The organism is Pararhodobacter sp. CCB-MM2 (assembly GCF_001691415.1).
GTDB lineage: Bacteria > Pseudomonadota > Alphaproteobacteria > Rhodobacterales > Rhodobacteraceae > Pararhodobacter.
The window spans coordinates 1-109,450 of the sequence record NZ_LRRR01000009.1 but is presented as its reverse complement, the minus strand read 5'-3'; the positions used below and the strand labels follow the sequence as shown (position 1 = coordinate 109,450).

Annotated in this window: 113 protein-coding genes, 1 tRNA gene, 2 pseudogenes and 1 other annotated feature (1 of these 117 cut by a window edge); of the genes and pseudogenes, 83 read left to right on the top strand and 33 right to left on the bottom strand. The window is 66.5% G+C overall.

The genetic code is table 11. The features are described from left to right. Window positions 1-758: the 5' portion of a GTP cyclohydrolase II gene (gene ribA, locus BCY78_RS11710; RefSeq protein ID WP_068301826.1), read on the bottom strand. It extends 307 nt beyond the left edge of the window; only the first 758 of its 1,065 coding nucleotides appear in the window; its start codon is at window positions 756-758; its stop codon lies off the left edge, out of view. Between the two features lie 172 nt (window positions 759-930). Between ribA and BCY78_RS11705 the strand changes: the two genes are divergently transcribed. Further along, window positions 931-1,617 (top strand): response regulator transcription factor, encoded by a 687-nt coding sequence (locus tag BCY78_RS11705; protein ID WP_068301824.1) that lies wholly within the window; start codon window positions 931-933, stop codon window positions 1,615-1,617. Window positions 1,618-2,117: 500 nt separating this feature from the next. Here the strand turns inward: BCY78_RS11705 and BCY78_RS11700 are convergent, their stop codons facing one another. Continuing rightward, entirely contained in the window at window positions 2,118-2,573 is a 456-nt protein-coding gene (locus BCY78_RS11700) for a hypothetical protein (protein ID WP_068301821.1), read from the bottom strand. A gap of 54 nt (window positions 2,574-2,627) precedes the next feature. On the opposite strand from BCY78_RS11700, the gene BCY78_RS11695 reads away from it, so the two are divergent. From BCY78_RS11695 to BCY78_RS11675, 5 genes are all read left to right on the top strand, one after another. Further along, on the top strand, window positions 2,628-3,416 hold the full coding sequence (locus tag BCY78_RS11695; protein ID WP_068301816.1) for an exodeoxyribonuclease III: 789 nt from the start codon (window positions 2,628-2,630) through the stop codon (window positions 3,414-3,416). Between the two features lie 215 nt (window positions 3,417-3,631). After that, window positions 3,632-4,549: a thioredoxin gene (trxA, locus tag BCY78_RS11690; protein ID WP_068301813.1), complete on the top strand. Its 918-nt coding sequence runs from the start codon at window positions 3,632-3,634 to the stop codon at window positions 4,547-4,549. A 39-nt stretch (window positions 4,550-4,588) separates the two neighbouring features. Continuing rightward, entirely contained in the window at window positions 4,589-5,236 is a 648-nt protein-coding gene (locus BCY78_RS11685; RefSeq protein WP_068301810.1) for an LON peptidase substrate-binding domain-containing protein, read from the top strand. A gap of 12 nt (window positions 5,237-5,248) precedes the next feature. Next, a complete protein-coding gene (locus tag BCY78_RS11680) occupies window positions 5,249-5,455 on the top strand; it encodes a Trm112 family protein (RefSeq protein WP_068301806.1) in 207 nt (68 codons plus the stop codon). Between the two features lie 24 nt (window positions 5,456-5,479). Further along, on the top strand, window positions 5,480-5,860 hold the full coding sequence (locus tag BCY78_RS11675) for a hypothetical protein (protein ID WP_068301797.1): 381 nt from the start codon (window positions 5,480-5,482) through the stop codon (window positions 5,858-5,860). Here the strand turns inward: BCY78_RS11675 and BCY78_RS11670 are convergent. Then, a complete protein-coding gene (locus tag BCY78_RS11670; RefSeq protein WP_068301795.1) occupies window positions 5,848-6,846 on the bottom strand; it encodes a P1 family peptidase in 999 nt (332 codons plus the stop codon). The two genes, BCY78_RS11675 and BCY78_RS11670, sit on opposite strands and share 13 nt — an antisense overlap. A gap of 113 nt (window positions 6,847-6,959) precedes the next feature. On the opposite strand from BCY78_RS11670, the gene BCY78_RS11665 reads away from it, so the two are divergent. The 8 genes from BCY78_RS11665 (at window position 6,960) to ugpC (ending at window position 16,139) form a co-directional block, all read left to right on the top strand. Beyond that, complete coding sequence (locus BCY78_RS11665) at window positions 6,960-7,622, top strand: GntR family transcriptional regulator (RefSeq protein WP_068301794.1); 663 nt, start codon at window positions 6,960-6,962, stop codon at window positions 7,620-7,622. 300 nt (window positions 7,623-7,922) lie between these two features. Next, entirely contained in the window at window positions 7,923-9,317 is a 1,395-nt protein-coding gene (locus BCY78_RS11660) for an aspartate aminotransferase family protein (protein ID WP_068301793.1), read from the top strand. A 4-nt stretch (window positions 9,318-9,321) separates the two neighbouring features. After that, the gene (locus BCY78_RS11655) at window positions 9,322-10,623 is read left to right on the top strand and encodes an FAD-binding oxidoreductase (protein ID WP_068301790.1); all 1,302 of its coding nucleotides are present in this window, start codon (window positions 9,322-9,324) and stop codon (window positions 10,621-10,623) included. Window positions 10,624-10,948: 325 nt separating this feature from the next. After that, entirely contained in the window at window positions 10,949-11,683 is a 735-nt protein-coding gene (locus BCY78_RS11650; RefSeq protein ID WP_083194981.1) for a polysaccharide deacetylase family protein, read from the top strand. Between the two features lie 261 nt (window positions 11,684-11,944). Then, window positions 11,945-13,267, top strand: coding sequence for a sn-glycerol-3-phosphate ABC transporter substrate-binding protein UgpB (gene ugpB, locus BCY78_RS11645; RefSeq protein WP_068301784.1), 1,323 nt, complete (start codon window positions 11,945-11,947; stop codon window positions 13,265-13,267). 78 nt (window positions 13,268-13,345) lie between these two features. Continuing rightward, the gene (gene ugpA, locus BCY78_RS11640) at window positions 13,346-14,230 is read left to right on the top strand and encodes a sn-glycerol-3-phosphate ABC transporter permease UgpA (protein ID WP_068301781.1); all 885 of its coding nucleotides are present in this window, start codon (window positions 13,346-13,348) and stop codon (window positions 14,228-14,230) included. A 10-nt stretch (window positions 14,231-14,240) separates the two neighbouring features. Next, window positions 14,241-15,089, top strand: coding sequence for a sn-glycerol-3-phosphate ABC transporter permease UgpE (ugpE, locus tag BCY78_RS11635; RefSeq protein WP_068301779.1), 849 nt, complete (start codon window positions 14,241-14,243; stop codon window positions 15,087-15,089). 3 nt (window positions 15,090-15,092) lie between these two features. Next, the gene (ugpC, locus tag BCY78_RS11630; protein ID WP_068301777.1) at window positions 15,093-16,139 is read left to right on the top strand and encodes a sn-glycerol-3-phosphate ABC transporter ATP-binding protein UgpC; all 1,047 of its coding nucleotides are present in this window, start codon (window positions 15,093-15,095) and stop codon (window positions 16,137-16,139) included. A 7-nt stretch (window positions 16,140-16,146) separates the two neighbouring features. On the opposite strand, the gene BCY78_RS11625 is transcribed toward ugpC, so the two are convergent. The 4 genes from BCY78_RS11625 to BCY78_RS11610 form a co-directional block, all read right to left on the bottom strand. Continuing rightward, a complete protein-coding gene (locus BCY78_RS11625) occupies window positions 16,147-17,586 on the bottom strand; it encodes a Hint domain-containing protein (RefSeq protein WP_083194980.1) in 1,440 nt (479 codons plus the stop codon). Window positions 17,587-17,664: 78 nt separating this feature from the next. Beyond that, window positions 17,665-18,828, bottom strand: a complete 1,164-nt coding sequence (locus tag BCY78_RS25845) for a hypothetical protein (RefSeq protein WP_199523143.1) — start codon at window positions 18,826-18,828, stop codon at window positions 17,665-17,667. Between the two features lie 62 nt (window positions 18,829-18,890). Beyond that, complete coding sequence (locus BCY78_RS11615; protein WP_068301769.1) at window positions 18,891-19,547, bottom strand: GntR family transcriptional regulator; 657 nt, start codon at window positions 19,545-19,547, stop codon at window positions 18,891-18,893. Window positions 19,548-19,598: 51 nt separating this feature from the next. After that, window positions 19,599-20,297 (bottom strand): SprT family zinc-dependent metalloprotease, encoded by a 699-nt coding sequence (locus BCY78_RS11610; protein ID WP_068301767.1) that lies wholly within the window; start codon window positions 20,295-20,297, stop codon window positions 19,599-19,601. A 140-nt stretch (window positions 20,298-20,437) separates the two neighbouring features. Between BCY78_RS11610 and BCY78_RS11605 the strand changes: the two genes are divergently transcribed. From BCY78_RS11605 to BCY78_RS11585, 5 genes are all read left to right on the top strand, one after another. Next, window positions 20,438-20,770: a TIGR02300 family protein gene (locus BCY78_RS11605; RefSeq protein WP_068301765.1), complete on the top strand. Its 333-nt coding sequence runs from the start codon at window positions 20,438-20,440 to the stop codon at window positions 20,768-20,770. Between the two features lie 270 nt (window positions 20,771-21,040). Next, window positions 21,041-21,116 (top strand) — tRNA-Ala (locus BCY78_RS11600). A 139-nt stretch (window positions 21,117-21,255) separates the two neighbouring features. Further along, window positions 21,256-21,591 carry a hypothetical protein gene (locus tag BCY78_RS11595; RefSeq protein ID WP_158515925.1) on the top strand — a complete coding sequence of 112 codons (336 nt, stop codon included), beginning with the start codon at window positions 21,256-21,258 and terminating at the stop codon, window positions 21,589-21,591. Window positions 21,592-21,904: 313 nt separating this feature from the next. Beyond that, window positions 21,905-21,962 (top strand) — a sequence feature (sul1 is cis-regulatory element that is thought to sense ions involved in sulfur or methionine metabolism; They are found in Alphaproteobacteria). Window positions 21,963-22,056: 94 nt separating this feature from the next. Further along, window positions 22,057-23,541 (top strand): SulP family inorganic anion transporter, encoded by a 1,485-nt coding sequence (locus BCY78_RS11590; RefSeq protein WP_068301758.1) that lies wholly within the window; start codon window positions 22,057-22,059, stop codon window positions 23,539-23,541. Window positions 23,542-23,555: 14 nt separating this feature from the next. Next, window positions 23,556-24,407: a universal stress protein gene (locus BCY78_RS11585; protein WP_068301756.1), complete on the top strand. Its 852-nt coding sequence runs from the start codon at window positions 23,556-23,558 to the stop codon at window positions 24,405-24,407. 187 nt (window positions 24,408-24,594) lie between these two features. Here the strand turns inward: BCY78_RS11585 and BCY78_RS11580 are convergent, their stop codons facing one another. After that, window positions 24,595-25,218, bottom strand: coding sequence for a helix-turn-helix domain-containing protein (locus BCY78_RS11580; RefSeq protein WP_068301753.1), 624 nt, complete (start codon window positions 25,216-25,218; stop codon window positions 24,595-24,597). Window positions 25,219-25,360: 142 nt separating this feature from the next. Here BCY78_RS11580 and BCY78_RS11575 point away from each other — a divergent pair, with 142 nt between their 5' ends. From BCY78_RS11575 to BCY78_RS11560, 4 genes are read left to right on the top strand one after another with little or no spacing between them, the layout of a single operon-like run. Further along, a complete protein-coding gene (locus tag BCY78_RS11575) occupies window positions 25,361-26,494 on the top strand; it encodes an FAD-binding oxidoreductase (protein WP_068301750.1) in 1,134 nt (377 codons plus the stop codon). Between the two features lie 59 nt (window positions 26,495-26,553). Beyond that, window positions 26,554-28,029 (top strand): M81 family metallopeptidase, encoded by a 1,476-nt coding sequence (locus tag BCY78_RS11570; protein ID WP_068301745.1) that lies wholly within the window; start codon window positions 26,554-26,556, stop codon window positions 28,027-28,029. After that, entirely contained in the window at window positions 28,026-28,898 is an 873-nt protein-coding gene (locus tag BCY78_RS11565; RefSeq protein WP_068301743.1) for an alpha/beta fold hydrolase, read from the top strand. The genes BCY78_RS11570 and BCY78_RS11565 overlap by 4 nt, the downstream gene beginning before the upstream one ends. Beyond that, entirely contained in the window at window positions 28,895-29,869 is a 975-nt protein-coding gene (locus tag BCY78_RS11560) for an ornithine cyclodeaminase family protein (protein WP_068301740.1), read from the top strand. The genes BCY78_RS11565 and BCY78_RS11560 overlap by 4 nt, the downstream gene beginning before the upstream one ends. Before the next feature lie 18 nt (window positions 29,870-29,887). Here the strand turns inward: BCY78_RS11560 and BCY78_RS11555 are convergent, their stop codons facing one another. Continuing rightward, on the bottom strand, window positions 29,888-30,319 hold the full coding sequence (locus BCY78_RS11555) for a hypothetical protein (RefSeq protein ID WP_068301738.1): 432 nt from the start codon (window positions 30,317-30,319) through the stop codon (window positions 29,888-29,890). Window positions 30,320-30,647: 328 nt separating this feature from the next. On the opposite strand from BCY78_RS11555, the gene BCY78_RS11550 reads away from it, so the two are divergent. From BCY78_RS11550 to BCY78_RS11505, 10 genes are all read left to right on the top strand, one after another. Further along, entirely contained in the window at window positions 30,648-31,727 is a 1,080-nt protein-coding gene (locus BCY78_RS11550) for a DUF475 domain-containing protein (protein ID WP_068301737.1), read from the top strand. A 74-nt stretch (window positions 31,728-31,801) separates the two neighbouring features. Next, entirely contained in the window at window positions 31,802-32,632 is an 831-nt protein-coding gene (locus tag BCY78_RS11545; RefSeq protein ID WP_068301736.1) for a hypothetical protein, read from the top strand. Next, complete coding sequence (locus BCY78_RS11540; RefSeq protein ID WP_068301733.1) at window positions 32,622-33,674, top strand: hypothetical protein; 1,053 nt, start codon at window positions 32,622-32,624, stop codon at window positions 33,672-33,674. The genes BCY78_RS11545 and BCY78_RS11540 overlap by 11 nt, the downstream gene beginning before the upstream one ends. Window positions 33,675-33,870: 196 nt before the next feature. Beyond that, entirely contained in the window at window positions 33,871-35,265 is a 1,395-nt protein-coding gene (cysG, locus tag BCY78_RS11535; RefSeq protein WP_068301732.1) for a siroheme synthase CysG, read from the top strand. Next, entirely contained in the window at window positions 35,265-35,576 is a 312-nt protein-coding gene (locus BCY78_RS11530; protein ID WP_068301730.1) for a DUF2849 domain-containing protein, read from the top strand. The genes cysG and BCY78_RS11530 overlap by 1 nt, the downstream gene beginning before the upstream one ends. Window positions 35,577-35,604: 28 nt before the next feature. Beyond that, a complete protein-coding gene (locus BCY78_RS11525) occupies window positions 35,605-37,269 on the top strand; it encodes a nitrite/sulfite reductase (RefSeq protein ID WP_068301728.1) in 1,665 nt (554 codons plus the stop codon). Continuing rightward, window positions 37,259-37,969, top strand: coding sequence for a phosphoadenylyl-sulfate reductase (locus tag BCY78_RS11520; RefSeq protein ID WP_068301727.1), 711 nt, complete (start codon window positions 37,259-37,261; stop codon window positions 37,967-37,969). Before BCY78_RS11525 ends, BCY78_RS11520 begins: the two co-directional genes overlap by 11 nt. 13 nt (window positions 37,970-37,982) lie before the next feature. Next, window positions 37,983-38,360, top strand: a complete 378-nt coding sequence (locus tag BCY78_RS11515) for a DUF934 domain-containing protein (RefSeq protein ID WP_068301725.1) — start codon at window positions 37,983-37,985, stop codon at window positions 38,358-38,360. Further along, a complete protein-coding gene (locus BCY78_RS11510; protein WP_068301722.1) occupies window positions 38,357-39,163 on the top strand; it encodes a ferredoxin--NADP reductase in 807 nt (268 codons plus the stop codon). The genes BCY78_RS11515 and BCY78_RS11510 overlap by 4 nt, the downstream gene beginning before the upstream one ends. A gap of 166 nt (window positions 39,164-39,329) precedes the next feature. Then, window positions 39,330-40,082: a trans-aconitate 2-methyltransferase gene (locus BCY78_RS11505; protein WP_068301719.1), complete on the top strand. Its 753-nt coding sequence runs from the start codon at window positions 39,330-39,332 to the stop codon at window positions 40,080-40,082. 74 nt (window positions 40,083-40,156) lie between these two features. Here the strand turns inward: BCY78_RS11505 and BCY78_RS11500 are convergent, their stop codons facing one another. Continuing rightward, a complete protein-coding gene (locus BCY78_RS11500) occupies window positions 40,157-41,419 on the bottom strand; it encodes an aminotransferase class V-fold PLP-dependent enzyme (protein ID WP_068301716.1) in 1,263 nt (420 codons plus the stop codon). Between the two features lie 93 nt (window positions 41,420-41,512). After that, window positions 41,513-44,560 carry a hypothetical protein gene (locus BCY78_RS11495; RefSeq protein ID WP_068301714.1) on the bottom strand — a complete coding sequence of 1,016 codons (3,048 nt, stop codon included), beginning with the start codon at window positions 44,558-44,560 and terminating at the stop codon, window positions 41,513-41,515. Window positions 44,561-44,802: 242 nt separating this feature from the next. On the opposite strand from BCY78_RS11495, the gene BCY78_RS11490 reads away from it, so the two are divergent. From BCY78_RS11490 to BCY78_RS11475, 4 genes are all read left to right on the top strand, one after another. Continuing rightward, on the top strand, window positions 44,803-45,438 hold the full coding sequence (locus BCY78_RS11490; RefSeq protein WP_068301713.1) for a queuosine precursor transporter: 636 nt from the start codon (window positions 44,803-44,805) through the stop codon (window positions 45,436-45,438). A 275-nt stretch (window positions 45,439-45,713) separates the two neighbouring features. Further along, complete coding sequence (arfB, locus tag BCY78_RS11485; protein ID WP_068301711.1) at window positions 45,714-46,136, top strand: alternative ribosome rescue aminoacyl-tRNA hydrolase ArfB; 423 nt, start codon at window positions 45,714-45,716, stop codon at window positions 46,134-46,136. Window positions 46,137-46,238: 102 nt separating this feature from the next. Further along, window positions 46,239-46,697, top strand: a complete 459-nt coding sequence (locus tag BCY78_RS11480) for an NUDIX hydrolase (protein ID WP_068301705.1) — start codon at window positions 46,239-46,241, stop codon at window positions 46,695-46,697. Between the two features lie 69 nt (window positions 46,698-46,766). After that, the gene (locus BCY78_RS11475; RefSeq protein ID WP_068301703.1) at window positions 46,767-48,248 is read left to right on the top strand and encodes an inorganic phosphate transporter; all 1,482 of its coding nucleotides are present in this window, start codon (window positions 46,767-46,769) and stop codon (window positions 48,246-48,248) included. A gap of 80 nt (window positions 48,249-48,328) precedes the next feature. On the opposite strand, the gene BCY78_RS11470 is transcribed toward BCY78_RS11475, so the two are convergent. Together BCY78_RS11470 and BCY78_RS11465 are read right to left on the bottom strand one after the other, a co-directional pair. Next, entirely contained in the window at window positions 48,329-49,234 is a 906-nt protein-coding gene (locus BCY78_RS11470) for a rhodanese-related sulfurtransferase (RefSeq protein ID WP_068301701.1), read from the bottom strand. Between the two features lie 28 nt (window positions 49,235-49,262). Beyond that, window positions 49,263-50,072: a rhomboid family intramembrane serine protease gene (locus BCY78_RS11465; protein WP_068301699.1), complete on the bottom strand. Its 810-nt coding sequence runs from the start codon at window positions 50,070-50,072 to the stop codon at window positions 49,263-49,265. 452 nt (window positions 50,073-50,524) lie between these two features. On the opposite strand from BCY78_RS11465, the gene ffh reads away from it, so the two are divergent. The 9 genes from ffh to trmD all read left to right on the top strand — a co-directional run bounded on the left by ffh (window position 50,525) and on the right by trmD (window position 56,411). Beyond that, window positions 50,525-52,033 carry a signal recognition particle protein gene (gene ffh / locus BCY78_RS11460; protein WP_068301697.1) on the top strand — a complete coding sequence of 503 codons (1,509 nt, stop codon included), beginning with the start codon at window positions 50,525-50,527 and terminating at the stop codon, window positions 52,031-52,033. Window positions 52,034-52,037: 4 nt separating this feature from the next. Further along, window positions 52,038-52,577 (top strand): GNAT family N-acetyltransferase, encoded by a 540-nt coding sequence (locus BCY78_RS11455; protein WP_068301695.1) that lies wholly within the window; start codon window positions 52,038-52,040, stop codon window positions 52,575-52,577. Beyond that, window positions 52,574-53,101: a GNAT family N-acetyltransferase gene (locus BCY78_RS11450; protein ID WP_068301690.1), complete on the top strand. Its 528-nt coding sequence runs from the start codon at window positions 52,574-52,576 to the stop codon at window positions 53,099-53,101. The genes BCY78_RS11455 and BCY78_RS11450 overlap by 4 nt, the downstream gene beginning before the upstream one ends. After that, window positions 53,098-53,661 carry a GNAT family N-acetyltransferase gene (locus BCY78_RS11445; RefSeq protein ID WP_068301688.1) on the top strand — a complete coding sequence of 188 codons (564 nt, stop codon included), beginning with the start codon at window positions 53,098-53,100 and terminating at the stop codon, window positions 53,659-53,661. Before BCY78_RS11450 ends, BCY78_RS11445 begins: the two co-directional genes overlap by 4 nt. A gap of 38 nt (window positions 53,662-53,699) precedes the next feature. Beyond that, window positions 53,700-53,996 (top strand): chorismate mutase, encoded by a 297-nt coding sequence (locus BCY78_RS11440; protein WP_068301886.1) that lies wholly within the window; start codon window positions 53,700-53,702, stop codon window positions 53,994-53,996. Between the two features lie 75 nt (window positions 53,997-54,071). After that, window positions 54,072-54,428, top strand: coding sequence for a 30S ribosomal protein S16 (rpsP, locus tag BCY78_RS11435; protein WP_068301685.1), 357 nt, complete (start codon window positions 54,072-54,074; stop codon window positions 54,426-54,428). Window positions 54,429-54,434: 6 nt separating this feature from the next. Then, a complete protein-coding gene (gene bluB, locus BCY78_RS11430) occupies window positions 54,435-55,070 on the top strand; it encodes a 5,6-dimethylbenzimidazole synthase (RefSeq protein ID WP_068301682.1) in 636 nt (211 codons plus the stop codon). Window positions 55,071-55,080: 10 nt separating this feature from the next. After that, window positions 55,081-55,584 (top strand): ribosome maturation factor RimM, encoded by a 504-nt coding sequence (rimM, locus tag BCY78_RS11425; protein ID WP_068301680.1) that lies wholly within the window; start codon window positions 55,081-55,083, stop codon window positions 55,582-55,584. Beyond that, window positions 55,581-56,411 carry a tRNA (guanosine(37)-N1)-methyltransferase TrmD gene (trmD, locus tag BCY78_RS11420; RefSeq protein ID WP_068301677.1) on the top strand — a complete coding sequence of 277 codons (831 nt, stop codon included), beginning with the start codon at window positions 55,581-55,583 and terminating at the stop codon, window positions 56,409-56,411. Before rimM ends, trmD begins: the two co-directional genes overlap by 4 nt. A gap of 4 nt (window positions 56,412-56,415) precedes the next feature. Here the strand turns inward: trmD and BCY78_RS11415 are convergent, their stop codons facing one another. After that, window positions 56,416-56,940: a hypothetical protein gene (locus tag BCY78_RS11415; protein WP_068301675.1), complete on the bottom strand. Its 525-nt coding sequence runs from the start codon at window positions 56,938-56,940 to the stop codon at window positions 56,416-56,418. A gap of 439 nt (window positions 56,941-57,379) precedes the next feature. On the opposite strand from BCY78_RS11415, the gene rplS reads away from it, so the two are divergent. The 4 genes from rplS (at window position 57,380) to BCY78_RS11395 (ending at window position 60,332) form a co-directional block, all read left to right on the top strand. After that, window positions 57,380-57,757: a 50S ribosomal protein L19 gene (gene rplS, locus BCY78_RS11410; RefSeq protein ID WP_068301672.1), complete on the top strand. Its 378-nt coding sequence runs from the start codon at window positions 57,380-57,382 to the stop codon at window positions 57,755-57,757. Window positions 57,758-57,768: 11 nt separating this feature from the next. Then, window positions 57,769-57,990, top strand: a complete 222-nt coding sequence (gene rpmE / locus BCY78_RS11405; protein WP_068301669.1) for a 50S ribosomal protein L31 — start codon at window positions 57,769-57,771, stop codon at window positions 57,988-57,990. Between the two features lie 66 nt (window positions 57,991-58,056). Continuing rightward, window positions 58,057-59,238, top strand: a complete 1,182-nt coding sequence (locus BCY78_RS11400) for a hypothetical protein (protein ID WP_068301666.1) — start codon at window positions 58,057-58,059, stop codon at window positions 59,236-59,238. A 284-nt stretch (window positions 59,239-59,522) separates the two neighbouring features. Then, window positions 59,523-60,332, top strand: a complete 810-nt coding sequence (locus tag BCY78_RS11395; RefSeq protein ID WP_068301665.1) for a division plane positioning ATPase MipZ — start codon at window positions 59,523-59,525, stop codon at window positions 60,330-60,332. Here BCY78_RS11395 and BCY78_RS25575 read toward each other — a convergent pair. Further along, window positions 60,322-60,480 (bottom strand): hypothetical protein, encoded by a 159-nt coding sequence (locus BCY78_RS25575; protein WP_158515924.1) that lies wholly within the window; start codon window positions 60,478-60,480, stop codon window positions 60,322-60,324. The two genes, BCY78_RS11395 and BCY78_RS25575, sit on opposite strands and share 11 nt — an antisense overlap. A gap of 214 nt (window positions 60,481-60,694) precedes the next feature. On the opposite strand from BCY78_RS25575, the gene BCY78_RS11390 reads away from it, so the two are divergent. Further along, the gene (locus BCY78_RS11390; RefSeq protein ID WP_068301662.1) at window positions 60,695-62,026 is read left to right on the top strand and encodes an FAD-binding domain-containing protein; all 1,332 of its coding nucleotides are present in this window, start codon (window positions 60,695-60,697) and stop codon (window positions 62,024-62,026) included. Further along, entirely contained in the window at window positions 62,026-62,181 is a 156-nt protein-coding gene (locus tag BCY78_RS11385; protein ID WP_068301659.1) for a DUF2256 domain-containing protein, read from the top strand. Before BCY78_RS11390 ends, BCY78_RS11385 begins: the two co-directional genes overlap by 1 nt. Before the next feature lies 1 nt (window position 62,182). On the opposite strand, the gene BCY78_RS11380 is transcribed toward BCY78_RS11385, so the two are convergent. The 4 genes from BCY78_RS11380 to BCY78_RS11365 are packed head-to-tail and all read right to left on the bottom strand — an operon-like array spanning window position 62,183 to window position 64,260. Beyond that, window positions 62,183-63,055, bottom strand: coding sequence for an SRPBCC domain-containing protein (locus BCY78_RS11380; RefSeq protein WP_068301657.1), 873 nt, complete (start codon window positions 63,053-63,055; stop codon window positions 62,183-62,185). Beyond that, window positions 63,052-63,525 (bottom strand): SRPBCC family protein, encoded by a 474-nt coding sequence (locus BCY78_RS11375; protein ID WP_068301654.1) that lies wholly within the window; start codon window positions 63,523-63,525, stop codon window positions 63,052-63,054. Before BCY78_RS11375 ends, BCY78_RS11380 begins: the two co-directional genes overlap by 4 nt. Then, window positions 63,515-63,859, bottom strand: coding sequence for a helix-turn-helix transcriptional regulator (locus BCY78_RS11370; RefSeq protein ID WP_068301651.1), 345 nt, complete (start codon window positions 63,857-63,859; stop codon window positions 63,515-63,517). The genes BCY78_RS11375 and BCY78_RS11370 overlap by 11 nt, the downstream gene beginning before the upstream one ends. Further along, the gene (locus tag BCY78_RS11365) at window positions 63,856-64,260 is read right to left on the bottom strand and encodes a VOC family protein (RefSeq protein ID WP_068301648.1); all 405 of its coding nucleotides are present in this window, start codon (window positions 64,258-64,260) and stop codon (window positions 63,856-63,858) included. The genes BCY78_RS11370 and BCY78_RS11365 overlap by 4 nt, the downstream gene beginning before the upstream one ends. 217 nt (window positions 64,261-64,477) lie before the next feature. On the opposite strand from BCY78_RS11365, the gene BCY78_RS11360 reads away from it, so the two are divergent. From BCY78_RS11360 to BCY78_RS11335, 7 genes are all read left to right on the top strand, one after another. Next, complete coding sequence (locus BCY78_RS11360) at window positions 64,478-66,637, top strand: malate synthase G (RefSeq protein ID WP_068301644.1); 2,160 nt, start codon at window positions 64,478-64,480, stop codon at window positions 66,635-66,637. A gap of 148 nt (window positions 66,638-66,785) precedes the next feature. Then, complete coding sequence (locus BCY78_RS11355; protein ID WP_068301641.1) at window positions 66,786-67,838, top strand: hypothetical protein; 1,053 nt, start codon at window positions 66,786-66,788, stop codon at window positions 67,836-67,838. 37 nt (window positions 67,839-67,875) lie between these two features. Then, window positions 67,876-68,301 (top strand): heme-binding protein, encoded by a 426-nt coding sequence (locus tag BCY78_RS11350; RefSeq protein WP_068301637.1) that lies wholly within the window; start codon window positions 67,876-67,878, stop codon window positions 68,299-68,301. 17 nt (window positions 68,302-68,318) lie between these two features. Then, the gene (locus tag BCY78_RS11345; RefSeq protein ID WP_068301634.1) at window positions 68,319-70,406 is read left to right on the top strand and encodes a bifunctional DedA family/phosphatase PAP2 family protein; all 2,088 of its coding nucleotides are present in this window, start codon (window positions 68,319-68,321) and stop codon (window positions 70,404-70,406) included. Between the two features lie 34 nt (window positions 70,407-70,440). Then, entirely contained in the window at window positions 70,441-71,202 is a 762-nt protein-coding gene (locus BCY78_RS11340) for a gamma-glutamyl-gamma-aminobutyrate hydrolase family protein (protein ID WP_068301631.1), read from the top strand. Beyond that, window positions 71,181-71,345 (top strand): hypothetical protein, encoded by a 165-nt coding sequence (locus BCY78_RS25570; protein ID WP_158515923.1) that lies wholly within the window; start codon window positions 71,181-71,183, stop codon window positions 71,343-71,345. Before BCY78_RS11340 ends, BCY78_RS25570 begins: the two co-directional genes overlap by 22 nt. Window positions 71,346-71,367: 22 nt before the next feature. Beyond that, on the top strand, window positions 71,368-71,853 hold the full coding sequence (locus BCY78_RS11335; protein ID WP_068301628.1) for an META domain-containing protein: 486 nt from the start codon (window positions 71,368-71,370) through the stop codon (window positions 71,851-71,853). 50 nt (window positions 71,854-71,903) lie between these two features. Here BCY78_RS11335 and hemN read toward each other — a convergent pair whose 3' ends face one another. Continuing rightward, window positions 71,904-73,259, bottom strand: a complete 1,356-nt coding sequence (gene hemN / locus BCY78_RS11330) for an oxygen-independent coproporphyrinogen III oxidase (RefSeq protein WP_068301626.1) — start codon at window positions 73,257-73,259, stop codon at window positions 71,904-71,906. A gap of 50 nt (window positions 73,260-73,309) precedes the next feature. On the opposite strand from hemN, the gene fnrL reads away from it, so the two are divergent. The 4 genes from fnrL (at window position 73,310) to BCY78_RS11315 (ending at window position 75,789) form a co-directional block, all read left to right on the top strand. Continuing rightward, entirely contained in the window at window positions 73,310-74,065 is a 756-nt protein-coding gene (gene fnrL, locus BCY78_RS11325) for a transcriptional regulator FnrL (RefSeq protein WP_068301623.1), read from the top strand. Window positions 74,066-74,326: 261 nt separating this feature from the next. Then, the gene (locus BCY78_RS11320; protein ID WP_068301621.1) at window positions 74,327-74,857 is read left to right on the top strand and encodes a hypothetical protein; all 531 of its coding nucleotides are present in this window, start codon (window positions 74,327-74,329) and stop codon (window positions 74,855-74,857) included. A 149-nt stretch (window positions 74,858-75,006) separates the two neighbouring features. Beyond that, entirely contained in the window at window positions 75,007-75,147 is a 141-nt protein-coding gene (locus BCY78_RS25565) for a hypothetical protein (RefSeq protein WP_158515922.1), read from the top strand. A 156-nt stretch (window positions 75,148-75,303) separates the two neighbouring features. After that, on the top strand, window positions 75,304-75,789 hold the full coding sequence (locus BCY78_RS11315; protein WP_068301618.1) for a hypothetical protein: 486 nt from the start codon (window positions 75,304-75,306) through the stop codon (window positions 75,787-75,789). Window positions 75,790-75,858: 69 nt separating this feature from the next. Here the strand turns inward: BCY78_RS11315 and BCY78_RS11310 are convergent, their stop codons facing one another. Beyond that, a complete protein-coding gene (locus BCY78_RS11310; RefSeq protein WP_068301614.1) occupies window positions 75,859-77,826 on the bottom strand; it encodes a bifunctional 2',3'-cyclic-nucleotide 2'-phosphodiesterase/3'-nucleotidase in 1,968 nt (655 codons plus the stop codon). A gap of 288 nt (window positions 77,827-78,114) precedes the next feature. Next, window positions 78,115-78,954, bottom strand: coding sequence for a universal stress protein (locus BCY78_RS11305; protein ID WP_068301611.1), 840 nt, complete (start codon window positions 78,952-78,954; stop codon window positions 78,115-78,117). A 229-nt stretch (window positions 78,955-79,183) separates the two neighbouring features. Between BCY78_RS11305 and ccoN the strand changes: the two genes are divergently transcribed. From ccoN to BCY78_RS24620, 11 genes and pseudogenes are all read left to right on the top strand, one after another. Further along, window positions 79,184-80,785 carry a cytochrome-c oxidase, cbb3-type subunit I gene (gene ccoN / locus BCY78_RS11300; RefSeq protein WP_068301608.1) on the top strand — a complete coding sequence of 534 codons (1,602 nt, stop codon included), beginning with the start codon at window positions 79,184-79,186 and terminating at the stop codon, window positions 80,783-80,785. 15 nt (window positions 80,786-80,800) lie between these two features. Then, a complete protein-coding gene (ccoO, locus tag BCY78_RS11295; RefSeq protein WP_068301605.1) occupies window positions 80,801-81,526 on the top strand; it encodes a cytochrome-c oxidase, cbb3-type subunit II in 726 nt (241 codons plus the stop codon). Between the two features lie 13 nt (window positions 81,527-81,539). Then, window positions 81,540-81,752: a CcoQ/FixQ family Cbb3-type cytochrome c oxidase assembly chaperone gene (locus BCY78_RS11290; RefSeq protein WP_068301602.1), complete on the top strand. Its 213-nt coding sequence runs from the start codon at window positions 81,540-81,542 to the stop codon at window positions 81,750-81,752. Continuing rightward, entirely contained in the window at window positions 81,752-82,627 is an 876-nt protein-coding gene (gene ccoP / locus BCY78_RS11285) for a cytochrome-c oxidase, cbb3-type subunit III (RefSeq protein WP_068301599.1), read from the top strand. Before BCY78_RS11290 ends, ccoP begins: the two co-directional genes overlap by 1 nt. A gap of 271 nt (window positions 82,628-82,898) precedes the next feature. Beyond that, on the top strand, window positions 82,899-84,326 hold the full coding sequence (gene ccoG / locus BCY78_RS11280) for a cytochrome c oxidase accessory protein CcoG (protein WP_068301596.1): 1,428 nt from the start codon (window positions 82,899-82,901) through the stop codon (window positions 84,324-84,326). After that, the gene (locus BCY78_RS11275; protein ID WP_068301593.1) at window positions 84,323-84,796 is read left to right on the top strand and encodes a FixH family protein; all 474 of its coding nucleotides are present in this window, start codon (window positions 84,323-84,325) and stop codon (window positions 84,794-84,796) included. Before ccoG ends, BCY78_RS11275 begins: the two co-directional genes overlap by 4 nt. Before the next feature lie 10 nt (window positions 84,797-84,806). After that, entirely contained in the window at window positions 84,807-87,032 is a 2,226-nt protein-coding gene (locus tag BCY78_RS11270; RefSeq protein ID WP_068301589.1) for a heavy metal translocating P-type ATPase, read from the top strand. A 10-nt stretch (window positions 87,033-87,042) separates the two neighbouring features. Further along, window positions 87,043-87,201 (top strand): cbb3-type cytochrome oxidase assembly protein CcoS, encoded by a 159-nt coding sequence (gene ccoS, locus BCY78_RS11265; RefSeq protein WP_068301585.1) that lies wholly within the window; start codon window positions 87,043-87,045, stop codon window positions 87,199-87,201. Window positions 87,202-87,299: 98 nt separating this feature from the next. Then, window positions 87,300-87,899, top strand: coding sequence for a superoxide dismutase (locus tag BCY78_RS11260; protein ID WP_068301582.1), 600 nt, complete (start codon window positions 87,300-87,302; stop codon window positions 87,897-87,899). A gap of 157 nt (window positions 87,900-88,056) precedes the next feature. Continuing rightward, window positions 88,057-88,281 (top strand): hypothetical protein, encoded by a 225-nt coding sequence (locus BCY78_RS11255; RefSeq protein WP_068301579.1) that lies wholly within the window; start codon window positions 88,057-88,059, stop codon window positions 88,279-88,281. After that, window positions 88,281-88,694: pseudogene (locus BCY78_RS24620) on the top strand (host attachment family protein); the annotation flags it as partial. The gene BCY78_RS11255 and the pseudogene BCY78_RS24620, both read left to right, overlap by 1 nt. A gap of 122 nt (window positions 88,695-88,816) precedes the next feature. Here BCY78_RS24620 and BCY78_RS24615 read toward each other — a convergent pair. The 5 genes from BCY78_RS24615 to BCY78_RS11230 all read right to left on the bottom strand — a co-directional run bounded on the left by BCY78_RS24615 (window position 88,817) and on the right by BCY78_RS11230 (window position 93,551). Continuing rightward, window positions 88,817-89,704, bottom strand: a complete 888-nt coding sequence (locus BCY78_RS24615) for an endonuclease/exonuclease/phosphatase family protein (RefSeq protein WP_369808700.1) — start codon at window positions 89,702-89,704, stop codon at window positions 88,817-88,819. A 116-nt stretch (window positions 89,705-89,820) separates the two neighbouring features. Further along, window positions 89,821-90,672: a hypothetical protein gene (locus BCY78_RS25225; RefSeq protein ID WP_068301574.1), complete on the bottom strand. Its 852-nt coding sequence runs from the start codon at window positions 90,670-90,672 to the stop codon at window positions 89,821-89,823. A gap of 244 nt (window positions 90,673-90,916) precedes the next feature. Beyond that, window positions 90,917-91,522, bottom strand: a complete 606-nt coding sequence (leuD, locus tag BCY78_RS11240; RefSeq protein WP_068301571.1) for a 3-isopropylmalate dehydratase small subunit — start codon at window positions 91,520-91,522, stop codon at window positions 90,917-90,919. Window positions 91,523-91,536: 14 nt separating this feature from the next. Continuing rightward, complete coding sequence (leuC, locus tag BCY78_RS11235) at window positions 91,537-92,958, bottom strand: 3-isopropylmalate dehydratase large subunit (protein ID WP_068301568.1); 1,422 nt, start codon at window positions 92,956-92,958, stop codon at window positions 91,537-91,539. 212 nt (window positions 92,959-93,170) lie between these two features. Then, window positions 93,171-93,551 carry a VOC family protein gene (locus tag BCY78_RS11230; RefSeq protein ID WP_068301565.1) on the bottom strand — a complete coding sequence of 127 codons (381 nt, stop codon included), beginning with the start codon at window positions 93,549-93,551 and terminating at the stop codon, window positions 93,171-93,173. Window positions 93,552-93,621: 70 nt separating this feature from the next. Between BCY78_RS11230 and BCY78_RS11225 the strand changes: the two genes are divergently transcribed. From BCY78_RS11225 to rlmH, 3 genes are all read left to right on the top strand, one after another. After that, on the top strand, window positions 93,622-95,022 hold the full coding sequence (locus tag BCY78_RS11225; protein WP_068301562.1) for a mechanosensitive ion channel domain-containing protein: 1,401 nt from the start codon (window positions 93,622-93,624) through the stop codon (window positions 95,020-95,022). 78 nt (window positions 95,023-95,100) lie between these two features. Next, window positions 95,101-95,517 carry a ribosome silencing factor gene (rsfS, locus tag BCY78_RS11220; RefSeq protein ID WP_083194977.1) on the top strand — a complete coding sequence of 139 codons (417 nt, stop codon included), beginning with the start codon at window positions 95,101-95,103 and terminating at the stop codon, window positions 95,515-95,517. A gap of 13 nt (window positions 95,518-95,530) precedes the next feature. Further along, window positions 95,531-96,001 carry a 23S rRNA (pseudouridine(1915)-N(3))-methyltransferase RlmH gene (gene rlmH, locus BCY78_RS11215; protein WP_068301559.1) on the top strand — a complete coding sequence of 157 codons (471 nt, stop codon included), beginning with the start codon at window positions 95,531-95,533 and terminating at the stop codon, window positions 95,999-96,001. 238 nt (window positions 96,002-96,239) lie between these two features. Here rlmH and trpS read toward each other — a convergent pair whose 3' ends face one another. After that, on the bottom strand, window positions 96,240-97,298 hold the full coding sequence (gene trpS / locus BCY78_RS11210) for a tryptophan--tRNA ligase (RefSeq protein WP_068301556.1): 1,059 nt from the start codon (window positions 97,296-97,298) through the stop codon (window positions 96,240-96,242). Window positions 97,299-97,393: 95 nt separating this feature from the next. Here trpS and BCY78_RS11205 point away from each other — a divergent pair, with 95 nt between their 5' ends. Both BCY78_RS11205 and BCY78_RS11200 read left to right on the top strand, forming a co-directional pair. Continuing rightward, the gene (locus BCY78_RS11205; RefSeq protein ID WP_068301553.1) at window positions 97,394-98,107 is read left to right on the top strand and encodes a rhomboid family intramembrane serine protease; all 714 of its coding nucleotides are present in this window, start codon (window positions 97,394-97,396) and stop codon (window positions 98,105-98,107) included. Window positions 98,108-98,177: 70 nt separating this feature from the next. Then, window positions 98,178-98,411: a GlsB/YeaQ/YmgE family stress response membrane protein gene (locus BCY78_RS11200; protein WP_068301550.1), complete on the top strand. Its 234-nt coding sequence runs from the start codon at window positions 98,178-98,180 to the stop codon at window positions 98,409-98,411. 169 nt (window positions 98,412-98,580) lie between these two features. Here the strand turns inward: BCY78_RS11200 and murJ are convergent, their stop codons facing one another. The 3 genes from murJ to BCY78_RS11185 form a co-directional block, all read right to left on the bottom strand. Then, window positions 98,581-100,125, bottom strand: coding sequence for a murein biosynthesis integral membrane protein MurJ (murJ, locus tag BCY78_RS11195; protein WP_068301547.1), 1,545 nt, complete (start codon window positions 100,123-100,125; stop codon window positions 98,581-98,583). Window positions 100,126-100,207: 82 nt separating this feature from the next. After that, complete coding sequence (locus BCY78_RS11190; protein WP_083194976.1) at window positions 100,208-103,027, bottom strand: [protein-PII] uridylyltransferase; 2,820 nt, start codon at window positions 103,025-103,027, stop codon at window positions 100,208-100,210. Window positions 103,028-103,063: 36 nt separating this feature from the next. Next, on the bottom strand, window positions 103,064-104,242 hold the full coding sequence (locus BCY78_RS11185) for a penicillin-binding protein activator (protein ID WP_068301544.1): 1,179 nt from the start codon (window positions 104,240-104,242) through the stop codon (window positions 103,064-103,066). 130 nt (window positions 104,243-104,372) lie between these two features. Here BCY78_RS11185 and BCY78_RS11180 point away from each other — a divergent pair, with 130 nt between their 5' ends. The 4 genes from BCY78_RS11180 (at window position 104,373) to BCY78_RS11165 (ending at window position 107,629) form a co-directional block, all read left to right on the top strand. Beyond that, window positions 104,373-105,290, top strand: a complete 918-nt coding sequence (locus BCY78_RS11180; RefSeq protein ID WP_083194975.1) for a 16S rRNA (cytidine(1402)-2'-O)-methyltransferase — start codon at window positions 104,373-104,375, stop codon at window positions 105,288-105,290. Window positions 105,291-105,312: 22 nt separating this feature from the next. Continuing rightward, complete coding sequence (locus BCY78_RS11175; protein ID WP_068301541.1) at window positions 105,313-105,666, top strand: YraN family protein; 354 nt, start codon at window positions 105,313-105,315, stop codon at window positions 105,664-105,666. A 119-nt stretch (window positions 105,667-105,785) separates the two neighbouring features. Then, window positions 105,786-106,727, top strand: a complete 942-nt coding sequence (gshB, locus tag BCY78_RS11170; protein WP_068301877.1) for a glutathione synthase — start codon at window positions 105,786-105,788, stop codon at window positions 106,725-106,727. Beyond that, the gene (locus tag BCY78_RS11165) at window positions 106,724-107,629 is read left to right on the top strand and encodes an alpha/beta hydrolase fold domain-containing protein (protein WP_068301536.1); all 906 of its coding nucleotides are present in this window, start codon (window positions 106,724-106,726) and stop codon (window positions 107,627-107,629) included. Before gshB ends, BCY78_RS11165 begins: the two co-directional genes overlap by 4 nt. Here the strand turns inward: BCY78_RS11165 and BCY78_RS11160 are convergent. Next, the gene (locus BCY78_RS11160) at window positions 107,592-109,109 is read right to left on the bottom strand and encodes a YifB family Mg chelatase-like AAA ATPase (protein WP_068301535.1); all 1,518 of its coding nucleotides are present in this window, start codon (window positions 109,107-109,109) and stop codon (window positions 107,592-107,594) included. The two genes, BCY78_RS11165 and BCY78_RS11160, sit on opposite strands and share 38 nt — an antisense overlap. Before the next feature lie 177 nt (window positions 109,110-109,286). Next, window positions 109,287-109,450 (bottom strand): annotated as a pseudogene (gene tuf / locus BCY78_RS24610) (elongation factor Tu); the annotation flags it as partial.

Here is a 109,450-nt window from a genome sequence, read left to right as displayed (position 1 = left end):
CCTTCTTGGTTGAGGTAGAGCAGCACGCCCGAACCGGCCTCGTTCATCGCCGACAAAGCGGCATGCAGCTGGGGCCCGCAGTCGCATTTCAAGGAGCCCAACACGTCGCCGGTGAAGCAGGCCGAGTGCAGCCGGGCGAGCACCGGGGCGTCGCGCATCGGTTTGCCGACCTCGACCGCGTAATGCTCGATGCCGCCATCCTCGGGGCGGAAGACATGCAGCCGACCCATCCCCGCCAGCTGCATCGGCAGGCGCGCGGCGACGACAGGGGCGATGGCGGTTTCGGGCGTCGCGGTCTCCTGCGGCGAGAGCAGGGTCAGGCCCTCGGGCGCGGAGACGCCGGTCACCACCACGGCGGCGGGCAGCAATTGCGCGGATTTCACCAGCCGGATCGCGGCGCGGTGCAGGTCGGACCCGCCCTCGCGCTGGGACTGCAGCGGGCCCTTCATCGGATGGGTCAGGTCGTCGGCGGGGTCGGCCAAGGCCTCGATCCAGCTCACACCGACATCGCCGGGGACCAGAATGCGCGCCAGATCGCCGTCATAGGAGCGCGCCTTCAGCGTCGCCGCGCGGTGCGAGGTCAGCGCGACGACCGGTTGGCCAAGGGCGCGCAGGGCGGCCAGACGGGGGGCGTCCAGCGTCTCGGCGGCGGCCACCAGCGCGGTCTCGGTGCCGTCCGAAATCACCACGGGCAGGCCCACGCGCAGGTCGGCGCGGGCGCGATTGAGCCGCTCGAGGGGGCCGGGAGTGAGAGTCATGGCGGGGCCGCGCTGTAACAATTGCCTCGTGGATGTAATCCACCGGGGGGCAAATTGAAACATTCCCCGGCCGCGCGACACGTCCGCGTGAGAAAATTCGCCCTCGCTTGAACCTTTTGCTCCGCCACAACAACTTACCTGTGAAGACCACGAGAGCCCGAGGAACGGACCCATGGCCAAATTGAACAAGATTCTGCTCGTCGATGATGACGAGGACCTGCGTGAAGCCCTTGCCGACCAGCTGGTCGCGACCGAGGATTTCGACACTTTCGAAGCCGGCGACGGTGCCGGCGGCATGGAGCGCGTGCGCGAGGAGCAATATGACCTCGTGATCCTCGACGTGGGCCTGCCCGACACGGATGGGCGCGAGCTGTGCAAGCGGATGCGCAAGGCCGGTGTGAAATGCCCGATCATCATGCTGACGGGTCAGGATTCGGACGCGGACATGATCCTCGGCCTTGATTCCGGCGCGAATGACTATGTCACGAAGCCGTTCAAATTCCCGGTTCTGCTGGCCCGCATCCGCGCGCAGCTGCGCCAGCACGAGCAATCCGAGAACGCTGTCTTCCAGCTGGGCGACTACCAGTTCAAGCCGGCGCAGAAGATGCTGGTCGATGCCAAGGACCGCAAGATCCGGCTGACCGAGAAGGAAACCAACATCCTGAAGTTCCTGTACCGGGCGCCCGACGGCCTCGCGCCGCGCGAAGTGCTGCTGCACGAGGTCTGGGGCTACAATGCCGGTGTCACGACTCACACGCTGGAAACCCACATCTATCGCCTGCGTCAGAAGATCGAATCGGACCCCTCGAACGCCAGATTGTTGGTGACCGAGCCCGGCGGATACCGGCTGGTGCCGTAATTGTTTCGGATCCGAGGCCTAATTGTTGCCTGTTTTGCCTGTCAGTAAGGTTTGAGCGGCATTCTGGGACTCGATCCAAGCGAACCCCTCGCGTGTCGGGGTCATGACACGCATCCTCCCTGTTGGACTTGGCCGGGCCCTGTGCCCGGCCTTTTTTTGTCCGCCGCCCATGCCGCATCGATCCGCGCGAACGCGGTTCGGGTCAATCAGCGGGTGGGCGGGGGTCTTCCTGTTGTCGTGGTGTTGGCTCGGGATCAGCGCCCCGTTGCCGACTTTTCTAGGGGGTGGCGGTTAACGGTCGGTTGCCAGAAAACCGGCCGGCAGAAAGGCGCGGTAGGCCGATGTGGGACGGCATAAATTGTCGCACCCCACTTGAACTTTGACCTCGGAAGGTTGATTTGGATCAAAGTTGCTTCGCCTGTGTACGTTTGCAGGAGAAGCTCTCCCTGTTGGACTTCGGCCCCGTCGCATCTGCGTTCGGGGCCTCTCTTTTTTCGCGGTTACTCAAGCGGCATCGGCGACAGGGTCACGGTGAACTCCAGTTGAACCCTGGCGGGTTCGGTCGCGCCGTCCGGCACAGGCTGGGTCGCGCCGCTGAGGCTCAGCGTGCCGTCGTCGTTGAGGGTCCAGGTGATAGTCGGGTTCTCCTCGAACAGGGTGTCGCCGGAAGGTGGCGCGACGGTGGCCCAAGTGGCGACGCCGTCATAGATGTCGATCACCGTCCACCAAGCGCCGCTCTCGCCCGTGGCCAGAAAACCACCGGAAAAGGAGTCGGTGCCGGTGTTCTCGCGGTTATCCATCCAGGCGGTCCGGGTGTCCTCGGCCAAGGGGACCAGCGTCAGGACCTCTGTCACGCCGTTCTGGGTCAGGGTGATGCTGTCGGGGGCGGTCTGCGCAGCGGCTGGAAGCGAGAGGGCCAGAAAGGGCACGGCAAGAAGGGAACGGGACAGGAACATGGTTTCTCCGGGCAAAAGGGCTGCTATAGCTTCCGGTAACAAAAGGAACGCCGCATGACCTTCACCCTTGCCACCTGGAACATCAACTCTGTCCGTTTGCGCAGCCCGCTGGTTCAAAAATTCCTGACGGAAGAGGCGCCGGACGTGCTGTGCCTGCAGGAATGCAAGAGCCCCGTGGACCTGATCCCCTTGGCCGATTTCGCCGCGCTGGGATACGGCCACATGGTTGCGCGGGGGCAGAAGGGCTACAACGGCGTCGCCATCCTGTCGCGCATCCCGATCGAGGATGCAGGCCATATCGACTGGTGCCTGAAGGGCGACGCGCGCCATGTCGCGGCGAAGCTGGAGAACGGCGTCACCATCCACAATTGCTACGTCCCGGCGGGCGGGGACATCCCGGATCGCACGGTAAACGAGAAATTCGGCCACAAGCTGGATTACGTGGCCGAGATGCGCGACGTGTTCCGCGACACCCGGCCCGAGAAGTCGATCCTCGTGGGCGATCTGAACATTGCCCCGCGCGAGGATGACGTCTGGAACCACAAGCAGCTGCTGAAGGTCGTGTCGCACACGCCGATCGAGGTCGAGGCCTTCGAGGAAGCGCGCACCGCCGGTGGCTGGGTCGACGTGACCCGGCAGGACATGCCGACGGGGCAGGTCTATTCGTGGTGGTCCTACCGCTCGCCCAATTGGGACGAGGCCGACAAGGGCCGCCGTCTGGACCACATCTGGGCCAGCGCGGATATCGGCGGGGCGTCGCATTCCTCGCGCATCCATCGTGTGGCGCGGGGCTGGGAAAAGCCCTCCGACCACGCGCCGGTGCTGGCGACGTTCGACCTGTAAGGCGCGCGGCGTCGGGGGCATCGAGCCCCCTTCGCCGCGCCGGGGGCTGTCTGCCCCCCACGGGCCGTGCGGCCCTCCCCCCGAGGATATTTTCGGAACGAAGATTGGGGGCGGGGCGGGAGAGGTTGCGCATCTTGCCCCTTGGATCGCGGGAGTGGCGGTCGCATATAGGGGGCAGCCGCGCAGAGCGAGACACAGACTTTCGAGGGGATTCCATGCGGGGTAATCTGGACCAAACCGCCGCCACGGGCACCGCGCCCGCCGACCTGATCAAGGATTCGAACGAGGCCGCCTTCATGGTCGACGTCGTCGAGGCCAGCCAGGAGGTGCCGGTCATCGTCGACTTCTGGGCGCCGTGGTGCGGCCCCTGCAAGACCTTGGGCCCGGCGCTGGAGGCTGCCGTCACCGCTGCCAAGGGCAAGGTGCGGATGGTGAAGGTCAATGTCGACGAGAACCAGATGCTGGCGCAGCAGCTGCGCATCCAGTCGATCCCGACGGTTTATGCCTTCTATCAGGGCCGCCCGGTCGATGCCTTCCAGGGCGCGCTGCCGCCGTCCGAACTGAAGACCTTCGTCGAAAAGCTGACGGCGCTGTCGGGCGACGATGGCGGTCTTGGGGCGGCGCTGGACGAAGCGGAATCGATGCTGGCCGACGGTCATCTCGACGATGCGGGCGAAGTTTTCGCCGCCGTTCTGGGCGAGGAGCCTGAGAACGCCCGCGCTCTGGGCGGGTTGGTGCGTGTGCAGATCGCTGCGGGCAAGCTGGATGAGGCCGAGGCGCTTCTCAACAACGCGCCCGCGGCCATCGCCAAGGCGCAGGAGATCGAGGCCGGCCGCGCCCAGCTGGCGCTGGCCCGTCAGGCAGAGAGCGCCGGTCCGGTTGACGAGCTGCGCGCCGTGCTGGCCGACGACCCTGCCAACCATCAGGCACGGCTGGATCTGGCGCAGGCGTTGCATGCGCAGGGCGATATAGCCGCCGCCATCGATGAGCTGCTTGAGCTGTTCCGCCGCGATCGTGAGTGGAATGACGGTGCCGCGAAGGCTCAGCTGCTGACGATCTTCGATGCGCTGAAGCCGAATGATCCGCTGGTCGCGAAAGGGCGTCGGCGCCTGACCTCGATGATCTTCGCCTGACCCTTTGCCGGATCGGGGGTGCGCGCTATGTCTGGAAGCATGCTGACCGCGATGGACCTTCCCGACACGATTGCCCTGTTCCCGCTGCCGGGCGCGCTGCTGCTGCCGCGCGCCAAGTTGCCGCTGCACATCTTCGAGCCGCGCTATCTGGCGATGCTGGAAGATTGCATGGCGACCAAGAGCCGGCTGATCGGCATGATCCAGCCCCGGCCGACCCCCTCGGGCGCGGCGGAGCGCTTGCATGCCATCGGCTGCGCCGGCCGTCTCACCGCCCTCTCGGAAACCGAGGACGGCCGCTACATGATCACCCTCACCGGGGTCAGTCGCTTTCGCATGGGGGCCGAACTGCCCTCGGAAGGCTTGCCCTATCGCCGCGCGCAGATCAGCTGGACCGGGTTCGAGCGGGACATCGGTTTGGCCGAGGCCGATCCGGCGCTGGACCGCGAGGGTTTCCTCGATCTGCTGCACCGCTATTTCGAGGCGACGCAGCTGTCGACGGAATGGGGCAGCCTGAAGGATGCCGAGGACGAGCTTTTGATCAACGCGCTGTCGATGCTTTGCCCCTTCCAGCCCGAAGAACGGCAGGCGCTGCTGGAGGCCCCCTCGCTGGCCTTGCGGCGCGAGACCTTGGTGACGCTGATGGAATTCGCGCTGCGCGAAGGCGACGGCGGCGAGATGATGCAATGAAGGAGACATCCGATGCCTGATCTTGGAGGCGATGCCGAGGATCGCGGCCCCCGTGCCGAGCGCCACATGCTGGAATCCTTGGTCTGCCCGGTGACGCAGGGCCAGTTGACCTATGATGCCGAGGCGCAGGAACTGATCTCGCAGACCGCGCATCTGGCCTTTCCGATCCGCAACGGCATCCCCATCATGCTGGCCTCGGAAGCGCGAGAGCTGGAGTGAACCCTGCGGGGGAGGAGAGGTGACATGACCCGGTTTCTGACGATCTCGATGCTGTGCGGTGCTGTGGCGCTGGCCGCCTGTTCGCCCTTGCAGCAATGCCTTGTCGCCGCCGATCAGGACCTGCGTGACGTGCGCCGCGCCTTGGACGAGCATCGCGGCAATCTGAGCCGTGGCTATGCGATCGAGCGGATTCCGGGGCGCGAATTGGTCCCCTCGGTCTGCCCGGGCGAGAATGGCCAGCCGGTGCCCTGCATGCGGTGGGACAGCACCACCGAGGAGATCCGCCACCGCATCAACCCCGAGTTCGAGCGCGAGCGCATCGCGCTTCTGGAAACGCAGCTGGCCCGGGCCGAGGCGACCTCGGCCACCGCGCGGGCGCAGTGTCAGGCCGCTTACCCGGAGTGAGCCGCGCGCTGTGACCAGCAAGGGAGCAGGTCTCCGGGCTGCGGGGTTGCCGCGTGGATCGCGCGGGCGATGGCCCGGCTGAGCGTCAGCGCCGCCGCGTGACCGAGTTCCAGTGCCGCGCCCTCTGGCAAGGCTTGGCGGCCGGTCGAGGCGGCGAACACCAGATCCCCATCATGCGGCGTATGGGCGGGAACGATGGCCCGCGCCAAACCGTCATGGGCCGCGGTGGCCAGCCGTGTGGCTTGGGGTTTGGTCAGGGTGGCATCGGTGGCGACGATGGCGATGGTCGTGGCCTCGCCCAGCGATTTTAGGGGGACCGGGAACATCGGCGGGGCCTCGGGCGGGGGGCCAAGGGCGCCCAACTCGCCGTCGATCTCGAAAGGGGCGGCCCAGAAATGGCGGGTCTTGCCCATGGTCACCGATCCCAAGGCGTTCACCGCGACCAAGGCGCCCACGGTGATGCCATTCTCCAGCACCAGCGAAGCCGAGCCGAGCCCGCCCTTCAGCCCGGCAACCAGCGCGCCGGCCCCCGCGCCCTCGGATCCCAGCGCAAAGTCCTCGGCACAGGCCGCCAGCGCGGAACGGCCCAAAGCGGGATAGGGGTTCTCGTCCCAATCCTTGTCGCCGCCGTTGATCAGGTCGAACAGGATCGCACCGGGCACGATGGGCACCCGCACCGGCCCCACGGCAAAGCCGCGCCCCCGCGCCGCCAGCGCGTCCATCACCCCCTGACCCGCCGCCAGCCCGAAGGCCGAGCCGCCCGAGAGCACCAGCGCGTCGACCGCCTGCACCATCTTGTCGGGCGCCAGCAGGTCCGTCTCGCGCGTGCCGGGCGCGCCGCCCATGACATGCACGCCCGCGACCATCGGCTGGTCGCCCAGCAGCACCGTCACGCCGGTCTTGACCCGGTCGTCCCGCGCATTGCCGACACTGAGGCCGGGCACATCGGTGATGAGGTTGCGCGCTCCGGGGCGGGGTAGGGTCATCGGGGCCTCCTGTTTGGGCAGCCAGCCTATGGGCGCGCTGTCGGGACGTAAACGGCTAGGCAGGGGGGCGAGGATGGGCTAACGGTGGATTTGATCAGATTGTTACATTCGCCATGGCCCTGAACGATCCAGCCCCCGGGAAACTGCCTGAACATGAAGCGACCTATCGCCGGCTGCGCGATATGGCGATGTTCGGCGAGCTGGTGCCGGGGCAAAAGGTGACGATCCAGGGGATCACGGCGGCCACCGGCGCCGGCATGACCCCGGTACGAGAGGCGATCCGGCGCCTGACGGCCGAGGGCGCGCTGGTCCTGCACGAGAACCGCCGCGTCTCGGTGCCCCGCCTGAGCCCCTCACAGGCCGATGAGCTGGCCTTCGCACGGTTGGCTTTGGAGCCAAGGCTGGCGGAACTGGCAATGCTTCGGCTGACGCCCGAAGCTGTGGACCAGCTGGAAGAGATCGACCGGGAGATCGATGCCGCCATCGACGCCGAGGATGTGCGCGGCTATCTGGCCGGCAATTACCGTTTCCATTTCGCCCTCTACGAGGCGGCGGAGGCGCCGATCCTGACATCGCTCACCCGCTCGCTCTGGCTGCGCTTCGCGCCGTCCTTGCGGGTGGTGATCACCAGCGAGAACGAGATCGGCCCGGACCGCCACAAGCTGGCGATCGCCGCCATGCGCGCGGGCGATGCCGAGGGGCTGGCGCGGGCCATCGAGGGCGATATCCGGCAGGGGATCGAGCGGGTTCAGACGGACGCGCGGGCGCACGGCTGACGGAAACGGGTGAGGGGTTTCGCCCTCGTCCCCCGGCCCTTCGGGCGCGGGCTCCTTGGGCGACCAAGCCGGGGGCTCTGCCCCCGGACCCCCGGGATATTTCTAGAACGAAGATGAGGAAGAAGGGGCGCGCTTGGGTTTCACCTTGTTCCAAATACTCAACTGTTTGGGCATCCCGTAAGCGCGGCCGGTCGAGCTGAGGGAATTTGATCAAATTGCGTTGCGGGTTCTGGCGGGGTTGCGTAGATTGGGGCGAATCCCCCACTGCCGTTGAACAGTGGGGCAACAGGAGTTCCCGTCATGCGCACGATCACCAATCACATGCCCACCGCCGAGCTGCAGGCTCTCGACGCGGCGCATCACATGCATCCCTTCACCACCAACGACCAATTGGCGCAAAAGGGCGCGCGGATCATCACCCGCGCCAAGGGCGTGTTCCTGACCGATAGCGAGGGGCACGAGATCATCGACGGCATGGCTGGCCTGTGGTGCGTCAACGTCGGCTACGGGCGGGACTCGATTGCCGATGCGGCCGCGCGCCAGATCCGCGAGCTTCCCTATTACAACACCTTCTTCCAGACCTCGCATGTGCCCGCCATCGCCTTGGCCGCGCGCATCGCCGAGCTGGCGCCGGGCGATCTGAACCATGTGTTCTTCGCCTCCTCGGGTTCGGAAGCGAACGAGACCAATATCCGCCTCGTGCGCCACTACTGGGCGTTGAAGGGCCAGCCGGAGCGCTCGGTCATCATCTCGCGCATGAATGGCTACCATGGCTCGGGCGTGGGGAGTGCCTCGCTCGGCGGGATGGTGTCGATGCATGAGCAGGGCAACCTGCCGATCCCCGGCATCGTGCATATCGGCCAGCCGCATTGGTATGCCGAGGGGGGCGAAATGACGCCCGAGGAGTTCGGCCTGATGCGCGCGCGCGAACTGGAAGCGAAGATCCTCGAGATCGGCGCGGATAAGGTCGGTGCCTTCATTGCCGAGCCGGTGCAGGGCGCGGGCGGCGTGATCATCGCGCCCGACAGCTATTGGCCCGAAATCCAGCGCATCGTCGAGGAATACGGCATTCTGCTGATTGCCGACGAGGTCATCACCGGCTTCGGGCGCACCGGCAATTGGTTCGGCAGCCAGACGCTGAACATCAAGCCGCATATCATGACCATCGCCAAGGGCCTCAGCTCGGGCTACGCGCCGATTGGTGGCTCGGTTGTCTGCGACGAGGTTGCGGCGGTGATTGCGTCTGATGAGTTCAACCACGGCTACACCTATTCCGGCCACCCGGTCGCCGCCGCCATCGCGCTGGAGAACCTGCGCATCATGGAGGAGGAAGGCGTGGTCGAGCATGTGCGCGACGTGGCGCATCCCTACCTCGCGCAGCGTTGGCACGCGCTGGCCGATCACCCGCTGGTGGGCGAGACGAAGCTGATCGGCCTCATGGGCTCGCTGGCGCTGACGCCGGTGAAGGGCGAGCGCGCGAAATTCGCGGCGGATGCGGGGACGGCGGGCTACATCACCCGCGAGCGCTGCTTTGCCAACAACGTCATCATGCGCCATGTCTATGACCGGATGATCATCTCGCCGCCGCTGGTCATCACGCCCTCGGAGATCGACATCCTGATCGACCGCGCGACCAAGGCGCTGGACGAGGCCTATGCGAAGATGAAAGAGGAAGGTCTGCTGAAGAAGGCCTGAAACCATGGATCTGCTGACCGCCAATGACCGTCCGGGCACCTACCCGGAGAGCTGGTACGCCGCGAGCGCCGAGGCCCTGCCGCCCTTCCCGGCGGCGCAGGGGGCGCTGAGTTGCGATGTCTGCGTCATTGGCGGCGGCTTTACCGGGCTCTCGGCCGCGCTGCATCTGGCCGAGCGCGGCTATGATGTCATCCTGCTGGAAGCGCAGCGGGTGGGCTTCGGCGCCTCGGGGCGTAATGGCGGGCAGGGCGGCACCGGGCAGCGGCTGGGTCAGGCGGCGCTGGGGGGGGTGGTCGGCAAGACGGCGGCGCGCGCCCTCTGGGACCTCTCGCTGGAAAGCGTCGCGCTGACCCGGGAGCTGGCCGCGAAACACGCGCCCGAGGCCGGTTATGCGCCGGGCATCATCCATGCGGCGCACAAGCCGCGCTATGTGCCCGAATTCCACGACTATGCCGAGAAGCTGGCGCGCGATTACGACTACCACGAGATCCGCCCCCTGAACCGCGACGAGATGCGCGAGATGGTCGGCTCGCCCTGCTATCATGGCGGGGATATCGACATGGGCGGCGGGCATCTGCATCCGCTGCGTTATGCGCTGGGCCTCGCGCGGGCGGCGCGGGCGGCGGGCGTGCGGATCTATGAGCAATCGCGCGTGACCGCCGTCACCAAGGCCGATCCGGCGCGGGTCGAGACCGAAGCCGCACAGATCACCGCGCGGTTCGTGGCCATGGGGCTGAACGGCTATATGGGCCGGCTGGAGCCCTCGGTTGCGGCGCGGGTCATGCCGATCAACAATTTCATCGCCGCGACCCGACCGATGAGCGACGCGGAACGCGCCGGGATCATCCTGGGCGATCACGCCGTGGCGGATTCGAAATTCGTCATCAACTACTTCCGGTTCTCGCAGGACAACCGGCTGCTGTTCGGCGGCGGCGAGAGCTATGGCTATCAATTCCCGCAGGATATCGCCGCCAAGGTCCGCAAGCCGATGGAAGAGATCTTCCCGCAGCTGAAGGGCATCGAGATCACCCATGCCTGGGGCGGGACTCTGGGCATCGCCTTCAACCGCATGCCGCATTTCGCCCGTCTGGCGGGGAATGTGCTGACGGCCTCGGGCTTCTCGGGGCATGGGGTGGCGATGGGCACTTTGGGTGGCAAGCTGATGGCCGAAGCAATCGCCGGGCAGGCGGAGCGCTTCGACGTCATGGCCAATGTCCCGAGCCCCAGCTTCCCCGGTGGCGCGACGCTGCGCTGGCCGCTGATGGTCGCCGCAATGCTGTGGTTCTCGCTGCGCGACAAGCTCTGATTCGCCATTTTCTTGAGGAAATTCGCGTTATTGGCGAGTGCGCGGGGCAAAACGGTGCCGGCGCAATCCCCTTCCGCGTGGCCGCCTCGCAACAAGACTCACCCTGTACAGGGCAAGTTTATCCACATCTTGTGGTTTTCATGCCGCACTCCACAAGAGACGATGGCTCGCTATCGTGAATCGCCTTTAAACATTGGGCCTTGCGGCACTAGGACAGAGAAAGCTGCCAACACAACTGTCGGGGGACAGTGTGACCAATTTCGATCGCCGGACGCTGCTGTCCGGTCTCGGTGCCGCATGCCTGGGGGGTATCGCGGTACCGGGAATGAGTTCTGTTGCGCGGGCGCAATCCGTGCCCGCGACGCCTGTCCGGCCCATGCCCGCGCTGCAGCGGACACATGAGGTGGTCTCGCTCAACGCTGTTGAAACATCGCGGCCCCGTGTCGCGCTGACCTTTGATGACGGGCCGCATCCGACCAACACGCCGATGCTGCTGGACATCCTGGCGCGCTACAACGCCAAGGCCACCTTCTACGTTATCGGCCAGAATGCCCGTCGCTACCCGGAGATCCTGCGCCGCATGGTCGCCGAGGGGCATGAGATCGGCAACCACACCTATACGCATCCGGTCCTGTCGCGTCTGGGCAATGGTACGGTCCTCAATGAGATCGACCGCACCCAGCAAATCGTGTGGGACATCGTCGGCGCGGTGCCGGTGACGCTGCGGCCGCCCTATGGCTCTTTCTCGCCGCGCCAGCAACACATGCTGTTCGACAACCGCAACCTGTCGACCGTGGTCTGGTCCGTCGATCCTGAGGATTGGCGCCGGCCGGGCGTCTCGGTCGTGGCGAACCGCATGCTGCGCGGGGCGCGGCCCGGGGCGGTCATTCTGGCACATGACATCCATGGGCCGACCATCCGCGCCGTGCCGGCCGTTCTGGACGGAATCGCCGCCCGCGGGCTGGAGGCGGTGACGATCTCCGAGCTGCTGGCCTGGCCGCATTGGGGGCCGCGCGGGCTGCGCTATGTCGGGGCGACGGCACGGGCGTCGCACGGCTGACACGCGTCTGAGTTAGATCCTGTACGGCAAGGGCCGCGCGGTGCTGAGGGCACCCGCGGCCCTTTCTGCTGCCGGCAGCCCGGCGCTGGCCGGGTGACGTCGGATCTGCGGAAGATAGAAAGAAATCTTTCGTCTTTTGTCATAAACGCTTCACAAACGAATAATATCGCAGCAAAGTGCAGAAATTCGCGCCCGCGGGACCGTGGGGAGCGGTTTCGCAACCTCGTGCGCAAATGACCTGAAATCAATGGGGGGTTCCCAATGTTCAAGCACAGCCTGATGGCCGCCACGGCCCTGGCACTGGTCTCGCCGATCGCGGCGCAGGCCCAGACCGAAATCCAGTGGTGGCACGCGATGGGCGGCCGTCTCGGTGAGCTGGTCGAAGAGATCGCGGCGAATTTCAACGCCTCGCAGTCGGACTACGTCGTGGTCCCCAGCTTCCGCGGCACCTACCCGGAAACCATGAACGGCGCCATCGCCGCGTTCCGTGCCGGTGAGCAGCCGCATATCGTGCAGGTGTTCGAAGTCGGCACCGGCACCATGATGGGTGCCGAAGGCGCCATCGTGCCGGTTTACGAGCTGATGGAAAACAACGACGTCGCTTTCGATCCGGAAGCCTTCCTGCCGGCGGTCGTGGGCTATTACACCGACCCGAACGGCAACATGCTGTCGTTCCCGTTCAACTCGTCGACCCCGATCCTGTACTACAACCGCGACATCTTCGAAGCGGCCGGTCTGGACCCGGAAACCCCGCCGACCACCTGGGCCGAAATGGAACAGATGGGCACGCAGATCGTCGAGTCGGGCGCCGCGACCTGTGGCTTCACCACCTCGTATCCGAGCTGGGTCCTGCTGGAAAACTTCACCGCGATGCACAACATCTCGCTGTCGACCCAGCAGAACGGCTTCGCCGGCTTCGACGCCGAGTTCAACTTCAACCAGCATGAGCCGGTCATCCGCCTGTGGAACAAGCTGGGCGAATGGCAGCAGTCGGGCGTCTACGCGTGGTCCGGCGGCGGTTCGGGCCCGGATTCGGGCACGATGTTCTACTCGGGTCAGTGCGCCATGCTGATCAACTCGTCGGCCGGTCGCGCCGGCGTGCTGGCCAACACCGACTTCGGCGTCGGCTACGGCATGCAGCCCTACTTCGACGACGTCGAAGGCGCGCCGCAGAACTCGATCATCGGCGGTGCCACCCTGTGGACCCTCGCCGGTCACACCGACGAAGAATACGCCGCCGTGGCGCATTTCTTCGAGTTCCTCTCGCAGCCCGAGCAGCAGGCCTGGTGGCACCAGAACACCGGCTACCTGCCGGTGACCACCGCCGCCTTCGAGCTGACGCAGGAGCAGGGCTATTATGACGAGAACCCGGGTGCCGACATCTCGATCCGTCAGATGAACCTGAACCCGCCGACCGAGAACTCGCGTGGCCTGCGCTATGGCAACTTCGTGCAGATCCGCGACATCTTCTCGGAAGCGATCGAATCGGTCGTGACCGGCGCTGCGGATGCCCAGACGGCGGCCGACGATGCCGTGGCTCGTGGCAACGCACTTCTGCGCGACTTCGAATCGGCAATGCAATAAGCTGACCTAACCCGCCCGCCCGGCCCCCGTGGTCGGGCGGGTTCCCTATTCGCCAATGCCTTCTTGCAGGACAGGTGTATGCAGACCAAGCGCATGACCTTTTCCAGCCGGTGGCTGCCCTACGTGCTGCTGACGCCGCAGGTGGTCATCACCCTGGTCTTCTTCGTCTGGCCCGCCAGCCAGGCCCTCTGGCAATCCATGTTGCGGCAAGATCCGTTCGGATTGCGTACCACCTTCGTGTGGTTCCGGAACTTCGAGCGCCTGTTCGACGATCCCACCTATCTCGCCTCGATGAAGGCGACCGCGATCTTCTCGGTGTCGACCACCATTCTGGGCATGGGCACCGCCTTGCTGCTGGCCACGATGGTCAACCGCATGATGCGCTCGCGCGATGCCTATACGACGTTCCTCGTGTGGCCCTATGCCGTGGCACCGGCCGTCGCGGGCGTGCTGTGGTGGTTCATCTTCAACCCGACCGTCGGCATCCTGCCCTATGCCCTGCAATCGCTGGGCATCGACTGGAACCACCGTCTGGACGGCACAGATGCGATGATCCTCGTGGTGATCGCGGCTGCGTGGAAACAGGTGAGCTACAACTTCCTGTTCTTCCTCGCCGGGCTGCAATCCATCCCGCAATCGCTGCTCGAGGCCGCCGCCATCGACGGGGCCAGCCGCACCAAGCGCTTCTGGACCATTGTCTTCCCGCTGCTGTCGCCGACCACCTTCTTCCTGATGGTCGTCAACGTCGTCTACGCGATGTTCGACACCTTCGGCGTGATCCATGCCACGACCGAGGGCGGTCCGGGCCAGTCGACCTCGATCATGGTCTACAAGGTCTTCCGCGACGGCTTCGTGGGCAACAACCTCGGCTCGTCGGCCGCGCAATCGGTCGTGCTGATGGCCATCGTCGTCGTGCTGACCGTGATCCAGTTCCGCTGGATCGAGCGCCGCGTGAATTACTGAGGGGGCCGCCATGGTACAAAACGACCGTCTGGGCACCTTCTTCGCCCATCTCGTGCTCATCGTCGGCGTGGCGATCATCGCCTTCCCGATCTATGTGGCCTTCATCGCCTCGACCCATGCGCCGGGCACCTTCCTGCGGGGGGTGATGCCCCTGCTGCCCGGCTCGCACGCGATCGAGAACTATTCGACCGTGATCTTCGAGGGGCGCTCCAACGCGGGTGCGCCGCCCATCGGCCTGATGCTGTGGAACAGCTTCGTCATGGCGATGATGATCGCGGTGGGCAAGATCGCCATCTCGCTGCTGTCGGCCTTCGCCATCGTCTATTTCCGCTTCCGCTTCCGCATCTTCTTCTTCTGGATCATCTTCATCACCCTGATGCTCCCGGTCGAGGTGCGGATCGTGCCGACCTTCCAGGTCGTGGCGAACCTGAACATGCTCAACAGCTATTGGGGCCTGTCGATTCCGCTGATCGCCTCGGCCACCGCCACGTTCCTGTTCCGGCAGTTCTTCATGACCGTGCCCGAGGAAATGCTGGAAGCCGCGCGCGTCGATGGCGCGGGTCCGATGAAGTTCTTCAAGGACATCCTCGTGCCGCTGAGCGTGACCAACATCGCCGCGATGTTCGTCATCATGTTCATCTATGGCTGGAACCAGTATCTCTGGCCGCTGCTCGTGACCAATGACGAGAGCTATTACACCGTCGTCATGGGCATTCAGCGCATGGTGACCGGCAACGATCAGGAGCCACTGTGGCATCTGGTGATGGCGACCGTGATCCTGGCCGCGCTGCCCCCCATCCTGGTGATTCTTTTCATGCAGAGGCTCTTCGTGAAGGGCCTGACCGAGACGGAGAAATAAGACATGGCCCGCATCGTTTTGGACGACCTGCAAAAGGTCTATCCGGGTGGCGTCAAGGCCGTGAGCGGCATCAGCCTCGATATCGCCGATGGCGAGATGATCGTGCTCGTGGGCCCTTCGGGCTGCGGCAAGTCCACCCTTCTGCGCATGGTCGCCGGGCTGGAGACGATCTCGGGTGGGACGCTGAAGATCGGCGACCGCGTGGTCAACAACCTGGAACCCGCCGAGCGTGACATCGCCATGGTGTTCCAGAACTACGCGCTCTACCCGCATATGACGGTCTACAACAACCTCGCCTACGGCCTGAAGAACCAGGGCGTGGCCAAGGCCGAGATCGACCGTCGCGTGCAGGAAGCCGCGAGCATGCTGCAGATCGGCGACTACCTGCAGCGCAAGCCGCGCGCCCTCTCGGGCGGTCAGCGGCAGCGTGTGGCAATGGGCCGGGCGCTGGTGCGCGAGCCCGCCGCCTTCCTGTTCGACGAGCCGCTGTCGAACCTCGACGCGAAGCTTCGCGTGCAGATGCGGGTCGAGATCCGCCAGCTGCAAAAGCGCCTCGGCACGACGTCCCTCTATGTGACGCATGACCAGCTGGAAGCGCTGACTCTGGCCGACCGGCTGGTGGTGCTAAACGCGGGTCAGATCGAGCAGGTCGGCACGCCGATGGAGCTTTATGACCGTCCGGCCACCGTCTTCGTTGCGGGCTTCATCGGCTCGCCGGCGATGAACATGATCGACCTTGCCTATCTGCGCGACCAAGGCGCGGCACCGGCCGGTCTACCGACGGGCACCGATCTTGTCGGCGTGCGTCCGGACGATCTGTCGATGGTCGCGCCCGAGGGGCAGCATCTGACCCTCAACGGCACCGTGGCCCTGCTGGAGCCCGCCGGGGCCGAGAGCCATGTCTACGTCACGCTCAACGGCAATGCGCAGGCGATCACCGTCCGCGTGCCGGGCCTGCCCAACGTGACCGAGGGTGCGCCGATCACGCTGCACGCGCCGTTGTCGGCGCTGCATCCGTTCAACGCGGCCAGCGGCAAGCGGACCGTCTGAGGCCCGTTCAGTCGGCCATCGCCAGAAGAACGCGCGCCTCGTCCCTTGTCAGGACGGGGCGCGCTGCCGTTTGGCGCAGCTCGGGGAGCAGGGTCAGCAACTCCTCGCGCACCGGCTGTTCCAGCGCGTCCAGCACCGGCTGCGACAGCTGCAGGCTCTCGCTCCATGCCCCATGTGCGCGCAGGATTTGGTGCTCGGCGCACATCACATGAACATAGCGCGCGGGGCCGTCCGCCTGTTGCATCACGCCGGGCAGGCCCAGCAGGTCGATCGCGGGCACCAGCACCTCGGGCGCTCCGAACATCACCGAGGCGCGGGCGCCCTGCAGCAGCATGCGGTGGCGCGGCGAGACCGAGAGCGCGTGCTCCGGCAGGCCCGCGCCCAGACAACCGGCCGCGAAGGTGACGGGGGCCAAGGCCGGGCTTTGCGCCGTCTCCTCGTGGGAGAGCCGGGTTTTCCCCGTCCAGACCAGCGGCTGATACCCGGCGTCGCGCGTCAGCACGCGGTCGCCGGGGCGCAGGGTCTCGACCGGGCGCGAGCCGGTATCGGTGCCGATCAGCGTGCCGGCGGTGAAGCAGATGATCTCATCGAATTTGCGAAAGATGAGGGTGGAGCCATCCGCAAAGGTGACGCGGCCAGAGGCGCCCAGTCTGGCGCTGACATCGGTGATCCGGACCACCGGCGCGGTTTCACCCGGTGCCGGGTCGGGCAGCAACAGCGTGTTGTAGCCATCGCCACCGCTGACGATGCCCTGCACCGGATCGACGACTACGACCGTGTCATCCGCGGCGCTCAACAGCACCTGCTCGATCTCGGTAAAGTCGATGCGAGCGCCCGAGGCATAGTCGATCCGCCCGGACTCGCTCGCGGAATAGGTCAGCGTGGCGCTACCGTTGGCGTTGCCGAAATAGTCGGTGTGGATCGTATCAAAGTCGGCGCGGATCCCCTCCGTGGGCGTAACGCCATCGCCGCCGCCGTCGATGACCAGATGGTCCGTGTTCGCGACATGCGTGCTGAGCGGGTCGTAGACCGCGAAAAAATCCTCTCCCGCCCCTCCGAACGCCGTGTCATTTCCACCGTCCAGTCGGATGAAGTTGAAGGAAAAGTCGTCGGGGCCGGACGGGTCGAAGGCGACCACCAGATCGTCTCCGGCCCGGCTGATCAGGTAGTCGCTGCCCGCGCCGCCGACAATCGTGTCGTTACCGGCCCCGTCCTCGATTCTATCGTCCCCGTCGCCACCCCATAGCTGGTCAGCGCCATCGCCGCCAAAGAGGGTGTCGTCACCGTCGTTTCCAAGGACGGCGACGCCCAGATCATCGACCTGATCGCCATCGGCATCCGTGAAGAGATCGTCGATCAGGTCATCCAGTGCGGTGCCGTCGACAACACCGGGGCCAGAGGGAACGGTCAAAAGGGGAAGCGGCGGACGGGCCATGGGGACACTCATGAAACGGGTTACACAAGGTTGATGCTTCCGTAACCAAGTTGCCCTGTCAACCTTGGCGTGTCCTCGCCGCTGGGGATGTCACGGCTTGCGCGGCGCGCCGGGCAGCGGCGCGGTGTAGTACACGCCCGAGGCCATCCCCGGCGTGCCGCCGCTGCTGAGCGTGTCGGCGGGCAGTTCATCCTGCCGGGCGCGGGCCTCGAAGGCGGCGTAGAAGGCCTGCGGGGGCTCGCCGTAGATCTCCTCGAACACCTGATCGAAGGGAATGCCCTCGCCCATGCGCGCGAACAAATGCGCCGTAGAGGGCAGGCCCCGTTCCTCCACCAGCAGCGCGGCGGCGATCAGGCCGGCGCGGTAGATGTCGCTCTGGTGCGAGCGCAGGGCCAGCCGGTCCTGCAACCGCGCAAGATCCGGCAGGCGGCCCCCGGCATAGCGCGTGGTGGCGCTTCGACGGGCGAAATCGGCCTCGGTATCATAGCCCACGGCATAGCCCACGACGTCGGCCAACCCCTCCAGCAGCCAGATCGGCCCCTCGATCGGCACACGGCTGGCCGGGAGGGTGCCGGGCGGCGGCAGGCCGGTCAGCTGGAACTGCACCAGATGGGTGACCTCATGCGCCAGAACGAAGGTCAGGTGGTCGTAGCGGATGCCGCCGCGCAGCCGCACGCCGGGGCGCAGGCAGATCACCATCAGGCCGGGCAGGGCGAAGCCGCCGATGGCGTTGTCGGGGTCGCAATGCTCGGCCAGGGTGGCATCGAGATTGCCGATATCGGTGAAGCCGGCACTGCGGATGCGCGCGCGCAGCTCGACCGGGTTCGAGCCGACGACCACCCGGTCGGTGCCGGCCAGCTCGATGCCCATGCGCTGCGTGACATCGGCGTGGATGCCGGGCATGCGGGTGCGGATCAGGCGGGCGAGGACCGGGTCAACACTGTCGCCGACATCAACGATCACCCGGTTCAGGGCCGAGGGCCAGAAGGCACGCAGGGCGGGGTCATCAAGGCCCAACCTGCGGCACCAAGGCATCGCGGAATCAGTGTGGATGCGGCGGGGGCCCTCCAGCCCGCGCTCCCGAAGATGCTGGGCGAGAGCGTGCCGGGTCCGGGCGCCGACGATGCCGTCGATCCGGCCCGGGTCCTGACCGGCGCTGGCCAATTGCTCCTGCACGCAAAGAACCCCGTCGTTTCGCGCATGGGCCGAGACGGGAAGGAACAGCAGGACTAGGGCAAGCAGGAACCGGGTCACCATGCCTCCAGCATCGGCCCGTTTGGGTTAACAAGTCTACACCGAGGCGCAGACTTCACCAATTATTGCGTCAGATGCCGCAGGCCTTGGGTCACATCTGTGCGGATCGCCAGTCGCAGGCCCGGCTCGTCCCCGGCTTTCAGCGCCGCGACGATCATCCGGTGATGCGGCGGCGGCGTGTTGCGGCGCAGGCGGCCGTAGAGCGCGCGCATGGTGGGGCCGAGTTGCAGCCAGATCGTCTCGACCATGGCCAGCATCGCCGGAGATTGCGCGCGCAGATACAGGGTCCGGTGGAATTCGAGGTTGGTGCGCACATAGGTCACCGCATCGCCCCGCAGCACGGCGTCGGTATTGGCCGCGTTGATCGCCTCCATCCGGTCGATCAGCGCCGAATGCGCGCGGGGCAGGGCGCGCGAGCCCAGTTCCGGCTCCAGAAGCGCGCGGATCGAGGCCAGCTCCTCGATCCTCTCGTTGCCCAACTCAGGCGTCTGCACCCGGCCAGAGGCCGACATGGTCAGCGCCCCCTCGGCCACCAGCCGCTGCACCGATTCGCGCGCCGGGGTCATCGAGACGCCGAACTCGCGGGCAATGCCGCGCAGGGTCAGCGCGTGGCCCGGCGCCAGTTCCCCATGCATCACCTGCGTGCGCAGGGTGCGGTAGACCCGGTCATGCGCCGACAAGGTCGAGGGTTCGGGCGTGGGGCGTTGGACGATCTGCATGATCGAGCGTGATCACAAATCCGGCGAGGGGGCAAGCGGGCTCGACGCCTGTCAGGCCTCGAACCGGTAGCGATGCAGCTGCGCCCCGTCGCTGCGCAGCCAGTTGCGCGCGGTTTGCCAATCGGGGAACAGCTTCGAGACCTCGGCCCAGAAGGCGGGCGAATGGTTCATCTGCGCCAGATGCGCGACCTCATGCGCGGCGACGTAATCGAGGATCGGCGGCGGGGCCATGATCAGCCGCCAGCTGAACATCAGATCGCCCTCGACGGTGCAAGATCCCCAGCGCGAGCGGGTGTCGCGCAACGTCAGCTTCCCCGCCCGACGGCCCAGCCGTGCCGCATGAAAGGCGACCCTCTCGGCCAGCCGGTCGCGCGCGCGCAGTTTCAGCCAGGCCAGCGCGGCAGCAGCGGGCCGGGCCTGCGGGACCAGCAGGGCGCCGTCCTCGATCCGGGCGCTGCGCAGGGCGGCGGGGGTGACGCGCAGGGCGGTGCCTTCGACCGGCAGCAGGGTGCCGGGGCCGACGATCTCGGGCCCTTCCAGCCCGGCCAAGGCCTCGGCCAGCCAATCGCGACGCTCGTTCAGGAAGGCGAGCGCGTGTTTCATCGACGCCCGTTGCGGCAGGGTCAGGGTCACCGCCCCATCCAGCCGCGACACCTTCAGCGCCAACCGGCGGGCCCGGGCCGAGCGTTTCACCTGCACCGCCAGCGGCGGCGGGCCGGGCAGTTCGATCAGGTTGGGGTCGCGGGACATGGAACCTCCGGGCGTGTCCTGAGGGTGGGGTCCCCCGTGCGCGCGCAGCAAATAGGGTCCGAAAGGCTTTGACAAGCCCATCCAACTATGGCAACCGGCCCCGATCCAGATGCACGACCCACACATGGGAAGGATTGCCTATGCCCAAGGAAGAATGGGGTACGAAGCGCCTTTGCCCGACCACCGGCAAGCGATTCTACGACCTGAACAAGACCCCCGTGATTTCGCCCTACACCGGCGAGGTGGTCGTTCTCGACCTGCCCGGCCGCAAAGGCGTCACCGCGGCGACCGAATCGAACAAGTCGAAGGCCAAGGCCAGCGAAGACATGGAGTCGGACGACGTCCTGCTCGATGACGACGATGATGATGTCTCGGTGGATACCGATGACGAGCTGCTCGAGGACGAGGACGACGATACCGTCTCGTTCGACGAACTCGGCGACGTGGCCGGCGAAGGCGACGACGAGAGCTGATCTCGGCACAACGGGACGAATTTTCGGAAAGCGGGCATCACGGTGCCCGTTTTTTTCATGCCCGGCGATGGGGTTGGCGGTGTGATTCGGGCCATCCAAGGGCCGTGGCGAGGGGTGTCGGAGATTTTCGGCGGGTACCGGGCCTTGCTAGCAAGGGGTTTGCGAGGCCTCGGAAAGAAATGCGACGGGTCGGTGAAAATTTCCTCTTGCGCTCCTCGGCGGCAGGCCCTAAACCCCGCCTCGCAGCCGGAAGATGGCAGCAAAAGAGATGGGGCCATAGCTCAGCTGGGAGAGCGCTTGCATGGCATGCAAGAGGTCAGGAGTTCGATCCTCCTTGGCTCCACCAAATCCTTCATCCTTCAGGATGACCGCAAGCCTCGCCGAACGGTGAGGCTTTTTGCGTTTCCGGGCAGAGACTTGCTGGTCGATCGCGGAAACGCGCAATGCCACTTGTCGCCATCACAGCGCCACCCCATCTGAGAGGGATGAGCGCCCGGATGGCCCCCTTCCTCACGATCCTGCGCCTGCTGCTTGTCGTCAGCGGGTTGGCCGCGCTGGGCTATGCCCCGGCGATGGCGCGCTCTGCGCAGGGCGAGGCCGTCAGCCTGACCGAGGCCCGCATCGCGCCGGCAGCCCCCTCGGTGCGGGCGCCGTTGCCGGATGTGCCCAAGGGCGATCTGCCGGACCTTCTGCTTCCGGCCACCGCCTCGCAACCGCAGCCGCCGCAGAGCCACAGCCGCGCCCTCGTCCTCCCCGAGGCACCGCTGCTGTCGTCGCGTCCGGCCCCGGCCTGGCAGGCCCGCGCGCCGCCTCTCGCCTGATCCGCCCCCCCTCCACCCCGGATCTGAGACACCGACCGACCCACGACCCCTTGGACGCGCAGCGCCGGGGCGGGCGGCGGTAAGAAGCGAGAATACCCCATGACCTCTCCCTTGATGAAGCGCGTCGTCTTTGGCCTGATGCTGACGACGATGGTTGCCGGTACTTTGGCGTCGCTGATCACCGGATAAGCAGACCGGCGCGACGGGGCCTCGTTTCCCGGCCCTTTCGACCCCGACACCTGTCCCTGCCAACCGCCGGTCCCCCCGGCGGTTGGCTTTTATCACGCCAGCGTGTATGCGCCCTGACAGCGAACACGGACCCGGGTGCGACCCCCGGGTGGCTATTCCGGCCGCCGATCCGCCGGACAACCTGACCTGACATCCCGGGACCCGCCCTGAACCGAGGGCCCGGACACAAGACCAGGAACACGACGGCTGCGGCCGTCGGGACGGGAAACGACTGACATGATCACCCTCGACGCCTATCGCGCCGAATGGTTCGGCAACGTACGGGCCGACCTGCTCTCCGGCCTCGTGGTCGCGCTTGCGCTGATCCCCGAGGCCATCGCCTTCTCCCTCATCGCGGGCGTCGACCCCAAGGTCGGGCTTTATGCCAGCTTCTCCATCGCCGTGCTGGTGGCGATCACCGGCGGGCGGCCCGGCATGATCTCGGCCGCGACGGCGGCGACGGCGGTGCTGATGGTCACGCTGGTGCGCGATCACGGGCTGCAATACCTGCTGGCCGCGACCGTGCTGGCCGGCGTGATCCAGATCGCCATGGGCGTGGCGCGCCTGGGCTTCGTCATGCGCTGGGTGTCGAAATCGGTGATGACCGGCTTCGTCAACGCCTTGGCGATCCTGATCTTCATGGCGCAATTGCCCGAGCTTGACCCGCGCAATGTCACTTGGCTGACCTATGTGCTGGTCGCGGGGTCGCTGGCGATCATCTACCTGTTCCCGCGCATCACCAAGGCGATCCCTTCGCCCTTGGTGACGATCCTCGTGATGACGGCGCTGACCATGGCCTTGGGGCTGGATGTGCGCACCGTGGGTGACATGGGCGCGCTGCCGGATTCGCTGCCAGTGTTCCTGTTGCCCGACGTGCCGCTGACGCTGGAGACCCTGCAGATCATCCTGCCCTATTCGCTGGCCGTAGCCGTCGTGGGCCTGCTGGAGAGCCTGATGACCCAGCAGCTGGTCGATGACCTGACGGATGTGAAAACCGACCGCAATCAGGAATGCATCGGCCAGGGCATCGCCAATTTCTGCACCGGCTTCATCGGCGGCATGGCGGGTTGCGCGATGATCGGCCAGTCGATGATCAACGTGAAATCCGGCGGGCGCGGGCGTCTGTCCTGCTTTGTCGCCGGGGTGGTGCTGCTGATCCTCGTGGTGTTCCTTGGCGATTGGGTCGGGCAGATCCCGATGCCGGCACTGGTGGCGATCATGATCATGGTCTCGGTCGGCACCTTCTCGTGGTCGTCGCTGCTGACGCTGCGCAGCCATCCGCGCTCGTCCTCGGTGGTGATGCTGGCGACGGTGGTGACCGTGGTGTGGACCCATAACCTTGCCATCGGTGTCTTGGTGGGTGTGCTGCTCTCGGGCATTTTCTTTGCCGCGAAGATTGCCCAGCTCTTCAAGGTCTCGTCCGAGATTTCCCCTGATGGCCGTCAGCGGACCTATCGCATCGAGGGTCAGCTGTTCTACGGTTCGGTCGAGGATTTCATGGCCGCCTTCGACTTCAAGGAGGCGCTGGAGCGCGTGGTGATCGACGTGTCCGAGGCGCATATCTGGGACATTTCCAGCGTTCAGGCGCTGGACATGGCGGTGCTGAAATTCCGCCGCGACGGGGCCGAGGTCGAGATCATCGGCATGAACGCCGCGTCCGAGACGCTGGTCGACAAACTGGCCGTGCATGACAAGCCCGGCGCGACCGTGTCGGCGCATTGAGGGGAGAGCGGAGCATGGAAAAGATCATCGCACTCGTGGATGGCTCGATCTATTCGGCCAGCACCTGCGAACATGCCGCCTGGATCGCCCAGCGGACCGGTGCGCCCGTCGAGCTGATCCATGTGCTGGGCCGGCGCGAGGCCGCAGACCAGCACGACCTGTCCGGCGCGATTGCGCTGGGCGCGCGGACGCAGCTGCTGCAGGAGCTGGCCGAGCTGGATGCGCAACGCTCGAAACTGGTGGCCCATCGCGGCCGCGCGATCCTCGATGATGCGAAGGCGCTGGTCGAGAAGGCGGGCGTGACCGAGGTCACCACCCGGCTGCGTCACGGCGACCTGATCGAGGCTGTCGCCGAGGTCGAGGCCGGCGCCCGCGTGATCCTGATCGGCAAGCGCGGCGAGGCTGCGGATTTCGCCAAGGGCCATCTTGGCTCGAATCTCGAGCGGATCGTGCGCGCCTCACATAAGCCGGTCTTCGTCGCCTCGCGCGGCTTCAAGCCCATCGAGAAGGTGCTGCTGGCCTATGACGGCGGGGCCTCGGCGATGAAGGCGGTGGATCACATTGCCCGCTCGCCGCTGTTTCCGGGGCTGAAGGTGCATGTGGTCACCGTGGGGCCGGATACGAAAGAGGCGCAGAAGGGGCTCGCCGATGCGCAGGCCATGCTGAAGGCGGCTCAGATCGAGGCGACGACCGCCATCGTCCCCGGCACGCCCGACAAGGCGCTGGCCGAGCTGATCGAGGCCGAGGGCCACGACATGCTGGTCATGGGCGCCTATGGCCATTCGCGCATCCGCAGCCTGATCATCGGCTCGACCACGACCGAGATGGTGCGGTCGTGCAAGGTGCCCGTGGTGCTGATGCGCTGATTTCGGCGCGCGCCGGAGGGCGGCGGCGGGCCGCGGGCAGCCGCCTGGCCTTCGGTGGTCTGCGCTTGATGGCGTCAGGTCCGGATGACCTCGATCCTCGCGACGGCGTTACCAAAGCGGCTGGCCATGGAGGCGGCCAGCCGCTGCCCGGGCCGCTACGCGGCTGTTAACCGGGCAAGTCGCGGGTTCAGGCTCGTGGGTCGTCGCGCGGATCGGTGGTTTCGGCCTCGGTACAGACCACAAGGATCCGCGCATCGGTCGCGCCCGCCGAGGCATAGAGATGCCCGCGCGAGGAATCGAAATAGGCCGAATCGCCCGCCCGCAGCACCACCGGCGCCTTGCCCTCGGCGAAGACGGTGACCGCGCCCTCCAGCACCAGCAGGAATTCCTGCCCCGGATGGCGGACGAAATCGTCGAAATCCATCAGGTCATGGGCCTTCAGAGAGCCCATCATCGGCACCATCGCCTTGTTGCGGATCTGCGGGAACAGCATCTCGTAGACATAGTTCCGCGTCTCGGCCCGCTCGAAAGTGCCCTTCGGTGCGACGGCGAATTCGCCCGGCTGGAAGCTGGAGCCCTCGCTGGAGAAGAACTCGGTCATGTCCACGCCGATGCCGCGCGCCAATTGCAGCATGCGGTCGTAGGTCAGGGACATAAGCCCCCGCTCCACCTTGGAAATCGTGGACACAGCCAAGCCCGAGGCCTCGGCCATGTTGTGCAGGGTCCATCCCCGGTTGCGACGGATCTCGTGCAGGCGGCGGCCGAATTCGGCGCGCTGGCTGTCGGGCAGTTCGGGCTGGGGTTTGGACATTGCCGCTCCGTGGCGCCCCTCTGGGCGGGTTCTGGGATCATAGCCGCCTGCGCCGCCCACGCAATCTCATTTTCGTATCGGAAAAATTGTCCTTTCCAATTGGAAAATTCGTGCTAGCGTCACCAAAACGGAAAGACTTGGCATGCAGACTACGGGTGAACACAGGGACATCGTCGTGATCGGCGCCGGCATTGCCGGGGCCTCGGTTGCGGCGGAGCTGGCGGCGCTGGAACAGGACGTGCTGCTGCTGGAGCGCGAATCTGCGCCGGGCTATCACACCACCGGCCGCTCGGCCGCGCTGTACACGCCCAGCTATGGCCCGGCGGTGATCCGGGCGCTGACCCGCGCCTCGGCCGAGGCCTTCAACGCCCCGCCGACCGAGGATCGCCCCCATCCGCTGCTGCGCCCGCGCGACGTGCTGTTCCTCGCCCGCGAGGGGCAGGAGCAGGTGCTGGCCGACACCGCTATCGAGCTGAACCTGCCGCGCCTCAGTGTTGCGGAAACGCGCGCCAAGCTGCCGCTGCTGCGCGAGGCGTATCTGATCGGCTCGCTGCTGGATTCCGGCTCGGCGGATATCGATGTCGAGGCCCTGCACCGCCAATACCTGCGCCGCCTTTCGGCCGCCGGGGGCGAGACGCGCCTCAAGGCCGAGGTGACGGGCCTGTCGCGGGAAGGCGATCTGTGGCGGATCGAGACCCCGCAAGGTGCCCTGACCGCCCGGGTGGTGATCAACGCTGGCGGGGCTTGGGCGGATGCGCTGGCCGCGATGGCCGGGGTTGCGCCGATTGGTTTGGTGCCCAAGCGCCGGACCGCGCTGCTGGTCGCGGCGCCCGACGGCATGTCGGTCGAGGATTGGCCGATGGCGGTCGATATCGACGAGGACTTCTACCTGCGTCCCGATGCCGGCAAGCTGTTGATCTCGCCCGCCGACGAAACCCCGTCCGAGCCCTGCGACGCCCAGCCTGACGAATGGGATGTGGCGGTCTGCGTCGACCGCATCCAGACGGCCTTCGACCTGCCCGTGCGACGGATCGACCACAAATGGGCGGGCCTGCGCAGCTTCGTCGCCGACAAGGCGCCGGTCGTGGGCTTCGCGCCCGATGCGCCGGGCTTCTTCTGGCTGGCGGGGCAGGGCGGCTACGGCATCCAGTCTGCGCCGGCGCTGGCCCGGGCCGCCGCCGCGCTGGCCTTGGGCCGTCCCATCCCCGACGACATCGCCGCCGAGGGGGTCACTGCCGACGCCCTCTCCCCGCAGCGCGCAGCGTTGCGCGGATAGCGCTGCGTTTCACCGGCCCTGTTTCCGGCCCCATGCCTGCTCTCGAACGGACCTGACCCATGAAGACCTTCATCGCCTGCATCGCCACCGAGACCAACAGCTTCTCGCCCCTGCCCACGGGCATGGCCGCTTGGGAAGAGGGACATATCCACCACGGCACCGCGACGCAGGCCCCGCCCGTCTATTGGACCGGCGCGCTGAAGCTCTGGCGTGACGCGGCCGAGGCCAAGGGCTGGCCAGTGGTCGAAAGCCTCGCCGCCTTCGCCCAGCCCGGTGGCCTGACCCCGCGCAAGGTCTACGAGGATTTCCGTGACGAGATCGTCTCCGATCTGAAAGCCGCGATGCCGGTCGACATCATCGCTCTGCAGATGCATGGCGCGATGATCGCCGATGGCTATCCGGATTGCGAAGGCGATCTGATTGCCGCCTGCCGCGCTGTCGCGCCGGACGCCAAGATCGGTGCGCTGCTGGACCCGCATTGTCACCTGACCGAGGTGATGCTGACGGACGCCACCGCGATCATCTGCTTCAAGGAATATCCCCATATCGACGTGCTGGAGCGCGCAACCGAGCTGTTCCAGATTCTCTCGGACGCCGCCGAGGGCAAGGTGAACCCGGTGATGCGGGACTATGATTGCCGCATCATCATGGCCATGCCGACGCCCGAGGGCCCGATGCGCGATTGGGTCGATGCCATGACCGCCCGCGAATCCGAGCCGGGGGTGTTGTCGCTGTCCTTGGCCCATGGCTTCCCTTGGGGCGACCACGAACGGACCGGCGCCCGCGCGCTGGCGATCACCGATGGCGACACGGATCTGGCCGCGACCATGGCGCGCGAGCTCGGCGAAAAGCTTTGGGCCGAGAAGGAGGCGATCTTCCAGGAGGTGCTGACCATCGACCAAGCGCTCGACAAGGCCGCCGGCCACAACCAAGGCCCCACCGTGCTGGCCGACATGTCCGACAACGCGGGCGGCGGCGCGCCGTCGGATTCGACCTTCCTGCTGCGTGCGATCCTTGATCGGGGGCTCACTTCGGTCGCCTCGGGGATCTATTGGGACCCGGTCGTCGTGCGCCTCTGCGCCGATGTGGGTGAGGGCGCGCAACTGGCCGTCCGGCTGGGGGGCAAGAGCGGCCCGATGTCCGGCGATCCCTTGGACCTGAACGTCACCATCAAGCGCGTCGCCAAGGGCCTGACCCAACGCTTCGGCAAGCTGCCGGTGAGCCTCGGGACGACGGTCTGGCTGTCCATCGACATGGGCACCGGCGACGAGACGGACAATATCGACCTTGTCGTCAACGATGCCCGCACCCAGACCTTCCACCCCGAGGCCTTCACCCAGCTTGGGATCGACCTGTCGAAGAAGCGCCATGTCTGCGTGAAATCCTCGAACCATTACCGCGCGGGGTTTGCGCCCATCGCCTCGGTCATCATTCCGATTGCCGCGCCGGGGGCGATCACGCCAGACTTCACCGCGATTCCCTATCAGCACCGCTCGCTGAACTACTGGCCCCGCGTGGAGAACCCTTTCGCATGACCAATGCCTTGATGAATGCCCGCGACACCTTTCTTTCGCGTTTTCCCGAAGGACGAATTGAGCTCAACGGACGCGATTGGGGCCTGATCGACACCGGACTGAGTGGCGGGGGCGGGGAAGGGGAGGTCTTCCTGTTCCTGCCCGGCACACTCGGCCGCGCGGATGTGTTTTTCCAGCAGATCGAAGCGCTCTCGGCCCATCGTCGCGTGCTGGCCGTCAGCTACCCGTCCTCGGGCAGCGTGGCGGAATGGTCGGCCTCGCTTCTGGCGCTGCTCGACGCGAAGGGCGTGGACAAGGTGGCGCTGCTGGGCTCGTCCCTCGGCGGCTTCCTCGCGCAGTATTTCGCGGCCGAGAACCCCGACCGCGTGACGCATCTCTTCGCCGCCAATACCCTGCATTCGGTCGAGGGGATCGACACGCGCCCGCCCTATTCCTCGGACCTCTGGGCCGCGCCTATCGAGGAGTTGCGCGCCGGTTTCGCCATGGGCATGAACGCGTGGAAGCAAGCGCATCCCGACCATGCCGAGATGGTCGATTTCCTGATGACCGAAGCCGCCGGTCGCATCCCCGAAGCCGAGATGCGCGCGCGGCTCGATGCCACCAAACGCGGCCCCGTCCTGCCGCCGCTCTCCAACACCGAGGCCAATGCGACGGTGATCGAGACCGTGGACGACCCGCTGATCCCGCCACCGATGCGCGAAGCCGTCCGGGCCCGCAACGCACCGGCCCCCGCCTTCCGCTTCCTCTGGGGCGGGCATTTCCCCTATCTCCTGCGCCCGGCGCTCTATTCCAACCTGCTCATGGCACGGTTGGGGATCGAGCCCCTGTCGCCCGACTGGACGCTGAACGACGGAATCTTCGAAGCATGAGAATTCTCTCCAACGCCGATGTCGCCGCCCTGCTGCCGATGGGTGAGGCGATCGAGGTGATCGACACCACCATGCGCACCGTCTCACGCGGGGCGGCGGAACTGCCCCTGCGGCATGTCGTGCCGGTGGGTGGCAAGAATATGATGGGCGTGATGTCCGGCTCGATGCAGGAGCCGATGTGCTACGGCGTGAAGCTGGTGAGCCTGTTCCCCGGCAACCCCGAGAAAGGCCTTTCGGGCCATCGCGGCGCCGTGGTGCTGTTCGAGGCCGAGACCGGCGGCGCCGTCGCGATGATGGATGCGGGCCTGCTGACCGCGATCCGCACGGCGGCGGCCTCGGGCGTGGCGACGCGGGCCTTGGCGCGGGCGGATGCGACGCGGCTGACGATCGTCGGCACCGGCGAGCAGGCCGAGCATCATCTCGATGCGATGCTGGCCGTGCGGCCGATCACCTCGGTGCATATCGTCGGGCGCCGGGCTGAGAAGGCCGCAGCCTTCGCCGACCACGCCCGTATTGCGCATCCGGGGCTCAGCGTCAGCCATGGCACCGACGTCGAAGCCGGCGTGAAGGGCGCGGATATCATCTGCACCGTCACCAACTCGGCCACGCCCGTGCTGAAGGGCGCATGGCTGGAGCCGGGGCAACATCTGAATATCGTTGGCGCCTCGATCCCCTCGAAAATCGAGGTGGATACCGAGGTCGTGCTGCGCTCCGAGTTGTTCTGCGACTACCGCCCCTCGCTGATGGCGCAGGCGGGCGAGATCGTCGAAGGGATCAAGGCCGGCATCCTCACCGAGAGCCATCTCAAGGGCGAGATCGGCGCGGTTCTGGCCGGGGAAGGGGGGCGCTCGGGCCCCGAGGCGATCACGATGTACCGCTCGCTGGGGATCGTGGCGCAAGACCTCGCCGCGGCACAGCATGTGCTGACCCGCGCCGAGGCCGAGAACAAGGGGCAGGCCGTCAGCTTTTGACGGCCCTCCCCCTCGGGCTTAATTCAGCAGGGCGCTGAGCAGGCCGACGATGGCCACGACTTCCAGCGTCTGCGTGTTGACCAGCACCAGCTGGCCATCGATCACGCGGTATTCCTGACCGACGGGGGCGCGACGGATGCCATAGCCGTCGCGGTAGCTCCAACGCTCACCGCGGCTGCCGTCGCTGCCGACATGGATGTTGATATAGGTGTCGCCACCCTCGTAGCGGGCGTGGCGATCATCGCCGCCCCATTGCGCGTGGCGGCCACCGTGGCGTTCGTCGTTCACGCCATGGCCCGGATTGACGCGGCAATCGCGGTCATTGTGGCAGACGTCGCCGCCACGGCGGTGGCCGTTGGCCTGCGCATGGGCCGGCGGATCGGCGAAGACGGTGGTGGCACTGACGACAAGGCCGAGGACACTCAGGCCCCCGATGGCAAAGCGGTTCATGAGGAGTTCCTTTCAGGTTCCACCGGCCAGGAAGTAGGGCGCGACCCGTGGGGCCGACCTGCCGGTCTGGTTTGGCGATGTAACGCATCGGGGCGGCGAACGTTCCCCTTCCCGGTTTCACGTAGGCGGAACCTCGCAGGCGGCGCTCCGCCCATCCGGGCCCCGCCCTTGGTAGAGAAACGGGGCCCTTTCCCTTGCCATCCCGTGCCCTATATTGCCCCACAGCCCGCCCGCGCGGGTTCTTCTGGTGACCGGGCCCCTCTGGCGGAAACAGCGGCGTTTTCGTGATGTCGGCACCCTTCCTTCCGCTTGCCGCCTTGGGTGGATCATGGACAACCCGTCCCCGGCACAACCGTCTCGTACGGCCGGTTCCTCTTTCCGTTATTTCTACGCAGCCTTCGGGGTCACCGCCCTCGGCCTCGTGCTGGGCGCCTGGCTGGGATGGGAGAACACCGGCACCCTGTCCGGCACGCTGGAGATCTTCTTCGTCGTTGCGGTGCTGGCCGTGCTGGAGATCTCGCTGTCGTTCGACAATGCCATCGTCAACGCCAACAAGCTCAAGGACATGACGCCCCTCTGGCAGCGCCGCTTCCTGACTTGGGGCATCCTGATCGCGGTCTTCGGCATGCGAATCATCTTCCCGCTGCTGATCGTGGTCGTCGCCGCCGGCATCGGCCCGTGGGAGGCGCTGCGCCTCGCTGCTTCGCATCCCGAAGAATACGCCCATATCATGCACGAGGCCCATCTGCCGATCGCGGCCTTCGGCGGCACGTTCCTGATGATGGTCGGTCTGAGCTTCTTCTTCGACCATGAGAAGGATGTGCATTGGGTCAGCTGGCTGGAGGACCGCATGGCCCGCTACGCCACCGTCCGCGGCATCGAGGTTGCCGTGGTGCTGGTTCTGCTGCTGACCTTCGGCCGGTTCCTGGAAGGGGCCGAGCGTCACCTGTTCACCGTCGCCGCCATCTGGGGCCTGCTGACCTTCCTGATGGTCGAGGTTCTGTCCGGTTTCCTCGATGCCAAGGAACAGGTGATGAGCACGGCGGCCAAGGGCGGCATCGGCGCCTTCCTGTATCTGGAGGTGCTGGATGCCTCGTTCAGCTTCGACGGCGTGATCGGCGCCTTCGCCCTGTCGCAGAACCTGTTCGTGATCGCCATCGGTCTGGGCATCGGCGCGATGTATGTGCGCTCGATGACCATCATGCTGGTCGAGAAGGGTACGCTGACCCAGTACCGCTTTCTGGAACACGGGGCCTTCTACGCGATCATCGCGCTGTCGATCATCATGTACGCCCAGTCGCTGGTCGCCGTGCCCGAGGTCGTCACCGGCCTGTTCGGCGCGGCCTTGATCGGCGTGGCGCTGTGGTCGTCGATCCGCTGGAACAAGCGCCATTGCGGCGACGAGTGACGGCGCAGAAATAAACGTCGCTCGGGGACGGTTTTGCCTTCATGTCGCCATTGTTCGCGATCAGTGGACAATCCATGAAGTACAACCGTCCCCTCCTCCTGCCGTTTATCCTTGCCGCCTGTTCGGGTGGTGGCTCGTCCGGTCTGCCGGATGGCCGACCCGTCGATGTCGAAGGGTTCGAGACCTATACAACAGCCCATAACGGCTATGCCCGCGTGCGCCGAAGCTACGCCACCGATGCGGATGCCGAGGCGCTGGCGGCGTTCGAGGACGCCGATCCCGCGGACCCGGCCGGGTATCGTCAACTGATCGCCTTGAACGAGGCGCGGTACGGCGACCGTATGAACATCGAGGTGATCGCCGAAGTCGACACGCCCGATGGCCCGGCCACCCGGCTGGTGCGGTTGACCGTCGATCAAGCGCCCTTCTCGAACGAGCAGGGCGGCGAATTGATCGCGGCGACCGGCCGCTTCTACCTTCGCGGTGCGAACTACGCTTGGGCGACGATCGACGGCGGGCCCCTGCTGGCCGGGTCGGACGACGAGGGTCTGGTCAACATGGTGATCGATTTCGATTCCGAGACGGTGGATTTGAACCTGCGAACCGGGGTCGGGGGTGAGTCGGCCCTGCGGTCGGAGATCGAGGTGGCCGACCTGCCCCTCAATATCCGCTCCGGGGCTTATGGGGGCGGCGTGACCATTCAGGTCTGGGATCCTGACAGCCCCGATATCCTCTCGGTGGACGGAAGCCTGCGCGGCAATCTGGGCGGGACGCCGGATTACACGGATGGGGTGAACAACCTGTCGACCTCGGGTCTGTACACGGCGGACGGGGTGGACGACGCGACCGGCCGTCATGTGCGGATTGACGGGGTCTTCGTCGGTGTCGATCCGAATGCGCCGTAAGTCGGGTGTCCTGCGCGGCCTCGCGCTGCTTCTGGTTCTGATCCTCGGTGTCTCGCAGGCCTCGGGAGGGGCACTGGACCGCGCGCAGATGGCGCAACGGTTCGGCAGCGAGCGTCTGCGCCTCTTCACGCTGGGCCAAGCGATGCACGCGCCGACGGCCCCGCGTCAGGTGACACAGGCAATGCGGCAGGCGCTGGAGCGCGCGGGCTATTATCAGCGCGGAATCACGGCGCGCAGCCTGCGGTTCAGCCCGGTCTTGGCGTGGGACGGTAATATCAACGGCGGCTACCTGAACGACACGCTTGATCTGTTCGGCCTGCAGTTTCAGGTCGCCCCGGCCAATTTGGCGCGGTCGGGTTGGGTGTTGGGGGGGCGAAGTGACGGCTTCCTGCGCTACGCCCTTGCCGAAGGGAGGACGTTGGATCTGTCGACCAGCGTTGAGGCCGCCTGGTCCCCACGGCACGAGATCGGGCGCGCCAATGCGGGCCTTGAGCTGTGCCTGCGCAATCCCCTGGGCGGCTGGAACTTTGCCGATCTCTGCGCTGGCAGCACCGGCAGTTGGCGCGCGCTGTCGGACGCTCATTCCGAAACCCTGTCCCTGCGCCTCTCGCATCTGCTGGTTGCGGGCAATGCCGCCCATGAACTCAGCCTTGAAGTCGAGGAGCGCTGGCTGCAGGCCGGTCGCCAGACCGGGTTGGTGCTGGGTTGGGGCACAGCCTGGGATCATGCGGTGACGGATTTCCGGGTCGGGGTTGCCACGCCGATCGCGGGTGAGCAGGCAACGCGGTTGCAGGTCTCGGCCCGGGCCAGTTGGCTTTGGGGCGCACGGCCTGTCAGCGTCAGCCTGTGGCATATGCGGGCCTCGGGCGGGCAATTGCTGGGCATGGCCCGAGACGACGCGCAAACGGGAATCGGCCTGTCGCTTCAGGCGCGACCGGGTCTGACGCTGGATGTCACGCATCAGGTCACGCGCTCGTCCATCGGCCTTTTCGACGAGGCGCGGACAGGGCTGGGCGTGCGATTCCAGCTGGGGCGCTCCTGATCCATAGAGGCTGGACAGGACGGCTTTTCCGCGTTGCGGCGTGCGGCGGGAATTTCTGCCTGCGAATCCCCGGAATCGGAACAATGTTCTTCCAATCCCGCTGTAACTCGGATCAGGAGGTTCTTGTTTCGCCCGGTATCTTGCCTGAAATGGGAAATAATTCCATCTTGTGCCTCAACACCGGAGGCGCTGACCCATGCAACATTTCCCCATCTTCCTCGACCTTGCCGACCGCCGGGTCGTCATCGCCGGGAACGGTGAGGTCGCACTGGCCAAGCTGCGACTGCTCTTGAAGACCGTAGCCCGGATCACCGTCTTCGCGACCGAGCCCGAAGCCGACCTGCTGGACACCATCGCCGCCCATGGCGTCACGCTGGAGCGCCGCGAGGCTGTCGCCGAGGACCTGACCGGCACCGCGCTGGCCTATGCCGCCCATGGCGAGGCCGAGGCCGATGCGCGCTTCGCCCGTGCCGCGCGCGCGGCGGGCGTGCTGCTGAACGCGGTCGACAACCTCGAAGCCTCGGATTTCATTACTCCCGCCATCGTCGACCGTGACCCGGTGACCGTGGCGATCGGCACCGAGGGCGCCTCGCCCGTGCTGGCCCGTTCGATCAAGACCGACCTCGAAGAGCGCCTGCCGCAGGGTCTGGGCGCGCTCGCCCGCGCCGGCAAACTGTTCCGCGCCCGCGCCGAGGCGCTGCCCTATGGCCGTGCGCGCCGCGACTTCTGGGCCGACTATTACTTCAACACCGGGCCCGAGGTTCTGGCCGAAGCCGGTGAGGAACTGCTCGACCACGCGCTGGAGGCCCTGCTGGCCCAGCATCTGGCCGCCGAGCAAGAGCCCGGCCGCGTCGATCTGGTCGGCGCCGGCCCCGGCAACCCGGATCTGATGACGTTGAAGGCCCGCCGTCTGCTGGATCAGGCCGATGTCATCGTGCACGACCGTCTGGTGCCGCAGGCGATCCTCGAACTCGCCCGCCGCGAGGCGATCTTCGTCGCGGTGGGCAAGGAGGGCTTTGGCCCCTCCACCCCGCAATCCGAGATCAACGCCCACATGATCCGCCACGCGCTGGACGGCCACCGCGTCGTGCGCCTGAAGGGCGGCGACGCCTCGGTCTTCGGTCGTCTCGATGAGGAAACCGCCGCCCTGACCGAGGCCGGTATCGACTGGTCGGTCACGCCGGGCATCACCGCGGCCTCGGCCGCCGCCGCCGCGATTGGTGCCAGCCTCACCCGCCGCACCCGCAACAGCGAGCTGCGCCTGATGACCGCGCAGGACATCGAAGGCTATGCCGAGCAGGACTGGCGCGCGCTGGCCCGCCCCGGCTCGGTCGCCGCGATCTACATGGGCAAGCGCGCCGCGCGTTTCGTGCAGGGTCGCCTGCTGATGCACGGCGCCGATGGCCTGACCCCGGTGACGCTGGTCGAGAACGCCTCGCGCCCCGACCAGCGGATCGTCGCCTCGCGCCTCGACCGCCTGTCTTCCGACATGACCGACGCCGGTTTCTCCGGCCCCGTCATCACCCTCTTCGGCCTCGCGCCTTCCAAGGCCGCCGCCGCCCTGCCTGACCTGATCGAGGATTTTGCCTGATGGCCCGTGCTCCCAAAGCCCAGATCGTGACCGCCAACGCCCTGCTGGAGGGTGATGTCGTGTACCTGACCGCCCAAGGCACCTGGACCCGCCACATGCAGGAAGCCGAGGTCTTCACCGAGGCCGAGCCGGCGGAAGCCGCCCTCGCCGCCGCCTCGAAGCGTCACAGCGAGATCGTCGGCTGTTACCTCGCCGAGGTGACGCTGACCGTCGCCGGCTTCGAACCCGCCCATTTCCGCGAGGATTTCCGCCGCCGCGGCCCCTCGAACTATGCCCACGGCAAGCAGGCCGCTGCGTCCGACGCCGCCTGAGCCGCTGATCCGTGTGAGGACCTGACCCATGTATGTCTACGATGATTTCGACACCGCGTTCCTGACTGAGCGCAACCGCCAGTTCCGCGAGCAGGTCGCCCGCCGCATCGACGGCTCGCTGACCGAAGACGAATTCCGTCCGCTGCGCCTGATGAACGGCCTGTACCTGCAGCTGCATGCCTACATGCTGCGCGTCGCGATCCCCTATGGCACGCTGAACCCGCATCAAATGCGGAAACTCGCGGATATCGCCGACCGTTGGGACGAGGGCTACGGCCATTTCACCACCCGTCAGAACATCCAGTACAACTGGCCGAAGCTGCCGGATGTGCCGGACATGCTGGACGCGCTGGCCGAAGTGGGCCTGCACGCCATCCAGACCTCGGGCAACACGATCCGCAACGTGACCTCGGACCATTTCGCCGGTGCTGCCGCCGACGAGCTGGTGGACCCGCGTCCCTATGCCGAGTTGATCCGTCAATGGTCCACCGACCACCCCGAATTCCAGTTCCTGCCGCGCAAGTTCAAGGTCGCGGTGACGGGCTCTGAAATCGACCGCGCCGTGACCAAGGCGCATGACATCGGTCTGCGCACGGTCCGCAAGAACGGCGCGGTCGGTTTCGAGGTCATCGTTGGCGGCGGCCTCGGCCGTACGCCGATGATCGGCAAGGTGCTGCGCGACTTCCTGCCCGTGGAAGACCTGCTGCCCTATCTCGAAGCGGCCGTCTCGACCTACAACCTGCTCGGTCGCCGCGACAACAAGTACAAGGCGCGCATCAAGATCACCGTGCACGAGAACGGCATCGATACGTTCCGCGAGCTGACAGAGGCCCGCTTCGCCGAGATCGCCCCGCAGTTCGACGCCGCCGCGACGCTGGAGCAGCTGGCCCGCATCGAGGCGATGTTCGCCGCGCCGTCGTTCCGCACGGCCTCGGATCTGGCCTATCAGGCCGCCTATGGCTCGGACCCGATCTTCCGGTCCTGGGCCGACACCAACCTGCACGCCCACAAGGCCGAGGGTCATGCCGTCGTTACCATCTCGCTGAAGAAGCATGGCGAGACGCCGGGCGATGCGACCTCGGAGCAGATGCGCCTGATCGCCGATCTGGCCGAGAAATACGGCTATGGCGAGATCCGCATCAGCCACGAGCAGAACGTGATCCTGCCGCATGTCCACCGCGCCGACCTGCCCGCCGTCTACAAGGCGTTGAAAACGCAAGGTCTGGCCACGGCGAATGTCGGTCTGGTGAGTGACATCATCGCCTGCCCGGGCATGGATTACTGCGCGCTGGCCACCGCCCGCTCGATCCCGATCGCGCAGGAGATCGCCACCCATTTCGACGCGCTGAAGCTGGAGCACGACATCGGCCCGCTGAAGATCAAGATCTCGGGCTGCATCAACGCCTGCGGCCATCACCATGTCGGCCATATCGGCATCCTCGGCCTCGATCGTGCGGGCGTGGAGAACTACCAGATCACGCTGGGCGGTGACGGGTCGGAAGACGCCTCGCTGGGCGAGCGGACGGGTCCGGGCTTTGCCTATGACCAGATCGTGCCGGCCATCGAGCGCATCCTGCGCGCCTATCTGGAGATCCGCGAAAGCCGCGAGGAAACCTTCCTCGAAGCCTATCGCCGGGTTGGTTTGGCTCCGTTCAAGGAAGCCCTGTACGAGGCCGAACGCCATGCAGCCTGACCTGACGCGGCTCAACGCCCGCTACGAGGGTGACGCCGAGGGCGCGCTTCGCGTAGCGCTCTCGGGTGCACTGGGCAAGATCGCCATGGTGTCCAGCTTTGGCGCGGACAGCGCCGTGCTGCTGCACCTCGTGTCCCAGATCGACCGGGACACGCCGGTGCTGTTCATCGACACGCTGATGCTGTTCCAGGAGACGCTGGATTATCAGCGCGATCTGGCCGAGCATCTGGGCCTGACCGATCTGCGTGTGATCACCCCGGGCAAGGATGCGCTGGGCGCGACCGACCCGTTCAACCGCCTGCATCTGGCCGATCAGGACGCCTGCTGCGACCTGCGCAAGACCCGGCCGCTGGAACAGGCGCTGAAGGGGTTTGATGGCTGGATTACCGGGCGCAAGCGCTTTCAGGGCGGGGCACGGCAGGGCATCGACATGTTCGAATACGATGCCGATTTCCACCACCTGAAGATCAACCCGCTGGCCAGCTGGAACGGCAAGGATCTGGCGGCCTATATGGACGCCCATGCGCTGCCCCGGCACCCGCTGGTTGCCAAGGGCTATCCGTCGATCGGCTGCGCGCCCTGCACCAGCCCGGTCAAGGCGGGCGAGGATCCCCGCGCCGGTCGTTGGCGCGGGTCCGACAAGGACGAATGCGGCATCCACGTCGTCGACGGCCGCGTGATCAGAAGACAAGCATCGTAAGGGGATCCGACAGATGAGCGTGATCGTCACCGACCGGGGCTTCAGCCCGGACACCCATAACGGCGAGTGGTTCGACCTCGCCTCGGACGCCGATATCGCGGCGGTGGAGCGCCAGATCGAGGGCGTCTCGGCCATCCGCGTGGCTTTCCCGGCCTTCTCGGACGGCCGTGGCTTCACTCTGGCCGCCCGCCTGCGCCGCGCCGGCTTCACCGGCCGTTTGCGCGCCGCGGGCCATGTGATCGCCGACCAATATGCCATGGCCCGCCGCTCGGGCTTCGACGAGGTCGAGATCTCGGATGATCTGGCCGCGCGTCAGCCGCAGGAGCAATGGCTCAGCCGTGCCGATTGGCAGGGCAACGATTACCGCGCCCGCCTTCGGAGGATCGCATGAACGTCGCCGTGAGTGCCAAGGTGAACCCTGACCTGCAGACCGTGACCGCGGTGACGCATTGGACGGATCGTCTGTTTTCGTTCCGCGTGACCCGTCCGCAGAGCCTGCGCTTCCGCTCGGGCGAGTTCGTGATGATCGGGCTGGAAGGTGACAACGGCAAGCCGATCCTGCGCGCCTATTCCATCGCCTCGCCCGCCTGGGACGAGGAGCTGGAGTTCTATTCGATCAAGGTGCCGGACGGCCCGCTGACCTCGAAGCTGCAGAACGTGCAGGTGGGCGAGCAGATCATCCTGCGCCCGAAGCCTGTGGGCACGCTGGTGCATGACGCGCTGAAGCCGGGCAAGCGGCTGTGGTTCCTCGCCACCGGGACGGGTTTCGCGCCCTTCGCCTCGCTGCTGCGTGAGCCCGAGACCTGGGAGAAATACGACCGCGTCGTGATGATGCACACCTGCCGCGAGGCCGGGGAGCTGGAATACGGCCGCAAGCTGGTCGAGGACCTCTCGAGCGATCCGCTGATCGGTGAACTGGTCGACGGCAAGCTGCATTACTACCCGACGACCACGCGGGATGAGAGCCAGTACAAGGGCCGCATCACCGACAATCTGGTGAACGGTCAGGTCTTCGCGGATCTGGGGCTGGAAGGCCCGCTGCTGCCCGAGCGCGACCGGGCGATGGTCTGCGGCTCGCTGGCGTTCAACAAGGACGTGGCGGCGGTGCTGGATGGCTTCGGGCTGGAAGAAGGCTCGAACTCGGCCCCCGGCGACTATGTGATCGAGAAGGCTTTCGTCGGCGACGGCATCTGAGCCGTGGGCGCTGTGGTGGGATGAAATCCCACCCTACGCAGGACAAGACGCCCGTGCCGCAAGCGCGGGCGTTTCGCATATCAAACGGGAAGGCTTTCGTCCGAATGTTGAACCCGCCCGGCATCCCGCTTAACCTCGGCACGACGCGTTTGTACGAAGGACCGTGATGTCGGAAGAGCCCAAGACCCCGCCCGCGACCGCCACGGAGCCGCTCGGCGCGAAAGCCGCCGAAACTCTCCCCGAGGAGACGCTCTACATCGCCGAACTGGGCGCCCTGCAGCGGAGTGGCGACAAGGATATGGCGCAGGTTTCCTATTTGCGTGAGGGGGTCTTCGATTACCAGACCTATCGCCGCATCCAGACCGAGGGCAACAAGCGCAAGCTTGGGGCGGTCTTCGTGCAGGAGCCGATGATCCGCGATCTCGCCGCTTATGCGGAGGCAGGCGGCCCGGTTACGCGGATCCTTTGTCACGGGACCCGGAACGCCGCGGAGCAGGGGTTCTTCAAGGCCGCCCTTCCGGGCGTTTCAGTGCTGGGGACCGAGATCTCGGACACGGCGACGCAGTTTCCCGATACCGTGCAATGGGATTTCCACGAGATGAATCCCGATTGGGCCGGGGCCTTCGATCTGGTCTATTCCAACAGCTGGGATCACAGCTATGACCCGGCGAAAGCCTTTGCCACTTGGGCGCTTTGCGTCAGGCCGGGTGGTTTGCTGGCCCTCGAGCATACCAAAGCGCATCAGGCGCGGCGGGTCAACGCGCTGGATCCGTTCGGCACCAATGTGCCCAAGTTGATCGAGCTGGTCGAAACCCTGCCCGGCATGGTGCATGAGACGACGCGCGTCTTCGGTGAGAAGCCGCGCTGGAGGCGGTTGGTGCTGTTCCGCAAGGCTCCCGCAACAGCCGCTCCGGCCTAGGGCAGAGGGTCACGGGCCGATGGTCACGGGCGGGCGCTCGCCTACCGTTCCGCGCCAACCCGTAGGGTGGGGTTTCACCCCACCTGTGCCAGCGCCTCTTCCATCGCGCCCAAGAGCTTCGCCACCTCGGCCTCGGTGTTGTAATGGCAGTAGGACACCCGCAGACAATCCGGCTTGCCCAGCGGCACCAGCACGTTGCCCGAGTAATTGTCGGCTTTGCGGATATGCGTCCGGACGCCCTTGGAGCCAAGGAACTCCACCAGTGCCTTGGTGTCCCAACCTTCGACCGTGATCGAGATCACCCCCTCGCGCGGGGTATCCCCCTCAGCCGCGATCAGCTCGACCCCCGGCATCTCGGACAGACCACGCAGGTTGCCGGTGCCGTTCAGGATCAGCCCGGTCAATTTGGCTTCCTCGTCATGGATCGCCGAGCCGGCGGCTTCCAGTCGGGTGCGGCGGTCGTCCGACTCCGAGAACTGGCTGCCCAGCCAGTCGAAATAGGCCACGACGTCCGAGAAGGTCGCATAGGCGCCCGTATCCCGCGTCCCCAGCTCCCAGCTCAGCGGGCCATTCCCGGCGATCTGCTCATGCGCCAGCGCCGTCAACCGGTCCGAGACCCAGCCCACGCCGTAGCCATGGCGCGAGAACATCTTGTAGGGGCTCAGCGCATAGCCATCGACGTCGTAATCCGTCACATCGACCGGGCCGTGGCAGGCATGCTGGATGCCGTCAACGAGCACGATCGCATTCGGCGCGACTTCGCGGATCGCGGCGGTGATCGCCTTCACATCGGTCGATTTGCCGGTCACCGGCGAGGTGTGGATGATCGAGGCCACGCGGATATCCGGGCGCAGCACAGCCTTGTAAGCCTCGGCGGTCACCAGACCCGTCGCATTGTCATGCACCACCTCGATCAGCTCGCGGCCGGTCTGTTCGGCCCAATGCGCCATGGCAGAGCCCATCGCCGGATGTTCCAGCGTCGAGCGGATCATCACGCCGCCCTTCTCGGAGCCGGTGGCCGCGTTGCGCACCAGACGGAACAGCACTTCCGAGCCGCTCTCGCCAACAAAGACCACACCCTTCGGCGCGTTGAGGAACAGGCGCATGTCGGCCTTGCCCTTGTCGATCGCAGCCATCAGCGCCTGCGAGGCCACGTTCGGCCGGCCCTGGTTGTCGGGATACGAGGCATAGGCCGCCGAGGTCTCGACCACCGATTTCAGCCGCAGCGCACCGCCGGCATTCTCGAAGAAGGCGCGCGGGCCCTCGAACGGGCAGACGTCGATGTGGGCGAAGCGGTCGCGGACCTGGTCCATCAGGCCGGGCGTATCGGAGATCATGGCATCATCCTGTCGTGAAAAGGCGCATGGCATTGACCTGCAACGCCATGCGCCGATTGGCAAGTCCCGGCCCGTGAATGGGGCCGGGATCGGTTATTTCATCGGCCGCGGATCGGGACGACCCGGCATCGGTGCCGCCGGGGCTTCGGTGAACGGCGTCGGCGTCTCACCGGCGAGGTGGCGCGCCAGCAGGGTCTGGGCGAAATAGGCGAAGCCGCCCTCGGGGTACATTTTGAGATAGGTCCAGATCCCCTCGGCCCGGCCATCGGCCCGCGCCATGTCCCAGGCCTCGAAATCGCTGGGGCGCTGCGGGCCAACGGGGGCCACGACCGGCGGCGGGCTCACGGGATCGGGACGGACCTCGTCCGGGGCGTAGATGTCGCGCGCATGCAGCCAGCCGCGCGCGTCGCCGGAATGCAGCCCGCGCGGATATTGCGCCAGATAGGCCAGCATCGCCTCGGCGGTGTTCGACTGGCGGGCGGCCTCCCACGCGCGGGCCTCGCTCATCGCGACCGAGGAGTCGGCGGCCGGCGGCGTGGGCGCGACGGGCGCACTGGCCTGCGGTTCCGGCTTGTCGTCGAGGCTGCCTTGCGGCGGCAGTTGCGAGGGCGGGGGCATCGGGATCTCGGCCCCCGGTGTCGTGGCCGCTTCCTCGACCGCCGGTGTTCCGCCGAGGCTGGACAGGAAGGCGCGCTGGATCGCCTCGGCGGCCTCGGGCGACTGGCCCTCGGTCTTGACGGCCAGCCACGGCATCAGGTTGTCGCCCGCCGGGGCTTCGGCCACGGCATAGAGCACCTGAACACGCTCGCCGCCGATGACCTCGGCCCCGCGCAGCAGGCGCAGGCGCAGGTCGCCGAGGGTGACCGTCTCGCCGCTGTCAGTGATCGGCATCGAGGCGAAACCGCTGAGCATCTCGGCGAAGCCTTCGTCATCCGGCGACTGTCGCGGCATCCCGGCCATCGACGCGGGGGTGAAGATGCGCATCATGATCTCGGTGCTGACATCGGCCTGCCGGTCGGGGCTTTGGAACCACAGCTCCATCTCCGAGCGCCCGGTGCGTTCCCGGCGCAGGGTCATGCCCGGCGGGACCGCGAAATCGAGGCCGAAGCGCGTCATCCGCTCCCAATCCGCCGGAACCTCGCCCAAGACGAAGGGAGCGGGTTCGTAGGCTTCCTCGGACGGTGTTTCAGGCAGGGTCGTGGCTTGCGGCTCGCTGTCGGGAAGGGCGGCGCGGACGCGGTCCATCAATTCGGGCGGGCAGGCCTCGGCGCCGGCGGGCAGGGACAGGGACAGGGCGGCCTGCGCGGCATCGAGGCGGGCCTCATCGCCGGGTTGGGCCATGATCGCGGCCATGTAGGGGGGCTCGCCATCGACACAGCCCTGCGGGACGAACACGCGCAGCGGATAGCCGGCCTCGGCACCGATCTCGTTCTGGTCGAAATCGCGGGTCGAGGGGCCATAGATCACCCAGACCGGCTGGCCGTCGAGCTCGGTTTCGACCAAGGCATCCAGACCGTTGAGCATGCGCCGCAGCTGCTGCTCCACTCCGCGCCGCAAATCCCCCGCCGCGACGAGGGTGTGACGCGTGCCATCGGCATCGGCGAGGAACAATTCCGTGCTGTTGCGGCGACGGACCAGATCCACGACCGTGGCCCCGTCAGCCGGGCGCAACGTGACCTGTCCGTCGGGGAGCACTTCGACCTCGGCAACGGGCGTTTCCTCGGGCGTGTCTGCAGGGGCCTCCTCTGCCGGGGTCGCGACGGCCAGCGAGGCCAGAACGCCCGCGGCCATCTGCAGCGCGTCTTCCTCGGGCACGCCCTCGGCGCGGAAGCCCATCAGGCGGATCTCGTCGGCGTCGTTGGCTTCCAGATCCACGAGGTAGACGCCGATGCGATTGGCCTCACCCTCGTCGGTGGCATCGACGGTCACGAAGGTCAGCAGCATTCGGTCGCCAAGGATCACCCGGCGCGCGCTGACCGCCGACAGGCCGCTTTCACCGCCCAACAACGCCTCGGTGAAGGCGGGGTCGGTGGGGGCGGCGGGCAGGCGCTCGGCGGGGAAGACGGACATTGCCACGCCGGCCTCGCCCTCGGAGCCGTCGGGCGTGCCGCGCAGCGCCATGTCGCGCACCGGGGTGGTGACATCGCGGGTCAGCTCCAGCCCCGGAGGCGCAGCGATACGCAGGCCGAAGCGTTCGATGCTGGTCCAGCCCTCAGGCACGGTGCCGGACGGATCGGGCATGGCTTCGACCGCGGCGAGGACCCGGTCGAGCATCAACTCGGTCTGCGTCGGCGCTGCCTCGGTGACCGCGTCGGCCGTCTCAGCGGGCGCTTCCTCCGTTGCAGCCGGGGCGTCGGCGGTCGTTTCACCGTCGTTGGGTTCGGCTTCGGCCAAACGCACGCCATCGACCATCGGCTCGGCAATCGTCACGCCGCCCTGTGCCTCGGCGATGACCACGCCCTCGGCCTCATCCTGCGCGCCGTCGTCGTCCGGTGTGTCCGGCTCGGCACTTGTGTCGGGCTCCACCACGGTGAAGCTGTTGAGGAACCGCGCCTCGATGGTGCCGACGACCGCGCCGCCGATCCCGGCCGAGACGACGCCGACCATCATCGCCTCGCCCTCGTTCAGCTCTTGCGAGATGTAGACGACAGCGTTGCGCTCGATCCCCTCGGCGTCGACGGCGCTGCCGCGATACTCGACCAACGTGAACCGACCGATCTGCCGCTCTTCGCCGGTGGCGGCCATCGTCACCCGTGTCATCTGCCCGAGGAAGGCCAGCATCGCCTCGGACCCGGCTTCGGGCAGGCCCGCGAATTGCTCGGCGTCGAGGCGCTGGGCCGACAGATACATCCCCTGCGTCCGCTCGGCGTCAAAGCTGCTGACGGCGTAATAGCCGGCGCTGTCTTCCTCGACCGGGATGTCGCTGGGCATCTCGAAGCGGAAGCCCAGACGTTCGACACTCGCCCATTCCTCGCCGACCGGGGCCGCCTGCGTGTCTGGCACGACGACCGGGGCCGGGGGCGGCATGGTCGTGGCCTGCTGCGCGACGGCGGTCACCGGCAGGGACAGGACAACGGACAGCGCCAGCACGGCGGTCGAGCCGTGGAGGCGGGAGCGGCGCAGAGGGGTAAAGGACGGCATCGGAAATTCCTCGGGGATAAAACAATCGCGGTAACGATAGCACTGATCCCCCGTCTGCAAAGACCCGGCCCGACCAAGTTCGACCGTGGTCGATCACATCGGCATCAGCCCGCCGGTGGCGTCAGCCGGCGCGATCCGCCCTTGCCAGACAGGCTCGACAGGCGTAGAGGGGCGCGTCGTCACGCCGCCGATACGGCGTAGGACCAAGTCCCCGACCACCTTGTAAAAACGGTTTCAGAGATATGACCCGCATCTACCTGCCCGGCATCCTAGCCATGGCCGCCATCGTCGTGGCCTCGAATATCCTCGTGCAGTTCCTCCTTGGTGACTGGCTCACCTGGGGCGCACTGACCTATCCCTTCGCCTTCCTCGTCACCGATGTGATGAACCGCGTCTATGGCCCGCAGGCCGCGCGCCGCGTCGTCTGGGCAGGCTTCGCCGTCGGCGTCGCCTGCTCGCTGATCGGCACGCAGATCATGATCCAGGGCGACGGCTATGAATTCCCCGCCGTGACGCTGCGCGTCGCCGTGGGCTCGGGCGTCGCGTTCCTCGTGGCGCAGATGACCGACATCGGCGTGTTTGCCGCAATTTCGGGCCGGACGTGGTGGAAAGCCCCGCTGGTCTCGACGCTGATCGGGGCCTCGCTGGACACCGCGATCTTCTTCTCGGTGGCTTTCGCAGCCGCCTTCACCTGGTTGGAGCCGGCGGCGGATGTTAGCTGGGCGCAGGAAATGGTGCCAGCCCTTGGTGTCGGTCCGATGACAAGTTTGTGGGTTTCTCTCGCGATTGCCGACTGGATCGTCAAGATTTCCCTGGCCCTGATCGCTTTGGTGCCGTTCCGCATCATCACCGGGAAAATGACGCAAAAACTGGCGTGAAAACTTTTGACAAACACCAGATCTGTGCCACCATCGCCTTACCGTTCAACCCAGCGAAAGGAGGTGGTCCAGTGTCGAGAGTGATATTGGAGAGAGGTGTCGGGACAGTCGGAGGGGGCAAAAGCTGACGGCAGCCCGTCAGGCTGATAACCCACGATTGAGCCAGTTTCTAACCGGTTCCATCTCCTGAAGCTCGTGAGGGCCGCTCGAATAGCCGGGCGGCCCTTTCGATTGTCCCGCATGGAATTGACCCCGCAACACTCTATCTGAACCCTATGCTCTACGTGACCGACCAGATCGTCCTCCAGGATTGGGAGATGACCGAAAGCTTCACCCGCTCCTCGGGGCCCGGGGGGCAGAATGTGAACAAGGTTTCGACAGCGGTCGAGCTGCGGTTCGAAGCAGAACGCTCGCCCGCTCTCCCGCCGGCGGTCAAGGCGCGGCTGAAGCGGCTGGCCGGACGGCGCTGGACGCTGGACGGGGCGCTGGTCCTGCGGGTTGAGGATACCCGCAGTCAGGCGCGCAACCGGGAAATCGCCCGCGAGCGTCTTGTCGAGCTTATCCGGCAGGCCACCATTGCTCCGCGTCGTCGGATTGCAACAAAACCGAGCTATGGTAGCCAGCAACGCCGCATGGACACAAAAACCAAGCGTGGCGCGGTCAAATCGCTGCGCGGACGAGTTGACGAAACGGAATGATTGCGTTTCATAGATGTTAATAATTTTTCGATAATGTGCGGTTCCGGTCGGTTGCCTCTCTGAGGCCCGCGGAAGGACCGCCACGGAGGTCAGCAGTATCGGATGAAAGCCAGCGCCGTTTCCGCTTTCCGCTCGCTCGTCGAGCCGGTCTTCAAGCGTCCTGAATTCGTTCAGGCCGCCGCCTTGTGCATGCGGAAAGGCAAGAAGGGCGCCGAAGTCCTGATGATCACCAGCCTGACCACCAAGCGCTGGATCGTGCCCAAGGGCTGGCCGATGGAGGGCCGTTCGATGGGGCAGGCCGCCGCGCAGGAGGCCTGGGAAGAAGCCGGTGTCAAAGGGCATCTGGACGAAGACGCGCTGGGCAGTTTCACCTACCGCAAGATCGTCAAGGGCGGTGTGCCCGTGTCCTGCCGGTGCTGGGTCTACCGTATCGACGTCGACAAGCTGTGCGACGATTATCCCGAGAAGGGCCGCCGCCTTCGCGCCTGGATGAAGCCGGGCGAAGCCGCAAAGGCCGTCACAGAGCCCGAACTGCGAGAGATTCTTAAGCGTTTGGCCTGACTCTGCTGTTGTGATGCCTCGGCTTGCGCGTTAGGGGCAACGTAACAGTTTTATGACACGGGGCCTGCAATGACCTCTCCTGCCGATCCGAATGCCAAGGCCATCAAGACGCTCGACAAGGACCTCGGGCGTATCGGGCTTCTTGAACAGGCGACCCTTTTCACCGCGCGGCCGCTGGTCGGCCCGGGCATCGCGCTAGTCTTCATCGTTCTCGCCGCGCTGGGCGCCGCGACCATCACGGGGGCCGGTCCGGGCACCTGGGTGGTGGTGATTGCTGCCGCGATCGGCGCCTACATGGCGCTGAACATCGGTGCCAACGACGTGGCCAACAACATGGGCCCGGCCGTGGGCGCGAAGGCGGTGACGCTGGGCGGCGCGCTGCTGATCGCCGCCATCTGCGAGACGGCGGGGGCGCTTCTGGCCGGGGGGGACGTGGTCTCGACCGTGTCGCGCGGCATCGTTGCACCGGAATCGGTAGCCGAGCCGGCGATCTTCGTCTGGGCGATGATGGCGGCGCTGCTGGCCGGGGCCCTCTGGATCCACCTTGCCACCGCAATGGGTGCGCCGGTGTCGACCACGCATTCGATCGTCGGCGGCGTGATGGGCGCAGGTATCGCGGCCGCGGGCCTCTCGGCGGTCAACTGGCCGGTGATGGGCGCGATTGCGGCCAGCTGGGTGATCTCGCCGCTGATGGGCGGGGTCATCGCGGCGCTGTTCCTGGCGATCCTGAACAACCGCATCCTGTACCGCGAGGACAAGCTGGCCGCGGCCCGGACCTGGGTGCCGGTGCTGATCGGCGTCATGGGTGGGGTGTTTGCCACCTATATGGCGATGAAGGGCCTGAAGAAGCTGGTGCATCTGGGGCTGGGCGAATCCGTGTTGATCGGCCTGATCGTCGCGGTGCCGCTGGCGCTGATCATGCGCCCGGTGATTGCCCGCCAGTCGCGCGGGCTGGAGAACCGGACGAAGTCGCTGAAGGCGCTGTTCTCGATCCCGCTGGTGTTGTCGGCGGCGCTGCTGTCCTTTGCGCATGGCGCCAACGACGTGGCCAATGCCGTGGGGCCGCTGGCGGCCATCGTGCATGCGGTGCAGGACGGGGCCTCGGGCGACCGGGTGCAGATCCCGTATTGGGTGATGATCGTCGGCGCCTTGGGCCTGTCGGTGGGCCTGATGCTGTTCGGGCCGAAGCTGATCAACATCGTCGGCTCGGAAATCACCCGGTTGAACGCGATGCGCGCCTGGTGCGTGGCGCTGGCGGCGGCGGTGGTGGTGATCGTGGCCTCGTGGCTGGGTCTGCCGGTGTCCTCAACGCATATCGCCATCGGCGGGATCTTCGGCGTGGGCTTCTACCGCGAATGGTACCACGAGAAGATCCTCAAACAGAGCCGCGACCTCTCGGCCCTGCCGGTCGAGGAACGGACCCGGCGCAAAGTCGTCCGGCGCTCGCATATGCTGACGATCCTGGCAGCCTGGGTAATCACCGTGCCGGCGACGGCGCTGTTGTCGGGCGGCATGCTCTGGGCGGCGACGCTTCTGGCCGGTCTTCGGTAAGCGCAAAGGTGGGGTGAAACCCCACCCTACATCGCCCGCGCGACACCCGTAGGGTGGGATTTCATCCCACCGCTGCGCCGCTATTCCCGACCGAGATGCCGCTCGCCACGCTGTTCGGCCAGCGCCACCTGCTTTTGCCGCTCGCGGAAACCGGCGCGGCGCTCGTCGCTGAATTCCGACAGGCAATGGTGGCAGCTGACGCCGTCCTCATACTCGGGACGGCTCAGATCCTCGGGCACCAGCGGCCGGCGGCAGGCGTGGCACATGACATGGCCGGTCGGCGTCAGCCCGTGCCCGACCGCGACGCGCTGGTCGAAGACGAAGCAGCCGCCGTGCCAGAGGCTGTCCTCGGCGGGCACGTCCTCCAGGTATTTCAGGATCCCGCCCTTGAGGTGATAGACCTCCTCGACGCCCTGCTGCAGCAGCCAGTTCGTCGATTTCTCGCAGCGGATGCCGCCGGTGCAGAACATGGCGATGCGCTTGTTGTGGAAGCGGTGCTTGTTCTCCTCCCACCAGCCGGGGAATTCGCCGAAGCTGGTGGTGCCGGGATCGACCGCGCCCTCGAAGGAGCCGATCGCCACCTCGTAATCGTTGCGCGTGTCGATCACCGCGACATCGGGGGCCGAGATCAGCGCGTTCCACTCATCCGGCGCGACGTAATGGCCGACCGAGGCGCGCGGGTCCACATCCGGTTGCCCCATGGTGACGATCTCGCGCTTCAGACGCACTTTCATGCGGCCGAAGGGCATGGTCTCGGCCGGGCTTTCCTTCCACTCAAGGCCAGCGCAGCCGGGCAGGGCGCGGATATGCGCCAGCACCGCGTCGATGCCTTCGCGGGTGCCGGCGATGGTGCCGTTGATCCCCTCGGGCGCCAGCAGGAGCGAGCCCTTCACCCCCTGCGCGCAGCAAAGCTTCGCCAGCGGCCCCTTGATCGCAGCGGGGTCGTCGAAGCGGGTGAAGTGGTAGAGTGCGGCAACGGTGAGCATGGCGGCCCTTTAGCGCTAGTCGGCCCTCTCAGGCAAGGAAGGTCTCGACGAGCAGCGAGATCACGAAGAAAAACACCGCCGCCTTGACCCAGAACCACAGGGCCGAGCCACCGGGGCGCGACACGCCGATCCGGGGCAGCCAGCGACCGGCACCGAGGAACCCGGGCTCGGAATGCGGCTGGGGCGGTTGGAACAGCGGGACGTCGCGCCAGCGCATGACGGTGATCAGCACCGAGCCCGCCGCGAAGCCGCCGACATGGGCCCAGAAGGCGACGCTGGCCTCGCCGGGATCGACGGCCAGAGCCGAGATCAGGTCCAGCACCACCGACAGCCCCACCACCGCGCCGGCAGGGACCAGCAGCGGCACGCGCAGGCCCACTAGCACAAGCACATGCGCGCGGGGATGCAGCAGCAGATAGGCGCCCATCACCCCGGCGATGGCTCCGGAGGCGCCGATCACCGGGACCTCGGGCTGGGCGGTCATCAGAGCCTCGGCCCCGGCGCCGGCCATGCCGCAGAGGACGAAGAAGACGGGGTACAGGACATGCCCCATCGCGTCCTCGATATTGTCGCCGAAGACCCAGAGGGTCAGCATATTGCCGACAAGATGCAGCCAAGTCGCATGCAGGAAGATGTAGCTGACCATCTGGCCGATCACCTCGGGCGTGCCGCCGGGCGGGTTGAGGCCACCGACCCGGTGCAGCGTCGCGGGGGTGAAGGCGTAATCGGGCCAAGGCACCTGCAGCACGAAGACCAGCAGGCAGGCGACGATGATCGCCCAGTTGACGAAGGGAAAGCGGATATGCCGCGTCGGGTTGTGGTCGGCGAGAACGAACATCTGAAAGGTCTTTACTGAGGCTGGCGGAAATGCGCCGGGACCGGTGGTAGCATATTCCGGCGCGGATGCATCCCGCCATCAACGGTAAGCCGGGCGTGCGCCGGGCCGTGGGATGGCGCCGCAACACCCGTGGTCTTCGCTTTATGGCGTCAGGCCCAGATGACCTCGATCCGTAGCGCAAGGTCCCCAAGCGCCAGCCCGCCGGGACGGGCCGGCGCTCGCCCGGCGGCTTCGCCTTGATTCCGGGCGGGGTGGCGCGGGGATCGATGCCAACGGGTCGCCAGCCCCTATTTCCTTGACTCTCTCGCCCCTCGCGCTTATCTGCGGCTCAATTCCCCGGATGCCCAAAGCGTCCGGTCCCATCGCTTTTGCGGGGATCGCCATCCGTCAGCGCGTTGCGCCCACGGGTGCGGAACCCCGTGCACCCGAAGCCTGTCCCGAAAGGACCGCGCATGTTCGAGAACCTGTCAGAGCGCCTTGGTGGCGTCTTCGACCGCCTCACCAAGGCCGGTGCGCTCAGCGCCGACGACGTGACCGCCGCCCTGCGCGAGGTGCGCGTCGCGCTTCTGGAGGCCGATGTCTCGCTGCCCGTCGCCCGCAGCTTCATCAAGCGCGTGCAGGACAAGGCCACCGGGGCCTCCGTCACCAAATCGGTGACCCCCGGCCAGCAGGTGGTGAAGATCGTTCATGACGAACTCATCGCCACGCTGAAAGGCGACGAGGATCCGGGCAAGCTGAAGATCGACAACCCGCCGGCGCCGGTGCTGATGGTCGGTCTGCAGGGCTCGGGCAAGACGACGACCACCGCGAAACTCGCCCGCCGTCTGAAGGAGCGCGAGCACAAGCGCGTGCTGATGGCGTCCCTCGACACCAACCGCCCGGCGGCGATGGAGCAGCTTGCGATCCTCGGCGGGCAGATCGGTGTTGACACCCTGCCGATCGTCAAGGGCGAGAACGCCGTGCAGATCGCCAAGCGCGCCAAGTCGCAGGCGACGCTGGGTGGCTATGACGTCTACCTCCTCGACACCGCCGGTCGTCTGCATATCGACGAAGTGCTGATGGACGAGGTTCAGGCCGTCCGCGATGCCGTCAACCCGCGCGAGACGCTGCTGGTGGTCGACGGCCTGACCGGTCAGGACGCCGTCAACGTCGCCACCGAGTTCGAAGGCAAAGTCGGCATCTCCGGCGTGGTCCTCACCCGTATGGACGGCGACGGGCGTGGCGGCGCGGCGCTGTCGATGCGCGCGGTGACCGGCAAGCCCATTCGTTTCGTCGGCCTCGGTGAGAAGACCGACGCGCTGGAAAGCTTCGAGGCAGAGCGGATCGCCGGCCGTATCCTCGGCATGGGCGACATCGTGGCCCTCGTCGAGAAGGCGCAGCAGACGCTGGAGGCCGAACAGGCCGAGCGCATGATGAAGCGCTTCCAGAAGGGTCAGTTCAACATGAACGACCTGAAGCAGCAGCTTGATCAGATGCTGAAGATGGGCGGCATGCAGTCCGTCATGGGCATGATGCCGGGCATGGCGAAGATGTCGAAACAGGCCGAGGCCGCGGGCTTCGACGACAAGATGCTCAAGCGCCAGATCGCGCTGATCAACTCGATGACCAAGAAGGAGCGGGCGAACCCCGACCTTCTGCAGGCCTCGCGCAAGAAGCGCATCGCGGCGGGTGCGGGTCTGGAAGTCTCCGAGCTGAACAAGCTTCTGAAGATGCAGCGCCAGATGGCCGACGTCATGAAGAAGATGGGCAAGGGCGGGATGCTCAAGCAGGCCATGAAGCAGATGTTCGGCAAGAACCCTGACATGGCCGAGATGCAGAAACAGATGGCCGATCCCGAGGCCATGAAGGCCGCGCAGCAGGCGCTGGGCCGGACCGGCGCGCTGCCGGGCGGTCTGCCGGGGCTGGGCGGCGGTGGCCTGCCGGGCGGCCTGTCCGGTCTGGGCTTCGGCAAGAAACGCTGATCCGATGAACGAAACCCTCCTCCCCTTCGCGACCCCTGCCGTGCCGGTCCTCGTGACCGAACGGCTGGTGCTGTCCGCGCCGGTGTTGGCGGATTTCGAACATGCGGCGGCCTACCATGCCTCGGACCGCGCGGTCTGGGAGGGCGGGCCCTATCACCGTCACCACGCTTGGCGGATCTGGGCCGCCGATGTGGCTTTGTGGATGCTCAAGGGCTATGGCCCCTTCCGCGTCGCCCATCGCGAGACCGGCGAATGGCTGGGCGAGGTCGGGATCTTCCACGGTGACGAATTCCCTGAGGCCGAGCTGGGCTGGATGGTCGCGCCGCATGCCGAGGGCAAGGGCTATGCCGCCGAGGCCGCCCGCGCGGTGATGCTTTGGGTTCGCCAGCATTTCGGCTGGGACGATATCGTCAACATCATCGACCCGAAGAACCAACGCTCCATCGCTCTGGCGCTGCGCCTCGGTGGCCGCATCGACACCAAGCGCGAGGGGATCGACGCCTCGGACGTGGTGATCGTGCATGATCTGCGGGGGCTGGCATGAGCGTCACGCTGTCCAACACCCCCGTGCTGACCACCGAGCGTCTGGTGCTGCGTGCGCCGGTTGCCGCCGACTGGCCCGCCTTCCACGCCTTCATGACGGATGCCCGTTCGGAATTCGTGCGGCCGGGTGAGCTGGACGAAGGCAAGGCCTGGCGCGCCTTCGGCCATGTGATCGGCCATTGGGTACTGCGCGATTTCGGCATGTTCATCATCACCGAGAAGGGCAGCGACGCCGCGCTCGGTTCGGTCGGTCCGTGGCGCCCCGCTGGTTGGCCCGAACCCGAGATCGGCTGGTCCATGTGGTCCGCCGAGACCGAGGGCAAGGGCTATGCCTTCGAGGCCGCGCAGGCAGTGCAGGCTTGGGTTCGTCCGACCCTCGGCTGGACGCGCTTCGTCAGCTACATCGACCAGAAGAACATCCGCTCGCAGGCTTTGGCCCGTCGCTTGGGTTGCGTGATCGACCCCGCAGCCGCGGCCATCGAAGAGGGCGTCGACGCCTGGGTGCATCCGGAGGGCGCGGCATGAGCATCGCCCAAGCTTTCGAGGCTGCCGTTCCCCAGTTGGAGACCCCGCGCCTGATCCTGCGCGCGCCGCGCCTGTCGGATTTCGACGCCTTCGCCGCCTATCAGGCCAGCGAACGCTCGAGCTTCACCGGTGGCCCGCTGGAGCGCAACCTCGCGTGGCGGTCCTTCGGGCATGTCGTCGGGCATTGGGTGCTGCGCGGCTACGGCATCTTCGTGATCGAGGAAAAGACCACCGGCCGCGCCATCGGGACCACCGGCCCGTGGTTCCCCGAGGGCTGGCCCGAGCCGGAACTCGCCTGGACCCTCTGGGCGGGCGATATCGAAGGCAAGGGCTATGCCGCCGAAGCCGCCATGGCGGGCCGTGCCTATGCCTATGAGGCGCTGGGCTGGACGGCTCCGATCAGCATGATCCTTGACGGCAACACCCGCTCGGAAGCCTTGGCTGCCAAGCTGGGCTGCGTGCGCGAGAGCGGCTTCACCCATGCGCAATTCGGCGCGTGCTCGGTCTGGCGCCACCCGGCGGCCGACGCACAGGGCGCCGGCATGGAGGCCTATGCATGAGCACCCAATCGACCAACGTGCCCAACCCGGAGGCCCCGATGAGTGACGATACCGAACGCGCCGCCCAGCTGCTGCGCGAGCATCGCGAAAGCATCGACCGGCTGGACGCGATCCTGGTCTACACGCTGGCCGAACGCTTCAAACACACGCAGGCGGTGGGCAAGCTGAAGGCCGAACACGCCCTGCCGCCGTCGGACCCCGCGCGCGAGGGCCGGCAGATCGAACGGCTCGAATGGCTGGCCAACGAGGCCGACCTCGACCCCGAATTCGCCAAGAAATTCCTGAACTTCATCATCTCGGAAGTGATCCGTCACCACGAGAAGTTGCAGAACTGAACACCCCGGATCGGCGTGGCCCCCGCACTGCAAATGCAAGGCCCGCCTCAACAGCCATCGATAGGAGATACAACCATGGCTACCAAAATCCGTCTCGCCCGTGGCGGCTCGAAAAAGCGCCCGTTCTACGCAATCGTCGTCGCCGACAGCCGCATGCCGCGTGATGGCCGCTTCCTCGAGAAGGTCGGCACCTACAACCCGCTGCTCGCCAAGGACAGCGAAGAGCGCGTGAAGCTGGACCTGGAAAAGGTTCAGGCCTGGCTCGACAAGGGCGCCGTCCCGACCGACCGCGTCGTCCGCTTCCTGGAAGCCGCCGGCCTGCGCGCCAAGACTGAGCGTAACAACCCGAAGAAAGCCGTCCCGGGCAAGAAAGCCCAGGATCGTGCCAAAGAGCGCGCCGACAAAGCCGCTGCTGCGTCGTCGGAAGAGTAATCTTTCGTGACAGGGAAGGCGTTCAGCCCGGCGTTCCGCGCGGAGCTGGCCGAATTGCTGCGCTGGCGGCGCGATGTGCGCCGCTTCCGCACCGATCCGGTCGACGAAACCGTGCTGGCGCGGTGCCTCGACGCCTTCCGTCTGGCCCCCTCGGTGGGGCTGTCCGAACCCTGGCGTCTTGTCCGGGTCGGCAGCCCCGCCGCGCGGGAGGCCGCCTTGACGAATTTTCAGGCCGCCAATGCCGAGGCCCTGTCGGGCTATGACGGCGACCGTGCCGAACGCTATGCCGGGCTCAAGCTCTCGGGCATGCGCGAGGCGCCGGTGCAGCTGGCGGTCTTTTGCGACGATTCCGCGCCCAAGGGGGCCGGTCTCGGCGCGCGCACCATGCCCGAGATGCGACGCTATTCCGTCGCCGGCGCGGTGATGCAGCTCTGGCTCATGCTCAGGGCCGAGGGGCTTGGCCTCGGCTGGGTGTCCATCTTGGATCCCGACCGGTTGGCCGCCGATCTCGGCGTTGACGAGGGCTGGCGGCTCGTGGCCTATCTGTGCATCGGATGGCCGGAAACGGATGATTGCGAACCGGAGCTGGAGAAGGCGGGCTGGGAACAGCGCGCCGCCGATGTGCCGGTCGAGTGGCGATAGGGGCGACAGGATGAGCGAACGGGTCTGTGTGGGCGCCATCGCCGGGGCCTTCGGGGTCAAGGGCGACGTGCGTCTCAAGAGCTTCTGCGCCGAGCCGACGGCCATCGGCGATTATGGCCCCCTCTTCACCGAAGACGGCAAGCAGAGCTTCAGCGTCAAGCTGGGCCAGCCGATCCCCAACGGCTTCTCGGCCCGTTTGGGCGGCGTCGGCACGCGCGAAGCGGCCGAGGCCCTGCGCGGCATCCGCCTTTATGCCGACCGCGACAAGCTGCCCTCGCTGCCGGACGACGAATTCTACCACGCCGACCTGATCGGCCTGACCATGATGGACACGGGCGGCAATGTGATCGGCAAGGTCACCGCGGTGCTGAACCACGGCGCGGGCGACATCCTTGAGGTGCAGCGCGCCGGCAAGGGCTCGGCCTTGGTGCCCTTCACGCTGGCCGTTGTGCCGACAGTGGATGTGGCTGGCGGTCGCATCATCGCCGACCCGCCCGAGGGTCTGTTGGAATGAGCGACGAGACCGGCGACAAACCGGAGGCCGAAGGCGTGAATCCCAAGCGTTCGCACGGGCGCGTGGCGATCCGGCTTTCGGTACAGCCCGAGGACCTGATGGGCGGCCCGCCGCGCGTCAAAGGCGCGTGGACGGCGAAGGTCATCACCCTGTTTCCGGCGGCCTTTCCCGGCGTCTTGGAGCAATCGCTGACCGGCAAGGCGATGGATCGCGGCCAATGGCGGCTGGAGACCTTGGACCTGCGCACCTTCGGCGAGGGTAAGCACCGCAATGTCGACGACACGCCCGCGGGCGGTGGCGCCGGCATGGTGCTGCGCGCCGATATCGTCGCGCGGGCTTTGCGGGTGGCCGATCAGGGCAATCCCGGTCGCGCACGTTGGCCGGTCGTCTATCTGTCGCCGCGCGGAAAGCCCTTCGATCAGGCGACCGCCCGCCGCTGGGCGCAATGCGACGGGATCACCATGCTCTGCGGCCGGTTCGAAGGCGTGGACCAGCGGGTGCTCGACCATTTCCAGATCGAGGAAGTCAGCCTTGGCGATTTCGTCCTGACCGGCGGCGAGATCGCCGCGCAGGCGATGATCGACGCAACCGTGCGGCTGCTGCCGGGCGTCTTGGGCAATGCGGAGTCGACCGAGGAAGAGAGCCATTCCAACGGCTTGCTGGAACATCCCCAGTACACCAAGCCCGCTGTCTGGGAGGATCGCGAGATCCCGCCGGTGCTGCTGTCGGGCAACCATGCCGAGATCGCCAAATGGCGCCGCGCGCAATCAGAAGCCCTGACCGAAGAGCGTCGCCCCGACCTTTGGGCGCGGCACAAGGGCAAGTGACGGCTTACCAGTTCGCGCCTTGGCGGGCGTAGCATTCCTCCAGAACCTCCAGCGCGGCGGTCGAGCCGTTCAGGATCCACTGGCGTTCCTCCTCGCCCTCGGGCGCGGTGGTGACGTAATTGCCGTCCATCATCTGCTGGCGCATCTCGCCGGTCAGGCTGACCTCAGCCCAGCCGCCGCGATAGATCTCGAAGCCGACCGGGATACGCTCGGCATCGACCGCGAAATGCCCGCTGACCGAGGCGCCGTAGGCCGTGCTGGGCGCCTGTTCGGTCGGCACATACATCGCCCAGCCATCCAGCATGTCGCCGCGCCGTTCGATCAACAGCGGGCCCGCGGCCTGCAGCGGGATCGTGCCGCGGCAGCCGACGAACTGGCCGTCCTGTTGCAGCACCTCGATCAGCCAGTTGCGGACATTGCCGTAGAAGCTGGAAGATTCCGCCGGATTCGTCGGGTTGGCGAGGGCGGGAAGCGGGCTCAGGCTGGCGGCCAAGGTCAGGCAGGCGATCAGGGCGGGCTGGCGGGTCACGAGGGGCTCCGGCGAAAGGGTCTGGCGCAAAAGGGCTTTGGACAAAGGTGACTGTGACGCGGGGCGGGTCAAGTTGGTTAAGGTTTCGATCACGGGGGCGTGATCTGTCCTGCGCAGTCGCTGCAGTCATCGGTCAGGATGTGCCCTCGCCATGCGCTTGATTTCGGCGTGACGGGAGGCGGGCAAAGGCCTTGTTTTGCAGGGCTTGACCCACGGCCATCGGGGCCCTATACGGCGGCGGTCCGGGGGCGGAATCGCCCGCCGGGCCGTTTTCGTTTGAACCCCGTCTTCGCCGACGGAGCAAGGCCCAAGCGAAAGGTACAGAACGACGACCGAAATCTCTGGCGGACGGCCATTTGGCGGGATCCGGTGGGTGACCAGAGCTCTGGGCGGCACAGACCTTCACGGAACAACCGTGAGCATCATAGGAGAAGATCAGATGAACCTGATCGCAGAACTCGAAGCCGAGCAGATTGCTGCCCTCGGCAAAGACATTCCGGATTTCAAGCCGGGCGACACCGTTCGCGTCGGCTACAAGGTGACCGAAGGCACGCGCTCGCGCGTTCAGATGTTCGAAGGCGTGTGCATCGCGCGTTCGGGCGGCCTGAACATCGGCGGCTCGTTCACCGTGCGCAAGATCTCGTTCGGCGAAGGCGTCGAGCGTATGTTCCCGCTCTACTCGACCAACATCGACTCGATCGCCGTGGTGCGTCGCGGTAAAGTTCGCCGCGCCAAGCTGTACTACCTGCGCGAACGTCGCGGCAAGTCGGCCCGTATCGCCGAAAAGACCAACTACCGCCCGCTCGGCGATAAGTGAGGAACAGGACGATGAAAGCTTCGATCCATCCCGAATACCACATCATCAACGTCAAGCTGGTCGACGGCACCGTTGTGCAGATGAAATCGACCTGGGGCAAAGAAGGCGACACGCTCGCCCTCGACATCGATCCCTCGGTGCACCCCGCCTGGACCGGCGGCACCTCGCGCCTGATGGACACCGGCGGCCGCGTGTCGAAGTTCAAGAACAAATACGCGGGCCTCGGTTTCTGATCCGACCCTCGTCATGCCTAAGAAACGCCGCTACATCCGTAGCGGCGTTTTGCTTTGGAGCGTTCCGTGCTGTCTGCCGCCATTGTCCTGACCATCCTTGTCGCCCTGTGGCTGCTGTGGCGCCCCGCGCTGCGCCGGGCCGAGACTTGGCGCGCGATGGTGACGCCCTTGGCCTCGATCATCGGCTCGGGCTTTCTGGTCCTGGGGCCGTTGCTGAACCACGCCTATGGCTACTGGGCCCCGCTGGCGATGGGGCTGCTTTGCGCCGTGGCCTGGGGCTATGGCGCGGCGATACGGGGCAATATCGCCGCCATCGCGCGGGACGGCTCGGCGGGCCCGGTCTGGGCCGAGGGGCTGGCCTCGGCGCTGCTAGGCTTCGCCTATATGGTCTCGGTCGCCTATTATCTGAACCTGTTGGGCAGCTTCGCCGTCTCGTTGACGCCTTGGGACACGCCCGTGGCGGCCCGAGTGGTGACGACGGCGGTCTATGCGGTGATCCTGATCGTCGGATGGACCCGGGGCTTCGCGGTGTTGGAGCGGCTGGAATATGCCTCGGTCGCGCTGAAGCTGGCGATCATCGCCGGGCTGGTGCTGGGGCTCATGGTGCATACCGGCGGGCTGGCGACGGAGGGCGGGTTGATCCTCTCGGCGCCGGTCGAGACCGGTTGGGCTGCGCTGACGCTGGGCTTCGGCATGATCGTCACGGTGCAGGGGTTCGAGACCTCGCGCTATCTCTCGGCCGAGTATGACGCCCCGGTGCGGATCCGCTCGATGCGGCATGCGCAGATTTTCTCGACACTGATCTACCTCATCTACATCGCGCTGGTGACCTATGCCTTCGCGCCCGAGGAGGGCGTGCTGAAGGAGACCGCCATCGTCGCGCTGATGGGCGCCGTCTCGCCGGTGCTGCCGATGGTGCTGGTCGCCGCCGCGCTGGCCGCGCAATTCTCGGCGGCGGTGGCGGATACCGGTGGCTCGGGCGGGCTGATCGAGGAGCTGACCCGCAAGCGCGTCTCGACCCGACAGGCCTATGGCGCGGTGGTCGCGGTCGGGTTGGGGCTGACCTGGTTCGCGCATGTGTTCGAGATCATCGCCTATGCCTCGCGCGCGTTTGCCGCCTACTACGCGGTGCAATCGGCGATGGCGGCGGTGCGGGAATGGCAGGGACGGAAGGGGCTGGCCGTGACCTATGGGGCACTGGCGCTGCTGGGCGTGGCGATCGTGGTCTTCGGGCGGTCGATCGAATAGCGCGGAGCCGGGCGCGCGCCGGACCGTGGGGTGGCGCAGCAGCGCCCGAAGTCTGCGCTTTATCCCGCCAAATCCGGATGGCCTCGATCCGATGTGCGAGGCCCCCAAGCGCCAGCCCGCCGGGACGGGCCGGCGCTCACCCGGCGGCTTCGCCTTGATTCCGGGCGGGGTGGCGCGAAGATCACGGCCGGCGATCATCAGCGGGTTTCCGCTTCACCATCCCCGCTGGCCGTCCTATGTAGGCCCTCCGCGTCACAGGGCGCGCAACAACGCAGGATGGGACCGTGGCGCATATCATCGTCACCGGAAACGAGAAGGGTGGCTCGGGCAAATCCACCACCGCCATGCATATCGCCACCGCGCTGGCCCGCATGGGCTTTCGCGTCGGCGCGCTGGACCTTGATGTCCGTCAACGCACCTTCGGCCGCTATGTGGAAAACCGCATGGCCTTCTGCGAGCGTGAGGGCATCACCCTGCCGACGCCCGTCTACCGCGAGCTGCCGAATATCGATCCGGCAACCCTCGGGCCCAACGAGAATATCAACGACCACCGCCTGTCCGAAGCGATGGCCGGTCTCGACGAGGAAAGCGATTTCATCCTGATCGACTGTCCGGGCAGCCATACGCGCCTGAGCCAGGTCGCGCATTCGCTGGCCGATACGCTGGTCACGCCGATGAACGACAGCTTCATCGACTTCGACCTGTTGGCGCGGATCGAGCCCAACACCAACGAGGTTCTGGGCCCGTCTATCTATTCGGAGATGGTGTGGCAGGCGCGGCAATTGCGCGCCCAGGCCGGCTTGAAGCCGATCGACTGGCTGGTGCTGCGCAACCGTCTGGGGGCCCAGCAGATGCACAACAAGCGCAAGGTCGGCGAGGCCCTCGAGGCCTTGGCGAAGCGGATCGGTTTCCGCGTGTCGCCTGGGTTCTCCGAGCGGGTCATCTTCCGCGAGCTGTTCCCGCGTGGCCTGACGCTTCTGGATCTGAAGGATACCGGCGTCGAGCAGATGAACATCTCGAACGTGGCGGCCCGGCAGGAATTGCGCGATCTGTTGACCGCGCTGCGGCTGCCCGGCGTCACGGTCAGTGTTTGAAGAAGCGCTTCTCGGGCAGCGTGTCCGGGAGGTGCTGGTGCAGCGAGTCGTAACGCTCGAGCACTTTCTTCTCATCATCGGCGAACAGGTGAAGCGGCAGCTTCACGGCGTTTTCCAGCAGATCCATCGCGGCTTTCTGGAAGGTCATTGGTCCGTTCCTTTCCCAGTTGGTAAGGTTAATGAAGCTTTCCAATCACGGCGAGATTGCGGCGCGGATGCGGTTCTTTTGCAGGATGTCGCGCATTTTGCGTTAATTTCGGGGCGCAGATTCGCAATATGCAAAGATTGCGGCCCGGATTTGACTGCGGTATAGGGGTAAAAAGTGAACATGCCCCAATGGGGCAAGATTGGGGATCGGGCCCATGCTCTCGCTTGTCTGGTTTCGTCGCGATCTGCGCGTGCAGGACCATCCGGCCCTGAGTCGCGCAGCCTCGGAGGGGCCGGTTCTGCCGGTCTACATCGCCGATCCCGCCCTTCTGGCCGGCCCTGATTCGTCCGCTCGGCATTTCGCCTTCCTCGAAGAATCCCTGCGTGAGCTGCGCGAGGATCTGGCCGCCGCCGGCCAGCCGCTGATCCTGCGTGCCGGTGACCCGGTCGAAGTTCTGGCCCGGCTCAAGGCCAAGCACCGCGTCACCCGCATCGTCACCCATCCCGAGACCGGCAACCGCGCCGCCCGCGACCGCTTTACTGCCGTGGCCGACTGGGCGCGCGAGGCCGGGCTGGAGTGGCTGGTGCTGGCCGAAGGGCAGGGCGTCCCGCTCCCCGTCCCGATGCTGGAGCCGGTGACCGAGGGAACAGGCGTCCTGCCCTCCGCCCGCTCGCTGGGCCTCCCCGAGGATCCCTGCCCGAACCGGCAGCGCGGCGGGCGTTCGGCCGGGTTGGCGATGTTGGCCAGCTATCTTGCCACGCGCGGGCAGGGTCATGCTCCGGGCAGCGCCACGGCTCTCAGCGCGGAACGGATGGGCGCGCGGCTGTCGCCCTATATGGCGCTGGGCCTGATCTCGATGGCCGAGATCCGGGCGACGCTGGCCGAGGCACGGGCCGAGCGTCGCGGTCAACCCGAGTGGGCGGGCGCCTTGCGGGCGCTGGCCAGCCAGCTCAACGCCCGCGCTGGTGCCCATGCCGCGCCGCTGATCCAGCCCGAGGGCACCGCCGCGACGGGGCCATGGGCCGAGGGCGCGACAGGGCTTCCCTATGTGGATGCGGCGATACGGGCGCTGAAGGCGACGGGCTGGCTCGACCATCGCTCGCGCGCATTGCTGGCGGCGGTGGGGCTGCATCATTTGCGGCTGGATCCGGCCTCGGTCGGCCTGCATCTGGCGCGGCTGTCGACGGATTACGACCCGGCGATCCATTGGCGCGAGATCCAGCGCGCGGCGCAGGGGCGCATCCCGGATCCGGTTGCGCTGGGCCGGAAGCTGGACCCGGACGGCAGCTTTCTGCGCCGCTGGCTGCCTGAGCTCGCCCGCATCCCCGACGCGCATCTCCATGCGCCATGGCTGTGGCCCCGCGCGCGGCGATTGTTGGCCGGGCGCTATCCTGAGCCTGTGCTTGACCCCACGCAGGCCGCGCGCGAGGCCCGGGCGATCCGCGCCCGCATGGCGCCGGTTCATGAAGATGATCCGCTGATCGAAGGCCCGCGTATCCCGCGCAGAAGGCGGCCGGACGGGCCGCAGCTGTCCTTGGATTTCTGATGCCCAAAGCCCGCAAGAAGGCCGACCTGCCGGTGAAGACCTGCGCCCATTGCGGGCGACCGATGGTCTGGCGGAAGAAATGGGAGAAGGTCTGGGACGAGGTGAAATACTGCTCGGACCGCTGCCGGGGCGAGGCCCGGAAACGGTCCGACTGAGTTACGCGCCGACGTGCCGCGCGAGCTTGCCCAGAGTCTGCAGGCCCAGCTCCACGGCCCCCATCGACCTCGCGCCCTCATATTCCGCGCGGTCGCTGAAGATCATGCTGAGCGAGACCCTGGTGCCGCCTTCGACCGCGGTGAACAGCACCGAGGCATCGGCATGTTTCGGCCCGTCCTCGCCCCAGTGCAGCGTGTAATCGATGCGCTGCTCGGGGTCGTGGCGGGTGTATTTGTGGTGGTTGGGGAAGACCGTGCCATCCGGCGCGATCATGTCGAAGACCCATTCGCCCCCGGCCCGCAAATCGATGCGCTGCGTGCGGCAGGAGAACCCGTCCGGCCCCCACCATTGCGGCAGCGCCTTGGGGTCGGTCCAGGCCTCCCACAGCACGTCCACCGGCGCGGCGATCACCCGGTCCAGAATCATCGTCCGATGCGCCACGTCGACGAGGTTGTCGAGCCCAGCGCCGAGGCCCTGCTCATAGCCCTGCTCCATATCCTCGGCCAGCGAGGTCAGCTGCACGGTCAGCGTCAGCGCCGTCCCCTCGCCGCGCGGAGCGAGTTGGGTGGTGACCAGAGCCGCCGAGAGCAGGCTGTCGCCGGCGTATAGCAGCTCGGTATTGGTCGAGCGCCGCGCCGGCTCCATCGCCAGCCAACGGATGTCGCAGCGGATATCGGGCTGACCCTCGGCGCGACAGATCGAGACCTCCTCGCCGCCCGCGACGGGATCGGCCTGCAGGTAGTCGACCGTCACCGCGGGCGAGGGCGCCGACCAGATCGCGCGGGCCGAGGGGTCGGTCCAGGCGCGCCAGACGGTGTCCGGCGGGGCCTCGAACTCGCGTTCGAAGACCAAAGTGGCGAAGCGCGGGGTCATTTCGCCATCAACCCCTGCGCATATTCCTCAAGCTGCCCGGCCACCGTGCCCCAGCCGCCCGAGAAACCCATTTCCTCATGCTGCTTCGCCGTCGCGGCCGAGCGGTGACGGGCCACGGCGCGGTATTTGGTGCGGCCGTCACCCAGATCCTCGAAGGTGACGATGGCGGTCATGAAAGGCTCAGGATTGGGTTTCCAGCCCTCGGTATAGGTGTCGGTGAAGACCAGCTTCTCCTCCGGCACCACCTCCAGATAGACGCCGTTGTTGGGCATGAGGTTGCCCTCGACCTCGAAGGTGGTGTTGCACTTGCCACCCGGACGCAGGTCCAGCTCGCAGGAGACGACCTTGTGCGGGCGCGGCACGAACCAATGCACCAGATGCTCGGGCGTGGTCCAGCATTCCCACAGCAGCGCGCGCGGGGCGTTGAGGATGCGCTCAAGGACGAGGTCGGTTTCGGGATCAATGTCCATTCTGTCTCTCCTTCATCAGGCGGGTGACGTAATCGTCGAGGCGGTCGAGCCGCCCCTCCCAAAGCGCGCGTTGCTCATCGAGCCAGCCACGCACGGGGGTGAAAGCCTCGGGCACGATGGCGCAGGTGCGCACGCGCCCGTCCTTGCGGGTCTCGATCAGGCCCGCGTCTTCCAGCTTGCGCAGATGGCCCATGAGCGAGGGCAGGGCCATGTCGAAGGGCTGCGCAAGGTCGCTGACGCTGGCCGGACCGCGCGCCAATTGCGATAGCAGCGAGCGGCGGGTGGGATCGGCCAGCGCCTGAAACAGCGCGTCGAGGCGGGGCTCGGCGCTCATGCGGCGTCGGGCTGGGCCGGGAAATAGGTCAGTTCCCAGACATGGCCGTCGAGGTCGGTGAAGGGGCGGTAGTACATGAAGCCGTGGTCGACGGCCTCGCCATGCGCGGCGCCGCCGTGCTGGATCGCGGCCTCGACGATGCGGTCGACGTCTTCACGGCTGTCCATCGACAGGGCCATCAGCGCCTCGCGGTGGGTCTTGGTGTCGGCGGGTTCCCGCTGCGCGAAGCCGCGAAACTTGTCATGCGTCATGATCATCGCGAAGATCGTGTCCGAGAACACGAGGCAGGCGGCGGTCTCGTCGGTGTAGTCGAGGTTGAAGTCGAACCCCAGCGCGCGCCAGAACGCCATCGAGGCGGGCAGATCGGCGACGGCGAGGTTCACAAAGATCATCCGGGGCATGGTCGCTCTCCTTTGGTTAGGAATATGGCTAACTATCTCGCGTGAGTCGCGCAAGTAAAAGTTAGGTGAAAGACTAACAATTTCCGGCTGAAAATCCTGTTGCCGGAAGCGTGGAATACAACGGCATTCCGTGTTGCCTATCGGAAACTTTTCTCCATATTTCCAAGATCAGCCGAAGAAACACGGGCCGCGCGGCCCTTTGGGAAGGGAAGCGGACATGGTTCAGCGGATCGAGAAAGCGGGTCTTCAGGTCGACGCGCGCATGGTGGATTTCATCGAAGGGCAGGCGCTGCCGGGCACCGGCGTCTCGGCCGGGACCTTCTGGTCGGCGCTGGCCGGTCTGGTGAATGACCTTGGCCCGAAGAACCGCGCCCTGCTGGAGAAGCGAGAGCAGATCCAGGCACAGATCGACGCTTGGCATGTCGCCCGTCGCGGTCAGGCGATCGACGCCGCCGAATACAGCGCCTTCCTGCGCGAGATCGGCTATCTGGTCCCGGAAGGCCCGGATTTCACCATCGAGACCTCGGGCATCGATCCTGAGATCGCCGCCCAGCCCGGCCCGCAGCTGGTCGTGCCGGTGATGAACGCGCGCTATGCGCTGAACGCGGCGAATGCGCGCTGGGGCAGCCTCTATGATGCGCTCTACGGTACCGATGCGCTGGGCGACCTGCCTTCGGGCAAGGGCTATGACGCCGCCCGGGGCGCGCGGGTTGTTGCTTGGGCCAAGGCCCATCTCGACAAGGCCGTGCCGCTGAACGGCGCCAAATGGGACGAGGTCACCGGCCTCACCGTCACCGAGGGCGCGCTGGTTGCGAGCACGGCGAAGGGTCAGACCGGCCTCGCCGACCCCGCGCAATTCCTCGGTTGGGCCGAGAATGACGGCTGGACGCAATACCTGCTGCAGAAGAACGCGCTGCGGCTGGAGCTGCTGATCAATCCCGAGCACCAGATCGGCAAGGACGATCCCTTTGGCCTGAGCGACGTGGCGCTGGAAGCCGCGATCTCGGCGATCATGGATTGCGAGGATTCGGTCGCCGCGGTCGATGCCGAGGACAAGGTCCTCGCCTGGGGCAATTGGCTGGGCCTGATGAAGGGCGATCTGACCGAGGAGGTCACGAAGGGCGGCAAGACCACCACCCGCAAGCTCTATGACGATTTCACCTACCAGACGCCCTCGGGCACGCCGCTGACGGTGAAATGCCGGGCGCTGATGCTGGTGCGCAACGTGGGCCACCTGATGACCAACCCCGCCGTGCTGGATGCCGAGGGGCGCGAGGCCGGTGAGGGCCTGCTCGACGCGCTGGTGACCACGCTCTGCGCGATGCACGACCTGCAGAAGACCGAGGGCGCGCGCAACTCGCACCACGGCTCGGTCTATGTGGTGAAGCCGAAGATGCACGGGCCTGAGGAAGTCGCCTTCGCCGACGAGATCTTCACCCGCGTGGAACAGGCGCTGGGCCTGCCGGCGAACACCGTCAAGCTGGGCATCATGGACGAGGAGCGCCGCACCTCGGCCAACCTCAAGGAATGCATCCGCGCGGCGAAGAACCGGGTGGCCTTCATCAACACGGGCTTCCTCGACCGCACCGGCGACGAGATCCATACCTCGATGGAAGCCGGCCCGATGATCCGCAAGGGCGACATGAAATCGCAGCCCTGGATCACCTCGTATGAGGATCGCAATGTCGATATCGGCCTTGCCTGCGGGCTGAAGGGCCATGCGCAGATCGGCAAGGGCATGTGGGCGATGCCGGACCGGATGGCGGACATGCTGGTGCAGAAGATCGGCCATCCCAAGGCGGGCGCGACCTGCGCCTGGGTGCCCTCGCCGACCGCGGCGACGCTGCATGCCACGCATTACCATCAGGTCGACGTGCTGGCACGGCAGGACGAGATCGCCGCCGGTGGTGCGCGCGGCACGCTGGCCGATCTGCTGACGATCCCGGTCGCGCAGGGCGTGAACTGGTCGGACGAGGAAATCGCCTCCGAGCTGGAGAACAACGCGCAGGGGATCCTCGGGTACGTCGTGCGCTGGGTCGATCAGGGCGTCGGTTGCTCGAAAGTGCCGGACATCCATGACGTCGGCCTGATGGAGGACCGCGCGACCTGCCGGATCTCCTCGCAAGCCTTGGCCAACTGGCTGCACCATGGCGTCGTGTCCGAGGCGCAGGTGATGGCCGCGATGCAGAAGATGGCCGCCGTGGTGGACCGTCAGAACGAGGGCGATGCCGAGTACACGCCGATGGCGCCGGGCTTTGACGGGATCGCTTTCCAGGCTGCCTGCGATCTGGTGTTCAAGGGTCGCGTCCAGCCCTCGGGCTATACCGAACCGGTGCTGCACCGCCGTCGGCTCGAGCTGAAAGCGTCGCAGGCCTGACCTGGCCTTCACGACCGCGCGAGAATGACAAGGCCCCGTTCCCGGAACGGGGCCTTTCGGCTTGCCGGGGCAGGGGCGCCGACGCATGATGCGCGCCACCGAGCGCCGGTGCATGCCGGCTTAGGCAGAGTTGGGGGAAGAGGCGACCATGAAAATCAACGGTTTGGCGGCTGTCTTCCTGACGCTGGCGGGGCTGACCCTCGCGCTGCCTGCACAGGCCGAACATGGGGTCGGTACGCCGCCGCCGATGTCCACACAGACGCCGGGCATCTTCGCTCTCGATATCCCCGGCGCGGGGGACAATGCGCGGGCGCTGTCCCTGACGTTGTGGTTCCCCGCCGAACCCGGCACCGAGGCCGATTTCGCCGGCAATGCCGTGTTCCGCGCCACCCGCGCCATTCCCGGCGCCGCCCCGCGCCTGCCGGCGGCGGACGGGCGGTTGCCCGTGGTCCTCATCTCGCATGGCGGTCTGCGCTCGGCCGAAGATAGCGGCGCGTGGCTCTCGGCCGGGCTGGCCCGTGCCGGCTATTTGGCGGTCGAGGTCAACGCCCCGCGTCCCGCCAACGCCCGCGCGGCGCTTGACGAAATCTGGCACCGCCCCGCCGACCTGACCCGCGCGTTGAATCGCCTGCTGGCGCATCCGCAATGGGCTGAGAAGATCGACCCGCAACAGGTCTACGCCGTCGGCTTTGCGCTGGGGGGCACCGCGACCTTGGCGCTGGCGGGCTTCGGCACAAGGCCGGATGGCTATCGCCAATCCTGCATCCAGCCGGGACAGGGCAATCCCGATTGCGGCTGGCTCAATGCGGCGGGCGTGTCGCCGGACGGGGCCGAACATGCCGCGCTGGAAGCCGACCGTCGTGATCCCCGCATCCGTGCCGCCGTGGCCATCGCGCCCGAATTCTTGCCGGTCCTCACCGCGCCCGACGCCAGCGCCCGCCCGGCTTTGGTGGTGACGCTGGGCACCGAACCCCTCGCCGGGGCGTCCGACCTGCCCGAGGGGCTGGCCCTCGTCGCCCTGCCCGAAGCAAGCGCCGGCGATGGCTTCGCGCTGTGCACGGAGGCCGGGCCAGGGATCCTTGCGTCCGACGGGGCCAATGCCGCCCTCTGCGCGGGCTCCGCCGAGGCACGGGACGCCGCCCATCGCGCGATCATCGCCGCCAGCGTCGCCTTCCTGCACGAGGCCTCGGCCCCGCGCTGAGGCCCACCCCACCGATCATAGAACTGGAGGAGTTCCCATGACCCTGACCCTTGACCAAGCCCGCACCATCATTGCCACCGCCCGTGCCAAGGGCCGCGAGGCCGGGATGAAACCGCTGTCGGTCGTGGTGCTGGATGCCGGCGGCCATGTGCTGGCCTTCGAGCGTGAGGATGGCTCGCCCTCTGGCCGCTTCAACATCGCGTTCGGCAAGGCCCATGGTGCGGTGATGATGGGTGTGCCCAGCCGCAAGCTGGGGGACATGGCCGTGGAACGTCCGCATTTCATCGCCGCCGCCGGCGGGGCCTTCGACGGCAAGCTGGTGCCGGTGGCTGGTGGCGTGCTGCTGCGCGATGCCTCGGGCGCGCTGGTGGGCGCGGTCGGCATCAGCGGCGACACCTCGGACAATGACGCGCTGGCCGGCATCGCCGGGGCCGAGGCCGCCGGCTTGAAAGCCGAGGGCTGAGCCCCACTTAGCCGGGAATGTTCCCCGCTGCCGACCAGATCCTGCCCGCCCTCGCCGAACTCGGCTCGCTGACCTATGCGGTGATCGCGCTGGCGGCGATGCTGGAGGGATGGTTCGTCACCGGCGTGTTCGTGCCCGGCTCGCTCATCGTCGATGCGGGCGGGATCCTTGCCCAGCAAGGCGTCGTCAAGCTGATGCCGCTGATGGCGCTGGTGGCGCTGGGCTCGATCGCCGGGTCCGAGCTGGGCTATTGGACCGGGCGGCTGGCCAAACGGGGGCTGCAGGGCCGGCTGGAGCAATCCCGCGCCTACCAACGTGCCACCCGCCTGTTCGAGGAGCGCGGCGGGCTGGCCTTGGTGATCGGTCGCTTTCTGGGGCCGGTCAGCGGGCTGGTGCCGATGGCCGCGGCGATGGCGGGAATGGAGCATCGCCGGTTCCTGCCCTGGTCCATCGCGGCGGCGATCCCCTATGCCGTCTTCCACGTCGCGCTGGGCTATGTGCTGGGCGATGCGCTGACCCGGCTGGGGCCCTTGGCGGGCCGGGTTGCGCTGGTGGTCGGCGTGGTCTTGGTGCTGGTCGTGGGCCTCGTCTGGCTGGTGCGACGCATCCTGCGCCTCGGGCCTTTCGTGAAATCGGTGGGGCAGGCGGTGCTGCGCGCGGTGCTGCAGATGCCCGTCACCCGCGTCTGGATCGACCGCCACCCCCGCAGCAGCGCCTTCATCGCCGCCCGCTTCCAGACGGATGTCTTCACCGGCCTGCCCGTCACCGTGCTAGCCGGCGTCTTCGTCTATGTCTTCGGCATCTGGGTCGGCTCTGTCTTCGACTGGCTGACCGCCGCGCCGATCGTCGCCGTGGATACTCGCGTCGCCAACCTGCTGCACGCCTTCTGGTCGCCGGGCCTTCTGCGCGGGGCGACATGGATCACCGCCTTGGGTGACACGCGCCTCGTGGCCGCCGTGACGCTGGCCTTCGTCATCGCGCTGGCGGCTCGGGGGCGGATGGCCTTGGCCTTGGCGATGGTCGTCGCGGTCGTGGGAAATGCGGTCTCGGTCACCGTGCTGAAGCTGATCTTCCAGCGCGAGCGTCCGCCCTTCGCCTTCTTCACCGAAAGCACCAACAGCTTCCCCTCCGGCCACGCGGCGATCTCGGTCGCCTTCTGGGGCACGATCTTCTACGTCCTTTGGCGCGCCGGGCTGATCCGGGTGACCGTCGCGCTGGTGCTGGCGCCGCTGTTCGCGCTGTTGATCGGCGGCAGCCGGCTGGTGCTGGGCCAGCACTACCTCTCCGACGTGTTCAACGGCTGGCTGGTGGGGGCGCTGTGGGTCGTGGTTGCCGTGGTCGTCGCCGAATGGTGGCGCGAGACGCATCCCCGCACCGAACCCCGACAAGGCGCGGTGGCATGGGCCGCCGGGGGCGTCACCCTTGCGCTGGGCCTCTATGCAGCGTCGATCGTTGTGTTCTACGACAAGGCGCAAAACATCCCCTGGGCCGGGCCGCCCCAGGTCACGCTGTCCTCGCCCTTGGAGATCGTCGGCGCCGGCGATTTCGAGCCGCAGGCGGAATCGGTGATCGGCACTCCTTTGGAGCCGGTGAACCTGATCCTCGCCGCCCGCGATGCGCAGGCCGTGACCGAGGCCATGGCGCAGGCTGGCTGGCAACCCGCGGGACGGCCCGGTTGGTCGGACATGGCTCGCGCCGTGTTCAGCGCCTGGCGCAGTCTTGAAGACCCCACCGCGCCCTTGATCCCCTATTTCTGGGCCGGTGCGCCGCATGACATGGCGTTCGAGAAACCCGCGAGCGCCGATGCGCCCCAGACCCATCACCACGTTCGCTTCTGGCAAAGCCGCTACGTGACCGCCGAGGGCGCGACGCTGTTCGTGGGCGCGGCCAGCCTCGACCGGGGTCTGGGCGACCTTGGTCCCGATCCGGACGCCGAACGCGCGGCACTGGCCGGCGACCTGCAATCTGTGGGTGCCGTTCTGTTGGGCGTCGCGCCTGCGGGCGGCCCGGAACAGGGGCTGTCGATCTCGGGCGAGGCGTGGCAATCGGATGGGAACGCGGCGGTTCTGGCCCTGCCTCTTTCCTTCCCGCAAGCCGCGGACTAGGTTTGCCTTAACGAAGCGATCCGCAGGAACCAACATGCCGCGAAAGCGTCCCGTTGTCGGCGTCATCGGCAACGCCGCCCTTCTGAACGAAACCTATCAGGTGCATGCCGGAGGGGCGATGAACTCGGCCGCGATCGCCGAGGTTTCGGATGCCACGCCGCTGCTGGTACCCGCCGACCCGCGCTATGTCTCGGTGAACGAGCTGCTGGAGATCTGCGACGGCTTCCTGTTCACCGGCGGCCGCCCGAACGTCCACCCCGAAGAATACGGCGAGGCCGAAACCCCCGCGCATGGCACTTTCGACCGCTGCCGCGACGCCATCACCCTGCCGCTGATCCGCGCCTGTGTGGAGCGAGGCCAGCCGATCCTCGGCGTCTGCCGCGGCTTTCAGGAGGTGAACGTGGCGATGGGCGGCTCGCTCTATCCTGAGATCCGCGATCTGCCCGGTCGGATGAACCACCGCATGCCGCCCGACGGCACGCTGGAGGAGAAATTCGCCCTGCGCCACAAGGTCACCTTCACCGAGGGCGGGCCGTTCCACCATCTGCTGGGCTCGACCGAGGTGATGACCAACACCTTGCACGGGCAGGGGATCAAAACCCCCGGCGCGCGCATTGTCATCGACGGCTACGCCCCCGACGGCACGCCCGAGGCGATCTATGTCAAGGATGCGCCGGGCTTCACGCTTTCGGTGCAATGGCACCCGGAATACAACGCGGCCAAGGATCCGGTGTCGCGGCCCCTCTTCGCGGCCTTTGGCGAGGCTTTGCGGCAATGGGCGCATGTCAGCGCCTGATTGAACCGAACCCGCAGCCCGCACGACTGACCTTCGTAACCCCAACGGAGGTCATCATGGACAAGCTTCTCGTACTGCTCGCCGGCATCCTCGGTGCCTTCATCGCCATCGTTCCCGCCACCGCGCCCGCATTGGGCCTGTGACGGAAAGGCCAAGGAGCAAAAGATGCTGAAACCGCTGATCCTGACGCTGGCCATCGCGCTGCCGCTGCCGTCCTACGCCGATGTCCTCGTGCCGCAGGCGGTGACAAGGGGGACCAACACCATGATCACGCCCGTCAGCGGCGAGGGCGTGCCCTTTGCCGGCCATTGGCAACTGGGCACCCTGTTGCAGAACGGCGCGCCCGCGCGCTTGGACCCGGCGGCGCTGGCGCAGGTCTCGTTGCAGATCGACGCGCAGGGGCATGGCTCTGGCTCGAACGGGTGCAACCGGATCATGTTCCAGCTTGAGGCCCGTGGCGGCCGTGGTTGGGGTACGGATGGCGTTTCCAGCACCCGGATGCTGTGCCACGGCGACGCGGCCGAGGTCGAACGGCTGGTGATGGCCGCCCTCAACGACAGCGCGCGGTATGTCCTGACGGGCGGTGGCTCGGTGCTGCAGGTCTATGACGCGGACGGAATCCTGCGCCTGATCCTGAACCGGGCGGGCTGACCGCCTCCGGACCCGGCAAAGGAAAGGGGGCCCGCAGGCCCCCGATCTCGTCAGATGGCCGAGCTGTGGCCGGTCTTGGCCATGGCATAGGCGTCGAAGCAGGTGGCGATCATCCGGGTCAGGGGGCGCCCGGCCTCGGGGATCGACAGGCCCTGCGCATCGTGGCGCACGAAGGAGCCGAACTTCTCGGCCACCGGCGCGAACAGGGCATCGGCCCGCGCCCGCGTCAGGCCGAAGTCACGCACCAATTCTTCCGTCCGGACGGCGAAATCGCACATCAGCGCCTCGATGATCCGGGCGCGCAGGCGGTCCTCGCCGCCGAAGGCATGGCCGCGCTTGGTGGCGAATTCGCCCTCGCGCACCGATTTCACCCAGCCCGAGGTCGCCGCGTTCATCTGCGCATAGCCCTGCGGGAACTTGGAGATCGACGAGGCGCCCAGCCCGATCAGCACCTCGGAGGTGTCGTCGGTATAGCCTTGGAAATTCCGCCGCAGCGTGCCGTTCTTCGCCGCCACCGCCAGCCCGTCCGAGGGCCGCGCGAAATGGTCGATGCCGATGTCGACATAGCCATCCCAGTTGAACAACTCCTGCGCCGTGGCAAAGAGGTCGAGCCGTTCTTCCGGCCGGGGCAGGGTGTCCGAGGGGATCATCTGCTGGCGCCGCGCCATCCACGGCACATGCGCATAGCCATAAAGCGCCACGCGGTCGGGCGAGAGCGACAAGAGCTTCTGCACCGAATCCGCCAGCCGCGCGTTGCTCTGGTTCGGCAGGCCATAGAGGATGTCGGCGTTGAGGCTGTGCACGCCCCGCGCGCGGATCATCTCGACGGCGGCGCGGGTGATCTCGTAGCTCTGGTCGCGGCCGATGATCTTCTGGATCTCGGGGTTGAAATCCTGCACCCCGATGGAGGCGCGGTTCATCCCGGCCTCGGTCAAGGCATCAAGGCGCGCCTCGTCGATCTCGTTCGGGTCGATCTCGACCGAGAACTCGGCCCCCTTGCCCAGCGGCACCACATCGAAGATCGCCGCCGCCAGATCGCGCATCTGCGCCGCCGGCATCAGCGTCGGCGTGCCGCCACCCCAATGCAGCCGCGACAGGGTCACGCCCTGCGGCAGGGTGTCACGCAGAAGCGCCAGCTCCTGCTTCAGGGTCTCGACATAGGCGATGACCGGGTCCTCGCTGGAGGTGCCCTGCGTGCGGCAGGCGCAGAACCAGCACAGGCGCCGGCAAAACGGCACATGCAGGTACAGCGAGATGGGGCTGCCCTCGGGGATGGCGCCAACCCATTGGCGAAACAGCGAAGGTCCCACCGCTTCCGAGAACTGCGGGGCCGTCGGATAGCTGGTATAGCGCGGCACGCGCGCGTCAAAGAGACCCAGTCGGGCGAGTTGCGATTCCGTATCCATTCGCCTAATTTGTGCATTATTGCCCTCCGGGCCTTGACCCAGATCAAGACATGCAGAAAACGATTATCGCCCCTGTTAAGTTTACCCATGTTCAGTGTGGCGATTGTCCGATCCGCCATCGCGCCGTCTGTGCGCGCTGCGATTCCGACGAGCTGACCAGCCTGGAAGAGACGAAATACTACCGCAGCTTCGAAGCCGGCCAGACCATCGTGTGGTCCGGCGACCGGATGGATTTCGTGGGCTCGGTCGTCACCGGCATCGCCACGCTGACCCAGACCATGGAAGACGGCCGCCGCCAGATGGTCGGTCTGTTGCTGCCCTCGGATTTCGTCGGCCGTCCGGGCCGCGAGACCGCGGCCTATGACGTCGTCGCCACCACCGATCTGGTGATGTGCTGCTTCCGCAAGAAGCCCTTCGAGGAGCTGATGGTGCAGACGCCGCATGTCGGCCAACGCCTGCTGGAGATGACGCTCGACGAACTCGATGCGGCGCGGGAATGGATGCTGCTGCTCGGTCGCAAGACCGCGCGCGAGAAGATCGCCAGCCTGATTGCCATCATTGCCCGCCGCGATGCCTCGTTGAAGATGCAGAAGAGCGAGGGCCGGGTGGTCGTCGACCTGCCGCTGACGCGTGAGGCGATGTCGGAATATCTGGGCCTGACGCTGGAAACGGTCAGCCGTCAGATCAGCGCCCTGCGCAAGGACGGCATCATCGAGGTCGAAGGCAAGCGCCACATCACCATCCCCGATTTCGATCGTCTGATCGAAGAGGCCGGCGATGACAGCGATGGCGGTTTCCTCGTCTGACACAGACGCCAAAGGAATCGCCGTCCCGTTAACCGAGTCGCAATGCCTGTCGGTGGGTCACAACCGGCAGGATGAGTCGCGCCGCTGTCCTGCGCGCAGTGGTTAAGGATTCAGTTTTACAGATTAACGGGCCGTTTTCTTGTGTTAACGCCCGGTTTCAGCCACCGAGTCACCCTTTGCGCCACGGGTGCGCCGCAATCGCGCCACGGTTCTCCCTGACTGTTTCCAAACAAAGCGTTAACGTGAGCAGGAAACAGCAGCATGTTCGATTGGGATCGGGATTACGACAGCGTGGTCGAGCGCGGCGCCGCCGAGTCGGGGATCGTGATCCATGCCGAGCCTGCCGTCTCCACCCCGGCTCCCGGTCGTGTCGAGCGTCTGACGTCGCGCCTCCGCGGTGCCGCGGGCCGGTCGCTGATGGCGGTCGCCGTGGTGTTGGGGCTGGGGGCCGCCGGCTCTACCGCCCTGCTGCTTCAGGACGCGCCCAGCCTTTACAGACTGCAAGCCGCGCTGGCCGTGCCGCTGCACTTCCTCGGCCTCGACGATTCCGCGATGCCGGAAGAGCTGATCGCCTACGACCAAACGCAATACGACAATTTCCGCCACGGCATCGCCCGTTTCAGCGACACCGATCTGGCCGCCTATGCCCGCAGCGCCGAAGCCACCTTGGCCGGCGACAGTGCGCTGGAGGCCTTTACGCGTGACGCCCTGTTCCTGACCTATCGGGAGATGGAGCGCCGGGGGCTGGTGCGTCCGACGGCCTCGCTTGCCGGGTTCTATCGGCAGCTTTGATCGGCGCGAAGATCGCGCAGGCACCTGAAATTCCACAATCTTTCCGCTATTCGCCCGCAACGCTGCCACGCTTGCGGGCGATGCTTTAGGACAGGGACGGGACAGGGCCGGCAGAACGCCGCACCCGCTGACCCCAAGGAGGAGAGACCATGAAAACCCGCCGTCAGAAACGCGCCGTCCACCGCAACCGCAACCGCCTGTCCGTCTACCTCTATGGCTCCGACCGCGAGGGCGTGGCGGGATCGACCACCTGCTTTGCCGGCTGCAGCGGCGGGGTTCTCTCGTCCTGATCGTTAAAATTGTCTGAAAATTCAGCGCATTCGGCGGCACGTTAGGGTGTTGATAACCGTGTTTTCGGCAAACGCGTGCCGCAATCTCGCCCGGTTCCAGCGGCAGATCTGGGGTCACCCCGGAACTTGGGGAACAGAATCGCAGGACTCGGGACGATGAAATCGCTCTTGCAACATTGGTGGCGCCGGGACGTCGGCACGATCACCGTCGATTGGGTGGTGGTTTCGGCTGCCGTGGTTGGCCTTGGGCTGGCGACGATCGCGGCTGTGCGCTCGGGCTCGAACGGAAACTTCCAGGCGGGTCACGCCGGGATCAGCACCGCCAGCATTCTTCCCGTCGCGCATACGCCCGAAGGGGAAGGCTTGGTCGCTTGGTCGCTGCTGACCATGAGCGAGCCGATGTTCGACGCCCATCTGAGCTTCTTCGCCGAGGTCGATCAGCGCACCCGCGACCTGTATTACGCGGATTACGCCAGCATGGTCACCGCGATGATCGCCGCGCAGGATGTGCATTCCGCCGGGCTCTATCTGGATGCCATGGCCGCCGTGCTGCGCGCGACCGCAAATGCGGGCGCCGTCATTCATACCGAGGGGCCGACGATCACCGATCTGGGCACGCGCTTCAACGACATGCTGGGCTGACACGACGCACGGCCGGAACGGAAACGGGGCGCCCGACAAGGCGCCCCGTTCCTTTTTCTGCCCAGAGGATCAGAGGGTGATGCGGTAGAGCGCGAAGCCGCCCTCGCCCTCACCCGCCGCTTCCATCTGCACGCCACGGGCACGGACGTCCTCGACATATTGCGCCGCCGCCGGGCCGGTCTCGAACAGGACGGTTGCACCCTCGATCGGCGCGAAGCCCCAGTTGCCATCCGCCGCCGGCGCGATGGTGCCATTCTGCACGATGTAGCGCACGATGATGTCGCGGTTGGTGTCCGGCGCGCGGAACACGATGGTCGAGCCATCGGCGCCCGGGAAGTGACCACCGCCACCGGCGCGGTAGTTGTTGGTGGCGACGATGAACTCGGCCGCGTCGTCGATGGGCGCGCCATCGAACATCAGGTCGACAATGCGATGCGCATCCTCGGCCACCACGGCGCCGTCATTGTCGTAGCGCGAAGGCTGCGACAGGTCGATCTTGTAGGTGACACCATCGATCACGTCGAAATTGTAGGACGGGAAGGACGGGTTCAGCAGCACCTGATCGGCTTCGCCGGGGTTGATCTGGTTGAACATGCCCGCCGAACGCTCCAGCCATTCACGCACCTGCGCGCCGGTGATCCGGACGGCCATCAGCGTGTTCGGATAGAGATACAGGTCGGCCACGTTCTTGATCGCCACCGGGCCCACGGGGACATCGGTGTAATACTCGGGACCACCGCGACCGCCGGCCTTGAACGGCGCCGCGGCCGAGAGGACGGGAAGGCCCTCGTGCTCGGTGCCGCGCAGGATGTCCGAGACATACCATTTCTGCGCTTCCGAGACGATCTGCACCGAGGGGTCATCCGCCACCAGCGCGAAGTAGCTGTACAGCGGCACCGAGGTCTGGCCGACTTCGGCGCGGACGTATTCCAGCGTCGAGGCATGGGCCTCGGCGGTGGCGTCGACGATGGGCGCATAGTCGCTGACCAGCGCGGTGATCGAGCGGTCCTCGTTGCGCTGCGAGATCGGGCGGGTCGCGCTTTCCGAGCTGGCGATGGACCAGCCATTGCCGTCATGCGTCAGCATCAGGTCGATGATGCCCAGATGCGAGCCCCAGAAACCGGCCATGACGGCGGGTTTACCCATCAGCGTGCCGGCCTCGGCGTCGATGCCGTCGCCTTCGTGGTTGGTGCCCGGGAACACGAGGTGCTGGTGGCCGGTGACCACCGCGTCGATGCCTTCAACCCCCGCCAGATACAGCGAGGCATTCTCCATCATCGGGTCGTATTCCGAGGCCGAGATGCCCGAGTGCGACAGCGCGATCACGATGTCGGCGCCCTCTTCCTTCATCTTCGGCACCCAGGCCTCGGCGGCCTCGACGATGCCGCGGACGTTGTATTCGCCCTCCAGATGGGCGCGGTCCCACTGCATGATCTGCGGCGGCAGGAAGCCGATGATGCCCACCTTGATCGGCATCTCGGCGCCCGATCCGTCGGTCAGCACCTTCTCGAGGATGACATAGGGCTGGGTGTGCAGCGTGTCCTCAAGCGGGGTCGCGCCGAGGGCCGAGCCGAAGTTGGCGCTGACGACCGGGAAATTGGCGCCCGCATTGACCTTGTCGAGGAATTCGACGCCGTAGTTGAACTCGTGGTTGCCCAGCGTGCCCGCGTCATAGCCCAGCGTGTTCATGGCGGCGATGATCGGGTGGATGTCCCCCTCGTTCATGCCATGCTCATAGGCCATCCAGTCGCCCATCGGGTTGCCCTGGAAATAGTCGCCATTGTCCACGAGCATTGTGTTGGTCGCTTCGGCGCGGATCTCCTCGATGATCGAGGCGGTGCGGGCCAGACCCACGGTGTCGACCGGGCGGTCGCCGTAGTAATCATAGGCCTGCGCGTGGCAATGCAGGTCCGTCGTGGTCAGGATGCGCAGGTGGGCCTGCCCGGCTTGGGCGCGGGCGGAGAACGGGTGCAGTAACACGACGCCGGTGGCAGCGGTAGTGGACGCGAGGAAGGCTCGGCGCGTCAGGCGGGTCATGGGTGGATCTCCCTGTGTGTCTGGTCGTCTCTGTCGGACGAGAGGCGATGGTGGACCCACGGCGCGGCTTCGGCAACAATTTTGACCCAAGGTTCAAATTGTGACAGCGAAAGCCCGCCGTGTGATGCCTGTTTCATCACGCGTGCCAATGACAGGCGCATGACAGATCGGTCCCTGCCGCTGAGTCACGGTGCCAGTTCACAAGAGGAGATTGTTGCGCGTGTCGGGGCGATTGTCCGTCGTCTGATCGGACTGGCCCCGGCGCGCACCGGGGCCAAGACGTCGCCCTTAATGGGCGAGGAACACGGCGCGCTTGGCATTCTCCAGCACGTTGCGGGTCGCGCCGCCGAGGATCGCCTCTCGCAGGCGGGAATGGCCATAGGCGCCCATGACCATCAGCGAGGCGTCGATGTCCTCCATATGGCGCATCAGCACGTCCGAGACGCGCGGCAGGGTCTTCGCAAGAACCGAGACCTCGGCGCGGACGCCGTGGCGCGCCAGCATCTGCGTCAGCATCCCGCCCGGGTCCGAGCGTTCGGGGCTATGCGCGGGTGGATCGATCACCACCACCTGCACCGAATCGGCCGCCTGTAGCAGCGGCAGGGCGCGGCGTACGGCGGACAGCGCCTCGTTCGACTGGTTCCACGCGATCATCACCCGCTCGCCGAAGGCGTCGGGCAAGCTGCCGTCCGGAAGGACCAGAACCGGGGCCTGCCCTTCGAACAAGGCGGCCTCTATCGCGGCTTCCTGACTGGGCAGCGCGCCTGCGCCATAGGGGCGGGACTGGATCACCAGATCCGAGAAACGCGCCCGCAGGCCCACCAGCGACGGCAAGCCGCCATATTGCGCGACAGCCGATTCCGCGCCCCAGCGCAGCGTCTCGCCGCCCAGAAGCTTGCGGGCCTGTGCCTCCAGTGCTTCGGCCTCGGCCTGCGCGCGCTCCAGCGTCTCCTGAAGCAACAGGGGCGAGGCCCCCATGTAGAAGCCGCCCGCCGGGGTCATATCGACGCCCAACAGGCAGGCCGTCAGATGCGCATCGTGGCGCGCGGCGAACTGGATGGCGCCGGGCAGGGTACCGGCAACTTCCGTCTCGCCGGCGAGGAATGTCAGGATTGACTTATAGGCCATGAGGAACTCTCCTTCCGCGTGTGTCGTCTGCGGATCATCTTCCCCTGCGATCATCGGTCGCGCGGGGTGCGACGACATTGATCCTCGTCAATGTAGGGCGATTTCGGCCACTTGACCTGAATCAAGGTTTCCAAGGCTCGGGGGCGAGATAACGGCCTCGGCGCAACAGGTCCCGATTCCGTGAGGTCTCGGGGGAAACGCTAAAAATTTGAACGAAGGGACGCAAACAATGTGGGATTACGTCAAGCTGATCGTGCTTGCCGTCGTCGCGGTGCTCGCCGCGATCGCGGCCTCGCACGCGCGTGACCTCGCCTACCTGGTCCACATGATCATTTTCATGTCGGCCGCGGCGATCGCCTTCCTGTGGCAGATCCGCCATATGGAAGAAGCGGTTCACAACCAAAACGAATACATGGACGGCGTAGTTCGCTACGGCGTCGTCGCCACCGCCTTCTGGGGCGTGGTGGGCTTTCTGGTGGGCGTCGTCATCGCCTTCCAGCTGGCCTTCCCCAGCCTCAACCTGGAAGTGCTGCAGGGCTTCGGCAATTTCGGCCGTCTGCGCCCGCTGCACACCTCGGCGGTGATCTTCGCCTTCGGCGGCAACGCGCTGCTCGCCTCGGCCTTCTACGTCGTCCAGCGCACCACGGCGGCCCGCCTGTTCGGCGGTGGCCTCGCGTGGTTCGTGTTCTGGGGCTATCAGGTCTTCATCCTAATGGCGGCGACCGGCTACCTGCTGGGCTCGACCCAAGGCCAGGAATACGCGGAACCCGAATGGCTGACCGACCTGTGGCTGACCATCGTCTGGGTGGCGTTCCTGATCATCTACCTCGGCACGCTGATCAAGCGGAAGGAACCCCACATCTACGTGGCGAACTGGTTCTACCTGTCGTTCATCGTGACGATCGCCATGCTGCATGTCGTCAACAACCTGCAGATCCCGGTCTCGTTCTTCGGGTCGGATTCGGTTCCGGTCTGGTCGGGCGTGCAATCGGCGATGGTGCAATGGTGGTATGGCCACAACGCCGTGGGCTTCTTCCTGACCGCCGGCTTCCTGGGCATGATGTACTACTTCATCCCGAAACAAGCTGAACGCCCCGTCTATTCGTACAAGCTGTCGATCATCCACTTCTGGGCGCTGATCTTCCTGTACATCTGGGCTGGCCCGCACCACCTGCATTACACCGCGCTGCCCGACTGGGCGCAGACGCTGGGCATGACCTTCTCGATCATGCTGTGGATGCCGAGCTGGGGTGGCATGATCAACGGCCTGATGACGCTCTCGGGCGCCTGGGACAAGCTGCGCACCGACCCGGTGATCCGGATGATGGTGGTGGCCGTGGGCTTCTACGGCATGGCGACCTTCGAAGGTCCGATGATGTCGATCCGCGCCGTGAACTCGCTGTCGCACTACACGGACTGGACCATCGGTCACGTGCACTCGGGTGCGCTGGGCTGGAACGGCATGATCACCTTCGGGATGCTCTATTACCTGACCCCGCGCCTGTGGAAGCGTGAGCGCCTCTATTCGCTGTCGCTGGTGAGCTGGCACTTCTGGCTCGCGACCATCGGCATCGTGCTCTACGCCGCCTCGATGTGGGTGACCGGCATCATGGAAGGTCTGATGTGGCGTCAGGTCGACGCGCAGGGCTTCCTCGTGAACTCCTTCGCCGACACCGTGGGTGCGAAGTTCCCGATGTATGTGGTCCGTGGCCTTGGTGGGACGATGTTCCTCGTGGGTGCCCTGATCATGTGCTACAACCTGTGGATGACCGTGCGCAAAGTCGGCGAGGCAAAGCCTGCCGCCGCTGCCGCCGCGGTTGCCGCTGAATAAGCGGAGGGTGATGACATGAGCATTCTCGATCACCACAAGAAAATCGAAACCCATGCCACCCTGTTGCTGGTCCTCAGCTTCCTGGTGGTGACCATCGGCGGTCTGGTGCAGATCGTGCCGCTCTTCTACCTCGAGAACACCATCGAGGAAGTGGAAGGCATGCGTCCGTACTCACCGCTGGAGCTGGCGGGTCGTGAGATCTACGTCCGCGAAGGGTGCTACGTCTGCCACAGCCAGATGGTCCGCCCGATGCGCGACGAGGTCGAGCGTTACGGCCATTACTCGCTGGCGGCGGAGTCGATGTACGACCACCCGTTCCAGTGGGGCTCGAAGCGGACGGGGCCTGACCTCGCCCGGATCGGCGGTCGCTACTCGGACGCCTGGCATGTCGCGCACCTGATCAACCCGCGTGACGTGGTGCCGGAATCGGTGATGCCGCCCTATGCCTACCTGATGGATCGCCCGATCACCGGCGAATACATCCAGGACCTGATGAGCACCTACGCGATGGTCGGCGTCCCCTATACGGACGAGATGATCGCTGCTGCGCCCGAGGACTTCACCGTCCAGGTCGACCCGTTCGGCGACACCGGTGGGCTGCTGGAGCGCTATCACTCCGCGCAGGTTCGCAACTTCGATGGCCAGGAAGAACTGACCGAGATGGACGCCCTGATCGCCTATATGCAGATGATCGGTACGCTCGTCGACTTCAGCACCTTCCAGGCGGACGAGAGCCGCTGAGGGAGCAAGAGACATGGAAACCTATTCGCTTCTCCGTGCCTTCGCTGACAGCTGGTACCTGCTGTTCATGACCCTGTTCTTCGTCGGCATCATTGCCTGGGCCTGGCGCCCCGGCAGCCGCGAGGTTCAGAGCGAAGCTGCCCGCAGCATCTTCCGCAACGATGACACACCGGCGCGGGACGGGGCCTCGGGCCCTGCCCAGCACCTCAGCGAGGGGGCACGGTAATGGCCGCACCGAACAAGAAGAACCACGACCGCCCGACGACGGGCCATTCGTGGGACGGGATCGAGGAATTCGACAACCCGATGCCGCGCTGGTGGCTGTGGACCTTCTACGCCACCATCATCTGGGCCGTGGTCTACTGGATCCTGTTCCCGGCATGGCCGCTGGTTCGCGGCGCGACCGCCGGCATGCTGGGCTACTCGTCCCGCGCCGATGTCGCGGCCGAGATCCAGGCCGTCGATGACGCCAATGCCGTCTGGTACCAGCGTCTCGTCGACACCGATGTCAACGCCATCCACGAAGACGCCGATCTGCAGCGTTTCGCCGTGAACGCCGGGGCCGCGGTCTTCCGCGCCCAGTGTTCGCAGTGCCACGGTGCCGGCGCCGACGGCATTCGTCCGGGCTCGGGCTTCCCGAACCTGAACGATGACGAATGGATGTGGGGCGGCACCATGGACGACATCGTCCAGACCGTCACCTACGGGATCCGCAACGAGGACTTCCCCGATGCGCGTTACTCGGAAATGCCGTCCTTCGGCCGTGACGAGCTGCTGACCTCGGAAGAGATCGACCAGGTCGTGAACCACGTCCTGAACATCTCGGGTCAGGCCCACGATGCCGCTCTGGCCGAAGCGGGCGCCGAGGTGTTCGACCTCAACTGCTCGTCGTGCCACGGCGTCAACGGCGAGGGCGACCAGTTCCAGGGTGCGCCGGCGCTGAACAACGCGATCTGGCTCTATGGCGGGTCCGAGGCCGAGATCCGCGCCTCCGTCACGGTGGCCCATTTCGGCGTCATGCCGGGCTTCACCGAACGCCTGAACGAGGCCCAGATCCGCGCGGTCGCCTCGTATGTCCACCAGCTGGGTGGCGGTCAGTAAGACCTTCGGTGCCGGGCCCCTGCGGGTCCGGCATCCTTTCGAACCCGGGGCCCGCAAGGGTGCCGGCGGCTGCACCGGACCCGATCCTGTTCGCGCGTTTCCCGGGATCGGTGCAGCCTGAAGTCCGCAAAGGTGCACCCGGCTCGTCCCGCCGGTGTGCGCCTTTGCCACATTTAATCCGCGCCCCGAATTCGGGTTTTTGATTCAGGTCAAGGCTGACACGCGACCCCTCGTGCGATTGACGCTCAAGCCAAGATCAAGGAGCGATTCCGTGAGTACCTCCGAAGAGCCAGAAAAGCTGTACGCCGCCCGCGAGCCGGTGTTCCCGCGCCGCGTGAAAGGCGACTTCCGCAACCTGAAATGGTGGCTGATGGGGCTGATGCTGGGCATCTACTACATCACGCCGTGGATCCGCTGGGACCGTGGCCCGGCGATGCCGGATCAGGCGGTTCTGGTCGACCTCGCCAATCGTCGCTTCTTCTTCTTCATGGTCGAGATCTGGCCGCACGAATTCTACTTCGTCGCGGGCCTTCTGATCATGGCCGGCATCGGGCTGTTCCTGTTCACCTCGGCCTTGGGCCGGGTCTGGTGCGGCTATGCCTGCCCGCAGACCGTCTGGACCGACCTCTATATCCTCGTCGAGCGCTGGGTCGAGGGCGACCGCAACGCCCGCCTGCGCCTGTACCGTCAGCCCTGGGGCCCTGAGAAGATCCGCAAATACGGCACCAAATGGCTGCTGTGGCTGCTGATCGGCCTCGCCACCGGCGGCGCCTGGGTCTTCTATTTCACCGATGCGCCGCAGCTGCTGGTCGATTTGGTCACCTTCAACGCCCACCCGGTCGCCTATGGCACCATCGCCTTCCTGACCGCGACGACTTTCCTGTTCGGCGGCTTCTTCCGCGAGCAGGTCTGCATCTACGGCTGCCCTTGGCCGCGCATTCAGGCCGCGATGATGGACGAGGACACGATCACCATCAGCTACCGCGAATGGCGCGGCGAGCCGCGCGGCAAGATGAAGAAGGGCGCGCTGGACCCCAATCAGGGCGATTGCATCGACTGCATGGCTTGCGTGAACGTCTGCCCGATGGGGATCGACATCCGCGACGGCCAGCAACTGGCCTGCATCACCTGCGGCCTGTGCATCGACGCCTGCAACGACGTGATGGACAAGATCGGCAAGCCGCGCGGGCTGATCGGCTATCTGGCCCTCTCGGACGAGGTGCGCGAACGCGCCGGCAACGCGCCGAAATCGGTCTGGAAGCACGTCTTCCGGCCCCGGACCATCGTCTACACCGTGCTTTGGGCCGGGATCGGGGTTGGCCTGCTGGTCGCGCTGTTCCTGCGCACCGACATCGACATGTCGATCTCGCCCATTCGCAACCCCACCTATGTCACCCTGTCCAGCGGCGCGATCCGCAACGCCTATGACATCCGCCTGCGCAACATGAATGCCGAGCCCCGGCAGTTCTACCTGACCGTCGCCAACGAACCGTCGATCACCTTGACGATGGAAGGCGTGCAGGGCCAACTGGTCACCGTGGGCCCGGACGAGCAGCTGATCCAGCGTGTCTACCTGACCGCCGCGGCGGGTACCGATGCCGCGACCACGGCCAGCACGCCCGTCCGGCTCTGGGTCTCGGTCACCGGCGAGACCGACCGTATCCATGGCGACACCGTCTTCAACGGGAGAGAGCAATGAGCACCACCCAACCCAAGGGCCGCCCGCTGACCGGGCGCGGCGTCCTGGCGATCACCGTGTCCGCCTTCGGGGTGATCATCGCCGTGAACCTCGTCATGGCCTATTTCGCGGTCGAGACCTTCCCGGGGCTTGAGGTCCGCAACTCCTACGTCGCCAGCCAAGGCTTCAACGACCGGATGCGCGCGCAACAGGCACTGGGCTGGACAACCGAGGCCGATCTCACCGGCGGCACCCTGCGCGTGCGGGTGACCGATGCCTCGGGCGCGCCGGCGCCGGTGGCGGCGATCACCGCCGTGCTGGGCCGTCCCACGACCGAGCGTGAGGACGTGACGCCTGCGCTGGCTTTCGACGGCGAGGCCTTCGTGGCCGATGTCGAGGCCGATTACGGCAACTGGGATCTGCGCATCGCGGCCGAAGCCGCGGATGGCACGGCCTACACCTACCGCGTGGACCTGGTTCACCACCGCTGAGGCCGGAGAGATGAGAGACACCAGCGCCGACAGTGACTTCGACCCGGCAGGCTACGGCCCGGCGCCGATCTCGGCGTGCCCGGCCTGCATCGCCACGCCCTCGGCGGTCGAGCGGGCCCGCGCCGCTGCGGCCGAGGCCTCGGCCCGGATCATGCTGTCGGTGCCGGATGCGCATTGCGCGCTGTGCATCCAGACCGTGGAATCGGATCTGGAAAAGATGGCAGGGGTCAAATCCGCGCGGTTGAACTTGACCCTGCGCCGCGTCTCGGTCGAGGCCGAGCCGGGCGTCACCGCACAGGACATCGCCGCGCGGCTCACCGGCATCGGCTATCCGGCCTACGAGCTGGACCCCGGCCAGCTGTCGATGACCGAAACCGACAAGCAGGGCCGTGATCTGCTGATGCGGCTCGGTGTCGCGGGCTTCAGCATGATGAACATCATGCTGCTGTCGGTCGCGGTGTGGTCCGGCGCCACCGATGCGACACGCGATCTGTTCCACTTCATCTCGGCGATGATCGCCGTGCCGACCGTCGCCTTCTCGGGCCAGCCGTTCTTCCGCAAGGCCTGGGCCGGGGTGAAGAACGGGCGTCTGGACATGGATTTCCCGATCTCGCTGGCCATCGTGCTGGCCACCGGCATGTCCCTGTTCGAGACCTTCAATGGCGGCCATCACGCCTATTTCGACGCCGCCGTTATGCTGACCTTCTTCCTGCTGGCCGGGCGGTATCTTGACTTCCGCACCCGTGCCGTGGCCCGATCCGCCGCGCAGGAACTGGCCGCGCTGGAGGTGCCCCGCGCCATCCGCCTTGTCGGCTCGGGCGAGGAAACCGTGGCCGTCAGCGACTTGGCGCCGGGCGATGTGGTGATGGTGCGCCCCGGTGGCCGGATCCCGGTTGATGGCGTCATCCTCGCCGGCACGTCCGAGCTGGACCGCAGCCTGCTGACCGGCGAGACGCTGCCGGTCTTCGCGGGCCCCGATCTGGTCGTCACCGCGGGTGCGGTGAACCTGACCGGCCCCTTGACCATTCGCGTGACGGCGGCGGGCAAGGACAGCTCGCTGCACCGCATGGCCGATCTGGTGGCCGTGGCCGAGAACGCCCGCAACAAATACACCACGCTGGCCGAGAAAGCGGCGCGGATGTATTCGCCCTCGGTCCATCTGCTGTCCTTCGCGGCCTTTGGCGTCTGGATGTGGATCACCGGCGGCGATGTGCGGTTCGCGCTGAACATCTCGGCCGCGACGCTGATCATCACCTGCCCCTGCGCGCTGGGCCTCGCCGTGCCTGCCGTGGTCACCGCCGCCTCGGGCCGGTTGTTCCGCAAGGGCCTGCTCATCAAGGACGGCTCGGCGCTGGAGCGTCTGGCCGAGGTCGACACCATCGTCTTCGACAAGACCGGTACGCTGACCATGGGCACGCCGGAACCCGTCTCTCTGGACGGCCTGTCGCGCGAGGCGCTGGAAATCGGCGCGGCGCTGGGGACGGCCTCGTCCCATCCCTTGGCACAATCGCTGGCGCAGGCCGCCCGCGCGCAGGGCGTGATCCCCGCCGTGCTGGAGGACGTCGCCGAAGTGCCGGGGCATGGCGTGCAGGGCATCTGGCAAGGGCTGCGCGTCCGTCTGGGCCGGGCGAACTGGGTGGGGGCCGAGGCGCTTGATGTCACCGCGGCCTATCTGTCGATCGAAGGGCAGGCACCGCAAGCCGTGGCCTTTGCCGACCGCCTGCGCGACGGCGCGGAAGAGGCCGTCGCCGCCTTCAGGGCACAGGGCCGCAAGGTGATCCTGATCTCTGGCGACGTGCCGGGCGCGGTGGGCGAGCTGGCTGCCCGTCTGGGCATCGACGATTGGCGGGCCGAGGCCCTTCCGGAAGACAAATCCGCCGCCATCGAGGCGCTGCAAGCGCAAGGCCACAAGGTGCTGATGGTGGGCGATGGCCTCAACGACACCGTGGCGCTGTCGGCCGCGCATGTGTCGATCTCGCCCGCCTCGGCGCTGGACGCAGCGCGGGTGGCCTCGGACATTGTGCTTCTGGGTGCCTCTCTGGCCCCGATCCCCGAGGCCCAGCGGGTCGCCGGCAAGGCCGTCCAACGTATCCGTGAGAACTTCGCGATCTCGTTTGGCTATAATATCATCGCCGTGCCCATCGCGCTGGTGGGCCTTGCCTCGCCGCTCATCGCCGCGCTGGCCATGTCGGTCTCGTCGATCACCGTGGCGCTTAATGCGCTGCGCCTGAAATAGGAAAACGCCCGTGGAAGTGCTTGCCGTCCTGATCCCCGTGTCGCTGTTTCTGGGCCTCGGCGGGCTTCTGGCCTTCTGGTGGACCCTGCGCCGCGGCCAATATGATGACCCCGAAGGCGACAGCCAACGCATCCTGCGCGGCGATTATGACGACCACCCAAAGGTTTGAGCCCTGACCTGCGCGCAAAGCCGCATCGCACGGCCTTGACCTTTGGCCCCGACGCGCCCTTATTAGCCCCAACGGAACGCTAACAAGAGGTTGCCGCGATGTCCTTTACCCTTCCCGATCTGCCCTATGCCCACGATGCGCTCGCCTCGCTCGGCATGTCGAAAGAGACCCTCGAGTATCACCACGACATCCACCACAAGGCCTATGTCGACAACGGCAACAAGCTGATCGCCGGCACCGAGTGGGAAGGCAAGTCGCTGGAAGAGATCGTCAAAGGCACCTATCAGGCCGGCGCGGTTGCCCAGAACGGCATCTTCAACAACGCCTCGCAGCACTGGAACCACATGCAGTTCTGGGAAATGATGGGCCCGGGCGAAGGCGGCATGCCGGGTGAGCTGGAAAAAGCGATCACCGAGAGCTTCGGCTCGGTCGAGAAATTCAAGGAAGATTTCTCGGCTGCCGGTGCGGGCCAGTTCGGTTCTGGCTGGTGCTGGCTGGTGAAAGACGCCGACGGTTCGCTGAAGGTCACCAAGACCGAGAACGGTGTGAACCCGCTGTGCTTCGGCCAAACCGCTCTGCTGGGCTGCGACGTCTGGGAGCACTCGTACTACATCGACTTCCGCAACAAGCGTCCGGCCTACCTGACCAACTTCCTCGACAAGCTGGTCAACTGGGAAAACGTGGCCTCGCGCCTCTGATCCCTTCCGGATCGCCGATGCACCGACCCCGCGCCCACCGGCGCGGGGTTTTTTGTTGTGCGCAGCGGTGTGGTGCCGACTGGCGTCGGCGTGATCGCGGCGGGCGGAACTGGGGCCTGCGGGGGACGTTTTCCTTGCAGCAAGAAAGGAGGCTTCCATGGCTGAACGACTGCGTTCGCAAGATGGATCGCGCGACACCGATGCCATCCTCGAGGAGGACGAGGGCATGGGTGCGACCGGCCAGCAAGGCAGTGCTGGGGGAAACCTGCAGCGCAAGGTCGGCACGCGCGATGAGAAGAAGCGCCACGACGAGACCTCGGCCGGGGTGACCCGTGCCCTTGGCGGGGATCGTCACGACAGCGGGAGCAAGGAGAAGATGTGATGAGTGCTCTGAAGGAAGGTACCTGGGTGCTGGTGGCCGATGGCCAGAAGGCCCTGTTTCTGCGCAACGACATGGATGCGCAGGACCCCATGCTGACGGTGATCCGCATCGAGGAGCAGGAGAATCCCGCCGATCGCGAGCAGGGCACCGACCGTCCGGGCCGGATGGCGGATGGCGGTCCGGGCCAACGCTCGGCGCTGGCGGAAACGGATTTCCACCAGTTGGCGAAAGAGCGTTTCGCCGATGATCTGGCCGAGATCTTGTACAAGCAGGCGCATAAGGGCCGCTACGATGCCTTGGTGATCGCCGCCCCGCCGCAGGTGCTGGGGGAGCTGCGCGCCAAGATGCACAAGGAGGTCGCCTCCAAGGTCGTGGCTGAGCTGGACAAGACGCTGACCAACCATCCGATCGACAAGATCGAGACGTTGATCAAGGACGCGCTGGAACACGCGGGACCAAACCGGGGGGGCGGGGGCATCGAGCCCCCGCCCCGCCGGCGCGCAGAGACGCGCGCGGTTGGTGCCTTTGGTGTCGGTCAATCCGTCAATCGAAGGTCCGCCCAAACGAGCGCATGGCCTGCGTCCGACCCCGGCCAGAGCAGGCCGCTCCGCTCCACGATGATCCCGGACGATGGCAACAGATACTCTGTCCGCAAGGCCCCGGGGCCGTCGGGCCAATGGCCGGTGGCGCTGCTGTCTGCGCCGTCCGGCCCTGCCGCGTGAGGTGCCGGGTCCTGTAGCCGAGGGTCGGCCAGCAGGCGGGCCATCAGGGCGTGGTCTCCGTCCCCGTTCTCAGGGTCCAGATTGGCGCCACCGAGCAGGACGAAGCTGTCCGGGGGGCGCTGATCGAGGTGCCAGAGCCAGAAAGCTGTCTCGTCGTGATTGCGGTGGAAGTTGCGCTGATACGGCCCGCCGAAGACCGGGGGACCGGCATGCCAGGCCAGCAGCGTCAGAGGGCCGTAGGGTGTATTGACGGGCACCCGCCAATGGCCGGTGCTGGAGAGCCGTTGGATCGCCTGCGCCTCGGGCGAGGGGTAGGGCTGGCCATCGCGCTGAGGGTAGCGGTTGCCCGGCAAGTCGCGCCAGAGGACCGCGCTGAAGTCCTCGGCCTGCGCCGCCTCAATGGGCCAGCGGGACAGCAACGCCATGCCCCCCGCGCCGGGGAAGCGGCCCCAGCCCTGCGCGTCGTCCCCCTCATTCCGCCGCCCATCCCCGTCGAGATCCAGCCCGGTCGCCAAGCCGGTGTTGGGGCGGGGGGCGTAGCTGTGCGGCAGGGGCAGGCCGGCTTCCGCCAATATGTCGGTGAAGGCGGCCAACGCTTGGCCTGCGTAGTCGTAGTCGAAATCCAGCAGGAGCACGACGTCGGGTTGGACCTGAACCAAGGCATCGCGGACGCGCAGGACATCGGCTTCCTCACGCCGGATGTCCGCCAGCAGCAGGCCGGGGCCGTCCCGTCCAAGGTCCGTATGGAAAACGGCCAGCCGCAGGGTCTGCGCGCTGGCCGTGAAGGAAGCAAAGATGCTGAAGAGAAGCGCCGCGATCAGGCTGCAGCGAAGGCGTTTCCCTCGCTGTCGGCGAAGCGACGGCGGCTGGCGCGGATCATGCGCGCCACGCGGGCCATGGCGGTGCCGCGCATAACCAGGCTGGCCGGGATATAGGCCCAAAGCACGATCCCCCAGACGAATCCCATCGGCGACAGCAGCGTCAACGGCTTCATCAGAAGCTCGGACGCGAGGACAGCCGCCGGCAGCAAGAATGGCAGAATGATCCCTAACGCAATGTTAATGCGGGCGTGGCGCTGCAGGCGTTGCACGACGTCATTGCCCGCGGTCGGATCGAAGGTCGGCAGGTTGATCCAGACATTGAACGGGCCCGAGCCCATCGGCCAGGCGTTCAGCCGGATCGCGGTGACGAAGCCCAGAACGGTCGTCACGGCCAGAACCAGTGCCAGCGCGGCGCCGTCACGGACTTGAACGATATGTTCAGGGCTGACGGAATCAGGGAGGGCGGCGATGAGAAGCCGCACGGGGCTGAAGGCGAAGTCCAGAAGCTGGCCACAGGCCGCCGCCGCGCTGGCGGTCAGGCCACCGAGGAGCCCCGGCTCCACGCCGTTGCGCTGCAGAAGCGACATCATCAGGGCCAGCACGGCCACCAAGGCAAAACGGGTACGGTTGAAGGGCGCGGCGAAGCGGAACTCGATCAGGCCGGGATAATCCGAGGAATATTCGGCGAAGACGATGCCACCGGCGAACAGCGCCAGCAGGATCATGCTTTGGGCAATGTCAGGCGCCGTCGAAGGGATCGCCATGGCCGGGAAGATCGCCATGAACACGACGAGAAGGGCGCGTGCGATGGCGCCCGGGACGTGTGACCTGGTTTTCGTGTCAGCCATGCTCGATGCCCTGGCCGGCCGGGTTGAGCCGGTGGTTTTCTTGCGGCGCCCGGCGAAGGGTGCCGCCTGCCTCAATTTTGCCACAATCCTGCCCATTTCCACGGATCCCCGCAAGTGTTGGAAACAGCATGCGGGAAGATGCGGCAAATTCCGAGGCGGAAATGTCGCAGCTTTGCAGCAAGTTAGAGGCAAAAAAGAGGCATCCTTAACAGGATGCCTCAAGCGTTTGAATTGTAGAGACGAATCAGAGCCAGGGGAACTGGGTCTTGGCGCGCTCTTCATAGGTATCGATGGCCGAGACCTTCTCCAGCGAGAGGCCAATATCGTCGAGACCGTTCATCAGGCAATGCTTCTTGAACGCGTCGACCTCGAACGGGAAGCTCTGGCCATCTGAGGCGGTGACCGTCTGCTCTTCGAGGTTCACGGTCAGGCGGGCATTGGCGCCCTTGGCCGCGTCGTCCATCAGGTAGTTGACGGCCTCGGCCGGCAGGACCACCGGCAGGATGCCGTTCTTGAAGCAGTTGTTGAAGAAGATGTCGGCGAAGCTGGTCGAGATGACGCACTTGATGCCGAAATCCTTCAGCGCCCACGGCGCATGCTCGCGCGACGAGCCGCAGCCGAAGTTGTCGCCGGCGACGATGATCTCGGCGTCGCGATAGGCCGGCTGGTTCAGCACGAAATCGGGGATTTCGTTGCCTTTCCGGTCGTAGCGCATCTCGTCGAACAGGTTCTTGCCCAGGCCCGAACGCTGAATCGTCTTCAGGAACTGCTTGGGGATGATCATGTCGGTGTCGATGTTGACCAGCGGCATGGGGGCCGCGATGCCGGTCAGCGTGGTGAACTTGTCCATATTTCCGTTCTCCCTCAGACCGTCTCGGTGGTCAGTTCGCGCACGTCGGTCAGGTGACCCGTCACGGCGGCGGCCGCGGCCATCGCCGGGCTCATCAGATGGGTGCGGCCCTTGTAGCCCTGACGCCCCTCGAAGTTGCGGTTCGAGGTCGAGGCGCAACGCTCTTCCTCGGCCAGCTGGTCGGGGTTCATCGCCAGACACATCGAGCAACCGGCCATGCGCCATTCGGCACCGGCATCGGTGAAGATCTGGGCCAGACCCTCTTCCTCAGCTTGCGCGCGCACCAGACCCGAACCCGGCACGACCATGCAGCGTACGCCGTCGGCGATCTTGCGACCCTTCAGCACGGCAGCAGCGGCGCGCAGATCCTCGATCCGGCCGTTGGTGCACGAGCCGATGAACACCGCGTCGATCTTCACGTCCGTGAGCTTCATGCCCGGGGTCAGGCCCATGTAGTCGAGCGAACGCTGCGCTGCGCCGACCTTGCCGCCGGTGAAGTCCGAGGCCGCAGGCACCAGCGCCGAAATCGGCAGCACGTCCTCGGGCGAGGTGCCCCAGGTGACGACGGGCTCGATCTCTTCGCCTTTCAGCGTAACGACCTTGTCGAAATGCGCGCCTTCATCGGTGAACAGCGTCTTCCAGTAGGACAGGGCGGCCTCGAACGCGGCGCCTTTCGGGGCGTGCGGGCGGCCTTTGACATACTCGAAGGTCTTCTCATCCGGAGCGATCAGGCCGGCGCGTGCGCCGCCTTCGATCGCCATGTTGCAGACGGTCATGCGGCCTTCCATCGACAGATCGCGGATCGCTTCACCGCAATATTCGATGACATAGCCGGTGCCGCCGGCGGTGCCGGTCGCGCCGATCACCGCGAGGGTGATGTCCTTGGCGGTCACACCCGGCTTCAGCTTGCCGGTGATCTCGACCTTCATGTTCTTGGACTTCTTCTGGATCAGCGTCTGGGTGGCCAGAACGTGCTCCACTTCCGAGGTGCCGATGCCATGCGCCAGCGAGCCGAAGGCGCCGTGGGTCGCCGTGTGGCTGTCACCACAGACGACGGTCATGCCGGGCAGGGTCCAGCCCTGTTCCGGGCCGACGATGTGCACGATACCCTGACGGACATCGGTCACCGGGTAGTAGTGGATGCCGAAGTCCTTGGCGTTCTTGTCCAGCGCGGCGACCTGGATGCGGCTCTCTTCCGGCATCTGGTCGGGGTTCTCGCGGCCCAGCGTCGTGGGGACGTTGTGGTCGGGAACGGCGATAGTCTTCTCGGGCGCGCGGACCTTGCGGTTGGCCATACGCAGACCTTCAAAGGCCTGCGGGCTGGTCACTTCATGGACCAGATGGCGGTCGATATACAGCAGGCAGGTGCCGTCATCGGCTTGGTCGACGACATGCGCGTCCCAGATCTTGTCATACAGAGTTTTCGGAGCGGTCATGGCTCATCTCTCGGATTTGGCTTGGAATGGCTGTGGCGCATAGGACTGCGCCGCGGGCGGACGATGAGTCAGCCGCGAAGTCGCGCGAGGACCGACCGGTTTTCCCGGCTGAAACGCTGCGGCAAGCGCGCGTGATCGGTCATGTCGAAATAGCGAGTCATGACGGCGTTCTTACGCCCGAATGCCTGCTCAGGCAACAGGATTGGAATCGCTCAGGCTTGCGCGGGCTGGATCAGGTCCCAGCGATTGCCCCAAGGGTCGCGGAACACGGCGACGATGCCATACTCCTCGTGCCGGGGCGCTTCTTCGAACACCGCACCGGCCGCTTCCAGCCGCGCGGCATCGGCGGCGAAATCCGTACTGGTCAGGAAGAAGCCGACGCGCCCGCCTGCCTGTTGGCCGATCGCGGCCCGCTGGTCGTCGACCGCCCGCGCGATCAGCAGGTCCGAGCCGCCGTCTGAGGGGCGCATGACCACCCAGCGCTTGCCGCCGCCCCGGTCCTCGTCCGTCACAAGCGAGAAGTCCAAGGCCCGGAAGAAGGCGATGGCGGGGTCGTAGTCGGGGACGAGGAAGGCGATGAGGTTCAGGCGCATGCCTTGGGCTAACACGCGAAGGAGCGCATGAAAACGTGGACTTACGCGGCCTGCGTCGTAAACTCGGGCCATGGACGGTGAACTCGCTCTTTGGCTGGGAAGCCTTGGCGAGAGTGCCCGAGAGTTCCTCGACGCGCTCGTCGCCTTCGGACAGACCATGCTGCTGCCCTCGCGCCTGCAGCAGATCTTCGTCGCGCTGGCACTGGTGCCGACGGCCTGGCTGCTGTCGCGCGGACTGGGCCCGCGCATGGAAGACTGGATGCGGGGGCTTGAGGGGCGGGCGAAATGGCAGCTGCGGTTGCTGATCGTCCTGCGCCGGCGGCTCGCGCTGATCCTGTATGTCGCGCTGATCTGGATCGCCGTCGCCGTCTTCGCGACACTCTATCACTTCCCGTCGCGCCGCTATGTGCTGGTGCTGGTCGCGACCATCTCTCTGGCGTGGCTGGGTATCCGGCTGGCGGCGCAGCTGATCCGCAACCGCTTCGTACGCAATCTGGTGATCTGGGCGCTGTCGATCTGGGCCACGCTCTATTACCTCGGGCTGTTGGATGAGACGACGGTGGCGCTGGACAGCGTGGCCGTCACCTTCGGCGAGTTCCGGCTGTCCGCCTTGGCGGTGATCAAGGCGCTGGCCCTGACTGCGGCCCTGGTGACCGGCGCGCGGACCCTGACGCTGACCTCCTCGCGCCGGATCCGCGAGGTGAAGGACATCTCGCCCTCGGTCCAGGAACTGCTGGTCAAGCTGCTGCGCATCGGCCTCTACGGCGCGGCTTTCTTCATCGGCCTGAAGGCGGTGGGTTTCGACCTCACCGGCCTCGCCGTGCTGTCCGGTGCCATCGGCGTGGGCCTCGGCTTCGGCTTGCAAAAGGTGGTGTCGAACCTTGTGTCCGGGGTGATCATCCTCCTCGATAAATCGGTCAAGCCCGGCGACGTGATCAGCCTCGGCGATACCTTCGGCTGGATCGAGGAATTGGGCGCGCGCTATGTCTCGGTCGTGACCCGGGACGGCAAGGAATACCTCATCCCGAACGAGGACCTGATCACCGGACAAGTCGTGAACTGGTCGCACACCAATGATTTCGTCCGGCTCGACATCCATTTCGGCACCTCCTACGAGGACGATCCCCATCTGGTACGCAAGGTCGCGGTCGAGGCCGCGTTGGGCTGCGATCGGGTGCTGAAACACCGCCCGGCGGTCTGTCACATCACCGGCTTCGGTGACAGCTCGGTCGACTATATCCTGCGCTTCTGGATCACCGATCCGTCCGGCGGGCTGACGAATATCCGTGGAAACGTCTATTTGGCGCTCTGGGACACCTTCAAAGCGCATGGAATCTCGATTCCCTTCCCACAACGTGAAGTCCGGGTCTTGAACGAGGCGCTGAAGGTCGATACGGCTCCCGCCCCAAGACAGGACTCGGGCTCAGGGCCGGGGCAAAGGCCGGAATCGGGCGAATCGTCGGCAAACTGATGCCGTTGGGGGCGCAGGATGGCTGTGCGCTCCATTGAGATTCGCCGACCGAGACGTTACATTGAAAGGCAGTTGCCCATGCAGGAGGACAGATCTCTGTCTACCATCGACCCGGCCGCTCAGGCGGCCCCCGCTTCCGAACCTCAGACCCGCGTGGATTTCACGTCGGACGACGTTCTGGCACTGGTCCTGCAATCCCTTGACGATGACAAGGCCGAAGAGGTCGTGCAGATCGATCTGCGCGGTCGTTCCTCGGTGGCCGATCACATGGTGATCTGCTCGGGCCGGTCGTCGCGTCAGGTGGCGGCCATCGCCGAGAAGCTGCTGGAGCGGCTGAAATCCACCTATCGCATCACGGCCCGGTCCGAAGGCAAGGAAACCGGTGACTGGGTCCTTCTGGATACCGGCGACGTGGTGGTGCATATCTTCCGCCCCGAAGTGCGCGAGTTCTACCAGCTCGAGCGCATGTGGCAGGTCTCGCCCGACCGCGCGTAAGGGGGCGCAGGCCATGCGCCTTCATCTCTGCGTGGTGGGACGGCTCCGCTCTGGGTCTGAGCGGGATCTCATCGATGATTACCTCAAGCGGCTGGACCGGACGGGCCGGCCGCTGGGGCTTGGCCCGACCTCAGAGCACGAAGTCGAGGACCGCAAAGGCGGCGGCATGGAGGCCGAGGCCGCCTTGCTGTCGCGCGCCTGTCCTTCGGGCGCCGTCCGGGTGATGCTGGACGAACGCGGCGAGGTCATGTCCTCCCCCGATTTCGCCCGCAAGCTGGAGCGCTGGCGCGATACCGGTGCACAGGACGTGGCCTTTTTCATCGGCGGTGCGGATGGTCTGGCCCCCTCCCTACGCGCCGAAGCCGATGCCGCGATCTCGTTCGGGCAGATGGTCTGGCCGCATGCGCTGGTTCGCGTGATGCTGGCCGAGCAACTCTACCGCGCCGCAACAATCCTCTCGGGCTCGCCCTATCACCGGGTGTGAGGCTGCTGCATCGGCGGCTCTCCGGAAGTGAGTATTTTCAGCAGAGTGAAGGGGCAATGCGGCGCGGGTTGACCGACGCCGTTTGAGTATTTGAGACAAGGTGAGGGGGCGGGCGAAGTGATCGGGGCAATTTGACTCAAATGCCCATCTTCGTTCCGAAAATATCCTCCGGGGGTGAGCCCAAAGGGCGAGGGGGGCAGACAGCCCCCCTTCTTCCTTCTGACACCTGTCGCGCGGCTCAGCGGCGCGAGCGGACCATGCCGACGATTTCGTAGGTCTTGTCCATGATCGGCCGGGCAATCGCGTCGGCCTTGTCAGCGCCGAGGCCGAGGATGCGGTCGATCTCGGCCGGGTCCTGCATCAGGCGGCTCATCTCGGTCGAGATGGGCGCGAGCGAGGCCACCGCCAGATCAGCGAGCTTCGGCTTGAAGGCGCCAAAGCCCTGACCGGCGTACTCGGCCAGCACCGCGTCCTTGGTCATCCCCGCGAGCGCCGCGTAGATGTTGACGAGGTTCTTCGCCTCGGGCCGATCCGAGAGCGCGTCGAAGTTGTCGGGCAGCTCGCCGGCATCGGTTTTCGCCTTGCGGATCTTCTTGGCGATCGTGTCTGCATCATCCGTCAGGTTGATGCGCGAGGCATCGGACGGGTCCGATTTCGACATCTTCTTCGTGCCGTCGCGCAGGCTCATGACGCGGGTCGCGGCGCCTTCGATTACCGGCTCGGTGATCGGGAAGAAGTCGGTCTTGTAGTCATGGTTGAACTTCGCCGCGATGTCGCGGGTCAGCTCCACATGCTGCTTCTGATCCTCGCCCACCGGCACATGGGTGGCATGATACAGCAGGATGTCGGCGGCCATCAGCGAGGGATAGGCAAACAGGCCCAGCGAGGCCTTCTCGGCGTCCTTGCCGGTGGTCTTGTCCTTCCACTGCGTCATGCGGTTCATCCAGCCCATGCGGGCCACGCAGTTGAACACCCAGCCGAGTTCGGCATGGGCCGAGACCTGACTCTGGTTGAACAGGATCGATTTCGCTGGATCGAGGCCCGCGGCCAGATAACCCGCGGCCAGCTCGCGCGTCTGACGCGTCAGCGCCTCGGGGTCCTGCCAGACGGTGATCGCATGCATGTCGACCATGCAGTAGATCGTCTCGATCCCTTGATCCTGCATCTCGACAAAGCGTTTGATCGCGCCGAGGTAATTGCCCAGCGTCAGCCCGCCCGAGGGCTGGATGCCGGAAAACACCCGCGGGGTGAACTTGGCGTTCGGGTTGGCGGCCCCGGTCGTCTCTGCGTCACTCACAGCCTTACTCCGTGGTGGAAAATCCGTCCGATGTCGCTTATCGCTGGCACGCCGGGGCGTCAACCGACGCCAGAAAAACAAGGGCCCACGCCATCATGACCGACGACGACGATCAGCTGCTGCGCGATCTCAACTCCTCGCCGCTGAACCGCCTGCCGGGCGCGGTCTGGCTGTTGCTGCTTGCCGTCCTCGGGATCGAGCTGGTCTTCGTGGCTGCCCATTACGGGCTGGTCGGCGGCGCGCAGGGGGTCGGCTGGCGGCTGGCCGCGATCGAGCGTTTCGCCTTCTCGGGCGCGATCCAGCAATGGATGCTGGAGAACATGCGCTTCCCGGCGAGCAGCCTGTGGCGCTATGCGACTTATTCCTTCGTCCATGCCACCACCATGAGCGCCATCTTCGCTGCCGTGCTGATCGCCGCCTTGGGCAAGATGCTGGGCGAGCGGTTCGGGACCCTGCCCTTCCTGCTGCTGGCGCTGGTGACGCCGGTGCTGGCGGCGATGATCTTCGGGCTAGTGGTGGGCGATGACCAGTTGGGCTGGCTGGTCGGCTCCATGCCCATGGTCTTCGCGCTGGTCGGCGGCTTCACCTGGATGCGCTTCCATGACGCGCAGGGCGACCGTGAAAAGCAGAAGCGCGCCTTCAGCATGATCGGCCTGTTGCTGGTCGCGCGGCTGGCCTTCGGTCTGGTGGCCGAGGCCGGGCCGGGCTGGATCGGCGAGGTGGCGGCCTTTGCTCTGGGCTATGGCGCGTCGGCGCTGATCCTTGGCCCCGGCAGCTGGCAGCGCACGCGGGCGCGCATTCAACGCTGACCCCTCTTGAGCCGGGCGGCCTTCCCCCTACATGCTGGGAGGGTCCCTCAAGGTAAAGGAGTGTCAGGGAATGGGTATCATCGGGTCGATCATCATCGGCGGTCTGGCGGGTTGGTTCGCCTCGATGTTCATGAAATCGGACACGGGCGTGCTGATGAACATCATCCTCGGGATCGTCGGTGCGGCGGTCGCGGGCTTCCTGTTCGGCCTCGTGGGGGTCAGCTTCTCGGGCATCCTCGGGTATCTGATTGCCGGGTTCGTCGGCGGCTCGATCCTGATCGCCGTGGGGCGGAAAGTGTTCTGAAGGCCTGGCCGGGGACAAGGCCGAAGGCCGCCGGGCCAGCGCCGGCCCGCCCGGACGGGCTGGCGCTTTGTTCGTCGCCCGCGCTGAACGGGCGGCAGAGGGATGTGGCCCCATAAAGCGCCCCGTCCAGCCGTCGCAGCGCCAACCCGCGGGCCGGCGCTGTCCCGGCTCAGCGACCGCGCTTCATCGCGCCGGTGAAGTCCGACAGGCGGAAGGCGCCGATCATCGCGCCGCCGCCGAAATAGACCACCATCCCGAAGATCACGAGGCCCAGCATCGCCAGATAGCGCCAGCCGGGCAGCGAGAAGACCGGGCCGGCCAGCCAGATCACCAGTGCCAGCGCCACGCCCATCAGGATCGACGCCGCCACGATGCGTGGTGCCCGCGAGCGCAGCCGGGCGTCGAACCGGGCCGCGTCGCCCATGCCGCGCGCCCCGCGCCACAGCTGCCAGACCATCACCCACCCCGCCGCCGACGTGGCAACCGCCGCGGCGATATAGCCGATCACCGGCGCCAGACCGATGGCCAGACCCGCGTTCACCACCATGGACACCAGCGCGTAGTTGAACGGGCTGCGGGTATCCTCGCGCGCGAAATAGAGGGGTTGCAGGACCTTCTGCAACACGAAGGCGGGCAGGCCGATGCCGTAGACGGCGACGGCCAGCGCGGTGGCGAGCGTGTCCTCGGGGCCGAAGCGCCCGCGCTCAAACAGCACGGCCGTCAGGGGGACCGAGGCCACCACCAGCGCCACCGCCGAGGGCAGGGTCAGCGCCAGCGCGAATTCCGTGGCGCGGGAATAGGAATGCTGCGAGCCCGCCGTATCGCCCGCTTTCAGCCGCCGCGACAGGTCGGGCAGCAGCACGACGCCGATGGCGATGGCGACGACGCCGAGGGGCAGCTGATAGAGCCGGTCGGCATTATAGAGCCACGCCACGGCATCGCCGAAATAGCTGGCGACCTGACGGCCGACCAGCAGGTTCACTTGTACCACGCCCCCGGCCAGCATGGCGGGCGCGGCGACGCGGGCGAGGCGGCGCATCTCGGGCGTGAGGCGGGGCAGGCGGGGCATCAGGGTGATGCCGGCGCGCTTGGCGGCGAACCAGACCAGCGCGAATTGCGCAAGGCCTGCGAAGGGCACGGCCCAAGTGATCGCAAGGCCCGCGTCATAGCCGGTGGTCGGCAGCATCCAGAAGGTGGCGATGAAGATGACGTTCAAGAGCACCGGCGCGGCGGCAGCGGCGGCAAAGCGCCCGGTCGCGTTCAACACGCCCGAGGCCAAGGCGGCGAGGCTGATGAACAGGATATAAGGGAAGGCGATCCGACCGTAGGTCACGGCCAGATCGAACCGCTCGTCCCCCGCAAAGCCCGAGGCCATCGCCAGCACCAGCCACGGCATCGCCAGCTGCGCCACCAACGTCAGCAGGATCACCACCGAGGCGAGGCCCGACATCGCGTCGCGGGCAAAGCCCTCGGGGTCGTCGCCGGCTTCGTATTTCTTCGAGAACATCGGCACGAAGGCAGTGTTGAACGCGCCCTCGGCAAAGAAGCGGCGGAACATGTTCGGCAGCGAGAAGGCGACGATGAAGGCCTGCGCGGCGGGGCCGGTGCCCAGGACGGCGGCGAGCCACGCGTCGCGCACGAAGCCCAGAATACGCGAGGCCAGCGTCCAGCCCCCCACGGTGGCGAAGCCCTTCACAAGGCGGATCGGTGTCACGATGACCCCTTCAGATCGACAGAATAGCCCGCGACGACCCCGGGCCGGGTAGAGTGAGGCAGGGTGTGGCGGCGCGAGCCACTCACCCCTGCGCCGCCCGTTGCGCGCCGGCCTCGATGGCGGCGTGCAGTTTCTTCTCCAGCCCTTCCTGCTTCGACTTGGCGTGCAGTTTCAGGCCGAACATGTCCTTGACGTAGAAGCTGTCGACCACCTGCACCCCATAGGTCGCGATCACGGCCGAGGCGATGTAGATGTTGTTCGCAGCCAAGGTCCGCGTCAGATCGTACAGCAGACCGGGACGGTCGCGGGTATCGACCTCGATGATCGTGTAGATATCCGAGCCCTCGTTGTCGAAGACCACCTTGGTCGGCACCTTGAACTGGCGCTCGCGCTTCTTGACCTTGTCCTTGTCCTTCAGCGCCTGCGTGGCCACGACCTCGCCGGCGAAGGTGCGCTCGATCATCTTGCGCAGGCGGGGCAGGCGGGCTTCCTCATACGGCTTGCCCTCGGCATCCTGAATCCAGAACTCGGCCGTGGCGAAGCCGTCCTTCGAGGTGTAGGTCCGCGCGTCGACGATGTTCGCACCGACCAGTGCCAAAGCCCCGGCCAGACGCGAGAAGATGCCCGGATGGTCGGCCAGCGCGAAGCAGGCGCGGGTGGCATCGCGGTCCTCGACCAATTGCAGGTCGATGCGGATCTCGGCATCGGTGATCCCGCGCAGAAGATTGGCGAAGACCACATGCGTCTCGGTCATCAGCCCCTGCCAATAGGGGCCGTAATGGCGCGCGGTCTCGGCCCGCAGGTCGGCACGGGGCCAATCGGCCAAGGCATCGCGCAGGGCGCGCTTCGCTTCGTCCTCGCGCACGGAGCGGTTCAGCGCCTCGGCCCCGCCTTCCAGCACCGAGGCCGTCTCGGCATGAAGCTGGCGCAGCAGCATGGCCTTCCAGTTGTTCCACGTCCCCGGACCCACGCCGCGAATGTCGCAGACGGTAAGCACGGTCAGCAGATCCAGCCGCTTCTTGGTCTTCACCGCCTTGGCGAAGTCCCGGATCGTGCGCGGGTCGCCGATATCGCGCTTTTGCGCCACGTCGGACATCAGGAGGTGGTGACGCACCAGCCATTCCACCGTCTCGGCATCCTCGGCATTCAGGCCCAGACGCGGTGCGACCCGGCGGGCGATCTGCGCACCGAGGATCGAGTGGTCCTCAGGCCGGCCCTTGCCGATGTCATGCAGCAGCAGCGCGACGTAAAGCACCTTGCGGTTCACGCCCGCGTCGAGGATCGAGGACGAGACCGGCAGCTCCTCGATCAGCTCCTTGCGTTCGATCTGCGCCAGCGTCGAGATGCATTGGATCGTGTGCTCGTCCACCGTGTAATGGTGGTAGACGTTGAACTGCATCATCGCGACGATGGCTTCGAATTCCGGGATGAACGCGCCCAGAACACCCAGCTCGTTCATCCGGCGCAGGGCGCGTTCCGGGTTGCCGTGCTTCAACAGCAGGTCGATGAAGATGCGCACCGCTTCCGGGTTCTCGCGCATGTCGGCATCGAAGTAATGCAGGTTCGCCGTGATCAGCCGCATCGCGTCGGGATGGATCAGCAGGCCGGTGCGCAGGGCTTCCTCGAAGATGCGCAACAGGTTCAGCGGGTCCGACAGGAAGACCTGCGGATCCTCGACGTTCAGCCGGTTCAGGTCCACACGGTAGCCGGCCTTCACCTTCCGGCGCCGGCGCAGCAGCCCCATCAGGCCGGGCGCGCGCTTGACGTGGCGGGCCTCCAGCGCGGTCAGGAAGATACGGGTCAGCTCGCCCACCTGCGTGGCGTGGCGGAAGTATTCCTGCATGAAATGCTCGACCGCCCGGCGCCCGCCGTGATCGACATAGAGCATGCGCTCGGCGACCTCGGGCATGACGTCGAAGGTCAGCGTGTCATTGGCGCGGCCGGTCAGGATGTGCAGATGGCAGCGCACGGCCCAGAGGAAGGTCTCGGCGGCGCGGAAGGACTGGTATTCGGCGGCGGTGAAGAAGCCGTGGCCGACCAGCTCGGCGGCCTTGTCGACCTGATGGATGTATTTGGCGATCCAGTAGAGGGTCTGAAGGTCGCGCAGACCGCCTTTCCCCTCCTTCACATTGGGCTCCAGCATGTAACGCTGGCCGCCCTGCTTCTTGTGACGCTCGGCCCGTTCGGCCAGCTTGGCCTCGACGAAGTCGGATTGGGTGCCTTTGAACAGGTCCTTCCACAGCCGGCTGCGCAGCTCCTTGGCCAGCGCCGTGTTGCCGGTCAGGAAGCGCGTTTCCAGCAGCGCGGTGCGGATCGTGTAATCCTCGCGCCCCAGCTTCAGGCATTCCTCGATCGTGCGCGAGGAATGGCCGATCTTCAGCTTCAGATCCCACAGGATGTAGAGCGTGGATTCGATCACGCTCTCGGCCCAGCCGGTCAGCTTCACGGGGGCGAGGAACAGCAGGTCAACGTCGGAATGCGGCGCCATCTCGGCCCGGCCATAGCCGCCGACGGCCATCACCGCCATGCGCTGACCCTTCGAGGGCGCGCCATTGGGATGCAGGTTCAGCTGCGCCACCTGCAAGGCGGCGATCACCACGATATCCGTGAGCCATGTCTGCGCGCGGACATAGCTGCGCGCATCCCGCGGCGCGCGGGACAGGGCGTCGCGCAGCACGGCATTGCCGGCGCGCAGGGTGTCGGTCAGCACCGAGGTGGCGAAGGCCCGGATCTCGCGCGGGTCGGTGAGCTCGGCCAAGCCGTCGCTCAGCCGGGCCTCCAGCGCGTCGAGGTCGCAGATCAGCGACTCGGGGGCGATCAGGGTCTCGTCCGTGGCCGGCGAGGGCGGGCGCGCATAGCGCCGTTCTTCCGGGACCGCGCGGGCGGTGCTGGCGGTGCTCACGTCAGGTCTCCCCTGCAGGCCGGAACGGGCGTGGCGTCAGAGGCCCGCGCCGGCAAAGCTGCGCGGCGCCGGGTCAAGGATAACTACCGCGTTGTCGCGGATCGTCGCCACGGCGAGGCCGCGCTGGTTGGTGCCGTCGGGCAGCAGACGGAACACGCCGTTGACGCCCACAAAGCCCGAGCCCTGCACCAGCGAGGCCCGCGACAAGGCGTCCGGCGAGCCCGAGCCCAGTAGCGCGCCAATCGCCGCGATGCCGTCATAGGCAAGGCCGGCGATCGGGTGCGGGGCCGAGCCATAGGCGCTCTCGTAGCGGGAGTCGAACTGCCCGGTGATGGTGGGATCGGGCAGAGTGAACCAGCCCTCCTGCAGGCCGCGCAGTTGCAGCGTCGCCGGCGGCACGTTCCACTGGGTCACGCCCATGAACTGGAACTGCGGCGGGGCGATGCGGTTGTCCGGCAGCAGTTGGGCCAGCACCGGAAGGGCGCCCGCACTGTCGGCGGTGAACAGGATCGACTGCGCACCGGACGAACGGGCGGTCGAAGCCAGCGTCGGCAGCGCCGAGACGATGCCCTGCTGCGAGAACTCATAGGTCTCGGTCGCGACGATCTGCGCGCCGGTCTCGCTGGCGGCGCGGTTGACGGCGGCCATCATCAGCTCGCCCGCCGTGGTCCGCTCGCCGATGATCATCACCCGGCCGCGGCTGTTGGCATTGGCATAGCCAAGGATGCGGCGCGCGGCGTTGTCGGGGGTCAGGCCCAGCACGAAGACATTGTTGCCGGCGACGGCCGGGTTGTTCGAGAAGCTCAGCACGTTCACGTCCGAGGCGGCACCCGCCGAGCCCACGGCCGAGGCTTCGGCACTGCGCACCGGCCCGAGGATGATGCGCGCGCCCTCACTCACGGCCTGCGCGGCGACCTGTGCGGCGACGCTGGGATCGCCTTGGGTCGAATAGACTCGCAGGTCCAGCTGCACGCCCGACAAGTCGCTGACGGCAAGACGCGCGGCGTTCTCAAGGTTCGAGGCCAGAATGTCGTCGCCCGGGGTCGAGGACCCTGCGGGCACCAGCAGCGCCACGGTGACAGGGGCGTTCACATCGACGCGCGGAGTACCGCCGCCCAAGCTGATCGGACCACAAGCGGCAAGCGCCAGCAGGCTGGTGAGCATCGCGCGCCGGGTGGCGCGGATCGGGGTGCGGCGGGTATTCTGGGCGCGCATCGAGGACCTCTCGGTGACGGGTGCAGGGCGAGAGAAGGGTTCGCGCCCGGCGAAGTGACGGTGGCGGGCTTGCGCCGCGCGCCACACTATTGAACACAGGGGGTGAAGTAAACGTGTCTGTGGAGCCAGCATGACCGAGACGCAAGACCCCGACGAGGGCGGCACGCGGCTTTCCGCCGAGGATGTCGACCGCTTTAATCCCCGCCCCGGGCGCATTGCGCCGGGCCTGCACCTGGTCTCGACCCCGATCGGCGCGGCGCGGGACATCACCCTGCGCGCGCTGGATCTGTTCGCTGGTGCTGACGTGCTGGCGGCCGAGGACACCCGCACCCTGCGCCGCCTGATGGAGATCCACGGCGTGCCGGTGAACGGTCGCCCGCTGATCGCCTACCACGACCACAACGGCGCGCAGGTCCGTCCCCGGATCATGGGCCTGTTGGCCGAGGGGAAGTCGGTCGCCTACGCCAGCGAGGCCGGCACGCCGCTGGTCGCCGATCCCGGCTTCCAACTGGCGCGCGCCGCGATTGCCGAGGGGCATCCGGTCCTGGCGGCGCCCGGCGCATCGGCGGTGTTGACGGCGCTGGCGGTCGGGGGACTGCCGAGCGACCGATTCTGCTTCCTTGGCTTCCCGCCCTCGCAAGGGGCGGCACGCACAACATGGCTGGACGAGGTCTCGGCGATCCCGGCGACGCTGGTGATCTATGAAAGCCCGAAACGGATTCACAAATTGTTAGCGGAATTGGGGGAAAAAGGAGAACGCGATGCCGCCCTCTGCCGCGAGTTGACCAAGCGTTTCGAGGAAGTGATTCGAGGGAAACTCTCGGATGTGGCCGCGGCGATCGACGGGCGTGACCTGAAGGGTGAGATCGTATTGCTGCTGGGTCGCCTCGAAGCCCGCGGTACCGAAATGGACCTTGATGAGGCGCTGAAGACGGCCATGGCCAGCGAAAGCCTGCGCGAGGCCGTCGCCACCGTGACCGAGGCGACGGGCCTTCCCCGTCGGCAGGTGTACCAGCGCGCGTTGGCGCTGGCCAAGGAGGGCAGCTGACGCCCTCACTATGAGGTGAGTGATGAGTGGAGCAATGTCCTATCATGCGGGTCTGTCGGCCGAAGGGCAGGTTGCGCGCGATTACCAAAGGCGCGGATTTCCGCTGGTGCGTCATCGCTGGCGCGGCACGGGCGGCGAGATCGATCTGGTGATGCAGGATGGCGACGGCTTCGTCTTCATCGAGGTGAAGAAAAGCCGCAGCCATGCCCGGGCGGCAGAACGTGTGTCGCAACGCCAGATCCACCGCCTTTATGCCGCCGCCAGCGAATTTCTGGCCACCTGCCCGCAGGGTCTGAACACGCCCGCCCGTTTTGACGTGGCGCTGATCGATGGCATGGGGCAGATCCGGATCGTTGAGAATGCGCTCTGCGCCTGAGGCGTTCACGGTGTTCTTTCCGGCGAAGCGATTGAAATCCGGCCCTGCCTGAGCCATCTATCCCGTGGGGAAGCCGACGGGGCCTTGCCCCGCGCGGAATCCCAGGAGGTGTCATGGCGCTGCGTATCGCTTTCCAGATGGACCCGATCGAGGGCGTCAACATCAACGCGGATTCGACCTTCCGGCTGGCCGAGGAGGCTCAGGCACGTGGTCACGCGCTTTGGGTCTATACGCCCGACAAGCTGACCTTCGACGAGGGCAAGCTGGTCGCGCGGGCTCGACCGTTCACGGTGAAGCGGGTGCAGGGCGAACATGTCGATTTCGGCCCGGAGGAGCGGATCGACCTGTCGACCATGGACGTGGTCTGGCTGCGTCAGGACCCGCCCTTCGATATGGCCTATATCACCACGACGCATCTTCTGGACATGATCCGCGACAAGGTGGTCGTGGCCAATGACCCGTTCTGGGTGCGCAACTACCCGGAAAAGCTGCTGGTCCTGCAATTCCCGCAGCTGACCCCGCCGACGATGATTGCCCGCTCGCTGGCCGAGATCAAAGATTTCAAGCACCGCCATGGCGACGTGATCCTGAAGCCGCTGTACGGTAACGGCGGCGCCGGGGTGTTCCGCCTTGACCAGAACGACCGCAACCTTTCGTCGCTGCATGAGCTTTTCACCGGCTTTTCCCGCGAGCCGCTGATCGTGCAGAAATTCCTGCCGGCGGTTTCCAAGGGGGACAAGCGGGTGATCCTGATCGATGGCGAGCCCATCGGGGCGATCAACCGGGTCCCGGCCGAAGGTGAGACGCGCTCCAACATGCATGTCGGCGGCCGACCCGAGAAGGTCGCTCTGACCGACCGCGACCGCGAGATCTGCGCCGCCATCGGGCCGTTGCTGCGGGAGAAGGGGCAGGTCTTCGTCGGCATCGACGTGATCGGCGACTGGCTGACCGAGATCAACGTGACCTCGCCGACCGGCATTCAGGAGCTGGAGCGTTTCGACGGCATCAATGTCGCCGCCCGCATCTGGGAAGTGCTTGAGGCCAAGCGCGCGGCCAGATGAGCTGGCAGGCCGACCTCATCCGCTACGGCGCCCGGAACTGGGTCCGGGGGGCATTGCGCAAGACGCGCGACATCCCCTCGGCTCGCCGTCATTTCGAGCGTATGGCGCAAAGGTACCTCTCTGTGCCGCCCGGCACCTTGGCACTGGATGGCGAGATCGGTGGCATCTCGGGCCAGTGGGTGCAGAACCGCCCGCAAGGCACCGGGGTGCTGCTGTATCTGCACGGCGGCGCTTACATGTTGGGCAGTTCGCGGACCCATGCCGGGCTTGCCGCGGCCTTGGCGCAGCGCAGCGGCGCGCGGGTGTTTCTGCCCGACTACAGACTGGCCCCTGAACATCCGTTCCCTGCGGCGTTCGAAGATGCCGTCGCCGCCTATGAGGGGCTGATCGCCATCGGCCACGCGCCCGAGGAGATTGTCATCGGGGGCGATTCTGCAGGCGGCGGCTTGGCGCTGGCTCTGCTGGCGCATCTCTGCGCGCGGGGGCAGAAGCCGTCCGGCCTGTTCGCCTTTTCGCCTTGGACGGATCTGACACTGACCGGTGCCTCGCTGGTGACCAATGCGACGCGCGAGCAGCTGCTGCCCTCACATCGGTTGACCGAAACGCGGGCCGTGATCCTTGGAGGCGCCCGGCCGCAGGATGCCTCGGACCCGCGGCTCTCGCCGCTGCATGCGACCTTCACCGCGCCGCCCCCGGTGCAGATCCACGTCGCCGAGAGCGAGATCCTGCGCGACGATGCGCTGAGGATGCGCGGGCGCCTTCCCGGCGCCGAGATCAAGCTTGCGGGTGACCTGCCGCATGTCTGGCCGATGCTGCACGGCTTCCTGCCCGAGGCCCGAACGACGCTGGACGACACCGCGCGCTTCATCCGGTCGTGTCTGCCACCAACAGACGAAAGCTGACCGCCTCGGCGACATGCGGCGCGCGCACCGTGTCGCTGGCATCGAGATCCGCAATCGTTCGCGCCACCCGCAGCACCCGGTGATATCCCCGCGCGGTCAGACCGAAGCGGTCGGCCACGCGGGCCAGCATCTCGCGTCCCTCGGCGTCTGGTGCGGCGATCTCCTCCAGCAGCGCGCCCTCCGCATCGGCATTGACCCGCAGACCGGGCTGGCCATGGAACCGAGCGGCTTGCCGATTGCGCGCCGTGGCGACGCGAGAGGCGACCTGGGCCGAGGTCTCGCCCGAGGGCGGCAGGTCGAGGTCAGCCCAGCCCACGGGCGGCACCTCCAGCCGAAGGTCGAAGCGGTCCATCAGGGGCCCGGAAATCTTGCCGATATAGTCCTCGCCGCAATGGGGCGCACGGTTGCAGGCGCGTCCGGGCTCGGTCAGGTAGCCGCAGCGGCAGGGATTGGCGGCGGCCACCAGCAGGAACCGGCAGGGATAGCGGGTATGGGCGTTGGCGCGGCTGACGACGACCTCGCCGGTCTCGATCGGTTGTCGCAGGGTCTCCAGCACGGCGCGGGGGAATTCCGGCAATTCGTCAAGGAACAGCACCCCGTTGTGCGCAAGGCTGATCTCACCCGGTTTCGCCCCCTTGCCGCCGCCAACGATGGCGGGCACCGAGGCCGTGTGGTGGGGCTCGCGAAACGGACGCTGGCGCGAGATGCCGCCTTCGTCGAGCAGGCCCGCCAAAGAATGGATCATCGAGGTTTCCAGCGCCTCGGAGGCGGAGAGCGGCGGCAGAAGCCCGGGCAGGCGCGCGGCGAGCATGGATTTGCCCGAGCCGGGAGAGCCGACCATGAGGAAGTGATGGCGCCCGGCGGCGGCGATCTCCAAGGCGCGTTTCGCCCGTTCCTGCCCTTTCACGTCGCGCAGGTCGCGAGCGCTGGGGGGCGTTGTCACCTCGCCGGGGTTGGCGCGGGGCAGGGGGGATTGGCCGGTGAAGTGGGTGATGGCCTCCTGCAGACTGGCCGGCGCGAAGACTTCGGCCGCGCCGACCCAAGCGGCTTCGGCGCCGCAGCCCTTGGGGCAGATGAGGACGCAATCCGCATCGGCAGCCGCCATCGCGGCGGGCAGGGCGCCGATCACCGGGACGAGGGAGCCGTCGAGCGATAATTCCCCCAGTGACACGGCGCGCGACAGGTCCTCGGCCGGGATCACGCCCAAGGCCGCCAGCAGGGCCAGCGCGATCGGCAGGTCGAAATGCGAGCCTTCCTTGGGCAGATCGGCGGGCGAGAGGTTGAGGGTGATGCGCTTGGGCGGCAGCGCGATGGCGAGCGAGGCCAAGGCCGCACGGACCCGCTCACGGGCCTCGCTGACGGCCTTGTCGGGCAGTCCCACGACATGGAAGGCGGGCAGACCGGGTGTCAGAACGCATTGCGCCTCAACCAGCCGGGCGTCGAGCCCGTCGAAAGCCACCGTTCGCGCACAGGCCAGCATGCAATCCCTCGTACCTACACAGGATCCGAGGCTGGCCGTTAACCATTTAAGAGAGGTTAACAGCGCAGGACAAAAGCAAACGGGCGCCCCGAGGGGCGCCCGCTAAAGTCATCAACCGAAAGGTCGATTACTTGATGATTTTCGAGACGACGCCGGCGACGCCCCGAGTGTCCAAGATCACTTGATGATCTTGGAGACGACCCCTGCCCCAACCGTACGGCCGCCTTCACGGATAGCGAAGCGCAGCTTCTCTTCCATGGCGATCGGGGCGATCAGCGAGACTTCGAACTTCAGGTTGTCGCCCGGCATCACCATCTCGGTGCCTTCCGGCAGCTTCACGG

Excerpts from the sequence above, each read along its gene's own strand:
- BCY78_RS11705 (WP_068301824.1), top strand. The coding sequence starts at position 931 with ATGGCCAAATTGAACAAGATTCTGCTCGTCGATGATGACGAGGACCTG.
- BCY78_RS11700 (WP_068301821.1), bottom strand. The coding sequence starts at position 2,573 with ATGTTCCTGTCCCGTTCCCTTCTTGCCGTGCCCTTTCTGGCCCTCTCG.
- BCY78_RS11695 (WP_068301816.1), top strand. The coding sequence starts at position 2,628 with ATGACCTTCACCCTTGCCACCTGGAACATCAACTCTGTCCGTTTGCGC.
- trxA (WP_068301813.1), top strand. The coding sequence starts at position 3,632 with ATGCGGGGTAATCTGGACCAAACCGCCGCCACGGGCACCGCGCCCGCC.
- BCY78_RS11685 (WP_068301810.1), top strand. The coding sequence starts at position 4,589 with ATGCTGACCGCGATGGACCTTCCCGACACGATTGCCCTGTTCCCGCTG.
- BCY78_RS11680 (WP_068301806.1), top strand. The coding sequence starts at position 5,249 with ATGCCTGATCTTGGAGGCGATGCCGAGGATCGCGGCCCCCGTGCCGAG.
- BCY78_RS11675 (WP_068301797.1), top strand. The coding sequence starts at position 5,480 with ATGACCCGGTTTCTGACGATCTCGATGCTGTGCGGTGCTGTGGCGCTG.
- BCY78_RS11670 (WP_068301795.1), bottom strand. The coding sequence starts at position 6,846 with ATGACCCTACCCCGCCCCGGAGCGCGCAACCTCATCACCGATGTGCCC.
- BCY78_RS11665 (WP_068301794.1), top strand. The coding sequence starts at position 6,960 with ATGGCCCTGAACGATCCAGCCCCCGGGAAACTGCCTGAACATGAAGCG.
- BCY78_RS11660 (WP_068301793.1), top strand. The coding sequence starts at position 7,923 with ATGCGCACGATCACCAATCACATGCCCACCGCCGAGCTGCAGGCTCTC.
- BCY78_RS11655 (WP_068301790.1), top strand. The coding sequence starts at position 9,322 with ATGGATCTGCTGACCGCCAATGACCGTCCGGGCACCTACCCGGAGAGC.
- BCY78_RS11650 (WP_083194981.1), top strand. The coding sequence starts at position 10,949 with ATGAGTTCTGTTGCGCGGGCGCAATCCGTGCCCGCGACGCCTGTCCGG.
- ugpB (WP_068301784.1), top strand. The coding sequence starts at position 11,945 with ATGTTCAAGCACAGCCTGATGGCCGCCACGGCCCTGGCACTGGTCTCG.
- ugpA (WP_068301781.1), top strand. The coding sequence starts at position 13,346 with ATGCAGACCAAGCGCATGACCTTTTCCAGCCGGTGGCTGCCCTACGTG.
- ugpE (WP_068301779.1), top strand. The coding sequence starts at position 14,241 with ATGGTACAAAACGACCGTCTGGGCACCTTCTTCGCCCATCTCGTGCTC.
- ugpC (WP_068301777.1), top strand. The coding sequence starts at position 15,093 with ATGGCCCGCATCGTTTTGGACGACCTGCAAAAGGTCTATCCGGGTGGC.
- BCY78_RS11625 (WP_083194980.1), bottom strand. The coding sequence starts at position 17,586 with ATGAGTGTCCCCATGGCCCGTCCGCCGCTTCCCCTTTTGACCGTTCCC.
- BCY78_RS11615 (WP_068301769.1), bottom strand. The coding sequence starts at position 19,547 with ATGCAGATCGTCCAACGCCCCACGCCCGAACCCTCGACCTTGTCGGCG.
- BCY78_RS11610 (WP_068301767.1), bottom strand. The coding sequence starts at position 20,297 with ATGTCCCGCGACCCCAACCTGATCGAACTGCCCGGCCCGCCGCCGCTG.
- BCY78_RS11605 (WP_068301765.1), top strand. The coding sequence starts at position 20,438 with ATGCCCAAGGAAGAATGGGGTACGAAGCGCCTTTGCCCGACCACCGGC.
- BCY78_RS11595 (WP_158515925.1), top strand. The coding sequence starts at position 21,256 with ATGAGCGCCCGGATGGCCCCCTTCCTCACGATCCTGCGCCTGCTGCTT.
- BCY78_RS11590 (WP_068301758.1), top strand. The coding sequence starts at position 22,057 with ATGATCACCCTCGACGCCTATCGCGCCGAATGGTTCGGCAACGTACGG.
- BCY78_RS11585 (WP_068301756.1), top strand. The coding sequence starts at position 23,556 with ATGGAAAAGATCATCGCACTCGTGGATGGCTCGATCTATTCGGCCAGC.
- BCY78_RS11580 (WP_068301753.1), bottom strand. The coding sequence starts at position 25,218 with ATGTCCAAACCCCAGCCCGAACTGCCCGACAGCCAGCGCGCCGAATTC.
- BCY78_RS11575 (WP_068301750.1), top strand. The coding sequence starts at position 25,361 with ATGCAGACTACGGGTGAACACAGGGACATCGTCGTGATCGGCGCCGGC.
- BCY78_RS11570 (WP_068301745.1), top strand. The coding sequence starts at position 26,554 with ATGAAGACCTTCATCGCCTGCATCGCCACCGAGACCAACAGCTTCTCG.
- BCY78_RS11565 (WP_068301743.1), top strand. The coding sequence starts at position 28,026 with ATGACCAATGCCTTGATGAATGCCCGCGACACCTTTCTTTCGCGTTTT.
- BCY78_RS11560 (WP_068301740.1), top strand. The coding sequence starts at position 28,895 with ATGAGAATTCTCTCCAACGCCGATGTCGCCGCCCTGCTGCCGATGGGT.
- BCY78_RS11555 (WP_068301738.1), bottom strand. The coding sequence starts at position 30,319 with ATGAACCGCTTTGCCATCGGGGGCCTGAGTGTCCTCGGCCTTGTCGTC.
- BCY78_RS11550 (WP_068301737.1), top strand. The coding sequence starts at position 30,648 with ATGGACAACCCGTCCCCGGCACAACCGTCTCGTACGGCCGGTTCCTCT.
- BCY78_RS11545 (WP_068301736.1), top strand. The coding sequence starts at position 31,802 with ATGAAGTACAACCGTCCCCTCCTCCTGCCGTTTATCCTTGCCGCCTGT.
- BCY78_RS11540 (WP_068301733.1), top strand. The coding sequence starts at position 32,622 with ATGCGCCGTAAGTCGGGTGTCCTGCGCGGCCTCGCGCTGCTTCTGGTT.
- cysG (WP_068301732.1), top strand. The coding sequence starts at position 33,871 with ATGCAACATTTCCCCATCTTCCTCGACCTTGCCGACCGCCGGGTCGTC.
- BCY78_RS11530 (WP_068301730.1), top strand. The coding sequence starts at position 35,265 with ATGGCCCGTGCTCCCAAAGCCCAGATCGTGACCGCCAACGCCCTGCTG.
- BCY78_RS11525 (WP_068301728.1), top strand. The coding sequence starts at position 35,605 with ATGTATGTCTACGATGATTTCGACACCGCGTTCCTGACTGAGCGCAAC.
- BCY78_RS11520 (WP_068301727.1), top strand. The coding sequence starts at position 37,259 with ATGCAGCCTGACCTGACGCGGCTCAACGCCCGCTACGAGGGTGACGCC.
- BCY78_RS11515 (WP_068301725.1), top strand. The coding sequence starts at position 37,983 with ATGAGCGTGATCGTCACCGACCGGGGCTTCAGCCCGGACACCCATAAC.
- BCY78_RS11510 (WP_068301722.1), top strand. The coding sequence starts at position 38,357 with ATGAACGTCGCCGTGAGTGCCAAGGTGAACCCTGACCTGCAGACCGTG.
- BCY78_RS11505 (WP_068301719.1), top strand. The coding sequence starts at position 39,330 with ATGTCGGAAGAGCCCAAGACCCCGCCCGCGACCGCCACGGAGCCGCTC.
- BCY78_RS11500 (WP_068301716.1), bottom strand. The coding sequence starts at position 41,419 with ATGATCTCCGATACGCCCGGCCTGATGGACCAGGTCCGCGACCGCTTC.
- BCY78_RS11495 (WP_068301714.1), bottom strand. The coding sequence starts at position 44,560 with ATGCCGTCCTTTACCCCTCTGCGCCGCTCCCGCCTCCACGGCTCGACC.
- BCY78_RS11490 (WP_068301713.1), top strand. The coding sequence starts at position 44,803 with ATGACCCGCATCTACCTGCCCGGCATCCTAGCCATGGCCGCCATCGTC.
- arfB (WP_068301711.1), top strand. The coding sequence starts at position 45,714 with ATGCTCTACGTGACCGACCAGATCGTCCTCCAGGATTGGGAGATGACC.
- BCY78_RS11480 (WP_068301705.1), top strand. The coding sequence starts at position 46,239 with ATGAAAGCCAGCGCCGTTTCCGCTTTCCGCTCGCTCGTCGAGCCGGTC.
- BCY78_RS11475 (WP_068301703.1), top strand. The coding sequence starts at position 46,767 with ATGACCTCTCCTGCCGATCCGAATGCCAAGGCCATCAAGACGCTCGAC.
- BCY78_RS11470 (WP_068301701.1), bottom strand. The coding sequence starts at position 49,234 with ATGCTCACCGTTGCCGCACTCTACCACTTCACCCGCTTCGACGACCCC.
- BCY78_RS11465 (WP_068301699.1), bottom strand. The coding sequence starts at position 50,072 with ATGTTCGTTCTCGCCGACCACAACCCGACGCGGCATATCCGCTTTCCC.
- ffh (WP_068301697.1), top strand. The coding sequence starts at position 50,525 with ATGTTCGAGAACCTGTCAGAGCGCCTTGGTGGCGTCTTCGACCGCCTC.
- BCY78_RS11455 (WP_068301695.1), top strand. The coding sequence starts at position 52,038 with ATGAACGAAACCCTCCTCCCCTTCGCGACCCCTGCCGTGCCGGTCCTC.
- BCY78_RS11450 (WP_068301690.1), top strand. The coding sequence starts at position 52,574 with ATGAGCGTCACGCTGTCCAACACCCCCGTGCTGACCACCGAGCGTCTG.
- BCY78_RS11445 (WP_068301688.1), top strand. The coding sequence starts at position 53,098 with ATGAGCATCGCCCAAGCTTTCGAGGCTGCCGTTCCCCAGTTGGAGACC.
- BCY78_RS11440 (WP_068301886.1), top strand. The coding sequence starts at position 53,700 with ATGAGTGACGATACCGAACGCGCCGCCCAGCTGCTGCGCGAGCATCGC.
- rpsP (WP_068301685.1), top strand. The coding sequence starts at position 54,072 with ATGGCTACCAAAATCCGTCTCGCCCGTGGCGGCTCGAAAAAGCGCCCG.
- rimM (WP_068301680.1), top strand. The coding sequence starts at position 55,081 with ATGAGCGAACGGGTCTGTGTGGGCGCCATCGCCGGGGCCTTCGGGGTC.
- trmD (WP_068301677.1), top strand. The coding sequence starts at position 55,581 with ATGAGCGACGAGACCGGCGACAAACCGGAGGCCGAAGGCGTGAATCCC.
- rplS (WP_068301672.1), top strand. The coding sequence starts at position 57,380 with ATGAACCTGATCGCAGAACTCGAAGCCGAGCAGATTGCTGCCCTCGGC.
- rpmE (WP_068301669.1), top strand. The coding sequence starts at position 57,769 with ATGAAAGCTTCGATCCATCCCGAATACCACATCATCAACGTCAAGCTG.
- BCY78_RS25575 (WP_158515924.1), bottom strand. The coding sequence starts at position 60,480 with ATGACCTTCCAGAAAGCCGCGATGGATCTGCTGGAAAACGCCGTGAAG.
- BCY78_RS11390 (WP_068301662.1), top strand. The coding sequence starts at position 60,695 with ATGCTCTCGCTTGTCTGGTTTCGTCGCGATCTGCGCGTGCAGGACCAT.
- BCY78_RS11385 (WP_068301659.1), top strand. The coding sequence starts at position 62,026 with ATGCCCAAAGCCCGCAAGAAGGCCGACCTGCCGGTGAAGACCTGCGCC.
- BCY78_RS11380 (WP_068301657.1), bottom strand. The coding sequence starts at position 63,055 with ATGACCCCGCGCTTCGCCACTTTGGTCTTCGAACGCGAGTTCGAGGCC.
- BCY78_RS11375 (WP_068301654.1), bottom strand. The coding sequence starts at position 63,525 with ATGGACATTGATCCCGAAACCGACCTCGTCCTTGAGCGCATCCTCAAC.
- BCY78_RS11370 (WP_068301651.1), bottom strand. The coding sequence starts at position 63,859 with ATGAGCGCCGAGCCCCGCCTCGACGCGCTGTTTCAGGCGCTGGCCGAT.
- BCY78_RS11365 (WP_068301648.1), bottom strand. The coding sequence starts at position 64,260 with ATGCCCCGGATGATCTTTGTGAACCTCGCCGTCGCCGATCTGCCCGCC.
- BCY78_RS11360 (WP_068301644.1), top strand. The coding sequence starts at position 64,478 with ATGGTTCAGCGGATCGAGAAAGCGGGTCTTCAGGTCGACGCGCGCATG.
- BCY78_RS11355 (WP_068301641.1), top strand. The coding sequence starts at position 66,786 with ATGAAAATCAACGGTTTGGCGGCTGTCTTCCTGACGCTGGCGGGGCTG.
- BCY78_RS11350 (WP_068301637.1), top strand. The coding sequence starts at position 67,876 with ATGACCCTGACCCTTGACCAAGCCCGCACCATCATTGCCACCGCCCGT.
- BCY78_RS11345 (WP_068301634.1), top strand. The coding sequence starts at position 68,319 with ATGTTCCCCGCTGCCGACCAGATCCTGCCCGCCCTCGCCGAACTCGGC.
- BCY78_RS11340 (WP_068301631.1), top strand. The coding sequence starts at position 70,441 with ATGCCGCGAAAGCGTCCCGTTGTCGGCGTCATCGGCAACGCCGCCCTT.
- BCY78_RS25570 (WP_158515923.1), top strand. The coding sequence starts at position 71,181 with ATGGGCGCATGTCAGCGCCTGATTGAACCGAACCCGCAGCCCGCACGA.
- BCY78_RS11335 (WP_068301628.1), top strand. The coding sequence starts at position 71,368 with ATGCTGAAACCGCTGATCCTGACGCTGGCCATCGCGCTGCCGCTGCCG.
- hemN (WP_068301626.1), bottom strand. The coding sequence starts at position 73,259 with ATGGATACGGAATCGCAACTCGCCCGACTGGGTCTCTTTGACGCGCGC.
- fnrL (WP_068301623.1), top strand. The coding sequence starts at position 73,310 with ATGCAGAAAACGATTATCGCCCCTGTTAAGTTTACCCATGTTCAGTGT.
- BCY78_RS11320 (WP_068301621.1), top strand. The coding sequence starts at position 74,327 with ATGTTCGATTGGGATCGGGATTACGACAGCGTGGTCGAGCGCGGCGCC.
- BCY78_RS25565 (WP_158515922.1), top strand. The coding sequence starts at position 75,007 with ATGAAAACCCGCCGTCAGAAACGCGCCGTCCACCGCAACCGCAACCGC.
- BCY78_RS11315 (WP_068301618.1), top strand. The coding sequence starts at position 75,304 with ATGAAATCGCTCTTGCAACATTGGTGGCGCCGGGACGTCGGCACGATC.
- BCY78_RS11310 (WP_068301614.1), bottom strand. The coding sequence starts at position 77,826 with ATGACCCGCCTGACGCGCCGAGCCTTCCTCGCGTCCACTACCGCTGCC.
- BCY78_RS11305 (WP_068301611.1), bottom strand. The coding sequence starts at position 78,954 with ATGGCCTATAAGTCAATCCTGACATTCCTCGCCGGCGAGACGGAAGTT.
- ccoN (WP_068301608.1), top strand. The coding sequence starts at position 79,184 with ATGTGGGATTACGTCAAGCTGATCGTGCTTGCCGTCGTCGCGGTGCTC.
- ccoO (WP_068301605.1), top strand. The coding sequence starts at position 80,801 with ATGAGCATTCTCGATCACCACAAGAAAATCGAAACCCATGCCACCCTG.
- BCY78_RS11290 (WP_068301602.1), top strand. The coding sequence starts at position 81,540 with ATGGAAACCTATTCGCTTCTCCGTGCCTTCGCTGACAGCTGGTACCTG.
- ccoP (WP_068301599.1), top strand. The coding sequence starts at position 81,752 with ATGGCCGCACCGAACAAGAAGAACCACGACCGCCCGACGACGGGCCAT.
- BCY78_RS11275 (WP_068301593.1), top strand. The coding sequence starts at position 84,323 with ATGAGCACCACCCAACCCAAGGGCCGCCCGCTGACCGGGCGCGGCGTC.
- BCY78_RS11270 (WP_068301589.1), top strand. The coding sequence starts at position 84,807 with ATGAGAGACACCAGCGCCGACAGTGACTTCGACCCGGCAGGCTACGGC.
- BCY78_RS11260 (WP_068301582.1), top strand. The coding sequence starts at position 87,300 with ATGTCCTTTACCCTTCCCGATCTGCCCTATGCCCACGATGCGCTCGCC.
- BCY78_RS11255 (WP_068301579.1), top strand. The coding sequence starts at position 88,057 with ATGGCTGAACGACTGCGTTCGCAAGATGGATCGCGCGACACCGATGCC.
- BCY78_RS25225 (WP_068301574.1), bottom strand. The coding sequence starts at position 90,672 with ATGGCTGACACGAAAACCAGGTCACACGTCCCGGGCGCCATCGCACGC.
- leuD (WP_068301571.1), bottom strand. The coding sequence starts at position 91,522 with ATGGACAAGTTCACCACGCTGACCGGCATCGCGGCCCCCATGCCGCTG.
- leuC (WP_068301568.1), bottom strand. The coding sequence starts at position 92,958 with ATGACCGCTCCGAAAACTCTGTATGACAAGATCTGGGACGCGCATGTC.
- BCY78_RS11230 (WP_068301565.1), bottom strand. The coding sequence starts at position 93,551 with ATGCGCCTGAACCTCATCGCCTTCCTCGTCCCCGACTACGACCCCGCC.
- BCY78_RS11225 (WP_068301562.1), top strand. The coding sequence starts at position 93,622 with ATGGACGGTGAACTCGCTCTTTGGCTGGGAAGCCTTGGCGAGAGTGCC.
- rsfS (WP_083194977.1), top strand. The coding sequence starts at position 95,101 with ATGCAGGAGGACAGATCTCTGTCTACCATCGACCCGGCCGCTCAGGCG.
- rlmH (WP_068301559.1), top strand. The coding sequence starts at position 95,531 with ATGCGCCTTCATCTCTGCGTGGTGGGACGGCTCCGCTCTGGGTCTGAG.
- BCY78_RS11205 (WP_068301553.1), top strand. The coding sequence starts at position 97,394 with ATGACCGACGACGACGATCAGCTGCTGCGCGATCTCAACTCCTCGCCG.
- BCY78_RS11200 (WP_068301550.1), top strand. The coding sequence starts at position 98,178 with ATGGGTATCATCGGGTCGATCATCATCGGCGGTCTGGCGGGTTGGTTC.
- BCY78_RS11185 (WP_068301544.1), bottom strand. The coding sequence starts at position 104,242 with ATGCGCGCCCAGAATACCCGCCGCACCCCGATCCGCGCCACCCGGCGC.
- BCY78_RS11180 (WP_083194975.1), top strand. The coding sequence starts at position 104,373 with ATGACCGAGACGCAAGACCCCGACGAGGGCGGCACGCGGCTTTCCGCC.
- BCY78_RS11175 (WP_068301541.1), top strand. The coding sequence starts at position 105,313 with ATGAGTGGAGCAATGTCCTATCATGCGGGTCTGTCGGCCGAAGGGCAG.
- BCY78_RS11165 (WP_068301536.1), top strand. The coding sequence starts at position 106,724 with ATGAGCTGGCAGGCCGACCTCATCCGCTACGGCGCCCGGAACTGGGTC.
- BCY78_RS11160 (WP_068301535.1), bottom strand. The coding sequence starts at position 109,109 with ATGCTGGCCTGTGCGCGAACGGTGGCTTTCGACGGGCTCGACGCCCGG.